The sequence below is a fragment of the Solimonas variicoloris DSM 15731 genome (genome assembly GCF_000382285.1).
Lineage (GTDB): Bacteria > Pseudomonadota > Gammaproteobacteria > Nevskiales > Nevskiaceae > Solimonas > Solimonas variicoloris.
Genome location: NZ_KB907933.1, coordinates 1 through 114405, shown reverse-complemented (window position 1 = coordinate 114405; position 114405 = coordinate 1). Strand labels below are relative to the sequence as shown.

The 114405-nt window shown below is 69.0% G+C and carries 100 protein-coding genes and 2 pseudogenes (1 of these 102 only partly in view); 73 read left to right on the top strand and 29 right to left on the bottom strand.

Features of this window, described 5'->3' with window-relative positions; all coding sequences use genetic code 11:
* Positions 1–730, top strand: partial view of an aspartyl/asparaginyl beta-hydroxylase domain-containing protein gene (locus tag H149_RS0111920; protein ID WP_020649989.1) — the 3' portion only. The gene continues 158 nt to the left of window position 1, outside the view; 730 of the gene's 888 nt are visible here — the last part of the coding sequence; its start codon lies beyond the left edge, outside the window; it ends in the stop codon at positions 728–730.
* Positions 731–827: 97 nt separating this feature from the next.
* On the opposite strand, the gene H149_RS0111915 is transcribed toward H149_RS0111920, so the two are convergent.
* The 3 genes from H149_RS0111915 to H149_RS20780 are packed head-to-tail and all read right to left on the bottom strand — an operon-like array spanning position 828 to position 3799.
* Positions 828–1463, bottom strand: coding sequence for a glutathione S-transferase family protein (locus H149_RS0111915; protein WP_020649988.1), 636 nt, complete (start codon positions 1461–1463; stop codon positions 828–830).
* Positions 1464–1470: 7 nt separating this feature from the next.
* A complete protein-coding gene (gene glyQ / locus H149_RS0111910) occupies positions 1471–2379 on the bottom strand; it encodes a glycine--tRNA ligase subunit alpha (RefSeq protein ID WP_020649987.1) in 909 nt (302 codons plus the stop codon).
* A 40-nt stretch (positions 2380–2419) separates the two neighbouring features.
* Positions 2420–3799 carry a cation:proton antiporter domain-containing protein gene (locus tag H149_RS20780; protein WP_154654766.1) on the bottom strand — a complete coding sequence of 460 codons (1380 nt, stop codon included), beginning with the start codon at positions 3797–3799 and terminating at the stop codon, positions 2420–2422.
* 131 nt (positions 3800–3930) lie between these two features.
* Here H149_RS20780 and can point away from each other — a divergent pair, with 131 nt between their 5' ends.
* The 5 genes from can (at position 3931) to ntrC (ending at position 9436) form a co-directional block, all read left to right on the top strand.
* Entirely contained in the window at positions 3931–4587 is a 657-nt protein-coding gene (gene can / locus H149_RS0111900) for a carbonate dehydratase (RefSeq protein WP_020649985.1), read from the top strand.
* Positions 4588–4757: 170 nt separating this feature from the next.
* On the top strand, positions 4758–6167 hold the full coding sequence (glnA, locus tag H149_RS0111895) for a glutamate--ammonia ligase (RefSeq protein ID WP_020649984.1): 1410 nt from the start codon (positions 4758–4760) through the stop codon (positions 6165–6167).
* A gap of 109 nt (positions 6168–6276) precedes the next feature.
* Positions 6277–6804 (top strand): DUF4124 domain-containing protein, encoded by a 528-nt coding sequence (locus tag H149_RS22220; RefSeq protein ID WP_020649983.1) that lies wholly within the window; start codon positions 6277–6279, stop codon positions 6802–6804.
* Between the two features lie 83 nt (positions 6805–6887).
* On the top strand, positions 6888–7955 hold the full coding sequence (glnL, locus tag H149_RS0111885) for a nitrogen regulation protein NR(II) (protein WP_020649982.1): 1068 nt from the start codon (positions 6888–6890) through the stop codon (positions 7953–7955).
* Positions 7952–9436 carry a nitrogen regulation protein NR(I) gene (gene ntrC / locus H149_RS0111880; protein ID WP_020649981.1) on the top strand — a complete coding sequence of 495 codons (1485 nt, stop codon included), beginning with the start codon at positions 7952–7954 and terminating at the stop codon, positions 9434–9436. The genes glnL and ntrC overlap by 4 nt, the downstream gene beginning before the upstream one ends.
* A 450-nt stretch (positions 9437–9886) precedes the next feature.
* On the opposite strand, the gene H149_RS0111875 is transcribed toward ntrC, so the two are convergent.
* A complete protein-coding gene (locus H149_RS0111875) occupies positions 9887–11101 on the bottom strand; it encodes a helix-turn-helix transcriptional regulator (protein WP_211213590.1) in 1215 nt (404 codons plus the stop codon).
* Positions 11102–11392: 291 nt separating this feature from the next.
* Between H149_RS0111875 and H149_RS0111870 the strand changes: the two genes are divergently transcribed.
* Together H149_RS0111870 and H149_RS0111865 are read left to right on the top strand one after the other, a co-directional pair.
* Positions 11393–11779: a steroid Delta-isomerase gene (locus H149_RS0111870; protein ID WP_020649979.1), complete on the top strand. Its 387-nt coding sequence runs from the start codon at positions 11393–11395 to the stop codon at positions 11777–11779.
* A gap of 1 nt (position 11780) precedes the next feature.
* On the top strand, positions 11781–12248 hold the full coding sequence (locus H149_RS0111865) for a nuclear transport factor 2 family protein (protein ID WP_020649978.1): 468 nt from the start codon (positions 11781–11783) through the stop codon (positions 12246–12248).
* A 111-nt stretch (positions 12249–12359) separates the two neighbouring features.
* On the opposite strand, the gene H149_RS0111860 is transcribed toward H149_RS0111865, so the two are convergent.
* Entirely contained in the window at positions 12360–13475 is a 1116-nt protein-coding gene (locus H149_RS0111860) for a 3-ketosteroid-9-alpha-monooxygenase, oxygenase component (protein ID WP_020649977.1), read from the bottom strand.
* Between the two features lie 226 nt (positions 13476–13701).
* Between H149_RS0111860 and H149_RS0111855 the strand changes: the two genes are divergently transcribed.
* The 5 genes from H149_RS0111855 to H149_RS0111835 all read left to right on the top strand — a co-directional run bounded on the left by H149_RS0111855 (position 13702) and on the right by H149_RS0111835 (position 20377).
* Positions 13702–15207, top strand: a complete 1506-nt coding sequence (locus tag H149_RS0111855) for a cellulase family glycosylhydrolase (RefSeq protein WP_154654765.1) — start codon at positions 13702–13704, stop codon at positions 15205–15207.
* Between the two features lie 185 nt (positions 15208–15392).
* Complete coding sequence (locus H149_RS0111850; RefSeq protein WP_051101855.1) at positions 15393–16520, top strand: flavin-dependent monooxygenase; 1128 nt, start codon at positions 15393–15395, stop codon at positions 16518–16520.
* A 77-nt stretch (positions 16521–16597) separates the two neighbouring features.
* Positions 16598–18349 carry an FAD-dependent oxidoreductase gene (locus tag H149_RS0111845; protein WP_020649974.1) on the top strand — a complete coding sequence of 584 codons (1752 nt, stop codon included), beginning with the start codon at positions 16598–16600 and terminating at the stop codon, positions 18347–18349.
* Positions 18350–18453: 104 nt separating this feature from the next.
* Positions 18454–19566 (top strand): MBL fold metallo-hydrolase, encoded by a 1113-nt coding sequence (locus tag H149_RS0111840; RefSeq protein ID WP_020649973.1) that lies wholly within the window; start codon positions 18454–18456, stop codon positions 19564–19566.
* A gap of 52 nt (positions 19567–19618) precedes the next feature.
* Positions 19619–20377, top strand: a complete 759-nt coding sequence (locus H149_RS0111835) for an SDR family NAD(P)-dependent oxidoreductase (protein ID WP_020649972.1) — start codon at positions 19619–19621, stop codon at positions 20375–20377.
* A gap of 182 nt (positions 20378–20559) precedes the next feature.
* Here H149_RS0111835 and H149_RS23820 read toward each other — a convergent pair whose 3' ends face one another.
* The 4 genes and pseudogenes from H149_RS23820 to H149_RS20765 all read right to left on the bottom strand — a co-directional run bounded on the left by H149_RS23820 (position 20560) and on the right by H149_RS20765 (position 23538).
* Complete coding sequence (locus H149_RS23820) at positions 20560–21399, bottom strand: class I SAM-dependent methyltransferase (protein WP_020649971.1); 840 nt, start codon at positions 21397–21399, stop codon at positions 20560–20562.
* A 140-nt stretch (positions 21400–21539) separates the two neighbouring features.
* Positions 21540–21869 (bottom strand): annotated as a pseudogene (locus tag H149_RS24390) (nuclear transport factor 2 family protein); the annotation flags it as partial.
* Positions 21870–21874: 5 nt separating this feature from the next.
* Positions 21875–22654, bottom strand: coding sequence for an SDR family NAD(P)-dependent oxidoreductase (locus H149_RS0111820; RefSeq protein WP_020649969.1), 780 nt, complete (start codon positions 22652–22654; stop codon positions 21875–21877).
* A 50-nt stretch (positions 22655–22704) separates the two neighbouring features.
* Positions 22705–23538 carry an SDR family NAD(P)-dependent oxidoreductase gene (locus H149_RS20765; protein ID WP_020649968.1) on the bottom strand — a complete coding sequence of 278 codons (834 nt, stop codon included), beginning with the start codon at positions 23536–23538 and terminating at the stop codon, positions 22705–22707.
* Between the two features lie 244 nt (positions 23539–23782).
* Here H149_RS20765 and H149_RS0111810 point away from each other — a divergent pair, with 244 nt between their 5' ends.
* The 4 genes from H149_RS0111810 (at position 23783) to H149_RS22215 (ending at position 27616) form a co-directional block, all read left to right on the top strand.
* Positions 23783–26104, top strand: a complete 2322-nt coding sequence (locus tag H149_RS0111810) for a TonB-dependent receptor (protein ID WP_020649967.1) — start codon at positions 23783–23785, stop codon at positions 26102–26104.
* Positions 26105–26194: 90 nt separating this feature from the next.
* The gene (locus tag H149_RS0111805) at positions 26195–26407 is read left to right on the top strand and encodes a hypothetical protein (RefSeq protein ID WP_154654763.1); all 213 of its coding nucleotides are present in this window, start codon (positions 26195–26197) and stop codon (positions 26405–26407) included.
* Positions 26404–27123: a YceI family protein gene (locus H149_RS0111800; RefSeq protein ID WP_020649965.1), complete on the top strand. Its 720-nt coding sequence runs from the start codon at positions 26404–26406 to the stop codon at positions 27121–27123. Before H149_RS0111805 ends, H149_RS0111800 begins: the two co-directional genes overlap by 4 nt.
* A gap of 175 nt (positions 27124–27298) precedes the next feature.
* Positions 27299–27616, top strand: coding sequence for a putative quinol monooxygenase (locus H149_RS22215; protein ID WP_020649964.1), 318 nt, complete (start codon positions 27299–27301; stop codon positions 27614–27616).
* A gap of 54 nt (positions 27617–27670) precedes the next feature.
* Here H149_RS22215 and H149_RS0111790 read toward each other — a convergent pair whose 3' ends face one another.
* On the bottom strand, positions 27671–28534 hold the full coding sequence (locus H149_RS0111790) for an SDR family NAD(P)-dependent oxidoreductase (RefSeq protein ID WP_020649963.1): 864 nt from the start codon (positions 28532–28534) through the stop codon (positions 27671–27673).
* A 209-nt stretch (positions 28535–28743) separates the two neighbouring features.
* Between H149_RS0111790 and H149_RS0111785 the strand changes: the two genes are divergently transcribed.
* Positions 28744–29724, top strand: a complete 981-nt coding sequence (locus tag H149_RS0111785; protein ID WP_020649962.1) for an OmpA family protein — start codon at positions 28744–28746, stop codon at positions 29722–29724.
* A gap of 9 nt (positions 29725–29733) precedes the next feature.
* Here H149_RS0111785 and H149_RS0111780 read toward each other — a convergent pair whose 3' ends face one another.
* Positions 29734–30258 carry a bacteriohemerythrin gene (locus tag H149_RS0111780; protein ID WP_020649961.1) on the bottom strand — a complete coding sequence of 175 codons (525 nt, stop codon included), beginning with the start codon at positions 30256–30258 and terminating at the stop codon, positions 29734–29736.
* 165 nt (positions 30259–30423) lie between these two features.
* On the opposite strand from H149_RS0111780, the gene H149_RS0111775 reads away from it, so the two are divergent.
* Positions 30424–31059, top strand: a complete 636-nt coding sequence (locus H149_RS0111775; protein ID WP_083930944.1) for an HD domain-containing protein — start codon at positions 30424–30426, stop codon at positions 31057–31059.
* A gap of 10 nt (positions 31060–31069) precedes the next feature.
* Here H149_RS0111775 and H149_RS0111770 read toward each other — a convergent pair whose 3' ends face one another.
* The 3 genes from H149_RS0111770 to H149_RS0111760 form a co-directional block, all read right to left on the bottom strand.
* On the bottom strand, positions 31070–32623 hold the full coding sequence (locus H149_RS0111770; protein ID WP_020649959.1) for a FadD3 family acyl-CoA ligase: 1554 nt from the start codon (positions 32621–32623) through the stop codon (positions 31070–31072).
* 111 nt (positions 32624–32734) lie between these two features.
* Positions 32735–33505: an SDR family oxidoreductase gene (locus H149_RS0111765; protein WP_020649958.1), complete on the bottom strand. Its 771-nt coding sequence runs from the start codon at positions 33503–33505 to the stop codon at positions 32735–32737.
* Between the two features lie 50 nt (positions 33506–33555).
* The gene (locus H149_RS0111760) at positions 33556–35265 is read right to left on the bottom strand and encodes an FAD-binding protein (RefSeq protein ID WP_020649957.1); all 1710 of its coding nucleotides are present in this window, start codon (positions 35263–35265) and stop codon (positions 33556–33558) included.
* 209 nt (positions 35266–35474) lie between these two features.
* On the opposite strand from H149_RS0111760, the gene H149_RS0111755 reads away from it, so the two are divergent.
* The 21 genes and pseudogenes from H149_RS0111755 (at position 35475) to H149_RS0111660 (ending at position 58242) form a co-directional block, all read left to right on the top strand.
* Positions 35475–36362 (top strand): VOC family protein, encoded by an 888-nt coding sequence (locus H149_RS0111755; protein ID WP_020649956.1) that lies wholly within the window; start codon positions 35475–35477, stop codon positions 36360–36362.
* 20 nt (positions 36363–36382) lie between these two features.
* The gene (locus H149_RS0111750) at positions 36383–37258 is read left to right on the top strand and encodes a CoA transferase subunit A (protein ID WP_026353109.1); all 876 of its coding nucleotides are present in this window, start codon (positions 36383–36385) and stop codon (positions 37256–37258) included.
* A gap of 4 nt (positions 37259–37262) precedes the next feature.
* Positions 37263–38099, top strand: coding sequence for a CoA-transferase subunit beta (locus tag H149_RS0111745; RefSeq protein ID WP_020649954.1), 837 nt, complete (start codon positions 37263–37265; stop codon positions 38097–38099).
* Complete coding sequence (locus tag H149_RS0111740; RefSeq protein ID WP_020649953.1) at positions 38096–38545, top strand: Zn-ribbon domain-containing OB-fold protein; 450 nt, start codon at positions 38096–38098, stop codon at positions 38543–38545. Before H149_RS0111745 ends, H149_RS0111740 begins: the two co-directional genes overlap by 4 nt.
* Positions 38542–39723, top strand: a complete 1182-nt coding sequence (locus H149_RS0111735) for a lipid-transfer protein (RefSeq protein WP_026353107.1) — start codon at positions 38542–38544, stop codon at positions 39721–39723. Before H149_RS0111740 ends, H149_RS0111735 begins: the two co-directional genes overlap by 4 nt.
* Positions 39724–39726: 3 nt before the next feature.
* On the top strand, positions 39727–40614 hold the full coding sequence (locus tag H149_RS0111730; protein ID WP_020649951.1) for an enoyl-CoA hydratase: 888 nt from the start codon (positions 39727–39729) through the stop codon (positions 40612–40614).
* Positions 40611–41693, top strand: coding sequence for an NAD(P)H-dependent flavin oxidoreductase (locus tag H149_RS0111725; RefSeq protein ID WP_020649950.1), 1083 nt, complete (start codon positions 40611–40613; stop codon positions 41691–41693). The genes H149_RS0111730 and H149_RS0111725 overlap by 4 nt, the downstream gene beginning before the upstream one ends.
* Positions 41694–41751: 58 nt before the next feature.
* Positions 41752–42516: an enoyl-CoA hydratase family protein gene (locus H149_RS0111720; RefSeq protein ID WP_020649949.1), complete on the top strand. Its 765-nt coding sequence runs from the start codon at positions 41752–41754 to the stop codon at positions 42514–42516.
* An 86-nt stretch (positions 42517–42602) separates the two neighbouring features.
* Positions 42603–43778, top strand: a complete 1176-nt coding sequence (locus tag H149_RS0111715) for an acyl-CoA dehydrogenase family protein (RefSeq protein WP_020649948.1) — start codon at positions 42603–42605, stop codon at positions 43776–43778.
* 127 nt (positions 43779–43905) lie between these two features.
* Positions 43906–44961, top strand: coding sequence for an acyl-CoA dehydrogenase family protein (locus H149_RS0111710; protein WP_020649947.1), 1056 nt, complete (start codon positions 43906–43908; stop codon positions 44959–44961).
* A 19-nt stretch (positions 44962–44980) separates the two neighbouring features.
* The gene (locus tag H149_RS0111705; protein ID WP_020649946.1) at positions 44981–46129 is read left to right on the top strand and encodes an acetyl-CoA C-acetyltransferase; all 1149 of its coding nucleotides are present in this window, start codon (positions 44981–44983) and stop codon (positions 46127–46129) included.
* A gap of 747 nt (positions 46130–46876) precedes the next feature.
* Positions 46877–47755: an SDR family oxidoreductase gene (locus tag H149_RS0111700; RefSeq protein ID WP_020649945.1), complete on the top strand. Its 879-nt coding sequence runs from the start codon at positions 46877–46879 to the stop codon at positions 47753–47755.
* Between the two features lie 4 nt (positions 47756–47759).
* Positions 47760–48191, top strand: a complete 432-nt coding sequence (locus H149_RS20755) for an acyl-CoA thioesterase (RefSeq protein WP_020649944.1) — start codon at positions 47760–47762, stop codon at positions 48189–48191.
* A 97-nt stretch (positions 48192–48288) separates the two neighbouring features.
* Complete coding sequence (locus tag H149_RS20750; protein WP_020649943.1) at positions 48289–49440, top strand: tetratricopeptide repeat protein; 1152 nt, start codon at positions 48289–48291, stop codon at positions 49438–49440.
* 99 nt (positions 49441–49539) lie between these two features.
* Positions 49540–50628: pseudogene (locus H149_RS24385) on the top strand (acyl-CoA dehydrogenase family protein); the annotation flags it as partial.
* Positions 50629–51849, top strand: coding sequence for an acyl-CoA dehydrogenase family protein (locus H149_RS24380; RefSeq protein WP_366507856.1), 1221 nt, complete (start codon positions 50629–50631; stop codon positions 51847–51849).
* A gap of 7 nt (positions 51850–51856) precedes the next feature.
* The gene (locus H149_RS0111680) at positions 51857–52648 is read left to right on the top strand and encodes an SDR family oxidoreductase (RefSeq protein WP_020649941.1); all 792 of its coding nucleotides are present in this window, start codon (positions 51857–51859) and stop codon (positions 52646–52648) included.
* An 18-nt stretch (positions 52649–52666) separates the two neighbouring features.
* Entirely contained in the window at positions 52667–53125 is a 459-nt protein-coding gene (locus H149_RS0111675) for a MaoC family dehydratase (protein WP_020649940.1), read from the top strand.
* 88 nt (positions 53126–53213) lie between these two features.
* Entirely contained in the window at positions 53214–54419 is a 1206-nt protein-coding gene (locus tag H149_RS0111670) for an acetyl-CoA C-acyltransferase (RefSeq protein WP_026353106.1), read from the top strand.
* A gap of 98 nt (positions 54420–54517) precedes the next feature.
* Positions 54518–55675 (top strand): WD40/YVTN/BNR-like repeat-containing protein, encoded by a 1158-nt coding sequence (locus H149_RS23205; RefSeq protein ID WP_020649938.1) that lies wholly within the window; start codon positions 54518–54520, stop codon positions 55673–55675.
* Entirely contained in the window at positions 55672–58242 is a 2571-nt protein-coding gene (locus H149_RS0111660) for an efflux RND transporter permease subunit (RefSeq protein WP_020649937.1), read from the top strand. The genes H149_RS23205 and H149_RS0111660 overlap by 4 nt, the downstream gene beginning before the upstream one ends.
* Before the next feature lie 75 nt (positions 58243–58317).
* Here H149_RS0111660 and H149_RS0111655 read toward each other — a convergent pair whose 3' ends face one another.
* Together H149_RS0111655 and H149_RS22200 are read right to left on the bottom strand one after the other, a co-directional pair.
* Complete coding sequence (locus tag H149_RS0111655) at positions 58318–59103, bottom strand: alpha/beta fold hydrolase (protein WP_026353104.1); 786 nt, start codon at positions 59101–59103, stop codon at positions 58318–58320.
* Positions 59104–59250: 147 nt separating this feature from the next.
* Positions 59251–62046 carry an SdiA-regulated domain-containing protein gene (locus H149_RS22200; RefSeq protein ID WP_020649935.1) on the bottom strand — a complete coding sequence of 932 codons (2796 nt, stop codon included), beginning with the start codon at positions 62044–62046 and terminating at the stop codon, positions 59251–59253.
* Between the two features lie 238 nt (positions 62047–62284).
* On the opposite strand from H149_RS22200, the gene H149_RS0111645 reads away from it, so the two are divergent.
* The 3 genes from H149_RS0111645 to H149_RS0111635 all read left to right on the top strand — a co-directional run bounded on the left by H149_RS0111645 (position 62285) and on the right by H149_RS0111635 (position 66722).
* Complete coding sequence (locus tag H149_RS0111645) at positions 62285–63655, top strand: Kelch repeat-containing protein (RefSeq protein WP_169518342.1); 1371 nt, start codon at positions 62285–62287, stop codon at positions 63653–63655.
* A gap of 203 nt (positions 63656–63858) precedes the next feature.
* Positions 63859–65139: a cytochrome P450 gene (locus H149_RS0111640; RefSeq protein WP_020649934.1), complete on the top strand. Its 1281-nt coding sequence runs from the start codon at positions 63859–63861 to the stop codon at positions 65137–65139.
* 164 nt (positions 65140–65303) lie between these two features.
* The gene (locus H149_RS0111635) at positions 65304–66722 is read left to right on the top strand and encodes a cytochrome P450 (RefSeq protein ID WP_020649933.1); all 1419 of its coding nucleotides are present in this window, start codon (positions 65304–65306) and stop codon (positions 66720–66722) included.
* A gap of 95 nt (positions 66723–66817) precedes the next feature.
* Here H149_RS0111635 and H149_RS0111630 read toward each other — a convergent pair whose 3' ends face one another.
* Positions 66818–68026 carry a helix-turn-helix transcriptional regulator gene (locus H149_RS0111630; RefSeq protein WP_020649932.1) on the bottom strand — a complete coding sequence of 403 codons (1209 nt, stop codon included), beginning with the start codon at positions 68024–68026 and terminating at the stop codon, positions 66818–66820.
* Positions 68027–68320: 294 nt separating this feature from the next.
* On the opposite strand from H149_RS0111630, the gene H149_RS0111625 reads away from it, so the two are divergent.
* Entirely contained in the window at positions 68321–69688 is a 1368-nt protein-coding gene (locus H149_RS0111625; protein ID WP_039748839.1) for a DUF1329 domain-containing protein, read from the top strand.
* Positions 69689–69728: 40 nt separating this feature from the next.
* On the top strand, positions 69729–71228 hold the full coding sequence (locus H149_RS0111620; RefSeq protein WP_020649930.1) for an aldehyde dehydrogenase family protein: 1500 nt from the start codon (positions 69729–69731) through the stop codon (positions 71226–71228).
* Between the two features lie 98 nt (positions 71229–71326).
* On the opposite strand, the gene H149_RS20735 is transcribed toward H149_RS0111620, so the two are convergent.
* Positions 71327–71629, bottom strand: coding sequence for a DUF1488 family protein (locus tag H149_RS20735; RefSeq protein ID WP_020649929.1), 303 nt, complete (start codon positions 71627–71629; stop codon positions 71327–71329).
* A complete protein-coding gene (locus H149_RS24375; RefSeq protein ID WP_366507854.1) occupies positions 71539–72030 on the bottom strand; it encodes a hypothetical protein in 492 nt (163 codons plus the stop codon). Before H149_RS24375 ends, H149_RS20735 begins: the two co-directional genes overlap by 91 nt.
* A gap of 536 nt (positions 72031–72566) precedes the next feature.
* Between H149_RS24375 and H149_RS23200 the strand changes: the two genes are divergently transcribed.
* Positions 72567–72788 (top strand): hypothetical protein, encoded by a 222-nt coding sequence (locus tag H149_RS23200; RefSeq protein ID WP_154654762.1) that lies wholly within the window; start codon positions 72567–72569, stop codon positions 72786–72788.
* A gap of 129 nt (positions 72789–72917) precedes the next feature.
* Here the strand turns inward: H149_RS23200 and H149_RS22195 are convergent, their stop codons facing one another.
* Complete coding sequence (locus H149_RS22195; RefSeq protein WP_083930941.1) at positions 72918–74822, bottom strand: DUF1302 domain-containing protein; 1905 nt, start codon at positions 74820–74822, stop codon at positions 72918–72920.
* Between the two features lie 171 nt (positions 74823–74993).
* On the opposite strand from H149_RS22195, the gene H149_RS23620 reads away from it, so the two are divergent.
* The 6 genes from H149_RS23620 (at position 74994) to H149_RS0111570 (ending at position 81717) form a co-directional block, all read left to right on the top strand.
* Positions 74994–75350, top strand: a complete 357-nt coding sequence (locus H149_RS23620) for a carboxymuconolactone decarboxylase family protein (protein ID WP_020649926.1) — start codon at positions 74994–74996, stop codon at positions 75348–75350.
* Between the two features lie 106 nt (positions 75351–75456).
* Positions 75457–76296, top strand: coding sequence for a hypothetical protein (locus H149_RS0111595; RefSeq protein WP_020649925.1), 840 nt, complete (start codon positions 75457–75459; stop codon positions 76294–76296).
* Positions 76297–76592: 296 nt separating this feature from the next.
* A complete protein-coding gene (locus H149_RS0111590) occupies positions 76593–79253 on the top strand; it encodes an AAA family ATPase (protein ID WP_020649924.1) in 2661 nt (886 codons plus the stop codon).
* Positions 79254–79799: 546 nt separating this feature from the next.
* Positions 79800–80291, top strand: coding sequence for a VOC family protein (locus H149_RS0111580; RefSeq protein WP_020649922.1), 492 nt, complete (start codon positions 79800–79802; stop codon positions 80289–80291).
* A gap of 14 nt (positions 80292–80305) precedes the next feature.
* Positions 80306–80959, top strand: a complete 654-nt coding sequence (locus tag H149_RS0111575) for a glutathione S-transferase family protein (RefSeq protein WP_026353100.1) — start codon at positions 80306–80308, stop codon at positions 80957–80959.
* Positions 80960–81075: 116 nt separating this feature from the next.
* Complete coding sequence (locus H149_RS0111570) at positions 81076–81717, top strand: hypothetical protein (protein WP_020649920.1); 642 nt, start codon at positions 81076–81078, stop codon at positions 81715–81717.
* A gap of 154 nt (positions 81718–81871) precedes the next feature.
* On the opposite strand, the gene H149_RS20720 is transcribed toward H149_RS0111570, so the two are convergent.
* The 4 genes from H149_RS20720 to H149_RS0111550 form a co-directional block, all read right to left on the bottom strand.
* Positions 81872–82285, bottom strand: a complete 414-nt coding sequence (locus H149_RS20720; protein WP_020649919.1) for a c-type cytochrome — start codon at positions 82283–82285, stop codon at positions 81872–81874.
* A 5-nt stretch (positions 82286–82290) separates the two neighbouring features.
* Positions 82291–83856: an FAD-dependent oxidoreductase gene (locus tag H149_RS0111560; RefSeq protein WP_020649918.1), complete on the bottom strand. Its 1566-nt coding sequence runs from the start codon at positions 83854–83856 to the stop codon at positions 82291–82293.
* Between the two features lie 386 nt (positions 83857–84242).
* Positions 84243–84404, bottom strand: a complete 162-nt coding sequence (locus H149_RS0111555) for a rubredoxin (protein WP_020649917.1) — start codon at positions 84402–84404, stop codon at positions 84243–84245.
* Between the two features lie 21 nt (positions 84405–84425).
* Positions 84426–85610, bottom strand: a complete 1185-nt coding sequence (locus tag H149_RS0111550; RefSeq protein WP_169518341.1) for a 3-ketosteroid-9-alpha-monooxygenase, oxygenase component — start codon at positions 85608–85610, stop codon at positions 84426–84428.
* 247 nt (positions 85611–85857) lie between these two features.
* Here H149_RS0111550 and H149_RS0111545 point away from each other — a divergent pair, with 247 nt between their 5' ends.
* The 9 genes from H149_RS0111545 to H149_RS0111505 are packed head-to-tail and all read left to right on the top strand — an operon-like array spanning position 85858 to position 95172.
* Positions 85858–86352: a hypothetical protein gene (locus H149_RS0111545; protein WP_020649915.1), complete on the top strand. Its 495-nt coding sequence runs from the start codon at positions 85858–85860 to the stop codon at positions 86350–86352.
* 28 nt (positions 86353–86380) lie between these two features.
* The gene (locus H149_RS0111540; protein WP_020649914.1) at positions 86381–87883 is read left to right on the top strand and encodes an aldehyde dehydrogenase family protein; all 1503 of its coding nucleotides are present in this window, start codon (positions 86381–86383) and stop codon (positions 87881–87883) included.
* Between the two features lie 43 nt (positions 87884–87926).
* Positions 87927–88253, top strand: coding sequence for a 2Fe-2S iron-sulfur cluster-binding protein (locus tag H149_RS0111535; RefSeq protein WP_020649913.1), 327 nt, complete (start codon positions 87927–87929; stop codon positions 88251–88253).
* Positions 88254–88313: 60 nt separating this feature from the next.
* Positions 88314–89057, top strand: a complete 744-nt coding sequence (locus H149_RS0111530) for an SDR family oxidoreductase (protein ID WP_020649912.1) — start codon at positions 88314–88316, stop codon at positions 89055–89057.
* A 23-nt stretch (positions 89058–89080) separates the two neighbouring features.
* A complete protein-coding gene (locus H149_RS20715; protein ID WP_020649911.1) occupies positions 89081–89887 on the top strand; it encodes an SDR family oxidoreductase in 807 nt (268 codons plus the stop codon).
* A 20-nt stretch (positions 89888–89907) separates the two neighbouring features.
* On the top strand, positions 89908–90750 hold the full coding sequence (locus tag H149_RS20710; RefSeq protein ID WP_020649910.1) for an NAD(P)-dependent oxidoreductase: 843 nt from the start codon (positions 89908–89910) through the stop codon (positions 90748–90750).
* Positions 90747–92672 carry a pyrroloquinoline quinone-dependent dehydrogenase gene (locus H149_RS20705; RefSeq protein ID WP_020649909.1) on the top strand — a complete coding sequence of 642 codons (1926 nt, stop codon included), beginning with the start codon at positions 90747–90749 and terminating at the stop codon, positions 92670–92672. Before H149_RS20710 ends, H149_RS20705 begins: the two co-directional genes overlap by 4 nt.
* Positions 92673–92689: 17 nt before the next feature.
* Positions 92690–94414: an FAD-dependent oxidoreductase gene (locus H149_RS0111510; protein WP_154654761.1), complete on the top strand. Its 1725-nt coding sequence runs from the start codon at positions 92690–92692 to the stop codon at positions 94412–94414.
* A 2-nt stretch (positions 94415–94416) separates the two neighbouring features.
* The gene (locus tag H149_RS0111505; protein WP_020649907.1) at positions 94417–95172 is read left to right on the top strand and encodes a TetR/AcrR family transcriptional regulator; all 756 of its coding nucleotides are present in this window, start codon (positions 94417–94419) and stop codon (positions 95170–95172) included.
* A 15-nt stretch (positions 95173–95187) separates the two neighbouring features.
* Here the strand turns inward: H149_RS0111505 and H149_RS0111500 are convergent, their stop codons facing one another.
* Positions 95188–96060 (bottom strand): helix-turn-helix domain-containing protein, encoded by an 873-nt coding sequence (locus H149_RS0111500; RefSeq protein ID WP_020649906.1) that lies wholly within the window; start codon positions 96058–96060, stop codon positions 95188–95190.
* Between the two features lie 288 nt (positions 96061–96348).
* Here H149_RS0111500 and H149_RS0111495 point away from each other — a divergent pair, with 288 nt between their 5' ends.
* The 4 genes from H149_RS0111495 to H149_RS0111480 all read left to right on the top strand — a co-directional run bounded on the left by H149_RS0111495 (position 96349) and on the right by H149_RS0111480 (position 101879).
* On the top strand, positions 96349–97995 hold the full coding sequence (locus H149_RS0111495) for a DUF1302 domain-containing protein (RefSeq protein WP_026353098.1): 1647 nt from the start codon (positions 96349–96351) through the stop codon (positions 97993–97995).
* 11 nt (positions 97996–98006) lie between these two features.
* Positions 98007–99377: a DUF1329 domain-containing protein gene (locus H149_RS0111490; protein WP_020649904.1), complete on the top strand. Its 1371-nt coding sequence runs from the start codon at positions 98007–98009 to the stop codon at positions 99375–99377.
* A 77-nt stretch (positions 99378–99454) separates the two neighbouring features.
* Positions 99455–100720, top strand: coding sequence for an MFS transporter (locus H149_RS0111485; protein ID WP_020649903.1), 1266 nt, complete (start codon positions 99455–99457; stop codon positions 100718–100720).
* 112 nt (positions 100721–100832) lie between these two features.
* Positions 100833–101879 carry a helix-turn-helix domain-containing protein gene (locus H149_RS0111480; RefSeq protein ID WP_020649902.1) on the top strand — a complete coding sequence of 349 codons (1047 nt, stop codon included), beginning with the start codon at positions 100833–100835 and terminating at the stop codon, positions 101877–101879.
* A 307-nt stretch (positions 101880–102186) separates the two neighbouring features.
* On the opposite strand, the gene H149_RS22760 is transcribed toward H149_RS0111480, so the two are convergent.
* Both H149_RS22760 and H149_RS0111470 read right to left on the bottom strand, forming a co-directional pair.
* On the bottom strand, positions 102187–102921 hold the full coding sequence (locus tag H149_RS22760; protein ID WP_083930938.1) for a type II toxin-antitoxin system death-on-curing family toxin: 735 nt from the start codon (positions 102919–102921) through the stop codon (positions 102187–102189).
* 272 nt (positions 102922–103193) lie between these two features.
* Positions 103194–103733 carry an REP-associated tyrosine transposase gene (locus tag H149_RS0111470; protein WP_026353097.1) on the bottom strand — a complete coding sequence of 180 codons (540 nt, stop codon included), beginning with the start codon at positions 103731–103733 and terminating at the stop codon, positions 103194–103196.
* A 197-nt stretch (positions 103734–103930) separates the two neighbouring features.
* Between H149_RS0111470 and H149_RS0111465 the strand changes: the two genes are divergently transcribed.
* From H149_RS0111465 to H149_RS0111450, 4 genes are all read left to right on the top strand, one after another.
* On the top strand, positions 103931–105031 hold the full coding sequence (locus tag H149_RS0111465; RefSeq protein WP_026353096.1) for an amidohydrolase family protein: 1101 nt from the start codon (positions 103931–103933) through the stop codon (positions 105029–105031).
* 271 nt (positions 105032–105302) lie between these two features.
* On the top strand, positions 105303–107849 hold the full coding sequence (locus tag H149_RS0111460; protein ID WP_154654760.1) for a CaiB/BaiF CoA transferase family protein: 2547 nt from the start codon (positions 105303–105305) through the stop codon (positions 107847–107849).
* 215 nt (positions 107850–108064) lie between these two features.
* The gene (locus tag H149_RS0111455) at positions 108065–109399 is read left to right on the top strand and encodes a hypothetical protein (RefSeq protein WP_154654759.1); all 1335 of its coding nucleotides are present in this window, start codon (positions 108065–108067) and stop codon (positions 109397–109399) included.
* 55 nt (positions 109400–109454) lie between these two features.
* Complete coding sequence (locus H149_RS0111450) at positions 109455–110291, top strand: NAD-dependent protein deacetylase (protein WP_020649896.1); 837 nt, start codon at positions 109455–109457, stop codon at positions 110289–110291.
* Positions 110292–110308: 17 nt separating this feature from the next.
* On the opposite strand, the gene H149_RS0111445 is transcribed toward H149_RS0111450, so the two are convergent.
* Positions 110309–110554 carry a hypothetical protein gene (locus H149_RS0111445; protein WP_020649895.1) on the bottom strand — a complete coding sequence of 82 codons (246 nt, stop codon included), beginning with the start codon at positions 110552–110554 and terminating at the stop codon, positions 110309–110311.
* Positions 110555–110628: 74 nt separating this feature from the next.
* The gene (locus H149_RS24230; protein WP_020649894.1) at positions 110629–110763 is read right to left on the bottom strand and encodes a hypothetical protein; all 135 of its coding nucleotides are present in this window, start codon (positions 110761–110763) and stop codon (positions 110629–110631) included.
* Positions 110764–111112: 349 nt separating this feature from the next.
* On the opposite strand from H149_RS24230, the gene H149_RS0111435 reads away from it, so the two are divergent.
* From H149_RS0111435 to H149_RS0111420, 4 genes are all read left to right on the top strand, one after another.
* Positions 111113–111556, top strand: a complete 444-nt coding sequence (locus H149_RS0111435; RefSeq protein ID WP_020649893.1) for a Zn-ribbon domain-containing OB-fold protein — start codon at positions 111113–111115, stop codon at positions 111554–111556.
* A 71-nt stretch (positions 111557–111627) separates the two neighbouring features.
* Complete coding sequence (locus H149_RS0111430; protein ID WP_020649892.1) at positions 111628–112803, top strand: thiolase C-terminal domain-containing protein; 1176 nt, start codon at positions 111628–111630, stop codon at positions 112801–112803.
* 4 nt (positions 112804–112807) lie between these two features.
* Entirely contained in the window at positions 112808–113944 is a 1137-nt protein-coding gene (locus tag H149_RS0111425; protein WP_020649891.1) for an alpha/beta hydrolase, read from the top strand.
* A 243-nt stretch (positions 113945–114187) separates the two neighbouring features.
* A partial coding sequence (locus H149_RS0111420) for a transposase (protein ID WP_020649890.1) occupies positions 114188–114405 on the top strand: 218 nt, incomplete at its 3' end.

The window sequence follows — 114405 nt, the reverse complement described above, 5'->3', positions numbered from 1 at the left end:
GCTGTCGAGTTTTCCGCAGCTCAAGCTGCTGCAGGACAACTGGCAGACGATTCGCGACGAGGCGCTGGCGCTGTACGGCATGGGCCATATCGCGGTGAAGAACGACCTGCCGGCGAGCAATTTCTACAAGGACAATCGCTGGAAGAGCTTCTACCTGAAGATCTACGACAACGACATTCCGTCGGCGCGCAAGCTGGCGCCGAAGACCTGCGCGCTGATCGATCAGGTGCCGGGCATGAATCTCGCGCTGTTCGCCGTGCTGATGCCGGGCAAGCGGCTGACGCAGCATCACGACCCGTTCGCGTTCAGCGTGCGCTACTCGCTCGGGCTGTCGACGCCGAACGACGACCGCTGCGGACTGCTGGTCAACGGCGAGCCCTACACCTGGCGCGACGGCGAAGGCATCATCTTCGACGAGACCTACCTGCACGCCGCGTACAACGACACCGAAGTGCCGCGTCTGATCCTGATGACGGACGTCGACCGGCCGCTGCGGCTGCGTTTCGTGCAGAAGTTCTATTTCTACTTCGCGCGCTTCTTCAACAGCCTGTTCTACATCGACAACCTCGATAGCAGCCTGTCGGGTTTCGGCAATCGCTTCAGCGGCCTGATCGTCGGCTACAAGGCGCGCATGAAGGCGCTCAAGAAACGCAGCCCGGTCGGCTACAAGATCGGCAAGTGGACCCTGCATCTGGGCCTGGTCGGCCTGTTCGCGGCCTGGATCCTGTAGGCGGCAGACCTCGCGGCGTCCGCGCCATGGAAAAAGGCCGCCGGATCTCCGGCGGCCTTTTTCGTGGCTCGCGCCTTGCGCAGCTCGGGACGACGACTCAGGCGCCGACCGGCGCGTCGAACGGCAGGTAGATCTCGCGCAGTGCCGGTAAGGCCAGCGTCTGTTCGGCGCAGCGGCGCAGCGCCGGGTATGGCGCGAAGTCGACGCCGGTCGCCTCGCGCAGGTAGGTGTAGACGCAGGCCAGGGTGATGTCCGGCTGCATCGGCGCGGTGCCGAGCAGCCAGTGGCCGGCGGGGACCTCCGCGCAGTGACGCTCGAGCGCAGCGAGTGCGCCGTCGATCTGCGCGCGACAGCGCGCGAGCCAGGGCTCATGGCGCTTGTCGACGGGGCGGAACACATGTTCCAGCACCACGTGCAGGCCTTTTTCGACGGCGCCGAGCGAGAGCGCGATCAGCTGCAGCGCGTGGCGCCGCTCGGGACCGCCGGTCGGCAGCAAGGCGCGCGCCGCGCCGGCCTGTTCGTCGAGGAAGTCGAGGATCGCGCTCGAATCGACCAGCGTCTCGCCGGAGTCGAGAACCAGTGCCGGCACGCGGCCGAGGGGATTGACCTCGCGCAGCGCGAGCTGGTCGCGGCCGACCGACCAGGGTCGGTGCTCGTAGGGCATGCCGTACAGCCGCATCGTCACCGCCACGCGGCGCACGAACGGCGAATCGTACATGCCGTACAGGATCATGCGGCGGCTATGCGGCCTGCGCCGGCTTGGCCAGCATCGGGAAGCCGAGCTTTTCGCGCGCGCCGTAATACGCCTCGGCGCAGGCGCGCGCCAGCGTGCGCACGCGCAGGATGTAGGCCTGACGCTCGGTGACCGAGATCGCGCCGCGCGCGTCGAGCATGTTGAAGGCGTGCGAGCAGTTGACCATGCGCTCGTAGGCCGGCAGCGGCAGCGGCGTGTCGAGCGCGAGCAGGCGCTGGCATTCGGCCTCGCACTTGTTGAAGCGCTCGAACAGCGTCCCGACGTCGGCGTACTCGAAGTTGTAGGCGCTCTGCTCGACTTCGTTCTGGTGGTAGACGTCGCCGTAGCTGACCTCGCGACCCGTCAGCGGATCGCGCGCCCAGACCAGGTCATAGACCGATTCGACCTTCTGCACGTACATCGCCAGGCGTTCGAGACCGTAGGTGATCTCGCCGGCGACCGGCCGGCATTCCAGCCCGCCGACCTGCTGGAAGTAGGTGAACTGCGTGACTTCCATGCCGTTCAGCCAGACCTCCCAGCCCAGCCCCCAGGCGCCGAGCGTCGGCGACTCCCAGTTGTCCTCGACGAAACGGATGTCGTGGGTCAGCGGATCGAAGCCGAGCAGCTTCAGCGACTGCAGATAGAGCTCCTGGATGTTGGCCGGGCTCGGCTTCATCAGCACCTGGAACTGGTAGTAGTGCTGCAGGCGGTTCGGGTTCTCGCCATAGCGGCCGTCGGTCGGCCGGCGGCTCGGCTGCACGTAGGCGGTGTTCCACGGCTCGGGGCCGACCGCACGCAGGAAGGTCGACCAGTGGAAGGTGCCGGCGCCCATTTCCATGTCCATCGGCTGCACGATCACGCAGCCCTGCTCGGCCCAGAATTTCTGCAGCGTGAGGATGATGTCCTGGAACGTCATGGGCAGCCCGTGCGGCCTTCGAAAATGGGGCGCGAGTATATCAAGCCGGTCTGGCGAGCCCGGCGAGACGGCGCTGACCGAAGCTCAGCAGCGGGCCCGTCATCAGCGTCGTCACCAGTGCCATCAGCACCATCATCGTGAACACGCGCGGCGACAGGATGCCGAGGTCGTAGCCGAGGTTGAGCACGATCAGCTCCATCAGGCCGCGGGTGTTCATCAGTGCGCCGATCGCGAAGGCGTCTTCGCGACTGGCGCCGGTCAGCCGCGCCGCGACGTAGCTGCCGCCGAGCTTGCCGGCGACGGCGATGGCGATGATCGCGCCGCACAGCGCCCAGTCGGCGGCACCGTCGATCAGGCCGAGCTGGGTGCGCAGGCCCGACAGCGCGAAGAACAGCGGCAACAGCACGATGGTGGCGAAGGCGTGCAGCCGCTCGCGCACGGCCGCCCGGAATGCACCGGCCGCCGGCATGGCGACGCCGGCGAGGAAGGCGCCGAACAGGGCATGAATGCCGATCAGTTCGGTCGCCGTGGCCGCCAGCAGCAGGATGACGAGCACGACGCTGATGTGGAGCGCGTCGTCGCCGCGCGCCTGGCGGCGATGCGCCCAGTGCGCGAGCCCGGGCCGGACGGCGCGCAGCATCACGAGCACGAAGGCCGCCGTCAGCAGCGCGGTCAGCGCGGCGCCAGCGAGGTCGCCGGCGTTGGCGAGCGCCACGACCAGCGCCAGCAGGCACCAGGCGCTGACGTCGTCGATCGCGGCGCAGGCGATCACGCTGCGGCCGATGGCCGTTTGCAGCAGGCCGCGCTCTTCGAGGATGCGGGCCAGCACCGGGAAGGCGGTGACGCTCATGGCGATGCCCATGAACAGCGCCAGCGCCTGGAACGGCACGCCCGGTGCGGCCAGTTGCGGATAGGCGAACAGCGTCAGGCCGACGCCGAGCGCGAACGGCACGAAGATGCTGGTGTGGCTGACGACGACGGCGGTGCGTGCCTTGTCGCGGATCGCGCCGAGATCGAGGTCGAGGCCGACGAGGAACATGAAGACGAGCACGCCGAGCTGGCTCAGCAGGCCCAGCGGCGCCAGCGACGCGGGCGCAAACAGCAGCGCCGATGCCGACGGCCACAGCCAGCCGAGCAGCGACGGGCCCAGGACGAGGCCGGCGACGATCTCGCCGATCACGGCCGGCTGGCCGAGACGACGGAACAGCGTCCCGAGGACGCGGGCCGCGACCAGCACGACGACGATCTGCAGCAGCAGGCGCGCCAGCGGTGTCGTGCCGGCCAGCACCGGATCTTCATGCGGCGCGGCCGCGGCCGTCGCCGGGTAGTGCTGCGCGCCAAGTGCCAGCAGCGCCGCGATGCCGAGCGCCGACGCCGCGACGACGAATAAATAGGACAGCGCGAACGGACGCATGGACATTCGGGATCTGAAGGCGCGCGTACGGTGTCATGTGCGCTTGCGGCCGGTCAACGCGGTGGAGGGCGCTGCCGTGAAACGCGGTGCAGTGCAAGCTCCCCATTTTCCACGCTTGCCGCTATAGTCGCCCCGCCATGCGTACGCTAAACCAGCTGTTCGTCAATAACGAAGCCTGGGCCCGCAGCAAGGTGGCCGAGGATCCGGACTACTTCAAGCGGCTGGTCAACCAGCAGCAACCGGACTATTTCTGGATCGGCTGCGCCGATTCCCGCGTTCCGGCCAACGAGATTCTCGGCCTGCCGCCGGGCGAAGTCTTCGTGCACCGCAACGTCGCCAATGTCGTCGTCCACACCGACTTCAACTGCCTGACGGTCACGCAGTTCGCCGTCGAGGTGCTGAAGGTCAAGCACATCATGGTGGTCGGCCATTACGGCTGCTCCGGCGTCAACAAGGCGCTGCGCCAGGAACGCGTCGGTCTGTCCGACAACTGGCTGCGCCACGTGCGCGACGTGGCGGACCGCCATGCGCCGCGGCTCTACGCGATTCCGGACGACAAGACCCAGCACGATCGTCTGGTCGAGCTGAACGTGCTGCATCAGGTCCTGCACATCGGCCAGACGACGATCGTCGAGAAAGCCTGGGAGCGCGGCCAGGCGCTGAGCCTGCACGCCTGGGTCTACGCGCTTGAGGACGGCCGGCTGCGCGATCTGGGCATGACGGTGAACAGCCGCGACGAGCTCGAACCGGCGCATTCCGCGGCGGTCGAGCGCATCCTCGGCGGCCAGCGCTGAGGATCTGGCGCGGCGGCCAAGCCGCCGTGCAGGAAAGTCGGTACGATACCGCGCCCCGTTTCGATTCCCGCGCGCGCCACTGGCATGCTTCATGCTGCATTCTGGCGCGCGCCGGGCGGCGAGAGTCCCGGTGGCTATTGAATTCTGGAAATCCCTAAGGAGATGGACCCATGTCGGGCGCCGACGTTCTGAAGACCATTAAAGAGAAGGAAATCAAGTTCGTTGATTTCCGCTTTTGCGATACCCGCGGCAAGGAACAGCACGTCACCGTGCCGTCGCACACCATCGAAGAAGAGCTGTTCACCGATGGCAAGATGTTCGACGGCTCGTCGATCGCCGGCTGGAAGGGCATCAACGAGTCCGACATGATCCTGATGCCGGACGCGGACTCGGCGTTCATCGATCCGTTCTTCGAGGACAGCACGCTGGTGCTTTCCTGCGACATCATCGAGCCGGCCACCGGCCAGGGCTACGCCCGCGACCCGCGCTCGCTCGCCAAGCGCGCCGAGGCCTACCTGAAGTCGACCGGCATCGCCGACACCGCGTTCTTCGGCCCGGAAAACGAATTCTTCATCTTCGACTCGGTCCGCTACGGCTCGGACATGTCGGGCTGCTTCGTCAACATCGACTCTTCGGAAGCCGCCTGGAACTCGGGCCGCGATTATCCGGAAGGCAACATGGGCCACCGTCCGGGCGTCAAGGGCGGCTACTTCCCGGTGCCGCCGGTCGACGCGCTGCAGGACATCCGCTCGGCGATGTGCTCGACGCTCGAAGCGGTCGGCATGCCGACCGAAGTGCATCACCATGAAGTCGCCACCGCCGGCCAGTGCGAGATCGGCGTCAAGTTCGGCACGCTGGTGAAGAAGGCCGACGACGTCCTCAAGCTGAAGTACGTCGTCCAGAACGTTGCCCACCAGTTCGGCAAGACGGCGACCTTCATGCCGAAGCCGATCGTCGGCGACAACGGCTCGGGCATGCACGTCCACCAGTCGCTGGCCAAGGACGGCAAGAACCTGTTCTCCGGCGACAAGTACGGCGGCCTCTCGGAGCTCGCGCTGTACTACATCGGCGGCATCCTCAAGCACGCCAAGACCATCAACGCCTTCACCAACCCGGGCACCAACAGCTACAAGCGTCTGGTGCCGGGCTTCGAAGCGCCGGTCATGCTCGCCTATTCGGCGCGCAACCGTTCCGCCTCGATCCGTATCCCGTACGTGTCGAACCCGAAGGGTCGCCGCATCGAAGTCCGCTTCCCGGACTCGACCGCCAACCCGTACCTGGCGTTCGCGGCGATGATGATGGCCGGCCTCGACGGCATCCAGAACAAGATCCACCCGGGCGAAGCCTCGGATAAGGATCTGTACCACCTGCCGCCGGAAGAGGACAAGAAGATCCCGCGCGTCTGCCACAGCCTCGACATGGCGCTGGAGCATCTCGACAAGAACCGCGAGTTCCTGACCCGCGGCGGCGTCTTCACCGACGACCTGATCGACGCCTACATCGAGCTGAAGATGCAGGAAGTCACGCGCTTCCGCATGACGACGCATCCGATCGAGTTCGAGATGTATTACTCGCTCTAAGGTGTGCGGCGCCGGTCGCGGGCCGTGCCCGCGCCGGATGTCCTTCGGAAAGCCCCTGCCATCGGCGGGGGCTTTTCTTTTGCGCGCGCGGCCCCGTAGGCTGCCGCGCATGGGAAAGACGCTCGTTGCTGCCGTACTGCTCGCGCTGGCCGCCACGGCCGCTGCCGATGAGGTCTATCGCTACGTCGACGCCAACGGGGTCGTCCACTACAGCGATCGCGCACCGGATCGGAACGCCAGACCGCTGCATTTCGGTCCGTCCTCCGCTGCCGGGAAGAAGCTCCCGAAGACCTACTCGCCGGAGGCCTTGCGCCAGGCGGCGCGTTTTTCGGTCCGCATCGAGTCGCCGACGCCGGGGCAGCGGCTCGCCCCGGGCGCCCAGCCGAGCATCCTTGCGGCCAGCGTGATGCCGGCGCTCGTTTCCGGATTTCGGCTTGTCTATCAGGTGGATGGGAAATCGATCAGCGCCGCTCCCGTCGACGCGCTGAGCGTCCCGGCGGCACTCGCGCCGGGCGTGCACGAGCTCGTGGTGGTTCTGCTCGATGCGCGCGGCCAGGAGGTCGCGCGCTCGGAGACCGGGCGCTTCGAGGTCGCCGAGATCAGATTGGCCGCTTCCGCACCAAAAAGATCCAACTGAACTAAAATGGTGCATTGCCCGCCGCGAGAAGCCAGTCCCATCGCGGTCTCGGCCATGGCCTGCATCTTGCGTTCGCTTGCCTGATGAAACTGGGTGTCCGTAGCCGCGTCACGGCGGAAGACGTCATCGATGGCTTGACCACGGCCGTGATCGCTCTCGATGAAGGTCTGCGCGTGTCGACGATCAATTCCGCGGCCGAGGGGCTTTTCGAAGTCTCGCGCCGGCTGGCGCTGGGCGCGCCGCTGGCCGAGGCGGTACCGCACTTCGCGCCGCACGAGGCGCGGCTGCGCCGGGCGCTCGACACCTCCACCGGCTTCATCGAGCGCGAAGCCAAGCTGACCCGCAACGGCAGCGCGGCGGTGACCGTCGATCTGACCACGACGCCGTTCGTGGTCGGGCGCAAGCCGGGCCTGCTGATGGAAATGCTGCCGGTCGAGCGCCAGCTGCGCATTTCACGCGACGGCCTGTTCCAGACGCAGTTCGATGCCAGCCGCGAGCTGATCCGCGGCCTCGCGCACGAAATCAAGAATCCGCTCGGCGGCATTCGCGGCGCGGCACAGTTGCTCGAGCACGAATTTCCGGATTCGCAGCATCGCGAGTACACGCGCGTCATCATCCGCGAGGTCGACCGGCTGCAGAATCTGGTCAACCGCATGCTGGGGCCCAATCGGGCGCCGCAGAAGACGCTGCTGAACATTCACGAACTGCTCGAGCACGTGCGCCGTCTGGTGCAGGCCGAGGCGCCGGCAGGTGTCGCCGTGCTGCGCGATTACGACCCCAGCATTCCGGAGCTGGCCGTCGACCGCGAGCAGATCATCCAGGCGGTGCTCAACATCCTGCGCAACGCCCTGCAGGCGGTCGGCACGCAGGGCACCATCACGCTGCGCACGCGGACGCGACGCCAGCTCACGATCGGCCCGACGCGGCACAAGCTCGCGGTGCAGATCGACATCGAGGACAGCGGCCCCGGCGTGCCGCCCGACATGATCGAGAAAATCTTCTATCCCATGGTGACGACGCGGGCCGAAGGCACCGGTCTGGGCCTGCCGCTGTCGCAGTACCTCGTGCACAGCCACGGCGGCCTGATCGAGTGCCGCTCGCGGCCCGGTTGCACGGTCTTTTCCATCTATCTGCCGATTGAAACCGCATGAACGCCCTCAACGTGTGGATCGTCGATGACGATGAGTCGATCCGCTGGGTCATCGAAAAATCGTTGAGCCGCGCCGGCATGCAGGTCACCAGCTTTCCGGGCGCCGCCGAACTGCTCGACGCGCTGGCAGACGCAGCGCCCGACGTGCTGATTTCCGACATCCGCATGCCCGGTGTCGACGGCCTGACCCTGATGGGCCGCGTGCGTGCCGCGCATCCCGAGCTGCCGGTCATCATCATGACCGCGCATTCCGACCTCGATGCGGCGGTCGCCTCGTACAAGGGCGGCGCGTTCGAGTATCTGCCGAAGCCGTTCGACGTCGACGGCGTCGCCGACCTCGTGCGCCGCGCCGCGCGCAAGCGCGAGGTGCCGGACGAGACGCCGGCCGAGCCGCCAGCGACGATGATCGGCGAAGCGCCGGCGATGCAGGACGTGTTCCGCGCGATCGGCCGCCTGTCGCAGTCGCACATCACCGTGCTGATCACCGGCGAATCCGGCACCGGCAAGGAACTCGTCGCGCGCGCGCTGCACACCAACAGCCCGCGCGCCGCCAAGCCGTTCATCGCCATCAACACCGCGGCGATCCCCAAGGATCTGCTCGAATCCGAATTCTTCGGCCACGAGCGTGGCTCGTTCACCGGCGCCGCCACGCAGCGCAAGGGTCGCTTCGAGCAGGCCGACGGCGGCACGCTGTTCCTCGACGAGATCGGCGACATGCCGGCCGATTTGCAGACGCGGCTGCTGCGCGTGCTGTCGACCGGCGAGTTCTATCGCGTCGGCGGCGTCGCGCCGGTCAAGGTCGATGTGCGCGTGATCGCGGCGACGCACCAGGATCTGGATGCTTTGGTGCGCGAGGGGCGTTTCCGCGAGGATCTCTATCACCGCCTCAACGTCATCCGCATTCGCATCCCGCCGCTGCGCGAGCGTCCCGAGGATATCCCGCAGCTGGCGCGCTCGTTCCTGCTGCGCGCCGCCGAGGAGCTGAAGACCGAGCCGAAGCGCCTGCGCGCGGATGTGCTGCAGAAGCTGAAGGTCTTTCCATGGCCGGGCAACGTGCGCCAGCTCGAAAATATCTGCCGCTGGCTGACGGTCATGGCGCCCGGACAGGATGTGCACGTCCAGGACCTTCCGCCGGAGTTGCTGCAGGCGTCGGCGACGCAGCCGGCCGTGCGGCCGGTGCCGGCGATGGCCGCGCCGCCGCCGCCGGCTGCTTCCGAGCTGGCGCCGGTCGCCGCCGCCGCGATCCCCTCAGCCGCCGATGCGAGCTGGAATCTGAGTCTGCAGGACTGGGCGCAGCGCGAGCTGGCGTCCGGGCACAGCGATCTGCTCGGTACCGCGGTGCCGCTGTTCGAGCGGACGATGATCGAAGTCGCGCTGGCGGCCACCAAGGGCCAGCGTCAGGAGGCCGCCAAGCGACTGGGCTGGGGGCGCAATACCCTGACGCGCAAGATCAAGGAACTCGGCATGGGCGAGGACGAGTAACGGCCGCGTCTCCTTCGTGGGGATGCGGGCAATTCGTATCGCCTGTGCGCGCAGCGCGATCAGCATCGGCGAACGCCGATCGCCTCATGGGCGCAAGCGGCACAAGCGAAGCGGGAACTGTGGAGATGCTTCGCGGAACGCGAAGCCTTGGGTGATACAGCGGCGGGCCTGATGCCGCCGCATTCGCCATCCTTGGCGCGACGGTAGATCGACCCGATCCACCGCCGCGCTTGGCCGGCAGGACGTGCACTACCGCGTCCTGCCGGCCAACGCCGATCCCTGGCGGGAGCGAAGTGGATGCCGCCGTGCGGCCTGAACCATCCTTGGTCTGCCACGCTCCCCGAACGCACTGTAATGGTTCTTTTTGTGCGACGAAGCTGACCGAATGCCGACGCGGCGTGTCAGCAAATGCTGACACGCGCGCGTCGGGGTTTCTCGGATCTGTCGGGATCAGCCGAGGCTCAGCACGCTGTTCAGCAGCAAACGGACCAGCATCGTCTGCCGGGTCACGCCCGTCTTGCAGAAGATCGAGCGCAGATGCGTGCGGGCGGTGTTGCGGCGCACGCTCATCTTCTCGGCGGCTTCGTCCAGCGTGTAGCCCTCGGTCAGCAGCAGCGCCAGCGAAGCCTCCATGCGAGTCAGTCCGAACAGCCGGCGCACCAGCTCCTGCGAGGGCTGCGCGGCGTTGGCTTCCGGATCGCGCAGGAACACGGCGACGGCCGGGCGCAGCTTGCTCTCGGACCAGCGGCCGAGCGGAATCGCGCGAACCAGGATGCCGAGCTTGGCGCGGCCCGACGGCCGGGTGACCGCCATCGCCTCGACGACGCCCGGGCCCTCGGCATCGCCGGTGCCGGCGAGCGCCGTGCGCAGCATGCGCTGCAGGTCGCGGCTCTCCTGGCTGCTCTCGATGCACAGATTGTTGCCGGACAGCCAGATGCCGTCGCGCTCGGCGAGGATGCGGCGCGCTTCCTGATTGGTCTCGACGATGTTGCCGTTCTGATCGAAGCTGACCATGCCGAGCAGCATGCGGTTGACGGTGCCGGCGAACAGCGCCCGCTCGCACTCGAGAAAATCGAGGCGCGCATGCAGCTGGATCGCGCGCTTGAGGTGCGGCAGCAGCAGACGCACCAGCGACTTGTCTTCCGCCGAGAACGGCGCGGCGTCCGGACCGCGCGTGATGCGCAAGCGGCACTCGATGCCGTCCTTGGTGTAGATGTCGGCGCCGATCAGATGGCGCACGCCGATCGGTTCGAGGAACTCGTGGAAGTACTGGCTCTGCATCCACTGCGGGCCGATCAACTCCTCGGCCGAGAACACATCGCCTTCGGCGAGGCGCACGAACGGGTCGGCGGCAAAGAAATGGGTCTCGTATGATTCGACCCCCTGCGCCGTCGTCGGTCCGGTATTGATCATGATGCCGGTGCTGTCGGACGACGGCGGACGCAGCATCAGCGTGACGTGCGCGGCGCGCAGCATGTCGCGCAGCTTCATCATCGCGGTCTGCCACGGCGGTGATTCGGTCGGACCGTCGTAGATCGCGCCGAGCAACTGGTCGATCTGGTCGAGCGGTACGGGTTCTGAACTGCGCGGGCGACTGCCGATGACGGCGCGCTTATTGGCGGCGACGCTTCGCAGGCCGGACATCTGTTCGGCGGATACAGCCATGGTTCCCTCCTCCATTCGGTATGTAGGCCCGTCTCTCGCTGTCCTCTGATGGGACTTTCGCGAATAGATTCTCGAAACGGACCGGCCGGCAATGAATAGACCCATCGCGGGGGCGCGTCAAGCGCCGTGGCGCCGCGCGCGATGGCGATGATGCGGTTTTACTAGCGGCTTCGTCCGGACGGATGATCCGCGGGCAGCAGCCGTGCCGCGAGCATGCGAATCCGGGCGGCCGCGCAACCGACAGCGCGCTGTCCGCCCGCCAACCGGAATCCGCGAACAGGAGAGCAGGCAGTGCCGAGCGAAAAGACGATGAAGGAAGCCATGCAGGCCTATATCGATGGCTTCAACCGCTCGGATGCGCAGGCGATCGCGGCCCTGTATGCCGACGACGCGAGCGTCGAGGACCCGGTCGGCAGCAAGCCGCGGCACGGCAAGGCGGAGATCACCAAGTTCTACGAGATGTCGATCGCGACCGGCGCCAAGCTCAAGCTCGCCGCGCCGATCCGCGGCTCGCACGGCAATGCCGCGGCGATGGCCTTCGACGTCGCGCTCAAGATGCCGGAAGGGCAGGCGATCATTCGCGTCATCGACGTGATGACGTTCAACGACGAAGGCAAGTTCAGCTCGATGCGCGCGTACTGGGCGCCGGGCGACATGGAAGTCATCGGAGGTCAGTGAGATGAACGCCGCCCTGCAGCAGCTGATCGACCGCAGCGAACTCGAGCAGCTCGTGCTGCGCTACGCCTACGCGATCGACGAGCGTGCCTTCGCGCGGCTCGACACGGTGTTCACGGCGGATGCGTACATCGACTACCGCGCGATGGGCGGCATCGACGGGCGCTATCCGCAGATCCGCGACTGGCTGCCGCAGGCGCTCGGCGTGTTCCCGGGCTACATGCACTTCAACGGCAACTTCCTGTTCGAGATAGACGGCGACACCGCGAGCGGCAGGATCGCCTGCTTCAACCCGATGGTGCTGCCGAAGGCCGACGGCACGGCGGGCGAAGGCGAGACCATGTTCCTCGGCCTCTGGTATCTCGATCGTTATGTGCGCACGCCGGATGGCTGGCGGATCAGCGAACGCCGCGAGAAACGCTCTTACGACTTCAACATGCCGGCGGCGTTCAAGCAGGCGATGCAGCACTAGCATGGCGGTCCGGCGCGTCCGGCCGCGACGCGCGGTTTTCCGAAAAACTGCTGCCCACGAAAAAGCCCGCGGCTCTGCCGCGGGCTTTTCGTTTGCCGCGCCAGCCTGCGCTCAGGCGTTGGCGACCATCGGCAGACTCGCTTCGCTCTGCGCGCGCATTTCGTCCGGGGCCGGCTCCATGCCGCGCGGCACGTGAATGCCCTCGACCTGCTTGAGGAACTCCTGCTTCTGCGCGCGCGGGTTGTAGAACTGCTTGTACCAGGTCCGCTGCTTGCGGAAGGCGCCGTCGCCCTGCACGAACATGCCCTGGATGCACGGCCGCTTGTGCTTCCACACCTCGAAGTCCTGCGCGAACGCGGCGAGCGCCATGTCCTGGTACTGGCGTGCGGCCGCGTGATCGGCCGCAGTCGCCGCGCCGCCGCTCGCCGATTTCACGAGCAGGGCATGCCAGACATAGCTGGAGCCGTCGTCGACCGGCGTATGGGCGATGAAGATGTACGAGTCGTAGAGGCCGCTCATGCGCGTGATCAGGATGCTCGGGCCGTGGTAGACGGCCTCGGTGACGAGCATCGGACCGCCCTGCGCGACGAGCGTGCGGTGGCCGCCGCCCATGCGCTGGATCGCCAGGTGACCGCGGAACTCGTTCTCGAAGAACTTGGTGCGCGAGCCATGCACCGGCCCGAAGTGCGCAGCGTCGGTGATGTTGTCGACGATTTCCTGCGGGTGCGTGTCGATCTTGCCGAGATCGTCGAAGGTCCAGTGCGTCCACGCCGCATCGTTCCATTCCTGCAGGAACGGTGCGTCCCACTCGGGCTCGCCGCCTTCGGGATCGTGCCAGACGAAGACCGCGCCCATGCTTTCGACGACCGGCCATGAGCGCACCTTCGCGGCCGGCGGAATCGGTCCGGTCGAGTACGGAATGTGGTTGCACTTGCCGTCCGGTCCGAAGCGCCAGGCGTGATACGGGCAGCGGATCGAATCGCCTTCGACCGCGCCGTCCTGCGCGACATAGGACGTGCTGTTGCGCGCCAGATGCGTGCCCATGTGCGGGCAGTAGGCATCGAGCAAGATCACCTTGCCGCTGTCCTTGCCGCGATACAGCGCGAATTCCTGGCCGAGGAAATGCACGCCCTGCGGCTGATCGGTGACCTTCGCTGATTCGGCGACCATGAACCAGCCGCGCGGAAAGGTGAATTCACCGAGGTTGTAGTCTTTCGAGCAGGCCATCTGCCGGCGCTCCTTGGCTCAAACAAAATCGAAATGGGGCATCGCCGCGACGGCGACCGTCGCGGCCAGTGTGGGCACAGGCCCCAGGGGTCACATCACCCGTTTGAACGAAGTGACGCGGCGCTGACAAACCTAGCGTTTCGTTCGACAAAAGCAGCCTGCGCGCCGGTGCGATGCATGCGGCCGCCAGGCGGCGGACAAGACGGGAAGAAAAGGGGGAGGACGCATGCGAATCATCGCTCGCGCGGCCGTGCTCGCACTGTGCGCCGGCTTGCTGTCCTGCGGCGCCAGCCGCGAAAGCGCGAGCAGCGCGGATACGACGCCGCAGCTGCGCCGCGACGGACGCTTCCTGGTCGACGCGCAGAATCGCGTGGTGTTGCTGCACGGCGTCAACCTGGTCTGGAAGGAAGCGCCGTACGTGCCGCCCGCGGATGCCGAGGGCTTCACGGCCGCCGACGCCGATTGGCTCGCGCAGTACGGCTTCAACGCGGCGCGCATCGGCGTGCTGTGGACCGGCGTCATGCCGGACGCCGCCGGCGTCGTCGATCATGCGTATCTCGACGCCTGGCATCGCGTCGTCGGACTGCTCGCCTCGCGCCACATCTGGATGCTGTTCGACTTCCATCAGGACATGCTCGGGCCGATCTACCAGGGCGAGGGCGTGCCGCCCTGGGCGGTCGACGCCGTCGTCGGCGACCTCACGGCGCTGCTCGGCGCGCCGAGCCTCGGCTTTCCGTTCAACTACTTCACGCCGCAGGTCTCGCAGTCCTTCGACAATCTGTGGAAGAACGACGGCGCGGTGCGCGACGGCTTCCGCGACGCCTGGGTCGCGGTCGCGCGACGCTGGAAGGACCAGCCGTACTCGATGGGCTACAACCTGTTCAACGAGCCTTGGGCCGGCCTCGAATACCCGAGCTGCCTGATCCCGCTGCTCGGCTGTCCCGCGCACGATCGCAAGGAGCTGCAACCGTTCTTCGAATACGCGCTCGCCGGCATCCGCAGCGTCGATCCGCACCAGCTCGTCTGGTTCGAGTCGGAGCCGCAGGGCAGCAGTCTCGGCACGCCGAAGGGCTTCGTGCCGGTCGACGGTGAAACGCAGCTCGGCTACTCCTTCCACTACTACTGCCCGCTGGCGGCGCTGACGCAGGCGGTGCAGCTCGGCCTGCTCGATGCGCTGCCGGTGTCCGGCACCTGCGCGGGCTTTGCGCGCGCCTCGCTGCGTGAAGCCCGCGACCAGGCCGAGCGCATGAACGGCGTCGAACTGCTGACCGAGTTCGGCGCCACCGACGATCTCGACATCCTCCGCCAGACCACCGCCACGGCCGACGCGCAGCTGATCGGCTGGCAGTACTGGCAGTACAAGAACTGGCGCGATCCGACCACGACCTCGCAGGGCAGCGGCGCGCAGGGCCTGTTCGCCGACGACACCGACCTGGCGAGCGTCAAGGCCGACAAGCTGCGCGTGCTGGCGCGCACCTATCCGCAGGCCACCGCCGGCATTCCGCAGGCGCTGTCGTTCGATCCGGACACGGCGGTCTTCGAGTACCGCTACACGCCGCGCGCGGCCGGCGGACCGACGCAGATCTACGTGCCGCTCGCCGTGCATTACCCGAACGGCTACCGCGTCGAGCTTAGCGGCGCGCGCGTGCGCTCGGCGCCCGATGCCGCGCTGCTGGAGCTCGACAACGACGACGGCGCCACGCAGGTCGAGGTCCGCATCGAGCCGCGCTGACGCGGCCTGCACTGGCGTGCGCGCTCGTCATTTCGGACGAGGCCCGGGGCGCCGAATTCTGTGAAAAAGGCAGCCGCAAACAAAGCCGCCGACGTTCGCGGCGGACGAGGAGATCCATCGTGCAGAACCAAGCCCCCAAGACCGTTCCCATCAGCCCCGACGTGCTCGTCCAGCGCGCGCGCGACATGGTGCCGGTGCTGGCCAGCCGTGCCGCGCAAACCGAAGCGCAGCGCATGGTGCCGGTCGAATCCGTGCGCGAGATGGAGGACGCCGGGTTTTTCCGCGTGCTGCAGCCGAAGCTGTACGGCGGCTACGAGATGGATCCGCAGGTCTTCTACGACATCGTCATGACGCTCGCCGAGGGCTGCATGTCGACGGCATGGATCTACGCCGTGATCGGCGTGCACAACTGGCAGATCGCGCTGTTCGATCCGCAGGCCGCGGCCGACGTCTGGAAGGACGATACGAGCGTGCGCATCGCCTCGACCTACATGCCGAAGGGCCAGGTCAAGCCGGTCGACGGCGGCTTCCGCTTCTCCGGCCGCTGGGGCTTTTCGAGCGGCTGCGACCATTGCGACTGGATCTTCCTCGGCGGCCTGATCTTCAACGAAGGCCAGCCGCCGGAGTACCGCACCTTCCTGCTGCCGAAGTCCGATTTCGAGATCGTCGACACCTGGCACACGATGGGCCTGAAGGGCACCGGCTCGAAAGACATCGTCGTCAAGGACGCGTTCGTGCCGGAGTACCGCACGCACAAGGGACTCGACGGTTTCATGGGCACCAACCCGGGCCGCCACACGTTCACCGCCGATCTGTACAAGCTGCCGTTCGGGCAGATCTTCGTGCGCGCGGTATCGTCGGCGGCGATCGGCGGCCTGCAGGGCGCGCTGAACGCCTTCATCGACTTCGCCAAGGTGCGCGTCGGCGACATGGGCAACAAGACTTCGGAGCAGCCGCCGGCGCAACTCGCGGCGGCCGAGACCGCGGTGGCGATCGACGAGATGAAGCTGGTCTTGCACCGCAACTTCGACGTGCTGATGGGCAAGGTGCGCGCCGGCGAGCCGCTCAGCGACATGACGCAGCGCGTGCACTTCCGCCATCAGGCGGCGCAGGTCGTCGACCGCTGCGCCAAGCACGTCTACCAGCTGTTCTCGGCCTGCGGCGGGCGCGGCATCTTCACCGACTTCCCGCTGCATCGCTACCTGCTCGACATCTACGCGGCGCGCGGGCACTACGCCAACAATCCGGACCAGTTCGGCCGCAACTACGGCGCCGTGCTGCTCGGCCGCGACAACACCGACGTGTTTCTGTGAGTGGAACGTCGATGGGAACGTCCTGTTCAAGACCGCGCCATCCCTGGCGCGGACTTTCAAATTAGGCGGGTGGCGACATGGGCGTGAACGAAGCGGGCGGCTGGGATCAGGAATACGACGTCATCGTCGTCGGCTCCGGCGGTGGCGGCATGACGGCGGCGCTGTGCGCGAGCGGCCAGGGCCTGTCGTCGGTGGTGATCGAGAAGTCCGACCAGTACGGCGGCACCAGCGCGGTGTCCGGCGGCGGCATCTGGATTCCCTGCAACGACGACATCGCCCGCAGCGGCGGCCATGACTCGTACGAGGAGGCGCTGACCTACCTGAAGACGGTGATCGGCGACGCGGTGCCGCAGGAGCGCATCGAGGCCTACCTGAAGCACGCGCCGGAGATGGTCCGCTATCTGGCGAAGACCTTCGACGTGCACTACCACAACGTGCCGAAGTATCCGGACTACTACCCGAACCAGCCCGGCGGCAAGGAAGGCTGGCGTTCGATGCAGCCGGATGCGTTCGACGCGACCAAGCTTGGCGCCGAGTTCGAGCGGCAGCGCGAGTCCTTCAAGGGCACGCTACTGATGGGCCGCATCGCGATGGACCAGATCGAGGCGCACACGCTGTTCTCGCGCGGGCGGGGCTGGGTCGGCCTGACGCTGAAGCTGGTGCTCAAGTACTGGCTCGACATCGGCTGGCGTCTGAAGACGCATCGCGACCGCCGCCAGGTGCTCGGCCAGGGCATGGTCGCGGCGCTGCGCTACGCGATGATGCAGCGCGGAGTGCCGCTGCAGCTGAATACCGGCATGGAGGCGCTGATCGAGGAACCGTCCGCCGGCGGCAACCGCGTCGTCGGCCTGAGCGTGCGCCAGAACGGCCGCACGCTGCGCTACCGCGCGCGCCGCGGCGTGATCCTGGCGTGCGGCGGCTTCGAATCGAATCAGCAGATGCGCGAGCAGTATCTGGCCAAGCCGACGACCACCGAGTGGACCGCGGCGCCGCCGATCAATCACGGCGACGGCATCCGCGCCGGTCAGGCGCTCGGCGCCGGACTGGCGCTGATGGACAAGGTCTGGGGCTCGCCGACCGTGCGCAAGCCCGGCGCGCCGCAGCAGATCACGCTGTTCGTCGAGCGCGGCATGCCCGGCTGCGTCGCCGTCAACCGCAAGGGCCGCCGCTTCGTCAACGAAGCGGCCGCTTATCCGGACTTCCGCGACGCGATGTACGCCGACGACGCCAAGGGCAACGGCTGCGTGCCGTGCTGGCTCGTGTTCGACGCGACCTTCCGCTACAAGTATCCGATGGGCATCTTCCTGCCCGGCCAGATCGAGCCGGATTCGAAGCTGCCGAAGGACTGGCTCGACAAGGTCTACTACCGCGCCGACACGGTCGAGGCGCTGGCGCAGAAGATCGACGTCGATGCCGCCGGCCTCAAGAGCACGATCGCGAAGATGAACGAGTACGCGCGAACGGGCGTCGATCCGGAATTCCACAAGGGCGAGACCGCGATCGACCGCTACTACAGCGATCCGTCGGTGCAGCCGAATACCTGCCTCGGTCCGATCGTCAAGCCGCCGTTCTACGCCGTGCCGCTGTGGCCGGGCGAGATCGGCACCAAGGGCGGGCTCGTCACCGACGCGCGCGCCCGCGTGCTGCGTGAGGACGGCAGCGTGATCGCCGGCCTCTATGCGATCGGCAACACCTCGGCGGCGGTGATGGGGCCGACCTACGCGGGCGCCGGCTCGACGCTCGGCCCGGCGATGACCTTCGGCTATCTGGCCGCGCGCGATCTCGCGCAGACGGCGGCGGCGGCCGACGACGTCAGGGCCGCGGCCTGAAGACGGCTGCGGCTCTGGCTGCCTGCCGTCGCGGGCTGCTGCTGCTGGCGGCGCTGCTGCTCGCCGCCTGTTCGGCGACCGAGTCTCCGTCCGGCGCCTCGGCGGTGAACCAGGGCGACGTCGCGCCCGAGGCCTGGCAGGCGTTGCCGCCACCGCCCGCGCCCGGTGTCGACGTGCAGGCGGCGCGCGAGCGCATCCTCGGCGCCGACGCCACCGATCCGGCGACCGTCAAGCTGTGGTGGTACGGCGTCTCGGGTTTCATCGTCGCCGCCGGCGGGCATCTGTTCCTGTTCGACGCCTGGGAGTCCGTCGGTCTGCAGAAGGACTATGTGCCGATCGGGCGCGAGGAGCTGGTCGCGATCCAGCCCGAAGCGATCTTCGTCGGCCACGGCCATTTCGATCATGCCGCCGATGCGGGCTACATCGCCGGGCAGACCGGCGCCGCGCTGATCGGCAGCCGCACGGTCTGTACGACGGCGCGCGCGCGGGCCGCGCAGCTCGAGGCGAGCGTCCCCTTCGCCTGCCTGGTCGTCGGCGACGGCGACACGCCGCCGCCCGGCGCGGTGCAGAGCCTGCGCGTCTGGCAGGACCTGCCGCCGCTGCAGGTCATCCGCCACGTCCATTCGGCGATGGATCCCGCGGACCTGCTCAGTGGCGGTCTGCCGCTGATCTACAGGCCGGAGCTGCTGAGCTACGTCGAGCACCTGAATACCGATCCGCGCGAGCTCGCGATGTTCGCCGCCGCCCTGCTCGACGACGGCGGCGTCGGCGAACCGACCGGCGGCACCTGGGCGTATCAGCTGCGCGTCGGCGATTTCAGCCTGCTGTGGCACGACTCGGCCGGGCCGATCGGCGACGACGCGCCGGACGGTCCGGCGCTACGGGCGGCGCTGGCGCAGCTGCCGGACTGCGTTGACGTGCAGCTCGGCGCCATCGTCGGCTTCGGCACCCTGACCAGCGGCCTGCGCGACTCGCTGCTGTACGTTGCCGCGGCGCATCCGCAGGTTTTTCTGCCAAATCATCACGACGCGTGGGCGCCGGTTCTCGGCGGCGGCGCGGCGGCCTACGAACGGCCGTGGCGCGCGGCGCTGGCGACGCTCGACGATCCGCCCGAGCTCGATTACCTGCGCGACCCCGAGGACTACCTGCGGCCGCGCACGTTCCGCGTCGACGATCCGCGCTGGCGCCGCGCCTGCGCGGCTCATCCGCGCGCATGAGGTCGCAGCGCGGCGGCGCACCGATCATGCGGCGCATCCGGGAGAAGACAACGTGAAAAGACTCAGCGGCAAGGCGGCGCTCGTCACCGGCGCCGGGCAGGGAGTCGGTCAGGGCATCGCCTACGCGCTCGCCGCCGAAGGCGCGCGCGTCGCCGTCACCGGCCGCACGCTCGCCAAGCTGGAGACCACGGTGGCCGAGATCGGCCGCCGCGGCGGCACGGCGCTGGCGGTCGAGTGCGACGTCAAGGACGCGGCCTCGCTGCAGCGCGCGGTCGCGCGCACGGTCGAGGCCTTCGGCGGCCTGCAGATCCTCGTCAACAACGCCCAGGAAGTGCCGCTCGGCACGCTCGAGCAGGTCGACGAAGCGGCGTTCGCGGCCGGCTGGGAATCCGGCCCGCTGGCGACCTTCCGCCTGATGAAGCTCGCCTACCCGCACCTGAAGAAGAACGGCGGCAGCATCGTCAACCTCGGCTCGCCGGCCGCCAAGCGCTGGGACATGAGCGGCTACGGTGCCTACGGCGCGGTCAAGGAAGCGATCCGCCAGCTGTCGCGCGCCGCCGCCTGCGAATGGGGCAAGGATGGCATTCGCACCAACGTGCTGATGCCGCTCGCCGATTCGCCGGCTATGGCGTGGTGGACGCGCGAGCGGCCGGCCGAAGCGGCGGCCTTCGTCGCCACCGTGCCGATGCAGCGCGTCGGCGCCTGCGAAGCGGACATCGGCCGCTTCGTCGCGACCCTGTGCTCGGACGACTGCGCCTACATCAACGGCCAGAGCATCGCCGCCGACGGCGGTCAGGCGTTCCTCGGCTAGAAGCCTCTGAAAAAGCGCATCCATCGTCACGGCGAGGTGCCGCAGGCGACGAAGTCATCCCGCGGTACATGACGCCGGTAGCGTCTTTGCATCGCCGCGGCCGCTGCACGACCTCGCGATGACAGCGTTTTGCAGACCTTCCTTGATCGACGCGGCGCCGTGAGCCGCGTCCGCTCGCCGGTTCAGACCCAGGCTTGCAGCACGCGCACGGCGTCGCCGCCGCGCGTCTGCGCGTACTCGCGCGTCGCCGCGATGGCGTCGGTCTTGATCGCCCGCACGCGGGCGAAGCCGGCCGCCTTCATCGTGCGGCTGACATCGGCCGGCGATTCGAAGTGGACGTGCATGCGGCCTTTGACGAACTTGCCGAGCAGCGCGCCGAACGCGGCGAGTGCCGGATGGACCTTGCGTTCCTGGAAGTAGAGATCGCTCAGGTAAACGCCCTGCGGGAAGCCGCGCAGCGTCGCGGCGATCCGCTCCCAGACGCCGCGCGCGGTGTCGGCGTCGAGATAGTTCATCAAGCCTTCGGTGATGATCGCGGTGCCGACCTTGGAATCGAGGCTGGCGGCGACGGCGGCGAGCGAATGCGGACCGCTGTCGGCGAGCGCGTCGAGCACGACCACGCGGTGGCGTTCCGAGCGCGCGCTGGCCTCTTCGAGCATCGCGTCCTTGGTCTGCGCCATCGCCGGCAGATCGGTTTCGAGATAGCGCAGGCGCTTGCCGTAGCGGCGCATGAACGACCAGCCGCGCGGCGACAGGCCGGCGGCGATTTCGATGACCTGGCCGACGCGGCCGGATTCGATGGCCTTGGCCAGCTGCGCGTCGATGCCCTTGTGCCGCGCCAGCATCAGCGCCTCGAGCGAGTAGCCGCTGAACAGCCGCGCGGTGCGCGACAGCAGCTCGAACGCGAAGTCGATGCGCCGTCCGCGCGCCGTCGCGAAAGCCTCGTGCGAGAGTCCGTGCCGGTACCAGAAATAGCCGGTCGCGTAGGCGGTCGGGCTGATCTGCTCGGATGCGTTTTCCATCGGCGGCTCCTGGCCAGAAGATTCAGGGGGGCGGTCGGCTCGTCCGCCGCGGCGGACGACATCCAGCTCTTCTGCTGCACGCGTTCGCGGATGCGCCAGCCGTCGGCGCCGCGCAGCAGCCTGTCGTGGTACCAGAGGCCGCTGAAGGTGGTCTGCAGGCGGCCGTCGGCGCTGCGCGCGGTCAGCGCGACCTGCGCGGCGGTCTGCACGCGCGCGCGGTCGCCGTCGAGCGTGATCCACAGCGTCGAGATCGCGTGCTGGGCGCCGTGCAGGCCGCGCAGGATCGGTTCGAGGAACGCGCGCAGCGTGGCCGGATCGCCGCGGGGACCGCCGAAGGCGGTGAAGTCGAGGCGCGCGTCGGCGGTGAACAGGCGCTCGAACGCCGGCCAGTCCTGGCGGTCGAGCGCGTAGCAGTAGCGCACCAGCAGATCCTCGATCGCCAGGCGATCGCCGATTTCGCGAAGGTCCATCGCCGTCACACGCCGGGGGCGCCGGGAAAGCCGACGTAGTACTGGCCGGTCAGCATGCCGCCGTCGACGGCGATCTCGGCGCCGCACAGATACGAGGATTCGTCGCTGGCCAGGAACAGTGAGGTGCGCGCCACTTCGTCGGGCTCGCCGACGCGCTGCAGCGGCACCATCGCGTAGCGCTTGTTGACCTCGGCGCGCGCCTCCGCGTACGGATTGCCCATCGCCGTGTCGATGCCGCCGGGATGCACCGAGTTCACGCGCACGCCCTTGTGCCCGTACTCCATCGCCGCGACGCGCGTCAGGCCGCGGATGCCCCACTTGCTCGACGCGTACGCGCCGAGGCCGTTCGCGCCCTTCATGCCGTCGACCGAGGAGATGTTGACGATGCTGCCGTGGCGGCGGCCGACCATGTGCTGGCCGACGATCTTCACGCCGAGAAAGCTGCCGACCAGGTTGATGTCGATCACGCGCTCGAAGTCGGCCTTCGAGGTTTCGGCGATGGTGCGGAACAGCAGCACGCCGGCGTTGTTGATGAGCACGTCGACGCCGCCGAAAGCCGCCACCGCGCGTTCGAGCACGCCGTACCAGGCGTTCTCGTCGCTGACGTCGTGATGGACGAACAGCGCGCGCTCGCCGAGCTCGGCGGCGAGCCGCGCGCCGTCGTCGTCGAGCACGTCGCTGATGACGAGCTTCGCGCCCTCGGCGGCGAACAGGCGCGCGGTCGCGGCGCCCATGCCGCGCGCGCCGCCGGTGATGATGGCGACCTTGTTTCTCAGGCGGGACATGCGTTTCTCCTCGTGTGATGTGGGTGTATTCGCGATCGGCGGCGGTGCGTTCAGGACGGCACGGCGGCGAGCGTGCCGGCGTCGCCGATCACGGTGCGGCCGTCGAGCGCGTGCAGCGGCGCCTGCAGCATCTGCAGCAGCGCGCGGCTGCAGATGCAGAGCCCGGTGAGCGGGCTGCTGATCAATTGATAGGCGGCTTCGGCCATCAGCTCCGGCGCTTCGAGCCAGTCCGGATGCTGCGCGCCGAGCTGGCGCGCGGTGTCCGTCGCGCCCGAGGTGAGGGCGATCTTGTACGGCGCCAGGGCGTTGACGTGCACGCCGCTGCCGTGCAGCTCGGCGGCCAGCCCGAGCGTGTAGCGCTCCAGCGCCGCCTTGCTGGCGCCGTACAGCGTCAGCGCATGCACGAGCCTCGCGGGCCCGGGATACGGGATCGGCGGCTGCCGTGCCATCTCGCTGCTGAGGTTGACGATGCGCCCCCAGCGGCGCTCGCGCATCGCCGGCAGCGCCTGCTGGATCAGGTCGACCGGCGCGTCGAAGTTGACGGCGAAACCGGCGAGGCGCGCGGCGAGATCGATGCGGCTCGGCGGCGCGTAGGCCGGAATCGCCGCGGCATTGTTGACGAGGATGTCGATCGGCCCGAACGCAGCCGACGCGCGCGCCACGAGTCCGTCGCGCTCGCCGGAGCTGGCGAGATCGCAGCACAACGCCTCGGCGCGGCCGCCGGCGGCGACGATCGCTGCGACGGTTTCGGCGAGGCCGTCGGTGGAACGTGCGCTGCTGCTGGCGACGATGGCCGCGCCATGCGCGGCGAGCCGAAAGGCGATCGCACGGCCGATGCCGCGCGAAGCGCCGGTGATCAGGACGACGCGTCCGGTAAGCGTCATGCGCAAGCCGACTCCAGCCGGCGCCGCGACGCGGCGCGATGCGGCATCGTGTCATCGCCGGGCGGCGCGCATCCTCGTCCGAACGTGCGAGCGCGGCGCGAGGTCTAACCCTTACGGACGAAGGCCGCGACCGCGCGTTGCGTCGACGATACGTCGGCCAGCGCTGCCGCAACGAACGGCGCGCGGTGGTGCCAGTGGACAGGAGTGTCCGCAGCTGGCGCCGACGACACACACGAGGAGAGTCATGGTCCGTATCGATCGACCGCGCCGTCTCGGCGCTGCGGCGGCCCTGCTGCCGCTGTTCGTCACCCTCTCAAGCCCGGCCCAGCAGACGGCCGCCCCACCTCCACCATCCCCCGCGAATCCGGCGCCGGCCGCCGACGACGGCAAGATCGCCGAGATCGTCGTCACCGCGCAGCGCCGCGAGGAGAAGCTGCAGGAAGTGCCGCTCGCGGTGACCGCGCTCGGCGCCGAGCAGATCCAGGATCGCGGCATCCAGAACGTCACCGACCTGTCGGCGCTCGCGCCGGGCCTGCAGATCAGCAAGACCGCGTCGAACTCGACGATCTCGCAGATCACGATCCGCGGCCTGTCGCAGATCAATCCGGCGATCTACTGGGATCCGGCGGTCGGCATCTACGTCGACGGCGTCTACATCGGCAAGGCCCAGGGTTCGGTGTTCGACGTCGTCGATCTCGAACGCGTCGAAGTGCTGCGCGGCCCGCAGGGCACCTTGTACGGGCGCAACACGCTGGCCGGTGCGATCAATCTGGTGACGCGGCGTCCGTCCGGCGAGTTCGGCGGCACGGCGAGCCTGGAGATCGGCAATTACGACGCGGTGACGACGAAGGCCTCGGTCGACCTGCCGAAGATGGGCATCTTCAGCGTCACGCTCGCCGCCCGCCAGGAGCAGCGTGCCGGCTGGGTCCACACCAGCAACGACAGCTCGACCGACGAGCTCAACGACCGCAACGGCAACGGCCTGCGCCTGGCGGTCGACATGGATCTCGCGCCCGGGCTGCTCGGCCAGTACCGTTTCGACCGCAGCATCGTCGACCAGACGCCGAACTGGGACCAGCTGTACGCCATCAACGCGAACCCGAGCCCGCCGGGGTATCCGGACAATCCGTTCGCGCCGGGCGGCTACTTCGAGAGCGTTCCGTCGTACGCCTCGCGCGAGCGCCTCGAGCACGCGGACCTCAACGCGCCGATGTTCGAGAAGGCGCGCATCATGGGTCATGCCTTCACGCTGAGCTGGGATCTCGACGAGCACAACCAGCTCAAGTCGATCAGCGGCTATCGCACCATGGACTGGGATGACTCGCTCGATCTCGACGGCTCGCCATACGACGTCGCCTTCACGCAGCGCTTCACCGACTACCACCAGTTCTCGCAGGATCTGCAGTGGCTCGGCAACAGCGACCGCATCAACTGGGTCGCCGGCCTCTACTACTTCGGCGACGACGGCAAGACCGACAATCCGCAGCACTTCTTCGGCCACGCCGCCAACTACGATTCGCGCTACAGCACCAAGACGCATGCGTATTCGGCTTACGGCCAGATCGACTACAAGCCGGTCGAGCCGCTGACGCTGACCGCCGGCGTGCGCTACACGAGCGAGAAGAAGGAACTGTCGCGCGCGTTCGGCATCCTCGGCACGCCCGACGTCTACCTGATTCCGGAAGGGACGAACGCGTCCAAGACCTTCGACGCGACCACGCCGATGGCGAGCGTCGCCTGGCAGTTCACGCAGGACCTGAACGCGTACTTCCGCTACGCCGAAGGCTTCAAGAGCGGCGGCTTCAACGGCGAGTACAGCAATCCGTACGCCACCGACCCGGACGAGAACGTGCGCGAAACCAAGACGCCGTTCAAGCCGGAGAAGCAGCGCTCGTTCGAGCTCGGCACCAAGACGATGTGGCTGGATCGCCGTGTCGTGCTCAACGCCGCCGTCTACTACAACAAGGCGCGCGATCTGCAGGAGTCGATCTTCCTCGGCTCCGGCGCAGCGGCGTCGAGCGTGCGCAACGCCGGCAAGGCGACGATCTACGGCGCCGAACTCGAAGGCCAGGTCGCGCTATGGTCGGGCTCGCGGCTCGGCTTCAACTACGCGTACCTGCATCCGGAGTACGACGAGTTCATCGACGCCGGCCAGGACGTCGCCGACAACCGCGCCTTCGTGCATGCCCCGAAGCACTCGGCGAACGTCTATCTCGACCTGCGTCTGGCGCGCCTGCAGCTCGGCGAGCTGCGCGCACTGCTCGACTACTCGTACACCGGCGCGTTCTACACCTACGCCTACCAGCTGCGGCCGACCGACCCGAGCAAGCAGGTCGCCGGCGATTCGGAAGTGCCGGCGACGAGCCTGCTCAACCTGCGCGTGTCGCTCGGCGGCGTGAAGCTCGGCGACAGCGCCAGCGGCGAGCTGGCGCTGTGGTGCCGCAACCTCACCGACGAGGATGCGCCGACCAACTTCATCGACTTCGGTCCCGGCTTCAGCAGCCTCACGGTCGCCAACTTCAACGATCCGCGCACCTTCGGCGTGACCGGCATCGTGCGCTGGTGAGATCCGCTTGCCCAACTCCGGCCCGCCACTGGCGGGCTTTTTTTTGCCTGTGCGATGATGGCCGCGACCCGCCGCCTTGCCCGCGCCACCATGCCCACGCCCGCCGCCCTGTTCGCGATGATCCTGTTCAGCCTGATCGGGCTGGCGGCGATCCGTTACGGGCGCCGGCTGATGGCCTGGGAGCCGATCACGATCGGCGTCGCGCTGCTCGTCTATCCGTACTTCGTCGACCGCACCTGGCTGCTCTACGGGCTCGGCGCGGCGCTGTGTCTGTCGCTCTACGTGTTCAGGCCCTCGCGATGAGCCGTCCCGCGTCGCCGTTCCGCCGCACGCCGGCACTGCTGGCCGGCGCCGCCCTGCTGCTGGCGGCCTGCGCCGCGCCGGCACCGCAGCCGGCAGAGGCGCCGGGCGCCGCCGAAACCTATGCGCCGCCGGCGGCCGACGGCGCGGCGCTGTACCGCATCGATGCCGACGCCTCCGAGGTCGCGATCTACGCGTTCCGCGGCGGCCGCGCCGCGCGCTTCGGCCACAACCATGTGCTGGCTGCGCCGCAGCTCGAAGGCGTGGTGCGCGTGCCGGACGCCGCGGCGGGCGCCGCGCAGTTCGCGCTGCGCTTCTCGCTCGACGCGCTGCGCATCGACGATGCCGCGCAACGCGCCGCGACCGGCGGCAGCTTTGCGTCGGCGCGCTCGGCGCAGGACATCGACGGCACGCGCGGCAATCTGCTCAAGAGCCTCGACGCGGCGCGCTATCCGCAGGTCGTGATCCGCTCGCTCGCCGTGCATGGCGACTGGCCGGTGCTGGTCGCCGACGTGGCGATCTCGCTGCACGGCGTGCGCCGCACGCAGACCGTGCCGCTGCGCGTCGAGCGCGACGAGCGCCAGTTGCGCGCGCGCGGCAGCCTGGCGATCCGCCAGAGCGACTTCGGCATCGCGCCGTTCTCGATCCTCGGCGGCGCGCTGACGGTGCAGGACGTTCTGGCGATCGAGTTCGATCTGCTCGCCCGGCGCACCGACTGAAAGTGCGCGTGCTCGGCGCCCGCGTGCTCATTCGCCGGGCGCTTTGCAGGAATGAGCAAGGATGCGGCAGGGCCGGGTATTCGCCGCGCGCGCCGCGCCGCCTAGCATGGCAACCGTCGTACTCGCTGTCGCGCGGTGCGGCACCTTCGGTTGTATGCCCTCGACGGAGTTTCCCATGACCGTGACCCACCTCGCTTTCGTGGTGGCCAAGCCGGCGCGCGGCGCGCTGCTCGGCCGCCTGCTGACCGAACTCGCCGCCGTAGCCGGCACCGAGCCGGGCTGTGTCGACTTCGCCGTCCACCAGTCCACCGACGATCCGGCGCTGTGGTTCCTTTACTCGAACTGGCAGTCGAGCGAGGCGCTGCGCCGCCATCTCGACCTCGGCGAGGGCGCGCGCTTCGCCGCGGCCGTGGCGCCGCTGGTCGAGCAGGGCATGGACGTGCACAGCTTCGTGCGGCGCGGCGGCTTCGTGCCGACGCTGGCGGCGGCCTGAACGCCGCGCGCGCCGCCGCGCTGCGCCACCGGCCGGCGTGCTGCGGCGCGCGTGCTATTCGACGATCGCCGGATGCGCCTGCTGCGGCCCGCCGAGCATCGGCCGGTGCGACGGTGGCTGGCGGCCTTCGTCGCTGATGCCGTACTCCAGCGCCAGCTCGGCGCCGATCAGCACCTGGCCGGATTTCTCGGCGCGCTTCGGATCGCGGTACAGCGCGCCGATGACGTGGCCGGTGAATTCCGGCGTCTCGGCGATGTCCCAGAAGCCCGCGTACTTCTGCGGATCGGCGTCCATCACACGCCGCGTGCGGTCGGTGCGCAGCATGCCCATCCAGATCGACGCGGCGGCGACGTTGTACGGCTTGAGGTCGACCGCCATGTCCTTGGCGAACTTGTCGACGCCGACCTTCTGCGCGCCGTAGGCCGGGCCGTGCATGTAGCAGCTGGCGCCGAACGAGGACGTGAAGGCGATCAGGCCATTCTTCTGCGCGACCATCAGCGGCGCGGCGTACCAGCTGGCGACGTAGGCCGAGCGCAGGCCGACGTCGAGGATGTCGACGAGGTCGAGCGGCTTGGTCCAGAACCCGCCTTTCTCGATCAGCTGGTCGTGCAGGAAGGTCGCGTTGTTGACGAGGATGTCGAGCTTGCCCTGCTCGCTGCGCACGCGCTCGAACAGCGCGCGGACGTCGGCGTCGCGGCTGTGGTCGCAGGCGACAGCCATGCCGTGGCCGCCGGCGCGGCTGACCTCGGCGGCGGTGCCGCCGATCGTGCCCGGCAGCGCCGCGTCGCCCTCGTGCTGCGAGCGACCGGTGACGTAGACGGTCGCGCCTTCGGCGCCGAGCGCCAGCGCGATGCCCTTGCCGGCGCCGCGCGAACTGCCGGTGACGACGGCGACGACGCCCTGCAGCGGTTTGCCCATGTTCGTTCTCCTCTGGTGCGGGTGCTGCGCTCGGCAGCGAAGCCGCAGCCTGCCGAAACGCCGGCGGCCGAGCCTCATCCGAACGTGCGAAGGGCGCGTTGCACGGCGTTACACGGGCGGTCACGCGCGGCCGCTATGCTGCGCCGGTCATTGCGGGCGGCCGGCGCGGCGTCCGCGGCACCGATCATTTCCTGCCCTGTGTGAACCCCATGCTTCGTCGCCTGTGCGCCTTCGTCTTCGCTGCCTGCTGGGCCGTCCTCGCCGTCGCTGCCGACGTGCCCGTGCGCGACGTGCCGGGCGGGCGCGACAGTCCGATCGTGTCGCGCTTCCAGGGCTCGGTGCTGATCGGCTACCAGCAGCAGGACTACGCGAGCCTGGTCGTGCCGCTCGGCGCCTACGACGAGGCGCGCGCCGAGCATTTCGCCGCCAGCGAAAGCGTCGAGGGGCGCCTGACGCGCATCGCCTACGCCGCGCCCGACGGCAAGTCGGCGCTGGAAGTGCTGCGCAACTTCGAGCAGGCGCTGCGCGGCGCCGGCTTCCAGATCCGCTTCGAATGCCTCGCCGAGCGCTGCGGCGGCTTCAAGTTCTCGCGGGCGCTGGCGGTGCCGGCCACCGCCGCGATGCGGGGCGACAATGCGGCGATGGACGATCTGCTCTACGCGGCCAACGGCAACGTGCTGGCGCTGAGCGCCCGCCTCGACCGCGCCGGCGGCCGCGTCGACGTCTCGCTGCTGGTCAGCCAGGACGAGCGGCGCCGCGCCGGCATCCTGCTGCAGACCGTCGAGGCGCGGGCGATGGACGCGCAGCAGGTCAGCGTCGACGCGCGGGCGATCGGCCAGGGCATCGCGCAGCAGGGCCACATCGCGCTCTACGGCCTGCGCTTCGCCAACGACAGCGCCCGCCTCGATGCATCCTCGCAGGCGACGCTCGCCGAGATCGAGAAATTCCTCAAGGCGTCGCCGCAGATGAAGGTCTACGTCGTCGGCCACACCGACAACAGCGGCACGCTGGCGCACAACCTGCAGCTCTCGCAGCAGCGCGCCGAGGCCGTGGTCGCCGCGCTGCTCGCGCGCGGCATCGCCGCTCCGCGCCTGGCGGCGAAGGGGCTGGCCGCGTACGCGCCGGTCGCCGGCAACGGCGACGCGGACGGACGCGCCCGCAACCGCCGCGTCGAGCTGGTCGCCCAGTAGGCGTCGCGCTCAGCGCGGGGCGTGGCCGCGCGACCAGAGCCGGCGCAGCAGCGAAGGCTTCTCGTAGCGCGTCTGCACGCCGTGCTGCACGAAGCACGGCGTGTAGCGGCGGTCGGTTTCCATGATGTGCACGGACAGCCAGCGCTTGAGGAAGTGCAGCAGCTCGAAGGTGATGCCCTGGCCTTCGTCGATCAGGCGGTGCTGCAGGTCGAGCACCTGTTCGAGCAACTGCTCGTGGCTGGCCTTGTGCGCTTCGTAGTCCGGATAGTTCAGCAGGCGCATCAGGCTTTCCTCGACGGCGAAGTGGATGCGCGTGTAGTCGATCAGATCGCGCAGCACGTTCATCGATTCGGCGCGGCCGTGCTGCTGGAGGATCGCGACGTGCAGCTTGTTCAGCAGGTCGATCAGCAGCTTGTGCTGGGCGTCGATCTCGTCGATGCCGACGCTCAGCTCCGGACCCCAGGCGATCAGCGGCGCGATCGCTTGGGCGGGGCGCCGCAGCGGCGTCGTGACGGTGTTGGGTGAAGCATTCATCGCTCGCTCCGGAAAAGACGGGGTGAGTATCGGCCGCGCCGCCGCGCGACGGTTTGCCGCGGATCAATGCGGCGGCGGGGTCTGCTCTGAGCGCGTCGGGAAATTCCCGATGCCGGCAGTCGGGCCGCGCCCTACACTGCTCCGCCCATGATGCAAAAACCCGCGATGACGCCATCCGATTGCAGCCCCCTGCCACCGCCGGGCGCCGAGCCATCCGCCGAGCGTTTGCGCGGCGGCCTCGCGTTCATCCAGCGCGCCGAGCGGCTCAAGGACACGCTGCGCAGCGCGCACACCTCGGGCGGTCGCCGCGAGAGCACGGCCGAGCACACCTGGCGGCTGTGCCTGATGGCGATGGTCTTCGAGCGCGAGTTCGGCGCGGTCGACGTCGCGCGCCTGCTCAAGCTTTGCGTCGTGCACGATCTCGGCGAGGCGATCGGCGGCGACATCCCGGCCGTCGCGCAGACGCCGGCACACGACAAGTCGGCGCGCGAACGCGCCGACCTGGAAACGCTGCTGGCGCCGCTGGACGCCGGGCTGCGCGCCGAGTTCCTCGCGCTGTGGGACGACTACGAGCACGCGCGCACGCCCGAGGCGCGGCTGGTGAAGGGGCTCGACAAGCTGGAGACGCTGATCCAGCACAACCAGGGCCGCAACCCGCCGGATTTCGATTACGCGTTCAACCTCGGCTACGGCCGCAAGTACATGGCGGCGCATCCGCTGTTCGAGGCGCTGCGCGCGCTCGTCGACCGCGACACGCAACGCCGCGCCGACGGCGGCCCGGCGGCCGGCGCCAGCGCCTGAGGCGACGGCCTCAGGCCTGCTGACGCAGCTGGAACTTCATGACCTTGCCGCCGGCGTTGGTCGGCAGCGCATCGACGACGGCAACGCTGCGCGGCACCTTGTAGTTGGCCATCTGCTCGCGGCACCAGGCGATCAGCGCCGGCGCGTCGAGCGTCTGGCCGGGGCGCAGCACCACGTAGGCCTTGCCGACTTCGCCGAGGCGCTCGTCCGGCACGCCGATCACCGCCGCCTGCGCGATCGCCGGATGGGCGACGAGCATGCGCTCGATCTCGGCCGGATAGCAGTTGAAACCGCCGCTGATATACATGTCCTTGAGGCGGTCGGTGATGCGCAGATAGCCGCGCGCGTCGAGATGGCCGACGTCGCCGGTATGCAGCCAGCCGTCGGCGTCGATCGCCTCGGCGGTCGCCGCCGGATCGTCGAGATAGCCCTGCATGACGTTGTAGCCGCGCACCACGATCTCGCCGGATTCGCCGGGGCCGAGCGCGCGGCCGTCGGCGTCGATGCAGCGCAGCTCGATGCCCTCGATCGCCTTGCCGGAGGTCAGCGCGATGGTCTCGGCGTCGTCGCCGGCCGCGCAGAGGCTGACCACGCCGCAGGTCTCGGTGAGGCCGTAGCCGGTCAGCACCACCTTGAAGCCGAGCTCGGCGCGGATGCGCTCGATCAGGCTCGGCGCGATCGCCGCGGCGCCGGTGATTGTCGCGCGCAGCGAGGACAGATCGGTCGTCGCGCGCTGCGGATCGCCGAGCAGGCTGATGAACAGCGTCGGCGGGCCCGGCAGCACCGAGACGCGCTCGCGCTCGATGCGCGTCAGGATCGCGCGCGCGTCGAACACCGCGTGCGGCAGCACGGTGAGACCGGCGAGCAGGCCGCCGAGCCAGCCGACCTTGTAGCCGAACGAATGGAAGAACGGATTGACGATCAGATAGCGGTCGTCCGGGTTCAGGCCGACGGCGCGCGACCAGGCCGCGATCACGCGCAGGTTCTGCGCATGCGTGGTGACGACGCCCTTCGGCAGACCGGTGGTGCCGGAGGTGAACAGCACGTCCATGCAGTCGCCGGGCCGCACCGCCGCGGCGCGCGTCGCGACCTCGGCGTCGGCGACGCCGGCGCCGCGCGCGAGGAAGCCGTCCCAGTCGAGATCGCCGGCCTCGGCGTTCTCGATGACGACGATCTGCGCCAGCGTCGCCGGCCGCTGTTCGCCGAGCATCGTCGGGTAGTGCTGGTTGAGGAAGCGGCCGACCGAGAACAGCAGGCGCGCGCCGCTCTTTTCGAGGATGTACGCCGCCTCGTGGCCGCGCATGCGCGTGTTCAGCGGCACCAGCGCCGCGCCGACGCTGTGGATCGCCAGGCCAGCGACGATCCACTCGACGTTGTTCGGACACCAGATCGCGACGCGGTCGCCGTGGCGCACGCCGAGCGCGATCAGCGCCGCGGCGGCGCGGCGGCGCAGCGCGTCGAGCTGCGCGTAGCTGAGGCGGGCGCCGTTCTCGGCGACGACGGCGGTGCGCGCGCCGTGGCGGGCGACGGCGGCGGCGAAGGCCTGGGGCGAGGTTTCGGTCATGGTGGTGCGGTCAGCGGCAGGAGGGAGCCCGGCCGCGTCCGGCGCACGACGGCCCCGTGCGCCGTCGCGTCGCCGGACGCGCCGGGCTGATCGGAGCGTTCGCGTGCGGGCCTAATCCGCCCACATCGCGTAGCCGTTGTCGATGCGCATCTCGGCGCCGTTGATGAAGCGCGACTCGTCGCTGGCCAGGAACAGCACCAGGTTGGCGATGTCCTGCGGCTGGCAGAAGCGCGCCTGCAGCTGCTTCGGGTCCTTCTCGCGGATGTACGCGGTCGGCGCGCTCTTGTCGGCGTGCAGGTTCATGACCATCGGCGTGGCGATGCCGTCCGGATGGATCGAGTTGCAGCGGATCTTGTAGAGCTGCGCGCGGCAGTGCGCGGCGACCGTGCGCGTCAGGCCGGCGACCGCGGCCTTCGACGCGCTGTAGGCGCAGAACGAGGACACGCCGCCGATCCCGGAGATCGACGACATGTTGATGATCGAGCCGTTCGGGCGCTTCTTCATCGCCTCGACCGCGTACTTGCAGCCGAGGAAGTAGCCGTCGGAATTGACGCGCTGGATCTTCTGCCACAGCTCCAGCGTGGTCGTCTCGATGGTGCCGTAGGCGAGGATCGCGGCGTTGTTGACGAGCACGTCGATGCCGCCGAAGGCTTCCTCGGTCTTGGCGATCACCTGCTTCCAGCCGTCCTCGGAGGCGATGTCGTGCTTGATGAAGAGCGCGGCGTCGCCGATCTGCCGGGCGACCGCCTGGCCGGCTTCCTCGTTGACGTCGGTCAGCACCACGCGCGCGCCTTCACGGGCGAGCAGCAGCGCGTCTTCCTTGCCGACGCCGCTGGCGGCACCCGTGATGACCGCGACCTTGCCCTGTACCCGACTGCCCATGCTGCTGCTCCTCGTTGCGTTTGCGGTTTTCGATCTGGTGCCGGCGCGGTCTAGGCCGCGGCCTGCAAAGGGGTGATGGCGGCCGCGGCCTGGCCGGCGCGGCGGCCGGACCACAGGCAGTCGGCGAGCGACAGGCCGCTGACGTAGTAGTTGGAGGCGATGCCGACCGCCGTGCGGCCGGCCGCGTAGAGGCCGGCGATGTCGCGGCCCTGGGCGTCAAGCACGGCGCCGCTGGCCTCGTTGACGCGCAGGCCGCCGAGCGTGATCGCCGGGCACGGGAAGGTCTTGCTGGCGGCCGAGATGTCGAGCGCGTAGTACGGCGGCCGCGCCAGCTCGGCGAGATAGCCGGCCTGCTTGCCGAGCGCGTCCTGCTTGCGGCGCGCGCCGTCGTTGTACTGCTCGACGCTCTGCCGCAGCGCGCCGGCCGGCAGGCCGATCTTCGCCGCCAGTGCCTCGACCGAGCGTGCGCGCGGCGCGAACAGCATCAGGAACAGCGCCGGAATGCTCTGGAAGGCCCACAGGCCGCCGAACAGCGCTTCGCGGATCGCCTGCCGGCGCAGGCGGGCGTCGAGCAGCAGCCAGGCGCGGCCGTCGTGGTGCTCGCACATGGTCACGCCGAGCTTGGCGCCGTAGACCTGCTCGTTGCAGAAGCGCTGGCCGTGCGCGTCGACGGCGATGCCTTGCGGCCAGACGCTCGGCGGATTGATGAAGCGCCAGGCCGAGACCTTGTCGAGCCGCGCCGCGGCGCCGCCGGCCGACTGGCCGAGGCGGATGCCGCTGCCGTCGCAGCCGGTCGCGCCGAGGCGCATCGTCATCGCGTACTTCGGCGCGTGCGCGGCGACCATCGGCCGGTTGAAGATGAAGCCGCCGGTCGACAGCACGACGCCGCGCTGCGCGCGCGCGTAGACCTTGACCGCGGCGGCGTTCTCCAGCGCCAGCGCCTGCGCGCGCAGGCGGTCGGCGTAGCCCGGCGCGACGTTGTGCAGCAGCTCGGCGCGGCGCATCAGGCGGCGGTGGCGGGCCGCCGCTTTCGAGTCCGGCGGCAGCTGCCACAGCTCGGCGCCGAGCACCACGCCCTGGCGGTCGACGACCAGGCGGCGCACGCCGCTCTGGCGCAGCACGCGCACGCCGAGCGCCTCGACGCGGGCGCGCAGCGCCTCGAACAGCGTGCGTCCGGACAGGAAGCTGCCGCGCACGCGATGGCCGCGCGGCGCCGGTTCGGCGACCGCCGCGTATTCCTTCACCGCCTCGTTGCCGGAGTAGTAGAGGTAGATGCCGTCCTTCGGATACGAGGTCTTCGGCTGCGTCTTCTCGAACGCCGGATCGGAGTCGAAGCGCACGCCGATCGATTCCAGCCACTCGATCAGGCCGCGGCTGTCGTCGCAGAAGCGCTGCAGCGTGGCGTCGCTGACGGCGCCGTTGCCGCCGTGCGAGCCGCATTCCATCTGCAGGTAGCGGAACATCGCCGCCGGCGTGTCGGCGTAGCCGGCGCGGCGTTGCTGCGCGGTGCCGCCGCCGGCATAAACGATGCCGCCGCTGCGTGCGGTCGCGCCGCCGCCGTCGAAGCGCTCGACGATCAGCGTGCTGGCGCCGGCCTCGCGCGCGGCGATCGCGCTCGCGGCGCCGGCCGCGCCGTAGCCGACGACCAGCACGTCGCAGCGCCATTCCCAGTGCAGCGCCGCGTCGGAGTCGACGCACAGCGGTGCTTCGATCGGCAGCGTGCCGTCGGATGCGGCAGACGAGGGGGTGGACGTGGACATGGACGAGGAACGATGCAGGCGCGCGCGGCGCGGGACGTTCGCATTATTTCGATCGCGCGGCGCCGAGCTTCGTCCGATGGGATGAGCGCGCGTCCCGGCAAAAGAGCCTTTGCCGACGCGGGTTTGACTCGTCTAATTGGGTGAAGCTCCTGCGCAGGCGGCTCTCGATAATTTCCGCCATCACGACAAGAACGATGGCGGACTCTCCCATGCTCAATATCGAGGCGCTGGCCTACATCGTCGCCGAGACGACGGATCCTTCGCAGTGGCAGGCCTTCGGCGAGCGCATGCTCGGCATGCAATCGGTGCCGGCCGACGGCGGCGTCGGCCTGAAGATGGACGGCCGCGACTTCCGCATCATCGCCGTGCGTGGCGCGTCCGACCGCTATCTGGCGTCGGGCTGGGAAGTCCCCGACCGCGCCGCGTTCGACGCCACCGTCGCCGCGCTGCAGCAGGCCGGCGTCGCCGTCGCGCTCGGCAGCGCGGCGGACGCGGCGGCGCGCAAGATGAGCGCGATCGCCACGTTCAATGATCCGGCCGGCAATCGCCACGAGCTGGTCTACGGCTACACCGGCGGCTGGACGCCGTTCGTCTCGCCGATCGGCGTGCAGGGCTTCAAGACCGGGCGTCAGGGCATGGGCCACACCGTGCTGCCGGCGATTCCGTTCGAGCCGACGCTGGCGCTGTTCCGCGACACGCTCGGCTTCGGGCTTTCCGACATCTTCAACTTCAAGCCGGCGGCGGACGCGCCGGACATCCGCATCTACTTCCTGCACGCCGCCGCCGGCCGCCACCACAGCGTCGCGCTCGCCGAGATGCCGAGCGCCTCCGGCTGCGTGCACGTGATGGTCGAGGTCAACGCGCTGACCGACGTCGGCCGCGCCTACGACCGCCTGCAGGCCGAGGGCGTCAAGCTGATGGCGACGCTCGGCGAGCACGAGAACGACCGCATGACCTCGTTCTACATGATGACGCCCGGCAATTTCGCGATCGAATACGGCTGGGGCGGCATCAGCGTCGAGCCCGGCGTCTGGCAGACCACGCAGACACAGCAGGTCTCGATCTGGGGCCACGACTTCTCGGTCGGCTTCCGCTAAGGACGATTCGCACCATGGCTTTGAACAAGGAAATGAGCGCGGCCGACGTCGTCGGCCAGCTGCGCTCCGGGATGACGATCGGCATCGGCGGCTGGGGCCCGCGCCGCAAGCCGATGGCACTGGTGCGCGAGATCCTGCGCTCCGGCCTCAAGGATCTGACGATCGTCGCCTACGGCGGCCCCGAAGTCGGCATGCTGTGCGCGGCCGGCAAGGTGAAGAAGCTGGTCTACGGCTTCGTGACGATGGACGCGATCCCGCTCGAGCCCTACTTCCGCAAGGCCCGCGAAGCCGGCGCGATCGAGGTCATGGAGCTCGACGAGGGCATGTTCGAGTGGGGCCTGCGCGCCGCCGGCATGCGCATGTCGTTCCTGCCGACGCGCTGCGGCCTGGCGAGCGACGTGCTGGCGCGCAATCCGCAGCTGAAGACCGTGCGCTCGCCGTATGACGACGGCGAGGTCTACGTGGCGATGCCGGCGCTGCGGCTCGACGCGGCGCTGCTGCACGTCAACGAGGCCGACCGCCTCGGCAACACCCTGAACCGCGCCAACGATCCGCTGTTCGACCATCTCTTTGCGCGCGCCGCCGAGCGCTGCTACGTCAGCACCGAGACGCTGGTCGACCGCTTCGCGCTCGACGCGGCGTCGGCGAAGCTGAATTTCTTCGAGCGCTATCTGGTCAGCGGCGTGGTGCATGCGCCGTTCGGCGCGCATCCGACCTACAGCGGTCCCGACTACGGCTGGGACCTCGAACACCTGAAGCGCTACAACGCCTCGGCTGCCGACGACAACGGCTGGCAGCAGTACGTCGCCGAATTCGTCGCCTGCAGCGAGGCCGAGTATCTCGCCAAGGCCGGCGGCGCCGAGCGCCTCGCCAAGCTCAAGACTCCGGTGTTCTGAAGCCATGAACCAGATGACGACGGTCGAAACCCCCGCCGAAGCCGCGACGCTTGCCGAGCTGATGATCGTGGCCGCCAGCGAAGCCTGGCGCGACAACGGCGAGCTGCTCGCCTCCGGCATCGGCATCGTGCCGCGCCTCGGCGCCTCGCTCGCCAAGCTCACGCACTCGCCGGAGCTGCTGATGACGGACTCCGAGACCTTCCTGGTCGAGGAGCCGATTCCGCTCGGCCCGCGCGGCGACTACGTGCCGAAGTATTCCGGCTACATGTCCTTCGACCGCGTCTTCGAATGCGTCTGGGGCGGCCGCCGCCACGCGATGATCGGCCCGACGCAGATCGATCGCTGGGGCCAGACCAATCTGTCGGTGGTCGGCGGCAGCTACGAGAAGCCGAAGTCGGCGATCCTCGGCGTGCGCGGCCTGCCGGGCAACAGCATCAACCACCTGAACTCGATGTTCGTGCCCAACCACGGCCCGCGCGTCTTCGTGGCCGGCGAGGTCGACATGGTGTCCGGCGTCGGCTACCGCGCCGAGCGCTGGGCGCCGGGCATGAAGCACGACTATGTCGATCTGCGCCTGATCGTCACCGATCTGTGCGTGATGGACTTCGGTGGCCCGGACAAATGGGCCGGCCAGGGCCTTCGCGTGCGCTCGCTGCATCCCGGCGTGAGCTTCGAGCAGGTGCAGGCGGCGACCGGCTTCGCGCTGGCGCGCGCCGACGATCTGCGCGAGACGCCGCTGCCGAGCGCCGAGCAGCTGGCGATCATCCGCCGCCTCGATCCGCACAACCTGCGCGCGACGGTGGTCAAGGGCAATCCGCCGGCGGTGAGGGCGGCAGCATGAACGCGCCCGCCGTCGCGGCGCCCATGCCCGTGCTCGACGGCTGGTTCACGCTCGATGCCGAGCGGCCGCAGCTGCTCGGCAACCGCTGCGCGCGCTGCGGCACGGTCTATTTTCCGAAGCTGAAGAGCGGCTACTGCCGCCATCCGGATTGCGACGGCGAGGCCTTCGACGAGGTGCCGCTGTCGCGCACCGGCACGCTGTGGTCGTACACCAATGCCGCGTACCAGCCGCCGGAGCCGTTCGCGCAGGTCGACAAGGAAGCGTACCGGCCGTTCGCGATCGCCGCCGTCGAACTGGCGGCCGAGCAGATGATCGTGCTCGGCCCGGTCGTCGACGGCGTCGGCGTCGAACAACTGAAGGTCGGCATGACGATGGCGCTGAAGCTCGAAGCGCTCGCCGACGGCAAGCTGACCTGGAAGTGGGCGCCGGCCGGAGCCATGGCATGAGCCGCGACATCGCCATCCTCGGCGTCGGCATGCACCCCTGGGGCAAGTGGGGCAAGAGCTTCGTCGAATACGGCGTCGTCGCCGCGCGCGCTGCGCTCGCCGATGCCGGCGTGAAATGGCGCGACGTGCAGTTCGTCTCCGGCGCGGCGACGATCCGCAACGGCTATCCCGGCCAGGTCGCCGGCGCGACCTTCGCGCAGGCGCTCGGCTGGCAGGGCGCGCAGGTCAACACCTCGTACGCGGCCTGCGCGTCGGGCTCGCAGGCGCTGGCCGCCGCGCGCTCGAAGATCCTGTCCGGCGAATGCGAAGTCGCGCTCGTGATCGGCGCCGACACCACGCCGAAGGGCTTTCTCAAGCCGGCGCCGGGCGATCGTCCGGACGACCCGGACTGGGTGCGCTTTCGCATCGGCATCACCAACCCGACCTACTTCGCGCTGTATGCGCGCCGCCGCATGGCGCTGTACGGCGACACGCTGGCCGACTTCGCCGCGGTCAAGGTCAAGAACGCCGCGCACGGCTACACCAATCCGAACGCGCGCTATCGCAAGAAATTCACGGCCGAGGACGTCGCCGCCTCGGCGATGCTCGCCGATCCGCTGCGCCTGATGGACGTCTGCGCGGTGTCCGACGGCGCCGCGGCGATCATCGTCTCCAGCGTCGATTACGCGCGCCGCATCGGCAAGGCCGACGCGCCGCGCGTCGCCGCGGTGTCGACGGTGACGCCGACCTTCGCTTCCGCGCTGGTCGAGATGCCGGACATCGCCACCGACTCGGCGATCGCTGCAAAGGCGCAGAGCTTCCGCGCCGCGCTGCCGGCGAAGGCCTATGAGGAGGCCGGCGTCGATCCGGCCGATGTCAGCGTCGCCGAGGTCTACGACCTGTCGACCGCGCTCGAACTCGACTGGATCGAGGACCTGCAGCTGTGCGCGCGCGGCGATGCGGCGCGGCTGGTGCGCGAGGGCGCGACGACGATCGGCGGCCGCGTGCCGGTCAATCCGTCCGGCGGGCTCGCCTGTTTCGGCGAGGCGGTGCCGGCGCAGGCGCTCGCCCAGGTCTGCGAGCTGACCTGGCAGCTGCGCGGCCAGGCCGGCGCGCGCCAGGTCGACAACGCGCGCGTCGGCATCACCGCGAACCAGGGCCTGTTCGGCCACGGCTCGTCGGTCATCGTCAAGCGCTGAACGATGACGGCCATGAATCCGCAAGCCGCCAGCGAGCCGGTCGTGCTGTACGAGGTGCAGGACGGCATCGCCACCATCACGATGAACCGGCCGCGCTATCACAACGCGCAGAACTCGAAGATGACCTACGCGCTCGACGCGTCGTTCCGCCGCGCCGTCGACGACGACGCGGTCAAGGTCATCGTGCTGGCCGGCGCCGGAAAGAATTTCTCGGCCGGCCACGACATCGGCACGCCGGAGCGCGACGCGCACGAAACCTTCGAGCGCGAGCACCTGTGGTACGACCACGTCGGCAAGCCCGGCGCCGAAGCGCAGCTGGTGCGCGAGCAGGAGGTCTACCTCGGCATGTGCCGCCGCTGGCGCGATGTTCCGAAGCCGACCATCGCGCAGGTGCAGGGCGCCTGCATCGCCGGCGGCCTGATGCTGGCCTGGGTCTGCGACCTGATCGTCGCCAGCGACGACGCGTACTTTCAGGACCCGGTGCTGCAGATGGGCATTCCGGGCGTCGAATACTTCGCGCACGCCTTCGAGCTGCATCCGCGCATCGCCAAGGAATTCCTGTTCCTCGGCGAGCGCATGGACGCGGCGCGCGCGCAGCAGATGGGCATGGTCAACCGCGTGACGACGCGCGCGGCGCTGGCCGCCGAGGTGCGCGCGATGGCCGCGAAGCTTGCCGCGCAGCCGCGTCTGGCGCTGGCGCTGGCCAAGCAGTCGATCAATCACATCGAGGATCTGCGCGGCAAGCGCACGGCGATGGACGCCGCCTTCGGCTGGCACCACTTCGCGCACGCGCACAACCAGCTCGTCACCGGCAACAACCTCGCCGGCCTCGACGCCAAGGCGATGGCCGCCGCCAACAAAGCCGCCGACGCCAAGGACGGTTCCCGATGAGCGCTCTGCAGACGCCGCTGACCGAACTGCTCGGCTGCCGCCATCCGATCGTGCAGACGGCGATGGGCTGGGTCGCGACCAGCCGGCTGGTCACGGCGACCACCAACGCCGGCGGCTTCGGCTTTCTCGCCGCGGCGACGATGTCGACCGCGACGCTGCGCGACGAAATCGCCGCGGTGCGCGCGGCGACCACCGGCCCGTTCGGCGTCAACTTCCACATGTTCCAGCCGAACGCGCGCGAGGTCATCGAGCTGGTGCTCGAGAACGCCGACCGCGTGCGCGCGGTGTCGTACGGCCGCGGTCCCGATGCGAAGACGATCCAACGCTTCAAGGACGCCGGCGTGCTGTGCATGCCGACCGTCGGCGCGCTCAAGCACGCGGTCAAGGCGATCGAGCTCGGCGCCGACATCATCACCGTGCAGGGCGGCGAGGGCGGCGGTCACACCGGTTCGGTGCCGACCACGCTGTTGCTGCCGCAGGTGCTCGACGCGGTGCAGGTGCCGGTCGTCGCCGCCGGCGGCTTCCACAGCGGCCGCGGTCTCGCCGGCGCGCTGGCCTTCGGCGCCGCCGGCATCGCCATGGGCACGCGCTTTCTGATGACGGCCGAATCGCCGGTGCCGCGCGAGACGCTGGCGAAGTACGTCGCCGTCCACGATCCGGCGCGGATCCGCGCCTCGACCGCCGTCGACGGCATGCCGCAGCGCATGATCGACAACCCCTTCCTGCTGCGCCTCGAAAGCGGCGGCCTGCTGCATCGCCTGTTCGTGGCGCTGGCCAGCGCCTGGCACTGGCGCGCGCACACCGGCATGTCGGTCGCGCACATGGCCAGGACCTTCGTCGGCGCGCTGCGCGAAGGCGACTCCGCCATTCAAACGATGATGGCCGCGAACGCGCCGGTGCTGATCCAGCGCGCGATGGTCGAGGGCCGTCCCGACGAGGGCGTGCTGCCGAGCGGCCAGGTCGCCGCCGTCATCGACAGCCTGCCGCCGGTCGCCGAGCTGATCGCATCGATCGTCGCCGAAGCCGAGCAACGCCTCGCGGCGCTCGGCACCCTCTCCCCCAGCCCCTCTCCCGCTTGAGAGAGAGGGCTAGGCAGAGCGCGGCGCGCAGCGCCGAGGCCGCCACCAGAGAAACCATATGAACCACGGATTCCAGACCACGATCGAAGACGGCATCGCCGAACTCGTCATCAACCGCCCGCCGGTCAACGCGCTCGACGACGCCGGCTGGCACGCGCTCGCCGACGAGATCGAGCGCCTCGGCCGCGATCCGGCGGCGCGCGTCATCGTGCTGCGCGCCGAAGGCCGCGGCTTCTGCGCCGGCGTCGACATCAAAGAGCTCGACAAGCATCCCGAGCGCATCGTCTCGGTCAACGCCGGCAACTACCGCTCGTTCCGCGCCGTGCACCGCAATCCGTTGCCGGTGATCGCCGCCGTGCACGGCTTCGTGCTCGGCGGCGGCATCGGCCTGACCGGCGCCGCCGACATCGTCGTCGCCGCCGAGGACGCCACCTTCGGCGTGCCGGAAGTCGACCGCGGCGCGATGGGCGGCGGCGCGCACCTGCAGCGCCTGTTCCCGGTGCAGAAGGTGCGCATGATGTATTTCACCGGCGAGCCGATCACGGCCGCCGAAGCGCACCGGCTCGGCGCCGTCGAGCGCGTCGTGCCGCGCAGCGAGCTGCGCGACGCGGCGCTGGCGATCGCGCGTTCGATCGCCGCCAAGTCGACGGCGATGATCCGCCTCGCCAAGGAATCGCTGAACGGCATCGAGGACGGCAACCTCGAAGACAAGTACCGCTGGGAGCAGGGCTTCACGCTGCAGGCCTACAGCGAGAAGGACTCGGCGGAAACGCGCCGCGCCTTCGTCGAGAAGCGCGAAGCCCAGTTCGCTGCCAAGCCATGAATCCAGAACCGGCCTTGCGCGGCGCCGGGCGAACGCCCCGTCGCGCACGGCCGGCGCCGCTGCGGCGGCGCACGCACGAGTAATCCATGAGACTGCAATACACCGAACGACAGAAGCAGTTCCGCCAGGAGATTCGCGACTGGCTGGCCGCGCACGTGCCGAAGCAGACGCTGCCGAGCTTCGATACCGCCGAGGGTTTCGAGGCGCACCGCCAGTGGGAGGCGCGGCTGTTCGAGGGCCGCTGGAGCGCGGTGACCTGGCCGGCGGCGTACGGCGGCCGCGGCTGCGACCTGATCGAGTGGCTGATCTTCGAAGAGGAATACTGGGCCGCCGGCGCGCCGCTGCGCGTCAACCAGAACGGCGTGTTCCTGCTCGCGCCGACGCTGATCGAATACGGCACGCCGGAGCAGAAGGCGCGCTTCCTGCCGCGCATGGCGTCCGGCCAGGACGTCTGGGCGCAGGGCTGGTCCGAGCCGGGCGCCGGTTCCGACATGGCGGCGATCCGCAGCAAGGCGATCCGCGACGGCGACGAGTACGTCATCAACGGCCAGAAGATCTGGTCGACGCGTGCGGTCTGGGCCGACTGGCTGTTCGGCATGTTCCGCACCGATCCGGAATCGAGCCGGCATCACGGGCTGACTTTCATCCTGCTGCCGCTGAACCTGCCGGGCATCACCATCCGGCCGATCAAGCAGCTCAACGGCCTGCCGGGCTTCGCCGAGATCTTCTTCGACGATGTGCGCGTGCCGGTCGCCAACCGCCTCGGCGACGAAGGCGCCGGCTGGAACGTGGCGATGGCCACCGCCGGCTTCGAGCGCGGCCTGATGCTGCGTTCGCCGGCGCGCTTCCAGCAGACCGCGCGCCATCTCGTCGAGCTGTATCTGCAGAACCAGGCCAGCGCCGACGCCGACCCGGGCATCCGCGACGCCGTCATCAAGAGCTGGATGGACGCCGAGGCCTACGCGCTGGCGACCTACCGCACCGCCAGCCGGCTCGGCAAGGGTGCCAAGATCGGCGCCGAGGCGAGCACCAACAAGATCTTCTGGTCCGAGCTGGACCTGCTGATGCACGAGACCGCGATGCGCATCCTCGGCCCGCTCGGCGAGCTGATGCCGGACGCGCCGGATGCCGGCGTGCAGGGGCCGGGCCACGGCTGGCTCGACGGCTTCCTGTTCGCGCAGGCCGGGCCGATCTACGCCGGCACCAACGAAATCCAACGCAACATCATCGCCGAGCGCATGCTCGGCCTGCCGCGCTCATGAGCGCGTCGCCGCCACTGGCGTCGCCATCCGCCGCGCGCACGCCGCCGCCGGCGCTCCTGCCCATTCCCGTCCCGTCCGCCGCCGTGCGGACGGACGTTCGCTGAGTCGCTGCGCGACCGACATATCCATGGACTTCACTTTCGACGAACAGCAACTCGCCTTCCGCGACGCCATCCACAAGTTCCTGATGGTCGAGGCGGCGCCGGAAATGCTGCGCGAGGTCTGGGAGACGACCAAGAGCGGCCGCTCCGCCGAGCTGCGCGCCAAGCTCGCCGACCAGGGCCTGACCGCGCTGTCGGTGCCGGAGGCGTTCGGCGGCATCGGCCTCGGCGATCTCGACTGGGTGCTGGTGCAGCAGGAGCTCGGCTACTTCGCGATTCCCGATTCGCTGACCGACAGCGCCTACCTGGCGGTGTACCTGCTGACGCATCTGCCGGCCGACGTGCAGCTCAAGCGCGAATGGTTGCCGCGCGTCGCCGCCGGCACGGCGCGCATCGCCGTCGGCCATCCGGTCAATCCGCTGGTCGCCGACGCCGCCAACGCCGATCTGCTGCTGCTCTGGCACGACGACGAGATTCACGCGCTGACGCCCGATCAGGTACAGCTGTCGTTCAACCCCAGCATCGACCTGTCGCGGCGCCTCTACAAGCCGGCGTGGACGCCGTCGCCGGCGACGCGCATCTGTCCGGCCGCGCAGGGCCGGCGTTTGTGGGCCGACGTGCTCGACCGCGCCGCGCTGGCGGCGAGCGCGCAGCTGCTCGGCCTGGCGCAGCGCATGCTCGATCTCGGCGTCGATCACGCCGCGCAGCGCAAGCAGTTCGGCAAGCCGGTCGGCTCGTTCCAGGCCGTCAAGCATCACCTCGCCGACGTCGCCGTGAAGATCGAATTCGCCGAGCCGGTGGTGCACCGCGCGGCGCAGGCGCTGGCCACCGACGATCCGCGCCGCGACGTGCAGGTCTCGCACGCTAAACTCGCGGCGGGGGAAGCGGCCCGGCTGGCGGCGCGCAAGAGCATCCAGGCGCACGGCGCGATGGGCTACACCTGGGAAGCCGATCTGCAGATGTACATGAAGCGCGCCTGGGCGCTCGATGCCGCCTGGGGCGACGCCAAGTTCCACAAGGCGCGCATCGCCGCCGCGATCCTCACCCCCGGAGCCCGTCTCGGGCCCGGCACCACTTTTTGAACCTAAGGAAGAGATTGAAATGGCCGAAGCCTATATCGTCGACGCTCTGCGCACGCCCACCGGCAAGCGCAAGGGCAGCCTCGCCCACATGCACGGTGCCGATCTCGGCGCGCACGCCATCAAGGCGCTCGTCGAGCGCAACGGCATTCCCGCCGAGGACTACGACGACGTGATCTTCGGCTGCCTCGATGCGATCGGCCCGCTCGCCGGCAACATCGCGCGCACCTGCTGGCTGGCCGCCGGGCTGCCGATGCACGTGCCGGGCGTCACCATCGACCGTCAGTGCGGCTCCTCGCAGCAGGCCGTGCACTTCGCCGCGCAGGCGGTGATGAGCGGCACGCAGGACGTGATCGTCGCCGGCGGCGTGCAGACCATGACGCAGATCCCGATCTCGTCGGCGATGATCGCCGCCAAGCCGCTCGGCTTCGCCGATCCGTTCTCGGGCTCGAAGGGCTGGGTCGAGCGCTTCGGCACCGAGCCGGTCTCGCAGTTCCACGGCGCGCAGCTGATCGCCGACAAGTGGAAGATCTCGCGCGAGGAGATGGAAGTGTTCTCGCTGGAGAGCCACCGCCGCGCGCGCGCCGCGCAGAAGGAAGGCCGCTTCGACCGCGAGATCGTCGAAACCGCGGGCCTGAAGATGGACGAGACGGTGCGCGACACCTCGCTCGAACAGATGGCGCAGCTCGAACCGCTGGCGCCGGGCGGCACGATCACCGCGGGCGTGTCGAGCCAGACCGGCGATGCCGCGTCGGCGATGCTGATCGTCTCCGAGAAGGCGCTGCAGCGCTACGGCCTGAAGCCGCGCGCGCGCATCCACCACATGAGCGTGTACGCCGACGATCCGATCTTCATGCTGACCGCGCCGATCCCGGCGACGCAGTACGCGCTGAAGAAGTCGGGCATGAAGATGCAGGACATCGACCTGGTCGAGATCAACGAAGCCTTCGCGCCGGTGGTGCTGTCCTGGTTCAAGGAAACCGGCTATCCGCACGCGCAGACCAACGTCAACGGCGGCGGCATCGCGCTCGCCCATCCGCTCGGCGCGACCGGCGTCAAGCTGATGACGACGCTGCTGCACGAGCTGGAGCGCACCAACAAGCGCTACGGCCTGCAGACGATGTGCGAGGGCGGCGGCGTCGCCAACGTGACGATCATCGAGCGGCTCTGAAGGAAGCTGCTCTGACGAGATGCATGCGCTCAGCCCTCATTCCCTCTCCCGCCTGCGGGGGAGGGACGGGGTGAGGACCGGCGCGAGAGCGCCGGTTTCACACTCGTGCCGGGCGCATGCATTTCGGGCTTTTGGTTTCGCGCTCACGCGCGACTCACTTTTCTTTGCTTGTGCAAAGAAAAGTAAGCAAAAGAAAGCACACCCCTGGGGCCGCACTTCGCTGCGCGAAGTGCCCTGCGCTGCTCACGTGCTCGGGACCGTCGCCGACGCGGCATCCCTGCCGCGGCGGCGACTTGGCCGGCCGTCCTGGCCGGCCATTCCCTGCGCGCGCTGCGCTGCTCGGTGCGGCCCAAGGGGACCCGAACGTCAACAGCAACAGCCAAAGCAGCTTTGCTGTTTTCTTCCGGGTCCCCTTTGCGTAGCGCCGAGAAGCGCAGCCGGTCCGGGGCTGTCCGGCGCTGACTGTTTGAGCGGTGCGCAGCACCGCGAGTTTCAGCGCCGGCCGGGCGGCGAGCATCGCAGGGTGAGCCGGGGGGTTGCGGATGTCCGGTGGACATCCGCCCCGGCGAACGCCCGAGCCACTGCGAGGGCCGGCGCGTAAGCCAGGGGTGTGTTTCTCTTGCTTACTTTTTTCTTTGCACAAGCAAAAAGAAGTAGGGCGCCGTCAAGGCGAAAAGAAGGCCGGATCGACGCGCAAGGCGAACCGGGCAAGCGACTAGCGACTATCGAAGACCGAAGGATCAGTTCATGGGCATCTGCGACCACCGCACCATCATCGTCACCGGCTCCGGCAGCGGTCTCGGCCGCGAGTACGCGCTCGCGCTCGCCGCCGAAGGCGCCAGCGTCGTCGTCAACGACATCCGCCGCGAAGCCGCGCAGGGCGTCGTCGACGAAATCACCAAGGCCGGCGGCAAGGCCGTCGTCGCCTGCGAGGACATCACCTCGATGAGCGGCGCGCAGGCGATCGTCGACGCCGGCGTCGCCGCCTTCGGCGACGTGCACGGCGTCGTCAACAACGCCGGCATCGTCCGCGACCGCATGTTCGCCTCGCTGTCCGAGGAGGACTGGGATCTCGTCATCAAGGTCCACCTCAAGGGCCACTTCTGCATCGCCAGCCGCCTCGTGCAGCGCTGGCGCGACCAGAGCAAGGCCGGGCAGAAGGTCGACGCGCGCATCGTCAACACCAGCTCCGGCGCCGGCCTGCAGGGCTCGGTCGGGCAGAGCAACTACGCGGCGGCCAAGGGCGGCATCGCCTCGCTGACGCTGGTGCAGGCCGCCGAGCTGCGCCGTTACGGCGTCACCGCCAACGCCCTGGCGCCGGCGGCGCGCACCGGCATGACCGAACCGGTGTTCGGTTCGGTGATGAAAAAGCCGGACGACGGCAGCTTCGACCACTACGATCCGGCCAACGTCGCGCCGCTGGTGGTCTGGCTGTGCAGCCCGCAGTCGGCGCACGTCAGCGGCAAGGTGTTCGAAGTCGAGGGCGGCAAGGTCTCGATCGCCACCGGCTGGAAGACCGGCATCGTCCGCGACAAGAAGGCGCGCTGGAATCCGGCCGAGCTGGGCGCGGTCGTCGACGAGCTGATCGCGCAATCGCCGGCGCCGCAGAAGGTCTACGGCACCTGAGGCGATGAGCGCCGGCGCCCCCGCCGCGGCCACCGATCCGGCCGCGTACCGCTTCTGGACCGACGAGCAGATCCGCTTCGCCGATCTGGACCTGCTCGGCCACGTCAACAACATCGCCTTCACGGTCTACGCGGAGAGCGGGCGCGCCGCGTTCCTGCGCGAGACGGGCCTGTGGGTGCCGTTCGCGCCGCGCCAGAACGTCATCGTCCGGCTCGAACTCGACTACCGCCGCGAGCTGCACTATCCGGGCCGGCTGCGCGTCGGCCTGCGCGTGCTCGAGCTCGGCCGCAGCTCGTTCCGGCTCGGCATCGGCCTGTTCGACGGCGAACACTGCGCGGCGACGGCGGAGACGGTGCTGGTGCGCATCGACGCCGAAAGCCGCAAGGCGGTGGCGCTCGACGCCGGCGAGCGGGCCCGGCTGTCGGCATACGCCTGACGGCCGGGCTGCGCTAAGCTGGCCGCGACCGCCCGTCCCGCGGCGCAAGCGCGACCGGACGGTCCGGAAAAATGCCGGCCGTCGGAGGGGCGCGCCCATGAAAAAAGCCGTGACAGGCCTGGCCGCGATCGGACTCGCGCTGCTCGCCGGCTGCGCGACGTTCGCACCGCCGGCGGCGTCCGATGCGCTGTTCGCCGACGAACGCTACGGCGAGCCGCCGGCGGCGCTGCAACAGCTCGACCTCTTTGCGCTGAGTCCGGCGATGGACGCCTACCTGCAGGATCACATCCGCAAGCGCGCCGTGATCCTCGGCCACAGCCGCGCGCTGTTCACCTCGCTGACCGAGGACCTGCGCATCGACTACGACGCGGCCGTCACGCGCACGGCCGGCGAAACCTTCGCCGCCGGCGCCGGCAACTGTCTTTCGCTGGTGATCCTGGCCTCGGCGTTCGCCAAGCGCCTCGATATTCCGCTGCGCTACCAGCTCGTGCATGGCGAAGGCGCGTGGACGCGCAGCGGCGATCTCGTGTTCCTGAACGGCCACGTCAACATCGTGCTCGATCCGCATCGGCGCTACGGGCTGACGACCGGCATATCGGAACCGGGCCTGGTCATCGACTTCGCGCCGGCGCGCGGCGTGCTTTCGCATGACACCGAGGAAGTGCCGGAACGCCTGATCGTGGCGATGTTCATGAACAACCGCGCGGCCGAGACCCTGGTGGCCGGCGATGCCCGGCAGGCGTACTGGTGGGCGCGCGCGTCGATCCGGACGGCGGCGTTCGCGAGCGCCTACAACACGCTCGGCGTGGTCTACCGCCGCAGCGGCGACTTCGATAGGGCCGAGGCCGCGCTGCAGCGCGGTCTCGCGCTCGCGCCGCGCGATGCGCAGCTGATGAACAACCTCGCCGGCCTCTACGAGCAGACCCGGCGTCTCGCCGATGCCGCGCGCCTGCGCGCGCGCCTGGCGCGGCTCGCTGCCTATCAGCCGTTCCAGTTTCTCGACGCCGGCTACCGCGCGATGGCCGCGGGCGACGTGAACGGGGCGATGGCGCTGTATCGGCGCGAACTCGAGCACATTCCGTACAGCGCCGAAGTGCACTACGCGATCGCCGTGGCGAGCGCGCGGCTCGGCGATGCCCGCGACGCCGAGCAGCATCTCGGCGAGGCGATGCGCCTGAGCACCAATCTGCGCGACCGCGACATCTACGCCGGCAAGCTGCAGCGCCTGCAGGCGCTGCAGCTGAACTGAGCAGCGGACAGGCCCGGGTCAGGGGCATTCGTCCCAATGGGTGAAGAGTAGGCGCCGGGTTCTTCGAATAATGCGGGCCGTATCTCCCGCCCGATCCCGATGAACCTGTCTCTCAGCGACGACCAGCTGCTGATCCGCGACGCCGCCGAGAATTTCCTCGCCGACGTCAGTGACTCCGCCGCCGTCCGCCGCCACATGGCGAGCGCGCACGGCTTCGACGCCGAACTCTGGCAGCGCCTCGCCGGCGAACTCGGCTGGTGCGCGATCGCGGTGCCCGAAGCGCAGGGCGGTCTCGGTCTCGGCGCGGTCGAGCTGGCGCTGCTCGCCGAGCAGATCGGCCGCCGCCTGTTCTGCACGCCGTACTTCGCGACGGTTCTGCTCGGCACCACGCTGATCGTCGAGGCCGGCAGCGCCGCGGCGCGCGAGCGCCTGCTGCCGATCGTCGCCGAAGGTGGCGTGCGATTCGGCGTGGCGCTGCCGGACGGCGACTGGTCGCTGGCCGCCGCGACGCTGACGGCGAGCCCGGACGGCGCTGCCTGGAGCTTGCGCGGCGAGGCGCCGGCCGTCGTCGACGGCGCCAGCGCCGACACGCTGCTGCTGTTCGCGCGCACCGCGTCCGGCTACGGCCTGTTCGCGGTGCCGCGCGACGCGGCCGGCGTGACGGCGACGCCGCTGGCGACCTGGGACCAGACGCGCCGCTTCGCGACGCTGACCCTCGCCGACGTCGCCGCCGAGCGCATCGACGATCCGCAGCGCGGCGACGGCCTGGCACGGGCGCTGGCGCTGGCGCGGCTGTTCGTCGCCGCCGAAAGCCTCGGCGCCGCGCAGCAGTGCCTCGACCTCACGGTCGCCTACGTCGCGCAGCGCAAGCAGTTCGGCCGCGTCGTCGGCGGCTTCCAGGCGGTCAAGCACCGCTGCGCGGAAATGATGGTGAAGATCGAGGCGCTGCGCTCGGCGGTCGCCGGCGCCGCCGCGGCCGCCGCCGCCGGCGCCGATGCCGGCACGCTCGCCGGCGAATGCGCCGCGGCGCGCCAGCTGTCGGCCGATACGCTGTTCTGGTGCGCGCAGGAAGCGGTGCAGCTGCACGGCGGCGTCGGCTTCACCTGGGAATACGATCCGCAGCTCTACTTCAAGCGCGCGCAGGCGGCCAGCCACTGGCTCGGCACCGCCGACGCGCTGCGCGAGGAAATCGCCGCGACGCAGCTCGGCAAGACCGAGCAGGCGGCCGCCGATGCCGACGCCGACGCCGCGCGCTTCCGCGCCGAGGTCGCCGGCTGGATGCGCGAGCACCTGACGGGCCGCTACGCGAGCCTGCGGCATCGCGGCGGGCCCGGCGACGAGGAAGCCGATCCGGCGCTGCGCAAGGCATGGGAGCGCGAGCTCGCCGCCGGCGGCTGGACCTGCGTCGGCTGGCCGCGCGAGGCCGGCGGCCGTGGCCTGACGATCGCGCAACAGGTGATCTTCCACGAGGAATACGCGCGCGCCGGCGGCCCCGGCCGCATGGGGCACATCGGCGAGGGCCTGATCGGGCCGACGCTGATCCAGTTCGGCAGCCAGGCGCAGCAGCGCCGTTTCCTGCCCAAGATCGTCGCCGGCGAGGAGTTCTGGGCGCAGGGCTATTCCGAGCCGAACGCCGGCTCCGATCTCGCCAACGTGCAGACGCGCGCCGAGCGCCAGGCCGACGGTTCGTGGCGCGTGTCCGGGCAGAAGATCTGGACGTCGCTGGCCCACGAGTCGGACTGGATCTTCGTGCTGGCGCGCTGCGAGCCGGGCAGCAAGGGCAGCAAGGGGCTGGTGTTCCTGCTGCTGCCGCTCGCCCAGCCCGGCATCGAGATCCGCCCGATCCGCCAGATGGGCGGCGGCGCCGAGTTCAACGAGGTGTTCTTCGACCAGGCGGTCGCCGCCGCCGAGCACGTCGTCGGCGCGCCCGGCGAGGGCTGGAAGGTGGCGATGGGCCTGCTCGAAGCCGAGCGCGGCGTGTCGACGCTCGGCCAGCAGATGCACTTCGCGCACGAGCTGGCGCTGGTCGTGCAGGCGGCGCAGCGCAACGGCCGCCTCGCCGACGCGCAGATCCGCCAGCGCCTCGCGCAGGCCTGGAGCGGGCTGCGCGTGATGCGCTACAACGCCATGCGCATGCTCGGCGACGGCGCCGCGCTCGGCCTCAAGCGCGAGGCGCTGATCTACAAGTACTACTGGTCGAACTGGCACCGCGAGCTCGGCAAGCTCGCCGCCGACGTGCTCGGCGCGCAGGCCGACGTGATCTCCGACGATCCGGCGATCCGCCCGCTGCAGCAGCTGTTCTTCTTCTCGCGCGCCGACACCCTCTACGCCGGCACCAACGAGATCCAACTCAACCTCATCGCCGAGCGCGGCCTCAACCTGCCGCGCGAGCCGCGGCCTGCGAGCTGAAACCCGAATGATCACCGTCCCGCCACCGCCCTACGTGCCCGCGCACGGCCTGCTGCGCGGCCGCAGCGTCCTCGTCACCGCCGCCGCCGGCGGCGGCATCGGCTTCGCCGCCGCCAGCCGCTGCGCCGAGGAGGGTGCGCGGGCGCTGCTCATCTCCGACATCCACCCCCGCCGTCTGGACGAGGCGGTGGCGGCGCTGAAGGCACAGCATGCCGGTTGCGAGGTGCATGGCCGGCTCGCCAACGTTGCCGTCGAGGCCGACGTGCAGGCCCTGGTCGACGAGGCCGAGGAGCGCCTCGGCGGCGTCGACGTGCTGATCAACAACGCCGGTCTCGGCGGCAGCAAGCGCGTCGTCGACATGACGGACGAGGAGTGGCACAAGGTGCTCGACGTGACGTTGACCGGGACGTTCCGCATGACGCGGGCGATGCTGCGCAAGATGCAGCCGCGCCGCCGCGGCGCCATCGTCAACAACGCCTCGGTGCTCGGCTGGCGCGCGCAGCAGGAACAGGCGCATTACGCGGCGGCCAAGGCCGGCGTGATGGCGCTGACGCGCTGCAGCGGGCTCGAAGCCGCCGAGTACGGCATTCGCATCAACGCCGTGTCGCCGTCGATCGTCTTCCACGAGCACCTGCGCAAGAGCGCGCCGGAAGCGCTGCTCAACGAGCTGGCCAGCCGCGAGGCCTTCGGCCGCGGCGCCGAGGCCTGGGAGATCGCCAACGTCATGGTCTTCCTCGCCTCGGACTACGCCTCGTATCTGGTCGGCGAGACGATCTCGGCGTCGAGCCAGCGCGCCTGAGCGCAACGAGAACGAAACATGAGCAAACCCGTTTTCCACAACGCCGAAGAAATCCTCGCCGCCGTCGGCCAGCCGCTCGGCACCGGCGAATGGCTGACGATCACGCAGCAGCGCGTCAACACCTTCGCCGACGCCACCGACGACCAGCAGTGGATCCACGTCGACGTCGAGCGCGCCAAGGCCGGCCCGTTCGGCGCGCCGATCGCGCACGGCTACCTGACGCTGTCGCTGGCGGCGCGCTTCCTGCCGGAGATCCTCGACGTGAAGATCCGCATGGGCGTCAACTACGGCCTCGACAAGGTGCGCTTCCCGATGCCGGTCCGCGTCGGCAGCCGCGTCCGCGGCCGCGGCGAGCTGATCGCCGCCGAGAAGACCAAGGACGGCGCCGTGCAGGCGACGATCCGCGTCACCGTCGAGATCGAAGGCCAGGACAAGCCGGCCTGCATCGCCGACACCATTTCGCGCTACTACTTCTGAAGAGATCGACGATGCTCGCCATTCGCAATGCGCTGCTTGTTTTGAAAAGCGCGGCAGGGACGCCGCGTGCTTGTGCAGGATGCACACCATGACCGAAGCCGTCATCGTCAGCGTCGCCCGCACCGGCATCGGCAAGGCCTATCGCGGCGCCTTCAACGACACCGAGGCGCCGGTGCTCGGCGGCCACGTCATCAAGGCCGCCGTCGAGCGCGCCGGCGTGGCGCCGGGCGAGGTCGACGACGTGCTGCTCGGCTGCGCCGCGCAGCAGGGCACGCAGGCCTACAACCTCGGCCGGCTGTGCGCGTACACGGCCGGGCTGCCGGACAGCGTGCCGGGCATGACGCTCGACCGCCAGTGCTCGTCGGGCCTGCAGACGATCGCGATCGCCGCCAAGAACATCATCGCCGGCGAGCAGGACATCGTCGTCGCCGGCGGCCTCGAGTCGATCTCGCTGGTGCAGAACAAGCACAAGAACACCTACCGCTTCGCGTCGAAGGCGGTGATCGCCGCCGAGCCGACGGCGTACATCCCGATGATCGAGACCGCCGAGCTGGTCGCCTCGCGCTACGGCATCTCGCGCGCGCAGCAGGACGCCTATGCGCTGCAGAGCCAGCAGCGCACCGCCGAGGCGCAGCAGGCCGGCCGCTTCGCCGCCGAGATCGTGCCGATCAGCGTCGAGCAGCAGCTGTTCGACAAGGAAGGCAACCCGACCGAGAAGCAGCGCGTCACGCTCGACCGCGACGAGGGCAACCGGCCGCAGACCACGCTCGAAAGCCTGAGTGCGCTCAAGCCGGTCTGGAAGGACGGCCAGTGGGTGAAGCAGGGCGAGCACGTCACCGCCGGCAACGCCTCGCAGCTGTCGGACGGCGCCGCCGCGGTGCTGCTGATGAGCGGCGAGCAGGCCCGGCGCCGCGGCCTCGCGCCGCTCGGCATCTATCGCGGCTTCGCGGTCGCCGGCTGCAAGCCGGACGAAATGGGCATCGGCCCGGTGTTCGCGGTGCCCAAGCTGCTCGCCCGGCACGGCCTCAAGGTCTCGGACATCGGGCTCTGGGAGCTGAACGAAGCGTTCGCCTGCCAGGTGATCTACTGCCGCGACCAGCTCGGCATTGCCGACGACCGGCTCAATGTCGACGGCGGCGCGATCGCCGTCGGCCATCCGTTCGGCATGAGCGGCGCGCGCATGGTGATGCACGCGCTGCTCGAAGGGCGCCGTCGCGGCGTGCGCTACGTGGTGACGACGATGTGCATCGGCGGCGGCATGGGCGCTGCCGGTCTGTTCGAGCTGCCCGCCTGAGGCGGCCGCTGGCGGCGCCCGGCGCCGCGTGGACGATAACGATAACGAGCGGACGCGCCGCATCGGCGGCGCGCCACTCGAAGCGAGGAGGAGATGAAATGAGCGCAACGGCAGCCACGGCGGTCCAGGGCCGCACCGCAAGCGCAGCGTCGGCCGGCCGCTGGCCGGCGCTGGCCTTCACCGTGATCGTCGCGGTGGCCGCCGCCTACGCGTTCTCGCCGCGGCCGACGCCGCCGTTCGCGCCGACCGCCGTGCATCCGGATGGTCTGCTGGTGACCGGTCTGGCGCGCAGCGGCACGCGCCTGCTCGCGGTCGGCGAGCAGGGCCGCATCCTCGTCGCCGATGACGCGCGCGGTCCGTGGCACGAGGCCACGGTCGAGCCGCAGCGCGGCTCGACGCTGACGCAGGTGAAGTTCATCGACGACAAGACCGCGATCGCGGTCGGCCACGACGGCTGGATCCTGCGCAGCAGCGACGGCGGCGAGAGCTGGAACGAAACCTTCTTCATCGAGTCGCCGAAGCCGGACGCCGCGGCCGACGCCGGTCTGGCGCCGCCGGCCGACGCCGGCTTCAGCGTCGAGCCGCCCGCCGACGACGCCGGCGCCGCGCCGGCCGCAAGCGCCTGGACGCCGCCGCCGCTGCAACCCGATCCGCTGCTCGGCATCGCCGGACCCTTCGACGGGCGCCTGTTCGCGTACGGCGGCTTCGGTCTGATGCTGAGCTCGACCGACGCCGGCCAGAGCTGGCAGCGCGTCAGCGCCGAGGCGATCAGCGACCATCACCTGTACGGCATCGTGCGCGCCACCGACCGCTCGCTGATCGTGGTCGGCGAGCGCGGCCTGATGGCGCGCTCCGGCGACGACGGCCAGAGCTGGAGCAAGCTGCCGTCGGTCTACGACGGCTCGTTCTTCGGCGCGCTGGTGCTGCCGTCCAAGGCCCTGCTCGCCTACGGCATGCGCGGCAACGTCTACCGCAGCGACGACGACGGCAAGACCTGGCAGAAGAGCACGACGCCGGTCAGCAGCTCGCTGTTCGGCGGCAATGTCAGCCCGCGCGGCGAGATCGTGCTGGTCGGCGCCGGCAGCGTGATCCTGGTCTCGAACGACGACGGCCGCAGCTTCACGCAGCCGCTGCCCGGCAATCCGCACGATCTCGCCGCGGTGCTGCCGCTGACTTCCAGCAACCTGCTGACCGCCGGCGACGGCGGCCTCGAACTCACCCAGATCGGCGGCGTGGCCGAAGGAGCGCAGCCGTGAAGAGCTTCATGCGCCATTGCGTCGACGGCATCTCCAACTTCCTGCTCGCCTGGCGCCACCTGCTGTCGGTGCTGTTCCTGGCGATCACCGTGTTCTTCGGCTGGAGCGCGACCAAGGTCCAGCTCGACCCGGGCTTCCTCAAGATGATCCCCATCAAGCATGAGTACATGCGCACGATGATGGATTACATGAAGAACTTCTCGGGCGCCAACACCCTGCTGGTGAACCTGCGCTGGAAGGGCGAGGGCGACATCTACAACGCCACGTTCCTCGACGCCATGCGCAAGGCGACCGACGACGTGTTCCTGATCCCGGGCATCGACCGCACGCACGTGTCGTCGATCTTCACGCCGAACACCTATTACATCGAGATCACCGAGGACGGCTTCAAGGGCGAGCCGGTGGTGCCGGCGCGCTTCTCGGCGACGCCCGAGCAGCTCGACCGCGTGCGCCACAACGTCTCGCTGTCCGGACAGATCGGCCTGCTGGTGGCCAACGACTTCAAGGCGGCGCTGATCCGTGCCGACCTGCAGGAAGTCGACACCGGCGATCCGGCCAAGGCGGAAGTCTTCTACCGCCAGGTGATGAACCGCCTCGGCGACATCCGCGGCCGCTTCGAGAGCAAGACCCAGTACCGCTACGTCCTCGAAAAGGATCTGCCGCCGTTCAAGGCCGGCGACGTGATCGACGAGGGCTACGTCGATTACGGCTGGATGCTGCCGTACCAGACCTTCTTCGCGGTGCCGCCGGGCGGCGGCGAGTCGGTGCCGGTCCAGGGCGGGCTGGTCAAGGTCGAGACCGTCGCCAACCCGGACTACAACCCGAACGTCGAGGTCAACATCATCGGCTTCGCGCAGCTGCTCGCCGACGTCATCGGCGGCCTGGTCGGCGTGTTCGTGTTCTTCGCGCTGGCCTTCGGCATCACGCTGCTGCTGCTGTTCCTGTACTCGCGCTCGGTGCGTCTGACGCTGGTCGCGCTGGTCGTCGCGCTGCTGCCGGTGCTGTGGCTGATCGGCACGCTGCCGCTGATCGGCTTCGGCATCGACCCGATGTCGATCCTGGTGCCGTTCCTGATCTTCTCGATCGGCGTCAGCCATGCGGTGCAGATGACCAACGCCTGGCGCAACGAAGTGGTCGCCGGCGCCAGCTCGGTCGACGCCTCGCGCGCGGCGTTCCGCAAGCTGTTCATTCCCGGCGCGGTGGCGCTGCTGACCAACGCGCTCGGCTTCGCCGTCATCATGCTGATCGACATCCCGATCGTGCACGAGCTCGGCATCACCGCCTGCCTCGGCGTGCTGCTGATGATCGTCACCAACAAGATGATCCTGCCGATCATCCTCTCGCACGTGCGCCTCGAGGCGAGCAGCCGCCGCAACTCGCTGAAGCCGCCGGGCACGCTGCAGATGGCGATCTGGCGGCAGATGGCCAAGTGCGCGGAACCCCGGTACGCGCTCGGCGTGTTCGCGGTCTGCCTCGCGCTGCTGGCGGTGACGACGCAGATGTCGCGCAGCATGGTGGTCGGCGATTCCGGCACCGGCGCGCCGGAACTGCGCCAGGACTCGCGCTACAACCACGACAACCGCGCCATCGCCGGCTCGTACAACATCGGCACCGACGTGCTCAGCGTGATCGTCGAGGCCAAGAACTTCGAGGGCGACTCCTGCCTGCACTATCCGGTCGTCAACCTGATCGACCGCTTCGAGCTGTACATGCGCGGCGTCGACGGCGTGCGTTCGGTGACCGGCGTCGCCGGCATCGGCAAGCTGGTGATCTCGGCGTTCAACGAGGGCAGCCCGCGCTGGCGCGCGCTGCCGCGCTCGGAAGTGGGTCTTTCGACCGGCTCGCGCGCCTTCGATCCGAACCTCGGCCTCAACACCGAGGGCTGCAAGGCGATCCAGGTGCTGGTCTTCACCAAGGACCACGAAGGCGCGACCGTCCACCACGTGGTCAGCGAAGCCAAGCGCTTCATCGACGCCAATCCGGTCGACGGCGTGACCATGCGCCTGGCCAGCGGCAACATCGGCGTGATGGCGGCGACCAACGAGGCGGTCGAGTCGGCCGAGGCGAAGATGCTGCTGGCGATCTTCGGCGCGCTGGCGCTGCTGTGCCTGCTGACCTTCCGCTCGTGGCGCGCGACGCTGTGCGTGCTGGTGCCGCTGACCATGGTGTCGATCTTCTGCAACGCGCTGATGGCCTCGCTCGACATCGGCCTGAAGGTCGCGACCCTGCCGGTGGTCGCGCTCGGCGTCGGCGTCGGCGTCGACTACGGCATCTATCTGTTCGAGCGCATCCAGCACGACCTCGACAAGGGTCTGCCGTTCCACGAAGCGTTCCGCGAGGCGATGCTGCAGCGTGGCACCGCGGCCGTGTTCACGGCGATCACGATGGCGATCGGCGTCGGCACCTGGACGCTGTCGGCGCTCAAGTTCCAGGCCGACATGGGCCTGCTGCTGAGCTTCATGTTCCTCGTCAACATGCTCGGCGCGATCTGCCTGCTGCCGGCGCTCGGCGCCTGGCTGTTCCGCGAACGCGCGGGCGCGCCGGAAGTGGCGCCGCGCGCGATCTAGAACAGCCTCACGGCGGACGAAAAGAAGGGGCGCAGCCGGGCTGCGCCCCTTCTTCGTGGCGCCGCTGCGAAGGGCTCAGGGCAGGCGCGCGAGGAAGTCCTCGATCGCCGCGTTGACCGGCTGCGGGTGGGTCAGGTTGGCGGCGTGACCGGCGCCGGGCACGGTGCACAGCTCGGCGTGCAGGCGCGTCGCCATGTCGCGCGCGCGCTCGAGGCTGATCGCGGCGTCGGCCTCGCCGTGCACGACCAGCGCCGGCACGCGGATCGCGGCCAGCTTGTCGCTGATGTCGTCTCGCTCGACCAGCGTCTGGAACACGCCGAGCAGATTGTGCGGCTGCCATTGCCGCCACTTGTCCTGCCAGGCGGCGGTACCGGGCCAGCCGGCGCCGAGGATGATCTGCGCGATCATGTCGGCGATCGGCTGCGCCAGGCCGTGCTGCATCCAGGCCTCGATCAGCTGCTTGTACATCGGCGTCTTCGCCGGATCCTCGGTCTGCGCCTGCGTGTCGATCAGCACCAGCGCGCGCACCAGCGACGGATGGGTCAGCGCGCAGCGCAGCGACAGATAGCCGCCCTGGCTCATGCCGGCGAGCACGGCGCGTTCGATGCCGAGCGAGCCGAGCAGCGCGGCGAGATCGTCGGCCGAGTCGTAGTAGCTGAACGGCGCCAGCGTGTCGCCGGCGCTGCGGCCGTGGCCGCGCTCGTCCCAGCTGATGCAGCGCCAGCGGCCGCGCAGCGCCTCGATCTGCGGCGCGAACATCTCGTGGTCCATCAGCAGGCCGTGCGAGAACACGATCGCCGGGCCGTCGCCGCCGGTGTCGGTATAGAACAGGTTCTGGCCATTGACGCGGGCGTACGGCATCGACATCTCCTCGGTTGATGAATGCGTGGCCGGTCGGCGCCGGCGTTTCTGCCGGCATTATCGCGGCGGCGCTCACAAAAAAACCGCCGCTTCTCGCGAAGCGGCGGTCCGGCGGCGACGGTCGGCGTCGCCGCGTCGGCGTCAGGCTCAGGGAAACAGCGAGCCGCCGCTCAGCGGGAACGCGCTGGCATCGTTGCGCGTCCAGTTGGCGCCGTCGCGGATGCGGGCGGCGAGTGCGGCGAGATCGCTGGCGTCGGTCGCGCCCGTGTACTTGACGTTGTTCTCGGGGAACGAGAGATAGGCGTTCGCGGCGCTGACGGCGGGCGGGATTTCGCCGGCCGCGGCGCCGGCGACGTTGAGCGCGGCAAGGAAGCGGTCGACGCTGATCTGGCCGGCGTCGGCATTGGTGATCGTGCCCTGGAACGCGTAATAGGTCTCGCCGCCGCCGCCGATACCGCCGCCACTGCCACTGACCGAACCCTTGTCGACGCCGATCGGCGTGGCGCCGGGCTGGATGGTGACGAAGGTGCCGGCCGGATAGTCGACGTCGGCGGTCCAGGTATAGGCGGCCTCGTTGCTCGGCCAGGTCGCGCTCGCGGCGCTGTAGTCCTTGTCGGTGAAACCGATCTGCGTGCCGGCGCTGACCGCCTTGAGCAGCACGAAGGCGATCGCGTCGGTGGCGTCGGCGTTGGCGGCGACGAACAGCAGATCGCCGGCGGCGAGCACGGTCGGCGTCGCCGGGACGGCGTCCGGGAACAGCGAACCGTTGCTCAGCGCGAACGGCGTGCTGTCGTGCCGGGCCCAGTTGTCCGGATTCCTGATGCGCGCGGCGAGCGCAGCGAGGTCGGTGCTGTCGGTCGAGCCGGCGTAGCGCACGTTGTTCTCGGCGAACGAGAGATAGGCGCCGGCGTCGCTGACGGCGGCCGGGATCTCGCCGGCGGCGCTGCCGGCGATGTTGAGCGCGGCGAGGAAGCGGTCGACGCTGATCTGGCCGGCGTTGGCGTCGCCGATCGTGCCCTGGAACGCGTAATAGGTCTCGCCGCCGCCCCCGACACCGCCGCCCGCGCCGGCGACGATGCCCTTGTCGGCGCTCGGCGTGTCGGTCTGGATGGTGACGAAGGTGCCGGCCGGATAGTCGACGTCGGCGGTCCAGGTGTAGGCGGCCTCGTTGCTCGGCCAGGTGGCGTTGGCGGCGACGTAGTTCTTGTCGGTGAAGCCGATCTGCGTGCCGGCGACGACGGTCTTGAGCAGCACGAAGGCGATCGCGTCCGGGCTGTCGGCGTTGGCGGCGACGAACAGCAGATCGCCGGCGGCGAGCACGGTCGGCGCGCCGGACGCCGCCATCGTGAAGTTCAGCGCCGTTGCCGACGTCAGGCCGGGATAGGCGTTGCCGGCCGCGTCGGCGATGACGCCGGCGGCGATCTGCACCGTGTAGGTGACGCCGGCGTGCAGCGCTTCGGACGGCGTGACGGTGACGGTGGCGGCGGCGAACGACACCTGCGTGGCGTCGCCGATCGCGATCGTGCGCGTGTCGCCGTCGTCGCCCTGCAGGACGATGCTGCCGGCCCCGGCGACCACGTCTTCGGTGAACGTCAGCGTCAGCCGGCTGGCGCTGACGGCGATCGCGTCGTCGGCCGGGGTGCTGCCGGCCAGCGCCGGCGGCTCGATGTCGCTGACCGTGTCGAAGCTCAGATCGGCGAGGGCGGCGACGTCGCCGATCGCGCGGCCGTCGGCATCCTTGAAGGCGCCGTCCGGCACCGTCAGCGTGTAGTGGCGGTTCGCGAGCAGCGCGTGCTCCGGGTCGATCGTGACGGTGCCGTTCTCGATCACGACCTGGTCGCTGTCGCCGACCGCGATCGCGCGCACGTCGCCGGCGCCGTCGTCGAGCACCAGATAGCCGCTGCCGGCGCTGACCGCGGCGCTGAACGTCAGGTACAGGCGGCTGCCGGTGCCGACCGCGTCGCGCGTGGCGGTGGGCTTGTAGACCCACAGCTGCGGGTGGCCGTCGCCGCCGCCGAGTTCGTTGACGAGATACAGCGTGTGCTCGCCGTCCATGGTCAGGCCTTCGTTCTGCGCGCTCAGGCCGATGTCGAGGCGGCCCTTGATCGCGCCGCTGCGATCGGTCTGCAGCACCACGCCGGATTCCTGGCTCAGCAGCAGCAGATCGGCGCGCGCGCCGTCGCCGTCGGCGACCACGTTCGACAGCGCGAACACGTCGGCGAGATCGGCGACGCCGAGCGTCGTCGGGTCGAACAGATCGGTCGAGTTGGCGGCGTCCGCGGCGCCGTTCGAGGCGGTGCCGGCATCGAAGTCGATCGTGGTCTGGAACACGCCGATCGGGGTCTTCTCCTTGACGAAGATGTAGCCGCCGCTGAGCGGATCGTAGGAGACGCCTTCGAGGCCGATGTTGCCGATCGTGGTGCCGAGCTTGACGCTCCTGGCGCCGCTGCCGTCGAGCGTCGCGCCGCCGGCATAGGTGAACAGATTCGCCTGGCGATAGCGCTCCTCGATCAGCACGAACTGGCCGTTGCCCGCATAGGCGAGGCCTTCGGTGTCGTAGAAATAAGTGCCTTGCGGCTTGCTCGCGTCGGCGGCCAGCGTCATCGCGTCGATCAGTTCGCCGGTCTTGCTGACCTGCACGACCGCGGTGCCGCTGTCGCCGACGATGTAGAGGCTGTCGGTGTCGCGGTCGTAGGCGACGGCCGAGGCTTCCGCGGCCAGCTTGTTGGCGCTGTCGGCGCGCGTCGGCAGCGGATAGCGGGCGACGCGCGTGTAGTTCGACAGATCGATCGCCTGCTCCGGCGCGCTGAAGGCGAGGCTCAGGCTCAGCGTTTCGGCGGGCGGCGCGTCGGGCTTGTGGTTGTCGTCCTGGCAGGCGGACAGCAGCAGCGTGGCGCTGGCGAGCAGCAGGGCGGGCCATTGCGGCCGGAGCGGGGCGTTCATCGGGGTCGAGGTCGGAAGTGGAAGCGCCGCACCGTAGTCGGCGCGCGTGTCAGAACGGTTGCAGCGCGCGCCTGCCCGGCGCGCAGCGATCGAATCCGTTGCCGGCATGTCGTGCGGCTGTCGGCGCGGACAGCCGCTGCGCGAAAAACTGTCGTGATTCCGTCCAGCGTCGCCGTGCGCCGGCGGCCACACTGCGCCGTTTCGGACCCTGCGGGATACGGCGATGCGACAGCTGGCGATGACGGATTTCGGGTGCGGATGCGCCGCCTGGGCGCGGCGCGCGGCCGCCGGACTGCTGTTCGCGCTCGCCGCCTGCGGTGGTGGCGGCGCGGCGCCCGGCGATGAAGACGGACCGACGATCCGGCGCTTCGGCGCCGACCGCGCCGCCTACTACGTCGGCGAGCACGCCGTGCTGACGGCCGAGTACGCCAACGGCCAGGGTCGCATCGAGCCCGGCGATCTGCCGATCGCCAGCGGCGCGACGCTGCGCACCGAGGCGCTGCGGCCGGGCGCGCATTACCGGCTGGTCGTCAGCGACGGCACGCGCAGCGTCGCGCGCGAACTGCCGCTCGAGGTCCGCTATCGCGATCGCCTGCGCGCCGTGCCGATGCCGTTCGCGCGCGCCGAGCACGTCGCCGTGCCGCTCGCCGACGGCAGCGTGCTGATCGTCGGCGGCGACGCCGGCCAGCGCACGCTGCCGGACCGCTGCTATCGCTTCGATCCGCAGACCGAGCGCTTCACCGACGTCGGGGCGCTGAGCAGCGGCCGTGTCGGATTCACGGCGGCGGCGCTGCCGGACGGCCGCGTGCTGGTCAGCGGCGGGCTGCGCGCCCTGACCGCGGCGCCGGAAGCCGAGCTGTTCGATCCGCACACCGGCAGCACGGTGGCGACCGCCAATCCGCCGGCCGGCTCGCGCTACGGCGCGAGCGCCAGCGTGCTCGGCGACGGCCGCGTGCTGATCGCCGGCGGCCTCGGCGGCAACGGCGCCGAACCGAGCGCCGAGCTGTTCGATCCGGCGACGGCGCGCTTCGCGCGCCTGCCGGCGACGATGACGCGCGGCCGCTACGCGCACAGTGCCAGCGTGCTGGGCGACGGCCGCGTGCTGTTCTACGGCGGCTTAACCAGCGACGGCCGTCCGGCGCCGCCGGAGCTGTTCGATCCGCAGACCGCGAGCTTCACCACGCTGCCGGCCGCCGAGGACGTGGTGCGTGGCAACCATGTCGCGGTGCGCAGCGCCGACGGCGCCGTGTGGATCGCCGGCGGCGAGGACACCGACATCACCCAGAACGCCGCGATCCTGCGCTTCGATCCGCAGACGCTGGGCTTCGCGACGCGCGGCGCCTTGCGCCTGACGCGCATCCTGTTCGCGGCCGCGCCGCTTGCCGACGGCGGCTGGTGGCTGGCCGGCGGCGATTCCAGCGCGGCCGGCACCGGCGTCACCGACCGCAGCGAACGTATCGGCGCCGACGGCGTGCGCCGCGACGGCCCGGCGCTGGGCGCGCGCCGCTTCCTGCACACCGTCACGCCGCTGCCGAGCGGCAAGCTGCTGATCGTCGGCGGCGCCGATCCGCGCCGGCTGCCGCTGGCGTCCGCGGAGATCTACGAGTAGCAGCGGGCGTGCCCGGCGCCGGATCGGATGCCGTCGCGCCGGGCAGGGCCGTGCGAGGCCGCCGCCGCGCGCGGCCGCGGGCGGCGATTTCTACTGCACGCGGATGAGGAATTTCGAGAATGCGCTTGCAAAACTCGTTTGCAAGCTGCACGCCACTCATACACGGGGCTGCGACGACGGCCCCCCCGCGAGGAGATTCCGCCATGTCCGTCAGCGCTGAAGCCGGCCGCATCGAGATCGACGGCAAGCTGTTCAATCCGTATTCGAAGGACTTCATCCGCTCGCCGTGGGCGACCTGGGAGAAGCTGGCGCTGGAGTATCCGGTAGCCTGGCACAAGGACCTGCAGATGTGGGTCGTCAGCAGCCACGACGCGCTGCTCGACATGCTCAAGGACAACCGCTTCTCGACCAGCTACAAGCACTGGGAGCACGCGCCGCCGGCCAAGCCCTTCGAGCAGCAGAACCACTTCGAGCGCGCGATCGACGCCGGCCTGTTCGTGGTCGACCCGAAGGAGCATCTGCGCCTGCGCAAGCTGACCATGCCGGCGTTCTCCAAGCCGGTGATGGGCAAGATCGACGCCAAGATCCGCGATCTCGTCGTCACCTGCTTCGACGAGATCGGCACGCCCGAGCAGTTCGACGCGTACGCCATGATCGCCACCAAGCTGCCGGTGCGGTCGATCGCGCGCATGGTCGGCGTGCCGACCAACATGGAGGACTTCTTCCACGACTTCGCCGTCAGCGTCGTCAAGTCGACGCGCATCAACCTGCCGCAGAAGGAACGCGAGCAGTCGATGCAGGAATCGCTGGCCGGCTTCCAGTACTTCCTCGACCTGATCCGCGAGCGCCGCGCGCTGCCGCACCCGGGCGACGACTTCATCGGCAGCCTGATCTCGGCCTCCGACAACGGCGATCGCCTCACCGATTACCAGATCGTTGCCGTGATCCAGGCGGTGATCGTCGCCGGCTCGGATACCGCGACCGACCTGCACACCTATGCGATCAAGGGCCTGCTCGGCAATCCGCAGCAGTACGCGCTGCTGCGCGAGCGCCCGGAGCTGATGGAGAACGCCATCATCGAGCTGCTGCGCGTCGGCGCCTTCGGCAAGACGCCGCAGTTCCGCTTCGTCAGCGAGGATCTGGACTGGCGCGGCCAGCATTTCCGCAAGGGCCAGTCGGTGCTGCTGAACCTGACCGCCGGCTGGGTCGATCCGCAGAAGTGGGAGAACCCGCGCCAGCTCGACATCACGCGCCGCCTCGACGGCAACATCGTGTTCGGCGCCGGCGCGCATTTCTGCATCGGCACCTATCTCGTGCGCGTGCAGGGCGGACTGATGATCCAGGAGCTGATGAAGCGCTTCCCGGACGCCGAACTGCTCGACGGCGACGGTCACCTCGAATACGACTACAACCACCACAACGCGCGCCGCATCAACCGCCTGATCGTCAAGACCAACGCGCTCGCGCAGCGCAAGGCGGCCTGAGCGCCGGCGCCGGGCTCAAGGCCGGCGCCGGGCGCGCCGCCGCCGCCGCGTCCAGCCTCCCGCCGCAAGGTCATCCATGCGGGGGAGGAATTTCGAGAGGCCGCTTGCAAAACTCCGGGCTCGGCCCGCCGCGGCCGCATCCGCATTCCCAGTGAGGCAGCACCATGAATACCGCTAGCGTCGCCGTCAACGAACATCCGAACGCGCCGCGCCCGCCGATGGTCCGCGGCCTGCCGCTGATCGGCAGCACGCTGGAAATGGCGGCCAACCCGGCGCGCTTCTTCGCGCGCTGCTACCGCGACTACGGTCCGGCGTTCCGCGTCCGCGTGTTCGGCAACGAGCTGACCGTGATCGCCGGCGCCGAGGCCGCCAACTTCATGGGCACGCGCGAGGGCAAGGATTCGCTGCGCTCGAGGGAGGCCTGGGAGCCGCTGGTCCAGGAATTCGGCGCCTCGAAGATGCTGACCGCCGTCGACGGCGAGCTGCACAAGCAGCTGCGCGCGGTGATGAAGCGCGGCTTCTCGAAGGAATCGATCAAGGGCCGCTACCAGGAAGTGCTCGACATCACGCGCACCGCGCTGCTGCGCGACTGGAAGGTCGGCAGCAAGGTGCCGGTCGTGCAGGCGATGCAGTATCTGGTCGTCGAGCAGCTCGGCATGGTGCTGACCGGCCAGACGCCGCGCGAGTACGTGCAGGACATCCGCACCACGATCCTCTACATCCTCAACGTGCTGGTCACGCGCCAGCGCCCGAAGTTCCTGATGAAGATGCCGGCCTACAAGCGCGCCAAGGCGCGCATGTTCGAGCTCGGCCGCAAGATGATCAAGCAGTATCAGGACCGCATCGCCGCCGGCGGTGCGACGCCGGACGAGTTCAAGACGCTGATCGACGACGTCATGGAAGCCCACCAGCGCGATCCGGATCTGATCCCGGCCGGCGACCTGGTGATGCTGATGACCGGTCCCTACGTCGCCGGTCTCGACACCGTCGCCAACACCACCTCGGCGATCGTCTACACCGTGCTCAAGCATCCGGACGTGCTGGCGCGCATCCATGCCGAGGTCGACGCGCTGTACGCCAAGGGCCGTCCGGTCAACGAAGAAGAATTCATGAAGGATCTGCCGGCGCTCAACGGCGCGATCATGGAGACCATGCGCCTCTATCCGATCGCCGTCGCGCAGATCCGCACCGCGAACAAGGACTTCGTGTTCGGCGGCTGCCAGATCCGCGAGGGCGAGATGATCTATCTCGGCACCTCGGTGCCGCACTTCCAGAACGAGTTCTATCCGGACGCCGACAAGTTCGACATCGACCGCTACGCCAAGCCGCGCGCCGAGCACATGCAGATCGGCGCCTACTCGCCGTACGGCCGCGGCCACCACACCTGTCTCGGCAAGAGCCTGGCCGAGGTGCTGCTGGCGATGACGATGGCCGAGGTGTTCTACAACTTCGACCTCGAACTCGAATCGCCGGACTACGTGCTGAAGACCAAGACCGCGCCGACGCCGGGCCCGGCGATGAGCTTCAAGGTCAAGGTCAAGGGTCGCCGCAAGCCGACGATCGCGCCGCCGGCCGCGGCCTGATTCCTTCCTTCGCGGCGGCGATGAGCGGCGGTCCGTGCAGCGTCGCCCGTGGCCGGCCGCCGGCGGCGCGGCCGCGCCGCCGTGGCGACGAGGCCTCAGGCCAGCGTGAACACGCTCTTCAGCATCAGCCGCACCAGCATCGTCTGTCGCGTCACGCCGGTCTTGCTGAAGATCGAACGCAGATGCGTGCGCGCGGTGTTGCGGCGGATGTTCATGAGATCGGCCGTCTCGTCGAGCGAATGGCCGTCGGTGAGGAACATCGCCAGCCGGGTCTCGACGCGGGTCAGGCCGAGCAGGCGTCGCGCCAGTTCCTGCGAGGCCTGCGGCACGCTGGCTTCCGGATCGCGCAGGTAGAGCACGGCGGCCGGGCGCCGCCCGCTGTCCGGCCACGGACCCGGCGGCAACGGCTTGACCAGCACGCCGAGCCGCGCGCGCCCCGACGGCCGCGTGATCGGCATCGCCTCGGCGAGCCCGGGCGAGGGCTTGGTGCTGCGCGCCAGCGCGTTGTCGATCAGGCGCTGCAGCTCGCGCTTCTCCTGGGTGCTGTCGGTGCTCAGGCCGCCGCCGAGACCCAGCGCGATGCCGTCGCGCTCGGCGAGGATGCGGCGCGCCTCGTCGTTCATGTCGAGAATGCTGCCGCTGGCGGCGAGGCGGATCACGCCGAGCGACAGGCGGTTCACGGTGCTGGCGAACAGCTGGCGCTCGGATTCCAGGGCATCGAGCTGCACCTGCTGGCGGATCGAGCGCTTGAGGTGCGGCAGCAGGAAGCGCAGCAGGCTGCGCTCGCTCTCGCCGAACGGCTCGGCGCCGTGCGGGCGCGTCGCGCGCAGCTGGCACTCGATGCCGTCGGCGGTGCGCAGGTCGGCGCCGAGCAGGTGGCGCACGTCGAGCGGCTTCAGATAGTCGCGGTAGATCGCGCTGTCGAGCCAGGCCTCGCCGATCAGTTCCTCGGGCGTGACGACCTCGCCTTCCTGCAGATCGACGAACGGATCGATCGCGAACAGGTGCTTGGTGTACGACTCCATCGCCACCGCGTCCTCGGCGCCGACGTGCGCCATCGTGCCGAACTGCTCGTCCGCCGGGCGGCGCACGATCAGCGCCACGTGCGAGGCGTCGAGCCGCTGCTGCAGCTGGCGCAGGGCTTCGTCCCAGGCCGGCCGCGTCGCCGGCCCCTCGTAGATCGCGTCGAGCAGGGCATTGAGGCGCTGGCCCTCGAGGCCGGCGACGACGTGCCCCGGATCGACCGGCGGCGGGCGCCGCGCGGGCCGCGCGGCGTTGTGCAGGTAGCGGACGTTGGCCGACATCGTTTTCCTCCTCCTCGAACGGGGCCGTGGACCGGCCTCTCCGCGGTCACGCGCAAAACCTCACTGATTTGGAGGATGCGCCCGCCGCTGCTGACTGCCGACTATCGGTCACCGACCGAAGCAGGCGATCGCAAAAAAACATTGCGATCGCATTGTAATCTGCATCCGGCGGGGGCGACAGCGCAAGTCTCGGCCGAGCGGCGCGAGTCTGACGCTTCGCCTTGTCAGAGAATCCTGGACAGCGTGCCGGCGGACGGTCAGGCCGGCGTGCGTCCATCCAGCGAGGAGGACGTGATGGATTCGAAGCGCGCGATCGCATACGGGTGGCTGGCCGTCGGCCTGTTCACGCTCTCCGGCGCTGCCGGGGCCAAGGTGAGCGCCGAGGAAGCCGCCCAGCTCGACGGCCCGCAGCTCAGCTGCATCGGCGCCGAGCGGGCCGGCACGCCGTCCGGCGTCGCCGAATACACCGGCAAGTTCAAGGGCACCTGGCCCGGCGTGAAGAATCCTTCCGGCTACGAGCCCGGTCCGTACGCCGGCGAAAAGCCGCTGTTCACGATCACCGCCGCCAACATGGCGCAGTATGCGGAGCGCCTGACCGACGGCCAGAAGGCGCTGTTCAAGAAATACCCGGACGCGTATCGCATGAACGTCTATCCGAGCCATCGCGATTTCGCGGACTCGGACGAGACCTGCCGCCGCACCCGGAAGAACGCGATCAGCGCCGAGGTGATCGACGACGGCAAAGGCCTCAAGGGCACCGCCGGCGCGATCCCGTTCCCGATCGCCAAGAGCGGCCTCGAAGCGATCTGGAACATCAGCAACGCCGGCCGCGTCTACACCGAGCAGGCGATCTGCGACATCGCCGACGTCTACGCCGGCGGCAGCGTCGCCTGGGGGCGCCAGAAGTTCATGGTGCTGGTGATGAACAACGATCCGAAGCAGGAGCGCACCTACGCGGAACGCGTCACCGCGCATTTCTACACCGGCTACCTGCTGCCGGAACGCGACCGCGGCTTCGTCGCCGTCGGCTTCCAGCCGAACAACTACACCAGCGCCGCGACCCAGTCCTGGCAATACCTGCCGGGTACGCGGCGCGTGCGTCAGGCGCCCGAAGTCGGCTTCGACTATCCGGTGCCGCCGGCGGGCTTTCGCACCGTCGACGACGACTACGGCTTCAACGGCTCGCCCGAGCGCTACAACTGGAAGCTCGTCGGCAAGAAGGAAATCTACATCCCGTACGCCAACTTCCGGATCAACGATCCGGCGCTCAAGTACGCGGAGCTGATCAAGCCCGACACCGTCAATCCGGACTATCTGCGCTACGAGCTGCATCGCGTCTGGGTCGTCGAAGGCACGCTCAAGGACGGCGTGCGCCACATCTACAGCAAGCGCGTGCTGTACGCCGACGAGGACAGCTGGCTCGTGGCGACGGCCGACAACTACGACGCGCGCGGCCAGCTCTGGCGCGTGCCGGTCATCACCTACCACTACTCGCAGGAAGGCGGTGCCTGGCACCGCGGCGTCTCGATCTATCACGACCTGTCGGCCGGCACCTACGAGGCCGGCTATCTGGTCAACGAGAGCAAGCAGTGGTGGCGCATCAACCAGCCGATGTCCCCGACCCAGTTCACGCCGGAAGCGGCGGCCCGGGCCGGGCACTGAATCCGTTCATTCATACCGCCACACGATCCGGAACCGCACCATGAGCACCGTCATCAATCTGCCCGTCGCCAACGACATCCGCGCGACTTTCGATCGGGTCGCTGCGCACGTGCCGCAGCTCGCCCAGAGCACGGCCGAGCAGCGCATCGCGCGCATCCGGCGGCTGATGAAGGTGACGCTGGCGGCGCGGCCGCGGATCTACGAAGCGGTCAAGAAGGAGCGCGGCCTGACGCCGCCGGACGTCGACGGCGAGCTGGTGATGCTCAAGTTCGAGGCCGACCACATCGAGAAGCACCTCGCCGACTGGATGACGGACAAGGAGGCGCCTCCGTCGCTGATGACGCTCGGCAAGAAGTGCTATCTGCACTATGAAGCCAAGGGCATGGTGCTGGTGCTGCCGAGCTGGAACGCGCCGTACGTGATCGGCTTCCTGCCGCTGCTCGGCGCGCTCGCCGCCGGCAACGCCGTCATCATCAAGCCGTCCGAGCTGGCGCCGTACTCGTCGAAGGTGATGGCCGATATCGTGCGCGAGGCGTTCCCGGACGGCGAAGTGGTGATCGTCGAAGGCGGCGTCGAGGCGGCGCAGGGCCTGCTCGCGTGCCCGTTCAACCACATCTTCTACATCGGCAACAACACCGTCGGCCGCATCATCATGCGCGCCGCCGCCGAGCACTTCGCGTCGGTGACGCTGGAGATGGGCGGCAAGAATCCGTCGATCGTCGACGCCAGCGCCGACGTCGAGGACGCCGCGCTGAAGACCGCCTGGGGCCGCATGTGCAATGCCGGCCAGGCCTGCATCGCGCCGGACTACGTGTTCGCGCACGAGTCGGTGTTCCAGCGCTACGTCGACGCGCTGGTCAAGGAAATCACCGCGATGTACAACCCGCGCGGCGAGGGCTTCGACAAGAATCCGGAGTACCCGCGCGTCATCAACGCCCGCCATTTCGAGCGCATCAAGGCTCTGGTCGAGGATGCGCGCGCCAAGGGCGCGAAGATCGTCATGGGCGGCGAATTCCGCGCCGAGGACCGCTACATCGCGCCGACCGTCATCACCGGCGCGACGCCGGACATGAAGATCATGCAGGAGGAAATCTTCGGGCCGGTGATCGTCGTCATGCCTTGGCAGCAGCGCGAGGACGTGGTCGCCTACATCCGCGCGCACGACAAGCCGCTGGCGTCCTACGTGTTCGCCAAGGATCGCGGCGCCTGGGAATACTTCCTGAAGAACACGACGTCCGGCAGCATGGTGCTGAACCACAACGTCGTGCAGTCCGGCACCAATCCGTACCTGCCGTTCGGTGGCGTCAACCACAGCGGCATCGGCCGCCTGGTCGGCTTCAACACCTTCGCCGAATGCTCGAACGCGCGCACCGTGTTCGAGGAAGGCGCGCCGGTCGTCGATCCGCGCACGATGTTTCCGCCGCTGACCGACAAGTACAAGAAACAGCTGACGCAGCTGCTCGAAGGCAAGCCGGTGCCGGCGGGCATGGTCAAGCTGATCGACAAGGTCGTGCGCGTGCTCGGCGTCTTCAAACGCTAGACCCGCAACACGGGGGAGGGGGAGCGGGAGCGGTGCCGGGGGGGCGCCGCTCCTTTTTTGCGCCCGGGCCGCGCCATGCGCGGCGCGGCGCTCCGTGTTCAGGCTGCGGCGTGCCGCGCCACCGGCGTCGGCGCGGCGACGTCGCGCGCGTAGACGACGATGGAGCCGTCAGCGGATTCGCGGTGCTCCTCGATCAGCGCTTCGGCAATCTTCTCGATGGCGCCGCGATGACGCTCGAAGGCGTCGAGCAGATGCGGCTCGTCGGCGCCGAAGCGCTCCATCAGCGCGCGGGCGCTGATCGCGCAGGGAATCATGCGGCCGTGCGAGAACGCGGAAAAGACCACGAAGTGCTGTTCGGCGTCGAGCGCCGGGGCATGGGAGAAACGGACGGAAGCGGACATGGCTTGGGACTCCTGAGTAACGCTCCCCGGCCGCCGCCGCCGTGGCGCCGCGGGCGCCGGCAGGACGGTTCGGTCGGAGGGAACGGTGAAGGACGGGGGCGAGAGGCGCGGCGCTGCTCTTCGGCGGCTGCCGCCTGCGGCTGGCGCAGGACGTCGTCGAGCGCGCGAAAGGCCGCGACGACAGGGGTACCGTTGTTAAGCATGACGCATTCGGCGCGGTCGGCCATTGCGGCGTCGGCGTTTGCGGTCCGGGGCGGAACCCCTTCCCGGTCCAGCGCTGCGAGAGCCTGGGAGGCCCTGATCACCGCAACGCGCGCCGATTCGCAAATCCACAGGAGAGGCTCCTGCACTTCGGCCAGACGTTCAGACCCGCATTCGACGGCAAGATCGCCGCGCGACATCATAACGCCGCCGCGCCGCGCCTTCATCGCCGGCGCGGTACCTTTGCGCTGCGAGGCGATGCGTTCGTGCCGGCGGTAGCGCGGACGCGGCCCGCCCGGCGAGCGCGCCTTCGGGACGTGCAGGCGCAACTCGGCAAGGGCCCGGAAGAACGTGATCGGCAGCCGTGGGCTGGCCCGACGACCGGGACGAATCCGTGCAGGCGGCGTCGGGTTCTGAGGCGGCATGGTGCTGCGACAGGAAGGCTTGCCGCGAGTCTGCCGGTTGCGCCGGATGCGCGCCTTGATCCGGCTCAATGAAGACGGAAGGCAGGCGGCCCCGGCGCGCGCCGTCTCGGCCGGCAGCCGCATCGCTTGCCGTTCCGGCCGACTCGGCAGCACCGGCGGAACCGGCCGCGCGGGATGCCGACGGGCGTGTTCCGGCAGCTGAAACGGTGTCGGGCCTCGGTGGAATTTGCCGAGCGATGCCGGGGTCAGACTTGATGTTCCAAACAACGGGTGCGGATATGCAAGTTCACATTTTCAGAGGTCCCGGTCGTGTGTTCGGCTTCACCGCGCAAGCGTCGGGGGTGAATCTTCCCGCCCGGTATGCGCCATGGACCGCATTCAAGAGCGTCGAGATGCGGCAGGGCGAGGCGATGCCCGGCGTCGACGTGAACGATTGCCTGCGCGATCTGGCGGCGCACGGCGTCCACGTGACCGACGCGCATGCGCGCATCACCGATGAGGCGATCCAACCCTCCGACGCGAGCCCGCAATAGCGACCACGCGCATGTCGCCGCGCGCGCCGCGTAGCGGCGCATTCGCGGTGCCGACGCTGCGCGTGCGCTTCCCGCGCCGCCCTTGATCGCGCGCCGCAGATCGCGGCGGCACGCGCGCTGCACCCGTTCTCAGAAGTTGTACTTCAGCGTGATGCCGATGTTGTCGCGATCCGCGTACGGGTTGGCGCGCAGGTCGGGCTTGCCGAAGAAGCCGCTGTACTGCACGCCGACGGTGAACTGCTGCAGATAGGTCATGTAGGCGCCGATACCGAAGCGCTTGTCGTGCGGCCCCATCAGCGCGCCGAAGCCGGACAGCAGCGAGCTCTGGCCGGCGATCATCATCGCGTAGCTGACCGGCACCGAGAGATCCCAGCCGGAGATGACGTTCTTGCGGTCGATGATCGCCAGCGTCGACAGGCCCGCGGCGTCGCGCGAGTAGGTGAGATCCCTGGTGCAGCTGGTCGGCCCGCAACCCGCATCGTTGTCGGCGACGTGAATGAAGCCGGTCTCGCCGACCAGCGACAGCGAATCCCAGAACAGACCGGGACCGAACGAGTACAGGCCGGACAGCAGGCCCTGCCAGATCTTCGAGCGCACCGGCGTCGGCACCGGGCCGAGCAGGCCGCCGTCGACATCGACGAGCACGTCGGCGCCGTCGCGATAGAGCGCTTCGCCGGCGACGTTGACGCCGCCGAGCGTGGTCGAGAAGCTGAGGCCGGCGAGATGGATGCCGTCGAAGTAGTGAACGCTGTAGGTGACCGGCACCTCGAGGTTGAGGATCTGCGTGGTCAGCACCGGCGGCACGCTGCCGACGCCGCCGATCAGCGGCGCATAGCCGTAGTTCTGCACCGGCGCCGGCGTGGTGCTGTGGTAGCGCAGCCAGTACAGGCCGATGTTGGTGACCGGCGTGAGCTGGTACTTGAGGCCGATGCCGTACTGGCCGCCCCAGCTCGGCCGCGTGTCCTTGAGGCGCTGCACGTTGATGTAGCGCGGCGTGCCCGGCTGGCTGATCTGGCCGACCGGCAGCGGCACGTCGGGGAGGATCGGATCGAGCGCGTTGAGGATGCGGCCGAGCGCCTGCGTGACGGTGCCGGTCGGCGCGTTCGGCGCCAGCGCGGACAGCGCGAGATTGACGAGTTCGACGGCGTCGTCGGAGAGCAGGTTGAAGTCGGAATAGTTCGGCAGGTACAGCGGATTCTCCAGCCCGTAGATGAATGCCGCGCCGGGGCCGACCACATCCGTCACCGAAAAATACTCGCCGACCGGGTTGAGCTCGGTCGGCTTGAAGTCCAGCTTGTACTGGCCGAGCACGGTCCAGTCCTCGTTGAGCGCGAGCTGCATCGAGACCTGGTTGACCGGCAGCAGCAGGCTCTTGACGTCGACACCGGGCAGGTTGGCCTTGGTGGCGTCGGCCGGCCCCTGCGAGAGGGCGATGCCGTCGAAGAACAGGCTCTCGCCCCAGGCGGCGACGTGCTGGCCGACGCGCAGATTGAGCACCGTGGTGTCGCTCAGATACCAGGAGCCGAAGGCGTAGGCGTCGAGCAGGCGCGCGCGGGCGCCGTCGTAGTAGCGCGCGTCGCGGCTGAACTCGTTGTAGGCGCCGTCGGTCTTGCTGATCGTCTCCGGCGAATCGTTGTCGTTGCGGCGGCGGTAGACGTCGTCATAGAACGCATCGCCGCGCAGCTGGAAGCCGTAATCGTCCTTGCGCAGCATCAGCTCGCCGAGCAGCGTCAGACGGTTGTTGATCGTCGCGCCCTTGGCGAAGTTGCGATTGCCGTCGTCGTAGTTCGCCGATTCCGGCACCTTGAAGTAGTCCGGCACCGGGATCGTCGCCGCGCCGGGCGCGTCGATGAGCCGGCGGTCCGGATCGTGCAGGCGCCATGCCGCCGAGTAGGTGGCGGAGAGCTGGGTTTCGATCTCGACGCCGTACGCCTCGTACGAATCCGCATGCGCCGCCGGTGCGCCGGCGGCCAGCAAAGCCGCCGCGATCGCCATGCGGCCGCGGCCGCAGCGATGCCCGTCGCGAGTTCCCATCGGCTCTCCCCCGTGTTCTCTTCTTGGCGACCGGCCGAACTTAGGTCCGCCGCGGCCGCCGCATCCTCCCTCAAACTGGGTAGAGCGTCCGGCACAAACATAATGATCGAATTGTTTTTTGACGCGCCGCCGGGCGCCCGCCTACGATCCGCCGCGCAACCGGAGAGCGACGTGAACAAATACGATCGGGCGCGCGGCGTCGAGCTGTTCGAGGAGGTCTACGCCGGCGACGTGCAGGTGCCGGCAGGTGCGGCCGGACCGTTCGTCGACTTCATGCTGGAGACGCTGTTCGGCACGTTGTGGGCCGACGAGACGCTGAGCATCCGCGACCGCCGCCTGCTGCTGATCGGCGCGATCACCGCGCTCGGCGATCCGGTCACGCTGCAGATCCAGCTGCGCGCGGCGCTCAAGCGCGGCGAGCTGCGCGCCGACCAGCTCGACGCGCTGGCGATGTTCCTGACGCAGTACGTCGGCTACCCGCGCGGCTCGCAGCTGTTCCGCATCGTCACCGAGCTGAAGGCCGCATAGCGGAGCCCGCGCCGCGCGAAGTCTCCCCCAAATGAGGGCCGCTGCGCCGGCCGCCGCGCCGCGAGCATGGCGGCGCCGGTGCGTGACCGGACGGGGAGGCGCAGCGATGGCGTTGGCGGGCTACTGGTTCTCGAAGAATCCGGACAAGGCCTGGGGCGAGAAGTTCTTTCTCGCCTTCGTGCCGGTGTTCTGCGTCTACAACTACGCGATCCTCGCCTCCGGCCTGCTCGACGTCGGCAACTTCTGGCACCTGATGCAGAACCTGGCGATGTGGCTGCCGTTCTGCGTGCTGCTGCCGGCCTGGCTGCGCCGCCACAGCGGCGTACCGTGGCAGCGCAGTTACTGGTTCAAGTACAACGTCTACATGTTCGTGTACGTCTTCTTCGCGACGTACTTCCATACCGAGTATTTCTTCGACGTGCTCGGCATCCGCTACCAATTCCCGAAGGTGAGCTGGTACTTCGATTCGGCGCTGCTCGGCCCGGACGAGGCGACCGCGCTGGCGAGCTACCGCAAGGTGCCGGTCGGCATGTACTTCAACGCCATCGCGTTCTTCATCGTCTACCACAGCATCGCCGTCGTGCTGATGCGCCGCGTGCGCACGATGACGCTCGCCGCCTCGGCCTGGCTGCGCGCGCTGCTGTGGGCGCTGACGGTCGCGGTGGCCGCGTACTTCTTCGCCTGGGCGGAGACGTATTTCTACGTCGGCGTCTCGGACCTCTCACGCGCCAACGTCTGGTACGTCGACATCCCGCGCATGCTCTCGCTCGGCTCCGTCTGCTACGCGCTGTACTTCATCGTCAGCTTCCCCAACGTCTACCGCCTAGACGAGGACGCCGCCCAGCCATGGACGATCGGCCGCACGGTGATCGAGGCCTCGGCGGTCAGCATGATCGTGCTGCTGCTGCTCGATCTGTTTACCTGGGTCGTCGGGCCGATTGCCTGAGGATGGGAGGAAGCTCGGCGGGACGCGTTGGTGAGACGCTGCCCATCGACAGCTCTCAGCCCGAAGCGGTCCTTCGGGATTTGGGGGCGAACTGCGTAGATAGACCAGAAGCGGACGATCACTAATGTCGGGGGTGCGACGATTGGACGCTAAGCGGTCGTGCTAGTCAGAATCAGGGGACGCCGGCCGGCAGCCATAGCCCTCCCGTAGCCGGGGACGAGGGTAAAAGTCTCAATCATGCGCCGGAGAGCCGATGAACAGCACTACTGAAAAAACTCGCCTTCACGTTCAACGCCATGGCCCTTCTAGACGACATCCTTGCTTGGTCGAATGACCTTCCTGACTGGCAGCGCGACGCCCTTCGGCGCATCTTTGCGGCCAATGGCCAGCTCACCGAAGAGGACCTGGTCGAGATCAGGGCCATGGTCGCAGGGGTTGCTGACGCCCTCAAGCCGGAGCTGCTGACCAAGGCCCATATCCCCACGATGGGATCAGGCACGTCCACGATTCTTCAGGGCCTCTCGGGCCTAAACAACGTGAACGGCTTCCCTAACGGCCGCCGGCTTGATATAGCCGATAATGGGATCACCGTGATCTTTGGCGAGAACGGCGCAGGCAAGTCCGGCTACGCCCGGGTAATGAAGCGGGCCTGCCGGGCCCGGCACTCAACCCCGGTTCTGGCAAATGCCTTTACCAAGGGGATGCCCGCCCAGCCCGAAGCGACTTTCGCCTACGCATCCGGAGGCAAGAACCACAAGACAATCTGGGTCGAAGGTAACGCCAGCAACGCTGACTTGGCCATGGTGTCGGTTTATGACAGCCACTGCGCTCAGGACTACATCAGCAAAGACGGCCCGTCGATTTTTGTTCCATACGGACTCCATGCCTTGTCTGCGCTGGCAACTGCCCAGCAAGTGATCCAGGAGCAGCTCAATCGCGAGATCGGCGCTATCCATCTCCGAAGCGACCAATTCGCCGCTCTGCAAGGCGCCCACTCTGTCGGAAAAATCATGGCCAAACTGGGCCCGAATACCGACATTGCGGCCTTCGAAGCTTTGGCGAAGCTAACCCCGCAAGAAACCGAGGAGATCAAGGAACTGTCGGCGGCCATTAAGGGCTTGGACGTCGAACCTGAAGCGATCAAGCACGAGCTTCTAGCCCGACGGATTGACCTCCTTAAGAACTTTGCAACCATTGCCGAGCGTTTCGTCTCCGACGCCGCCATGGACAAGTTCGCCGGCTTCGCCCTTGCCGAAGACGCTGCCATCGACGCCGATCGTCTCGCCCAAGGCCTTCTTCGTGGTGATGGCGCCCTCGACGGTCACGCGGGTGGTCTGCTCCCTGAAACCGGCGGAGAAGAATGGAAGGCCTTGTTCAAGGCCGCCCAAGCATTTTCGCTCAAAGCCTACTCCGAGCATGAGGACCACCCGGCCAGCGGCCCGAATGATCAGTGCGTCCTTTGCCAGCAATCTCTTGGAGAGGACGCACAAGCGCGCATGATCCGCTTTAGAAAGTTCGTGGCTGCCGATGCCGCACAGAACTTGGAGAGCGCCCGTAGGGCTGTCACAGAGGCGCGCAAAAAGATCGACGACGCCAACCTTGCCCCAGTAGACGCGCCCACTTTGGCTGAAATCAAGCAAAGTGACGAAGGCCTCGCTGAAGCAGTCAGTGCTCATCAAGCGGCGTGGGTGGCACGCCGTGAATGGATGGCCCAATCTTACATGCTGTCCCACTGGACCGATCCGCGCCCGCCCTTACCCGACGGCGACTCGTTGTCAGTGCGGTTCTCTGCGAAGGCCGCATCCCTCCGCCAACGCGCGGACCAGCTCCGCAAGGCCAAAGATCAAAAGGAGCACGACAATCTCGCGAGCCAGCTGGCCGAGCTCACATCGCGACGCGACCTAAGCGCGCATTTGCCAGCTCTGCGGACCTACATCAGCGCGGCCAAACGCCGAAGCGCACTGGAAGCAGCACGCGACGCACTAAACACTAGGTCCATCTCCACAAAAATAACGAACCTGTCGAGAATTCACGCCACGGACGCGCTGGCGAAGGCATTCAATGATGAGCTAGAAGCCTTGGGCTACCGCCACCGGGTGAAGCCCGTGCTCACTAGCCAGACCAAGGGTGGTCGGAATGTGTATGGCCTAGCCTTGGAGGGCTGTGGTCGCGGCACACATGAAGTGCTCTCGGAAGGTGAGCAGCGGGCCGTCGCCCTCGCCTTCTTCCTGGCAGAAGCCAAGCTTCGTGGGGATAAATCCACCATTGTTTTCGATGATCCGTCCACCTCACTGGATCACTTACACCGACGAAAAATGGCCCAGCATCTGGTCCATCTGTCCAGTACGCGCCCTGTGGTGATCTTCACGCACGACGCCGTCTTCCTGACTACCCTCTTGGGAGAAATCGCCGAGCAGCAGGCCGCAGCAAAGATCCAGACAGTGGAATGGCAAGGGGGAAGCCCGGGCGCTCTCCTCGATGGACTGGCTTGGGAGAGCAAGCCATACGGCGATCAGATGAGGGAGTTGAAGGCCACCTCTGCGCTCATGAAGGCGACCCAAAATCCCTATCCCAACAATGATGACAAGAAGGCTATGCGCGATGCTTACGCGCACATGCGCGGCATGATCGAGCGGGCCATTCGTGAAGTCGTATTGAACGACACCGTTCATCCATTCAGTGACGAGGTTCGGGTCATCCAGGTTGGCGCCATTGCTGGCTTTGAAATCGACGAGTGGCGCAAAATCGTGTCGGTCTACGGCAAGGCCAGCGAGGTAATCGCGGGCCATGACAGCCCGATCGCCGGACAGTATGAAATGCCTAGCCCCCTACACTTCGAGAATGATCTCAATGAACTTGAGACGGTCATGAAGGGGTGTGAGGTTAGGCGCAACGCCTTCAACAAAAAGGAAAGGCAGTTCATGATCGATCTTCGAAACAAAATCCGAAAGTCGTAACCTCAGATCCAGTTAAGTGCGTTTGGCATTCAAACTGCTGAGAGCCTGCTCCCGATCTGTTTAAGACAACACGCCACACATTCCGTATTAATGTCGACAGGCCAGCAACCCAGACGTGGACCTTTTCGATCCATGACATGGTGTGATGGCGTGCAGGCTCCAAGCACAAGCCCATTCACGCCCTACTTCTCAATGTGCCGTACGAGAATCTCTGCTATCGAGACCTCCGGTGACGTGGGCTACACGGATTTGTGAGCACTGAGTCTGCCAACCTTTCGTAATCCTCCGAAGACTACTTTGGTGCGGCTGCAGCCGTTAGCTGCCGAAACGCTGCCGGCCGATTCTGGCGCCGAGCAGCCCTTGAGCCAACGGCCCGACGGGCACTTTGCCCAGGCCGCACTTTTCATTGCCGACGCTGCCTTTGACCTGATCGACGCCCATGCCGCAGCCCTGATGTCGATTTCGGCCCGGCTCGTTCGACGTATCAGGGCGTGGCGCATGGTCATGCCCGTACCGGCCGGTCAGCCGGGGTCAGGAGAGACCAGGATGAGCGTGAAATGCCGCATTGCCCCTTGCCTGTGGTTCGACGGGCAGGCCGAGGCTGCCGCGAGCTTCTATACCGGCATCTTCCCGAACTCGCGTGTTACTGCGACGTCGTATTACACCGAGGCCGGCCGCGAGATTCACGGCCACGCGCCCGGCTCGGTGCTGACGGTCGAATTCGAACTCGACGGCCAGCATTTCACCGCGCTCGACGGCGGCCCGCAGTTCCATTTCAATGAAGCGATCTCGTTCCAGATCGAATGTGTCTCGCAGGACGAGATCGACCGCTATTGGCAGGCGCTGGCGGCGCATGGCGGCAGCGCGGGGCAGTGCGGCTGGCTGAAGGATCGCTACGGCGTGTCCTGGCAGGTGGTGCCGGCCGAGTTGCTGAAATGGATTACCGGCACGCCGGCCGCGGCCGAGCGCGTGATGGCGGCGCTGATGCCGATGCAGAAGCTCGATCTCGCGGCGCTGCGCCGCGCCTACGCTGGCTGAGGAAAGGAATGCCGATGTCCCTCCAACTTTACGCACACCCGTTCTCGTCGTACTGCCACAAGGCGCTGATCGCCCTTTACGAGAACGGCACGCCGTTCGAATACCGCCAGGTCGGCACGCCGGCCATCGACGCCGAACTGGCGGCGCTGTGGCCGATCAAGCGCTTTCCGCTGCTGGTCGACGACGGCCGGGCGGTGCTCGAATCGACGATCATCATCGAGCACCTGCAGCGCTTTCATCCGGGACCGGTGCCGCTGATCCCGGACGACCCGCAGGCGGCGCTCGACGTGCGGATGATGGATCGCTTCTTCGACAACTACGTCATGACGCCGCAGGGGCGCGTCGTCTACAACGCGCTGCGCCCCGAGGCCCATCGCGATCCGTACGGCGTCGACGAGGCGCGGCGGATGCTCGAAACCTCGTACGCCTGGCTCGACGGCGTGATGGCGAAGCGCACCTGGGCGGCGGGCGAGACCTTCAGCCTCGCCGACTGCGCGGCGGCGCCGTCGCTGTTTTACGCCGACTGGACGCACGCGATCGATTCGAAGTTCGCCAACGTGATCGCCTATCGCCGGCGCCTGCTGGCACGGCCGTCGTTCGCGCGCTGCGTCGATGAGGCGCGGCCTTACCGCTCGTACTTTCCGCTCGGCGCGCCGGACCGCGACTGAGACAGGTCGGCGCGTTGCGCCGCGTTGCCCGCGCGGCCGCTGCCCGGCGCCCGTCCGGTGGCCGCGCGCCGGCGCGGCTTGCTATGGTCGGCCGGCCTCGCTCCTTTCGAACGCCCATGGACCTCGCCGCGCACGCGCCGATCCCGTTGCTGCTCAAGCTCGGCTACACCGCCTTCATGGCGGTGCTGCTGCCGGTCTACCTGCGCCGCTACGGGCCGACCAACTTCCTCTATTTCTGCGACGTCGCGCTGCTGTTCACGCTGGCCGGCGTGTGGACGGAGAACGCGCTGCTGCTGTCGATCCCGACGGTCGGCATCCTGCTGCCGCAGATGTTCTGGCTGCTCGATTTCGCGGTGCGCCTGGCCGGCGGACGCCTGAGCGGGATGACCGACTACATGTTCGACCGCCAGCGCTCGCGTTTCCTGCGTGGCCTGTCGCTGTTCCACGGCTGGCTGCCGCTGCTGCTGCTGTGGCTGCTGACGCGCACCGGCTACGATCCGCGCGCGCTGCCGGTCTGGACCGCGATCGCCACCGTGCTGGTGCTGGTCTGCTATTTCTTCATGCCAACGCCGTCGCCACCGTCGACGCGGCGCGGCCTGGCGCCGATCAACATCAACTACGTCTACGGCCTTTCCGACGACGCGCCGCAGCGCTGGATGCCGGCCTGGGCCTGGCTGCTGATCGCGCTCATCGGCTTTCCGCTGCTGCTGTACCTGCCGGCGCATCTGCTGCTGCGGCACTTCTACGCGCTGCCGTGAGCGCGGCGGCCAGGGCAGGTCTGAGCAAGTCCCTATGCCGTCATCGCGAGGCGCCGCGGGCGACGAAGCCATCCAGCAGCGCCCTGCGCCGGCGCAGTATCCGGATCGCCGCGGCCTGCGCTACCTCGCGATGACGGATGGATTCAGAGCTTCCTTAATCGTGGAACTGCTGCAGATAGGCGATGAGGTCGGCGCGCTCCTGCGGCGTGGTCGCGAAGACGACCATCGTGCTGTCGGGCAGGAAGGTCTTCGGGTTGGCGAGCCAGAAGTCGAGCAGCTGCGGCGTCCACACGAAGCCGGCGTTCTTCATCGTCTCCGAGTAGTACGCATAGCCTTCGCGCGTGCCGGCTTTGCGGCCGAAGATGGCGTAGAGGTTCGGGCCGTTGTGGTTGCCGTAGGCCTTCTCCGGATAGTGGCAGGTGCGGCACTGGAAGAAGACCTTGCGGCCGCGCGCCGCGTCGCCGGCGACGGCGCCGTCATCCGGCGCGCCGGCGGAGGCGGCCGTGGCCGGCAGCGCGGCGCCGAGCGTGGCGGCGAGCAGGAGCGTTTTCACGAGCGGATGGTTCATGGGCTTCAGGCCTTGCGCTGTGCGGCGTGGCGGCCGGCGCGGCGGCCGAAGAAGCTGGCGTCGCCGACCGAGATGCCGCTGCCGATGTACGGGGCGACCGGGATGCTCGCCGCCGTGCGGCCGGCGGCGTAGAGGCCGGGAATCGGATCGCCGAAGGCGCCGATGACGCGCGCGTCGACGTCGGTCTGCAGGCCGCCGAAGGTATGCACCGGCGCGAACACGTTCTGCACCGAGAGGTCGTAGGCGGTGTACGGCGCGCGGCCCAGCGGCGCGACGAACTTCGCCGCCTTGTGCAGCAGCGGGTCCGCGCCGTCGCGCGCGTGTGCGTTGTAGTAGTCGACGCTCTGCACCAGCGCGCCCGGAGGCATGTCGAGGCGCGTTTCGAGCTCGGCGATGCTCGGCGCGGTGGCCGCGACCGGCAGGCGGAAGTCGTCCCACTTGTAGGCGATCGCATCGTCGGCGATCAGCCAGGCGCGGCCGTCCTGGTGGAAGGCGATCTCGTGGCCGAGCAGGCCGTAGTAGCCGTCCTCCGGCACGAAGCGCTGGCCGCGCGCGTTGACGATGATGCCCTTGACGATGTCCTCGGGCGGGTAGATCGGAATGACGACGAAGCCGTGATGCATGCGCTGTACGGCGCCGCCGACCGCCATGCCCATCAGGATGCCGATGCCGAGGTCGCCGCCGCGCCCCCACGGCGCGGAACACGCGTACAGCTCGGGCGCGAAGCGCTGCACCATCTCGCGGTTGTGGATGAAGCCGCCGGCGGCGAGCACCACGCCGCGGCGCGCGCGGATCGCCAGCGTCTTCGGGCTGCCCGGCACGCGCTCGTCGACGACCATCGCGCCGGCGATGCTGCCGTCGGCTTCGACGATCAGGCGCTCGGCAGAATGGCGCGTGCGCAGCTGCGCGCCGGCGCGCTGCGCGGCGTCGAGCAGCGCGTGCATCAGATCGCGGCCGCCGATCAGGTGCGGCGACGGCGGCACGTGGCCGCGCGGCGCCGGGCGGATGCGCTCGCGGAACGGCCAGACGCGCTCGCTGCCCGAGTAGTACAGCGAGCCGTCCGGAATCGAGATCTCCTTTTCGTCGGAGAACTTCTGCGCGTAGACCACGCCGTTGCCGACCAGCCAGTCGAAATGCTCGACGCTGCCCTCGCAGTAGCGCTGCACTTTTTCCGGCGAGGCGTGCAGGCCGCTGGCGGCGATGATGTAGTCGTGCATCGCCTCGACGCTGTCCTCGAAGCCGAGCGCCTTCTGCAGCGCGGTGCCGCCGCCGAGGTAACAGACGCCGCCGGAAATGCTCGACGAGCCGCCGGGTACCTGGAACTTTTCGAGCACCAGCACCTCGGCGCCGGCGCGGCGCGCGTCGATCGCCGCGGCGATGCCGCCGGCGCCGGAGCCGACCACGAGCACGTCGGTGCTCGCGTCCCAGTGCCGCGTTTCGCGGCGCGGCACCGGCGCGGCGGCGGCGAGATCGAAGCTCGCGGCGCCGGCCGCCGCGCCGGCCGAAGCCAGCGCCAGGCGGCGCAGGAAGGCACGGCGCGGCGCGTCAGGGGCAGGGGAGGGGTCGTTCATGCGCGCTCCGGCGATGAGGGTTCTGAAGGATCGGCTCGGGCCTGCCGGCGCGGCCGCGTACCACGGGATCGGCGCAGGCGCGCCACTGCGCGCACGGCACTCGGGAAGCACTGAAAAGATCCATCGTCATGGCGAGGCGCCGCAGGCGACGAAGCCATCCAGCCGCGCACGACGCCGGTGGCGTCCCTGGATCGCCACGGCCGCTGCGCGGCCTCGCGATGACGGCGTTCTGCAGACCTTCCCCGGGGAAGGTCTGAATAAGCCCTGCTCCGTCTTGGCGAGGCGCCGCAGGCGACGAAGCCATCCAGCAATGCCCTGCGCAAGCGATGCGTCTGGATCGCCGCGGCCGGCGCAGCCTCGCGATGACGGCGTTCTGCAGACCTTCCCTAGGCGATCCGTTCGAAGCTGTCCTTGGCCGCGCCGCAATCCGGGCAGACCCAGTCCTCCGGCACGTCTTCCCAGCGCGTGCCGGGCGCGATCCCGCGCTCCGGGTCTCCTGCGGCTTCGTCGTAGACATCGCCGCAGATCGTGCACTCCCACTTCGCCATCGGCTTCGTCCTTTCGCAGGGTCAGGCCAGCGCCTCGTCCTGGGCGGCGACGACCTCGGCGCGGCGGTCGCGCAGGTCGTGCACGGTCCAGTGGTGGTTGTTGTTGCGAAACGGTGCCGGCAGATCCTTGCGGTCGGTGTAGAACTGCGCGTACCAGCGCCGCAGCTTGGCGATCGGCCCGTCGTTCGCGCACAGCGTCGGCTCCGGACGGTAGAGCTTGCGCTCCCAGATGTAGACGTCTTCCATGAAGGCGTCGTACGAGGCCTCGCAGTAGCCCTGCGCCGCGGTTTCGAGCGCTTCCGGCGGAAACTCGGCGGCGTTGGCTTTGACGATGACGCCGAACCAGTATTCCAGCGTGTTCTCGTCGACCGGGCACCAGGCGGTGAGGATCGCCGAGTCGAACAGCCGCGAGTCCTGCGTCTGCCAGGTGTACTGGTACGCGGGGCCGTAGGTCACAGAGCGCACGTAGAGCTTGTCGTCCCGGACGTCGGCGGCCAGACGCGTGTGCGTGCCCCACATCAGCTCGCCGGTCATGTGGCCGTTCCAGATCGGCAGCCAGCGGTCGACATCGTAGCCGTGGATCGGCAGCAGATGGCCTTTGTCGACGGTGTTCTCGATCACCTCGCGCGGATGCGTCTTGATGGTGATGCGGAAGCGCCGCCAGCCGCGCGTCCAGCCTTTCGAATCGACTGCATCGGCCGGCGAGTAATCGGCGAGCGGCGGGATCTCGTAGTCCGGCGGGCCGAGTTCGGGATCGAACCAGATCAGCACCGTGTCGTTCATCTCGCGCGTTTCGAACGCGCGCGTCTTCGCCCGGCCCGGGATCTTGTCGCAGTACGGAATCTTCACGCACTGGCCGCCGCCGTCGTACTGCCAGTTGTGGAACGGGCACTGCAGCGCGTTGCCGATGACCTTGCCGGCCGACAGATCGGCGCCGAGATGCGGACAGAACGCATCGAGGCAGCGAACCCGGCCGTCGTCGCCGCGATAGAACGCCAGGCGCATGCCGAAGTAGTCGCGCGGCACCACCTGGCCCTGCGGGAACTCGTCGCTCCAGCCGACCATGTGCCAGCCGCGCGCATAGCGCGGCGCGCCGTCGGCGAGGCGCGGGATGGTCTGCAGGTTGCGCTGCACGGTCGAGGCCGACGACTGCTTCAGGGTATCCGCGGCGTAGTTCAGATCGCCGCCATGCCGATTGCCTTCCATCTTCGTCTCCGTCTGCACGGTGGCCGCGTGGCCGCCGGATGTCGCACAAAACATTGCAAGCGCATGGTTTGCAACTCGTCCTCCAAACGGGGGATGAATGCGTATCGGCGTCGGCGTGAATCTTCGGCCGACGTCATCGCGAGGCGCCGCAGGCGACGTGCCGGATCTGGCTGCGGACTGGATGGCTTCGCTGCGCTCGCAATGACGGGCCTTCATTGGGGTTTACAGGAACAGGGAGAAGCGCCGCATGTCACGCTGGCTGGACCGACTGCTGATCATGCTGTTCCTGTTCACCAGCTTCATGTCGCTGGTCTACGCGCCGCTGTTCGTGTTCGGCTGCGGCTGGGACGGCCTGAAGCTCGGCATCGATGGGCCTTGCGGCGCGAGCTGGATCGGCCGCGCCTGGCTCGGCTACGTGCAGGTCGAGCCGATCTACGTCGACGCGCCGCTGTGGCTGCGCCTCGTCAACGAGCTCGACATGTTCTTCTTCTCGTGGTTCTACGTGCTGTCGCTGATCGTCTTCGCCGCCGGACGTCAGGATCGCCGCTGGTATCGCGGCCTCGCGACCTTCATGGCCGGGATGATGACGTACGCGATCGGCTTCTATCTGATCTGGGAGCTGCTGACGTATCGCCAGACCGGCGCGCAGATCGTGCCGGTGGTGATCTTCAACGGCCTGTGGCTGGTCATCTTCGGCCTGCTGATGCTGCGCCTGCACCTGCTGCGGCCGCGCGCCGCCTGATCCGTCCACCGCCTCCGGAGTTCCCGCCATGAACCTGGACCCCACCGCCGCGCCGGCCGCGGCGTCCGCCACCGCCGGCGAAGCGCGCCTGCTGATCGACGGCCGCCTCGTCGCGGCGCGCTCCGGCAGGCGTTACGCCAACGTCGATCCGGCCACCGAGGCCGTGATCGGCGAGGTCGCCGACGCCGGGCTCGACGATGCCGAGCTGGCGATCGCCGCCGCGCGCCGCGCCTTCGACGCCGGCGTCTGGGCCGCCGACCGCGCGCTGCGCCGGCGCTGTCTGATGCAGCTGCGCGACGCGCTGCGCGCCAGCGCGCCCGCGCTGCGCGCGCAGGTCGTCGCCGAAACCGGCGCGCCGATGGCGATCACCGAGAACGGCCCGCAGGGCGACGGCCCGATCGGCATCCTCGATTACGTGATCGAGCTGATGGCGCGCTACGCCTGGGACAGCGAGCTGCCGGTCACCGCCAACATGGGCGTGCCGAGCCGGCGCCTCGTCTGGCGCGAGCCGGCCGGCGTGGTCGCCGCGATCTCGCCGTGGAACTTCCCGTTCCAGATCAACATGGCGAAGGTCGTGCCGGCGCTGGCCGCCGGCTGCACGGTGGTGCTCAAGTCGGCGCCCGAGACGCCGTGGACGGCGACGCTGCTCGGCAAGCTCGTCGCCGAGCAGACCGACATCCCGGCCGGCGTGTTCAACGTGCTGACCTCGTCCGATCCGGCCGCGATCGGCGAGAAGCTGTGCCGCGATCCGCGCATCGACATGATCTCGTTCACCGGCTCGACGCCGACCGGCCGCCGCATCATGGCCGCCGCCGCCGAAACCGTGAAGAAAGTCTTCCTCGAACTCGGCGGCAAGTCGGCGAACATCATTCTCGACGACGCCGATTTTTCGACGGCGCTGCTGTCCGGGCTCGGCGTCTGCTACCACGCTGGCCAGGGTTGCGCGCTGCCGACGCGCATTCTGCTGCCGAAGTCGCGCTACGAAGAAGGCATCGAAACGCTCAAGGCGATGTTCGCGTACGTGCGGCCGGGCGACCAGTACGCGCCGCAGCAGATCATGGGGCCGCTGGTCAGCGAGCGGCAGCGGCGCCGCGTGCTCGACTACATCGAGACCGGCCGGCGCGAGGGCGCGCGCCTGGTCTGCGGCGGCGGCGTGCCGGCCGGCCTGACGCGCGGCTACTGGGTCGAGCCGACGCTGTTCGCCGACGTGCGCAACGACATGCGCATCGCGCAGGAGGAAATCTTCGGCCCGGTGCTGGTGGCGATCCCCTATGACGACGACGACGACGCGGTGCGCATCGCCAACGACTCGATCTACGGCCTGTCGGGCGCGATCGTCTCCGCCGATGCCGGGCGCGCGCTGCGGCTGGCGCGGCGCATCCGCACCGGCACGCTGAACGTCAACGGCGCGAACTTCTTCGCGCCCGACGCGCCGTTCGGCGGCTACAAGCAGAGCGGCATCGGCCGCGAGATGGGCGTGCAGGGCTTCGAGGAATACCTGCAGATCAAGACCGTGGCGGTGCCGGCCTGAGTTTCGGCCGCAGCGCACACAGGCATCGGAGAGAGACGAAGCGATGGTTGCGATCACCTATATCGAGCACGACGGCACGCGCCACACGGTCGACGTCGATCCACAGATGAACCTGATGGAAGGCGCGACGCTGAACATGGTGCCGGGCGTCGTCGGCATGTGCGGCGGCATCTGCTCCTGCGCGACCTGCCACTGCTACCTGCCGGCGGAGTGGATCGAGCGTCTGCCGCCGCCGGCCGACGGCGAGCGGCAGATCCTCGACGGTCTGGCGCTGCGCCGGTCGAACAGCCGGCTTGGCTGCCAGATCGCGATCAGCGCCGCGATGGACGGCCTCGAAGTCGGCTTGCCTGCCGACGGCAACGCCGGCTGAGCCAGCCGCAGCCTTCTGACAAGACGACACGACGGATACCGCAACGAGGAAACGCGACGCATGGACTTCAAGGACAAGGTGGTCATCGTCACCGGCGCCGGCCAGGGCATCGGCGAGGGCTATGCGCGCGGCCTGGCCGGGCTCGGCTGCGCGGTCGTCGTCGCCGACATCAACGCGGCGCAGGGCCGGCGCGTCGCTGAGGCGATCGGCCAGGCCGGCGGCAAGGCGCTGTTCGCCGCCGTCGACGTGTCCAGCGAGGCCTCGGCGCAGGCCCTCGCGCGGCAGGCGGTCGACGCGTTCGGTGGCATCGACTATCTGGTCAACAACGCCGCGCTGTTCGGCTCGCTGGAGTTCAACCCGCTGATGAGCGTCGATCTCGGCTACCTGAACAAGGTGATCGCCGTGAACATGCTCGGCGCGGTGGTGATGACGCGCGCCGTCGCGCCGTATCTGAAACGCGGCGCGGCGATCGTCAACCAGTCCTCGACCGCGGCCTGGATGAACATCGACTACTACTCGATCACCAAGCTCGCGGTGAACGGCATCACCTGCGTGCTGGCGCGCGAGCTCGGGCACAAGGGCATACGCGTCAACGCCATCGCGCCCGGGCCGACCGACACGCAGGCGCTGCGCGACAAGGTGCCGCAGCCGTATCTCGACGCGATGGTGGCGCAGATGCCGCTCGGCCGGCTCGGCACGCCGGACGATCTGCTCAAGGCGCTGCTGTTCCTGCTGTCCGACGACGCCGACTGGGTCACCGGTCTGGTCATGAACGTCGACGGCGGCCAGCTGATGCGCGCCTGACGCGCGCCACGGAGAACGAAGACATGAACGCATCGCGCGTGCAGGACCAGGTCATCGTCGTCACCGGCGCGTCCAAGGGCATCGGCCTGGCGACCGCCCGCGCGCTCGCCGCGCGCGGCGCCCGCGTCGCGCTGCTCGCGCGCGGTGAGGCGGCGTTGCAGGAAGCGCTGGCCGGCTTCGATCCGGACCGCGCGCTGGCGCTCGCCGTCGACGTCAGCGACCGCGCCGCGCTGGCCGGCGCCTTCGCCGCCGTCGTCGCGCGCTGGGGCCGGCTCGACGGTCTGGTCAACAACGTCGGCTTCCAGTTCGCGCGCCGCATCGAGCAGATGCCGGAGGACGAGGTGCGCAAGCTCGTCGACCTCAATTTCCTCAGCGCCGTGTTCGCCTGCCAGCTGGCGATCGCGCCGCTGCGCGCGGCCGGCGGCGGCCGCATTGTCAATCTGTCGTCGGCCAGCGTGCGCCACGACAACGAGTTCGCGCACATGGCGCTGTACTCGGCGGCCAAGGCGGCGCTCGACCAGTTCACGCGCGAGCTGCGCGGCGAGGTCAAGCGCGACGGCATCATGGTCACGCTGTTCAGCCCCGGCGCGGTGGCGACCGGCAGCGTCGCCAACTTCGATCCGGCGGCGCTGCCGGAAGCGATGGCGGCCTGGCTCGAGAAGGGTCCGCAGTTCGACGGCGCGGTACAGCCGGACGTGGTCGGCGAGGCGATCGCCAACTGCTTCGAGCTGCCGCCGGGCGTCGCCATCGAGTTCATCGAGCTGCGGCCGAACGTGCCGACGCCGAAGCTGCTCGAAAGCGACTGGAAGCCGGAACAGGTCGCCGGCTGAAGCCGGATCGGAGCATCGCGATGGGTATCGGCTTCATCGGTCTCGGCAACATCGGCAAGCCGATGGCGCGGCACCTGCTCAAGCTCGGCGAGCCGCTGTACGTGCACGATCTGGCGCCGGCGCCGCTCGCCGAGCTGGTCGCGCTCGGCGCGCAGGCGGCGCCGCCGCGCGAGCTGGCTGCGCAGTGCCGCATCGTCGGCCTGTGCGTGCGCGACGATGACGACGTCGAGGCGCTGCTGTACGGCGCCGACGGCCTGCTCGAGCATTTGCGTCCCGACGCGATCGTCGCCGTGCACAGCACGGTGACGCAGGCGGCGCTGCTGCGCTGGGCGGGCGAGGCCGAGGCGCGGCGCGTTCACGTCGTCGACGCGCCGATCACCGGCGGTGCCGCCGGCGCCGAGGCGGCGACGCTGTGCGCGATGGTCGGCGGCAGCGACCGGCTGCTCGAACGGCTGCGGCCGGTGCTGTCGGCCTGGGCGGGCAAGATCGTGCACGCCGGGCCGCTCGGCTGCGGCATCGCCCTCAAGCTCTGCAACAACCTGATGAGCTACGCCGCGTTCGCGGCGCTCGACGAGGGCACGCGTCTGGCGCGCGCCGCCGGTCTCGATCCGCGGCTGCTGATCGAGGTCGGCCGCGCCAACGGCGTGGTCACGCCGCAGATGGAAGCCTTCCACGGCAATCGCGAGGCGCTCGCGGCACGCGGCGGCGACGCGCGGCGCCAAGCCTTCGGGCCGTTCGCGGCACTCGCCGCCAAGGACCTCGACGCGGCGCTGCAGAGCGCGGTGGCGCTCGGCGTCGAGCTGCCGGCGACGGCGCGGCTGCGCACGCTGATCGAGCGCGTGTTCGCCGGCGACGCGACATGAGGCGCCTGCTCGCCGCACTCGCGCTGCTCTGCGTCGCCGCCGGCGCCCGTGGCGAGGAAACGGCGCAGTGGCCGCAGATCGGCAACACGCCGGGCGGCCAGCGCTATTCGCCGCTCGCCGACATCCGCGCCGACAACGTGCGCCGGCTCAAGCCGAAGTGGACCTACCGGCACGGCGATTTCTCGAAGGGCAATGCCGTGCACGGCGCGACCGCGTTCGAGGCGACGCCGCTGATGATCGACGGCACGCTGTATTTCTGCACGCCGTACAACCGCATCGTCGCGCTCGACGCCGAGACCGGCCGCGAGCGCTGGACGCACGATCCGAAAGTCGATCTCCGCGGCGTCTACGCGCCGGTCTGCCGCGGCGTCGCCTACTGGCGCGACGCCTCCGCGGCGGCCGGCGCGGCCTGCGCCGAGCGCATTTACGAGGCGACGCTTGACGCGCGTCTGCTCGCCGTTGACGCGCGCAGCGGCAAACCCTGCGCCGGCTTCGGCCGCGACGGCGGCGTCGATCTCAGGCTGGGACTCGGCGCGCTGCGCGAGGCCGAGTACTACGCGACCTCGGCGCCGCTGCTGATCGACGATCTGGTCGTCACCGGCGCCTTCGTCAAGGACGGCCAGCGCACGAACGCGCCGGGCGGCGGCATCCGCGCCTGGGACGCGCGCAGCGGCGCGCTGCGCTGGGTCTGGGACTCGGTGCCGCCGACGATGAAGGCGGTGACGGCCGCCGACATCGCGCGCGGCGCGACGCTGACGCCGGGCACGCCGAACGCCTGGGCGCTGCTGTCGTCCGATCCGGAGCATCACCTGATCTTCGTGCCGACCGGCAGCGCCGCGCCGGACCACTACGGCGGCGCCGAGCGCCGCGATCTCGACTACTACGGCGAGTCGGTCGTCGCGCTCGATGCGCGCAGCGGCCAGTCGGCCTGGCACTTCCAGACCGTGCACCACGATCTGTGGGACTACGATCTCGCCGCGCAGCCGGTCACCTATCTGCACCGCGGCCGCACGCCGGCGCTGATCGCCGCGACCAAGCTCGGCTTCGTGTTCCTGCTCGACCGTCTCAGCGGCCGGCCGCTGTTCCCGGTCGAGGAGCGGCCGGTGCCGGCGTCGACGGTGCCGGGCGAGTACGTCTCGCCGACGCAGCCGTTTCCGACCCGGCCGGCGCCGCTGCATCCGCTGCACCTGCAGCGCGACGCGCTCTGGGGTCTGACCTTCTGGGACAAGGGCAAGTGTCAGGCCGCGTTCGACGCGCTCGACTATCGCGGCGTGTTCACGCCGCCGTCGCTGCAGGGCACGCTCGAATATCCGGGCCTCGGCGGCGGCATCAACTGGGGTTCGGTGTCGGTCGATCCGGTGCGGCGGCGCATGATCGTCAACCTGCAGGTCGCGCCGTTCGTGATCCGACTGGTGCCGCGCGCGCAGTACCGCGGCGCCGGCGACGGCAGCGATCTGGTCGGCGTCAATCCGCAGGAAGGCACGCCGTACGTGGTCGAGCGCGCGCCGTTCCTGTCGCCGCTGAAGACGCCGTGCGTGCCGCCACCGTGGGGCAGGCTGGTGGCGATCGACCTCGACAGCGGCGAACGGCTCTGGGAGCGGCCGCTCGGCAATCTGCACGGCATGGCGCCGTTCGGCGACCGCTTCGAGACCGGCACGCCGAACTCGGGCGGCTCGATGCAGACCGCCGGCGGCCTGGTCTTCGTCGCCGCGACGATGGACCGCTACCTGCGCGCCTTCGACGCCGCCGACGGCCGCGAGCTGTGGCGCGACGTGCTGCCCTACGCCGGCACCGCAGTGCCGATCAGCTATCGCGTGCGTGCCGGCGGCCCGCAGTATCTGGTGATCGCGGCCGGCGGCCATGGCGCACTCGGCACCGAAGTCGGCGACGCGGTCGTCGCCTACACGCTGGACGGACGATGACGCGCGCGGAGCCGCCGATGGATGCACAGCATGAAACCGATCTCGTCGTCGTCGGCTCCGGCGCCGGCGCGCTGACCGCGGCACTGCGCGCCGCGCACGCCGGCGCCCGGGTGCTGATCGTCGAGAAGGCCGCGCAGTACGGCGGCACCTCGGCGACTTCCGGCGGCGGCCTGTGGATTCCGGCCAATCACCTGATGGCCGACTGCGGCATCGACGACAGCGAGGACGAGGCGCTGCAGTACCTGCGGCAGCTGCTCGGTGACACCGTGCCGGACGCCAACGTGCGCGCCTTCGTGCGTCACGGCCGGCGCATGCTGCGCTGGCTGTGCGCGCACAGCCGCGTCGCCTATCAGGCGATGGCCTACTACGCCGATTACTACCAGCATCTGCCCGGCGCCAAGAGCGGCGGCCGCTCGGTCGATCCGCTGCCGTACGACGCGCGCGCGCTCGGCGCGGACTTTCTCGATCTGCAGGAGCCGCACCGGCAGACGCGCGTGCTCGGCCTGATCGGCTACAGCAACACCGAGGGCGCGATCCTGCTCAGCAAGTCGCCCGGCTGGTGGCGGCTGCTGCTGAAGCTGGTCGCCGTCTACGCCCTCGACCTGCCGTGGCGGCTGCGCTCGCGACGCTCGCGGCGCCTGACGATGGGCAACGCGCTGATCGGCCGTCTGCGCCGCTCGCTGCTCGATCTCGGCGTGCCGATCTGGCTGCGCGCGCCAGTCACGCGCCTGCTGACCGACGCGCACGGCGCCGTCACCGGCGTCGAGATCGAGCGCGGCGGCCGCTGCGAGACGATTCGCGCGCGGCGCGGCGTGATCCTCGGCAGCGGCGGGTTCGAGCACAACCAGGCGCTGCGCGAGCGCTACCTGCCGCAGCCGACCGATGCGCGCTGGTCGGCGGCGAGCCCGCACAACACCGGCGATCTGCTGCTCGCGGCGCAGGCGATCGGCGCCGGCACGCGCCTGCTCGACGAAGCCTGGTGGGGGCCGACGATGCACATCGCCGGCGAGGATCGCGCGCGCATGCTGTTCACCGAGCGCTCGATGCCGGGCGCGATCGTCGTCAACGCGCAGGGGCGGCGCTTCTTCAACGAATCGGTCGCCTACACGACCGCGGTGCAGGCGATGTACGGCGCCGGCAACCTGCCGGCCTGGCTGATCTTCGACGCGCGCTATGCCCGCGAGTATCCGTTCGGCCCGCTGCTGCCCGGCGGCATGCATCTGAACTGGCTGCAGCCGCGGCGCATCCGCCGCGGGTTGCTGACGCGCGCCGCGACGCTGCGCGAACTGGCCGGCCGGCTCGGCATCGACGGCGACGGTCTTGCCGCCACGGTCGCGCGCTTCAACGGCTTCGCGGCGGCCGGCCGCGACGAGGATTTCCAGCGCGGCGAGAATCCCTACGACCGGCTCTACGGCGACGTGCGCGTGCAGCCGAATCCCTGTCTGGCGCCGCTGACGGAGGCGCCGTACCACGCGCTGCAGATCCATCCCGGCGACATCGGCACCAAGGGCGGGCTGGCGACCGACGCGCAGGCGCGCGTGCTCGACACGCAGGGCCGGCCGATCGCCGGCCTGTACGCGGTCGGCAACGTCGCCGCCTCGGTCACCGGCCGCTGGTATCCGGGCGCCGGCGCGACGCTGGGGCCGGCGATGACCTTCGGCTTTCTCGCCGCCGAGCACGCCTGCGCCGATCTGGTGGACAATCGCGCCCCCGATTCCGAGCGCATCACGTCCCCCGCCTGAAGATGGCCAAGCCTGCCCCCGGCGCGCGTCCGCGCGCGAAGACCGCCTCGCCCCAGCAGCAGACCGCGGTTCGCAAGACCGCGCCCAAACCGCCCGCGAAGAAAGCCGCGGTTCGCAAGACTGCGACCCGGGCGGCGGCGCCCCGCGCCACCGCGGCCGGCGATGCCCCGCTCGGCCGCCAGGCGCAGAAAGCGCAACTGGCGCGCGACAGGATCATCGGCGCCGTCATCGCGCTGATCAAGGAAGGCGGCTTCGCCAACGCCACCGCCAGCCGCATCGCCGCGCGCGCCGGCATGACCTGGGGCGCCGCCCAGCATCACTTCGGCGCCAAGGAAGACATCCTCGACGCGATCCTGGAAATGTCGCACCGGCAGTTCTCGGCGCGGATGAGCGATCCGGCGCTGCGCGGCGGCGCGCTGGCCGGCCGCGTCGACCGCTTCGTCGAGCTGATGTGGGTGCACTACCAGGACGACCTTTATCTGGTCGCGCTGGAAATCCTGCTGGCGATGCGCGGCTTCCAGCGCGCCCGGCCGAGCCGCGCCGAGGAGCGCCACATCCGCGCCCACCAGAAGCTGATGCGCGAGATCTTCAGCGACTCGACGCTCGACGACGTGCAGTTGCGCGAGGCGATGACCTTCGTGCACTGCTTCCTCACCGGACTGTCGGTCGAGCACGTCTTCGAGCGCAAGCTGCGCCACGTCGATCGCCACCTGCAGCGCATCAAGCAGGCGCTGCTCGGCATGGTCGGCGGGCGCTGAGGGCGCGCCGCCTCTTCAGGACTGCAGCCGCCGGCGATATTCGCGCGGGCTGATGCCGACGATGCGCCGGAACGCGTTGCTGAACTGGCTCTGATCGTAGAAGCCGAGCGCCTGCGCGATCTCCGACAGCGAGCGCTCGTGGCGCGCCAGCTGGGCCTTGGCGCGCTCGATGCGCGTGCGCAGCACGTACTGGTACGGCGGCAGGCCGACGCTGTGCTTGAAGCGGCGGCAGAAGGTGGCGACGCTGAGATCGAGCAGTTCGGCCAGCTCGTCGAGCGCGAGCTTGTCGGCGAGCCGCGCGTCGATCAGTTCCAGCGCGCGCTTGAGCTGCGCCGGCGTCAGTTTGCGGCGGTCGTCGTCGGCGACGCGCGTGCTGCAGTAGCGGCGCAGATAGTGCCAGGCGACGGCGCGTGCGATGTGGCCGGCGAACAGGCCGTCGTCCGGCGTCGACAGCGCCAGGCTGTGCTGCAGCGCGAGGATGCTGTGGCGCAGCGTCGCGTCCTCGGCGATCAGCAGCTCGCCGCGGTTCGGATAGACGACGCGGCCCGGCGCCAGCTCGTCGAGCACCGCCGGATGGATCTCCAGCATCATCGTGCTCATGCGGCCGCGCCACGCGCCGCGCCAGACCGAGCCGGGCGGGCTGATGGTCAGGCGTTCGCCGGCGACGCCGTAGGCCTGACCCTTGCGCGGCGAAACGGTGATGCCGCCGGACAGCGGCACCCAGAAGCACAGATGCGCGGGCGCGGTGGAGTAGTCGACCTCGGAATCGCGCAGCTCGATCACCGAGCCGCGCGCGCCGCAGCGGCGCGGATCGCCGGCCGCGACGACGGTGGCGACGGTATGGAAGGACGGTGAAACCGCGCTGCTCGGGATGGCCGGCATCGTCATCGGCGAACCTCCACACGGGAATGCGCACGAGCCTAGCGCGGCCCGGGTCGGCCGATGTCATCCGGATAGCGTAGATCGGCGGGCCGGACGAGCGGTGATGACGCTCCGCCGTGCGGTAGCTGACAGCACGAAAAAAACGACAAGTCGCGACGGATTCACCAAGAAATCGGCGGCCCCGAACGCGCACGCTCGGCAGGTCGTCCACGCCGCGCCGATGGTGCGCTGCATCGAAGACGACCCGCGGCGCAGACCGCGGCACAAGCAACGCGAACGTGCGGAGGAGAGAACATGGCAGTGAGAAGGCACAAGCGCGCCGGCCGGGGCGCGGGCGTCGGCGTGGGCATCGTCGCCGCGCTGGCGGCGGCGCCGGCCTGGGCCGGCAGCGTCGACCTCGGCTCGGGCTTCACGCTCGACTACCTGGCGAACCTGACCTACAGCCTGGCGGTGCGCGTCGACGATCCGGACGCCAAGCTGATCTCGAACGTCAACGGCGACGACGGCGACCGCAACTACGACAAGGGCGCGCTGATCAACAACCGCCTGGCGCTGCTTGCCGAAACCAATTTCCGCTATCGCCGCTACGGCGTGTTCGTGCGCGGCAGCGCGTTCTACGACGACGTCTACTTCCACAAGAACGACAACGACTCGCCGGCCACCATCAACCGCACCGGTGACTACGACCAGTTCACCGGCTCGGCGCGCGACTACCTCGGCAAGCGCGCGCGCCTGCTCGACGCCTACGCCTACGGCAACTTCTCGATCGGCTCGACCGCGCTCGACGTGCGCGTCGGCAATCAGGTGGTGTCGTGGGGCGAGAGCCTGTTCTTCCCGAACATGAGCGGCGCGCAGGCGCCGGCCGACGCGACCAAGTCCAACGTGCCGGGCACCGAGGTCAAGGAGATCCTGCTGCCGACCGGCCAGATCTACGCGCAGTGGGGCCTCACCGACCGCTTCAGCGCGATGGGCTACTGGCAGTGGGAATGGAAGGGCACCGAGCTCAATCCGGTCGGCGGCTACTTCAGCACCAGCGACGTCACCGGCCCCGGCGCCACGTTCCTGCGCGTGCCGCAGCTCGAACCGCTCGATCCGGTGCTGGCCCTGTTCGGCCTGTCGAGCAAGGTGCCGCGCGGCCGCGACCTCGAACCGGACGACAGCGGCCAGTGGGGCGCCGGCCTGCGCTATCTGTTCGGCGAGGCGACCGAAGTCTCGGCCTACCACATCCGCTATCACGACAAGAATCCGGTCGGTGCGACGACCACGACCACGGCGGTGACGATTCCCGGCGTCGGCACGCTGGCGATCCCGAGCCAGTACCAGATCGTCTACACCGACGACATCAAGATGTCGGCGCTGGCGCTGTCGAGCGAAGTGTTCGGCGCGGCGATCGGCGCCGAGGTGAGCCTGCGTCAGGACGCCGGCCTCAACGTCAACGTCGGCACGTCGCCGGTGCCGACGCGCGGCGACGTCTGGCAGGGCAACCTCAACGTCACCAAGCTGCTGCTGCCGACGGCGCTGTGGGACAGCCTGACGCTGCTCGGCGAAGTCGGCTACGTGCACGTGCAGGACGTTGACGCCATCGTCGTGCCGGACGGCATGGGCGGCAGCATGCGCTTCGAGCAGATCAGCAACACGCGCGACGCCACCGCCATCCAGTTCCTCGCCCAGGCTGGCTACAAGCAGGTCTTCGCCGGCTGGGACTTCACGCTGAGCCTGGTCAACGGCTACGACATTGCCGGCAAGTCGGCGATCGGCGGCGCGCTCGGCAGCTACACCGGCAAGGGCGACATTCGCTACGCGGTCGGCGGCACGCTCAAGTATCTCAACAACCTCGAACTCGGCCTGACCTACAACGGCTATGCCGGCGGCGCGAGCCTCGAAAACCGCACGCTCGCCGACCGCAGCTACGCCGCGTTCAACGCCAAGTACAGCTTCTGAGGAGACGCACCATGACGATTCGCATCCCCTGCGCGCGCGCCCTCGCTGCGGCGATCCCGCTCGCGTTCAGCCTCGCCGCGCACGCGGCGGTCTCCGCCGACGAGGCCAAGGCCCTCGGCACCACGCTCACGCCACTCGGTGCCGAGAAGGCCGGCAATGCCGACGGCAGCATCCCGGCCTGGTCCGGCAAGTGGCTCGGCGTGCCGCCGCAGGTGCAGTACGACGGCAAGCGCAACGCCGATCCGTATCCGGGCGAGAAAGCGCTGTTCACGATCACCGCGCAGAACCTCGCGCAGTACGCCGACAAGCTCAGCGAGGGCCAGAAAGCGCTGTTCGCGAAGTATCCGCAGACGTACAAGATGAACGTCTATCCGACCCATCGCGACTTCCGCTACGAGGACCGCGTCTACGAGAACGTCAAGCTCAACGCGACCAGCGCCCAGCTGAGCAACGACGGGCTGACGCTCAAGGGCGCCTACGGCGGGCCGGCGTTCCCGATCCCGAAGGACGGCAGCGAGGTGCTCTACAACGTCATGTCGGTGGTCTCCGGCTGGATGTACGAGGCGCCGAACGTCGGTGCCTACGTGCAGCCGAACGGCAGCGTCGCCTGGTCGCGCACCGAGCTGGTCGCCTACAACCGCTACATCAAGGGCGACGATCGCGCCAACTGGGACGACGGCGTCTACTCGACGAGCATCAGCACGCAGAAGGCGCCGCCGCGCGACGCCGGCAAGATCACCTTCACCGTCAACTCGTTCGACTTCATCGGCTTTCCGCGCCAGGCCTGGCAGTACGATCCGGGCTCGCGGCGCCTGCGCAAGTCGCCGGACGTCGGCTACGACTACCCGATGGATTCGGGCCCGCGCGTGGTCGACGAGCAGAACGGCTTCAACGGCTCGCCGGAGCGCTTCAGCTGGAAGCTGATCGGCAAGCGCGAGGTCTACGTGCCGTACCACACCAACCGGCTCGAAGATCCGGCGATGAAGTACGCCGACCTGATCTCGACGCGCGGACATCCGAACCCGGAGCAGATCCGCTACGAGCTGCACCGCGTCTGGGTCATCGAAGGCACGCTCAAGCCGGGCACGCGCCACGTCTACGGCAAGCGCCGCATGTACATCGACGAGGACAGCTGGCACATGCTGCTGGCCGACAACTACGACACGCGCGGCCAGCTCTGGCGCGCGGCGATGAACTGCCCGACCTACGCCTACGACGGCAAGTTCTACTACCTCAACGCCAGCATCTATCAGGACCTGTTCGCCGGCTCGTACAGCGCCGAGAACATCACCAGCGAGGAACCGAGCTCGTCGCGCTTCAACCGCCGCGAGCCGCGGCCGGGCGAGTTCACCACCGACGGCGTGCGCCGCGGCGGCACCTGAGCGGTCTTCCGCGCGGACGGCGCCGGCACGAGATGCGCGCCGGCGCCGTCCGTCCCGGACACACGGGAGCGACAGCGATGCATGCGAACGCAGGGCCGCGCGGCACGCGGATCTTCGCCGGCTGGTGGGTGCTGGCCGCCGCCTTCGTCGGCGAGATGCTGGCGATCGGCAGCACGATCTACGCCTTCGGCCTGTTCGTGAAGCCGATCTGCGAGGTCTTCGGCATCAGCCGCGCGAGTGCCAACAACGGCATGCTGCTGTTCTACGTCGGCATGGGTCTGTCGGCGCCGCTGCTCGGGCGCTGGATGGACCGCCATTCGCTCCGCCGCCTGATGATCGCCGGCGCGCTGGCGATGGCGGCCGGCATGCTGATCGTCGCCAGCAGCAACTCGATCGTCGTGATCGCGCTGGCGATCGCGCTGCTGATCGCGCCGGGCTCGGTGGCGATCGGCCCGCTGGTCGCCAACACCCTGGCGACGCGCTGGTTCGTGCGCCATCGCGGCAAGGCGCTCGGCGTCGCCGCGGTGGCGACCTCGATCGGCGGCAGCGTGATCGTGCCGCTGATGGCCTTCGTGCTCGCCGCGCACGGCTGGCGCGCGGCGCTGCTGGTGCAGGCGGCGCTGATCGCGGCGCTGATGCCGCTGCTCGCCTGGCTGGTGATCCGCGACCGCCCGCAGGAGCGCGGCCTGCATCCGGACGGCGACGCCGCGGCCGTTGCCGGCGCCGCGCTCGACGGGCCGCTGTGGACCACGCGCGCGCTGCTCGCCGAGCGCAGCTTCTGGTGCATCGGCCTGTCGGTTGCGCTGGTGTTCGCGACCAATCAGGCGCTGCTGGTGTCGCTGGTGCCGTACGCGACCGACGCCGGCATTGGCCTGGCGCAGGCGACGCTGCTGATGTCGGCGATGGCGTTCTGCTCGGTGCTCGGCAAGCTGCTGTTCGGCGCGCTTGCCGACCGCGTCGACAAGCGCTGGCTGCTGCTGGTGGTCGCCGCCTGCATGATCGTGCTGCTGCTGGCGCTGATCGCGCAGCCGCCGTTCCCGCTGCTGCTGGTGCTGTGCTGCCTCGCCGGCATCGCCACCGGCGGCGAGCTGCCGCTGTGGGCGGCGCTGGTCGCCGAACGCTTCGGCGCGCGCTCCTTCGGCGGCGTGCTCGGCCTGATGAATCCGCTCAACATGCTGGTCACGCTGCTCGCCGTGCGCTTCGTCGGCCAGGCCTTCGACGCGCGCGGCGATTACACGCTGGCGTTCCAGGTCTTCATCGGCGCGATGCTGCTGGCGGCGCTGCTGGTGCTGCTGATCCCGCGCCGCGCGCCGCCGCGCGCGGCGCTAGGCGATCCGGCCTGAGCCGGCGCTTGCCGGAACGCCGGCCATCATCCGTTTGCAGCAGGCGGCGCCACGCAGGCGCCGCCTAGGCTGCTCCGGCGTTCGCTCCCGACGTCCGCCGTCCCGTTCCGCCATGCCAGCACCGGGCCTGATCAACCGTTATGCGCGCACGCTGATCCGCAGCGCGGCGCGCCGCGGCTACGGCGAGCGCACGATCTGCGAGGCGATCCCGATCGCGCCGGCGCTGCTGCGCGACGAGCGTGAGCCGATCGACGTGCAGACCTTCTTCCGCGTGTCGCGCAACCTCAAGTTGCTGATGGCCGACGAGTTCTGCGGCTTCACGCGCTCGCCGTGCCCGCTCGGCACCTTCGAGATGATGTGCGAGGGTACGGTCACCGGCGGTGCGCTCGGCGCGACGCTGCAGCGCGCCTTCGCCTTCTACGCGAGCCAGACGCCGGACATCCGTTTCGAGCTGCAGCCGCATGGCGAGCTGGCGGCGATCGAGATGCACATCGCGCAGCCGCGGCTCGATCCGCAGGGCTTCCTCAACGAGTGGTGGTTCATGCTGTGGACGCATCTCGCCGGCTGGCTGATCGGCGAGGAGATTCCGGTGGTCGCCGCCGACTTCGCGCACGCGCGCGTCGGCAGCCCGGAGGAATACTCGGAGATGCTCAGCGGCCTGTGCCGCTTCTCGCAGGTGCAGCCGCGCCTGCTGCTGCCGCTGCGCTACCTCGATCGGCCGGTCGTGCGCAGCCGCGCCGATCTCAACGGCTTCATGGCGCCGAAGGATCTCGACCGCGCGGCGCTGTACGGCGGCCACCTGTCGTTCAAGTCGCAGCTCAAGGCGCGGCTCAAGGCCCAGCTCGAAGCGCTGCAGACGCTGCCGTCGATCGAGGACGCCGCCGGCGCGCTGCACCTGAGCAGCCAGACCCTGCGCCGGCGCCTGCAGGCCGAGTGTTCGAGCTATCGCCTGGTCAAGGAGGAAGTGCGCTGCGAGCTGGCGATGAAATGGCTGCACGCCGGCGAGCTGCCGATCGGCGAGGTCTCGCTGCGTGCCGGCTTCGCCGAGCCCAACGGCCTGACGCGCGCGCTGAAGACCTGGACCGGCCTGTCGCCGCTCGACGTCCGTCGCGGCGCCGAACCTGCGCTGCGTGCGCCGGAACTGGTGCGCCTGCGCTGAGGGCGGGGGTTCAGCGCTGACGGATGCGGGTCGCGTCGGATTCCTTGAACACCGGAATCGCCTCGGTCGGCGTGAACATCACCAGTGGCAGGATGCGGCTCGTCGAAGCCTGATAGGTATCGCGATGAAGAAGGCCGGCGCTTCATGCGCCGACCATCAGCTCCATCTGAGCGGCGCTGCGCGAGCGTCGCAACATTTCCGGCTGACCGCTATGTGCCAGAAGCGATCGTTCAACGCTCCGCTTCAGCCGCGGATTTGCCGTAGCGAAGCGAAGGCAAATACGTCGGGTGCATGCGATGGTTGGGCATCACGTCTTTGCCAGCCGGCGAAGCGACGCCATAAAGCGCTGAATCTGGACCCTGGAAACGACCGCTCCTTTTTGGAAGTCATCCAGCCCGATGCCAGACTGCTCGCTCAGATCAAGGTTCTTTAGGTATCGCTTTACTACAGCCCCATCCAGCTGGCGCGTGTCGTTTCCGATCGTGATGCGGCGCTGGCCATGCGAAATTACGTGAGAGCCCCCCGACTCCTTAACCTTTGCCCCAGCCTTCTCACACAACTCCAAGAACTCATTCGTCTTCATGCCGCTGGGCTTTACCGATATTGGTTCGGAGTTACGACGAATCCACGACGCAAGCTCACTAACGACAGCGTCAACCGACATGCCGTTGTTGGCCGTTGGGAACTCGTCAGCCGTTACGGCAACAATCATGTTGTAGAGAACGTCATCTGTGACCTCTCCGACAAAGCGACGATCGTTTCGCTCCAGAACGGTAAGTAGCGTCACGAGGGCTGTGCGCTTGTTGCCATTGTGGAAGGCATGGTTTTTTGTCAGAGAATGAACCAGCGCGGCCGTCTTCTGCTCAAGCGTCTTGTACTTATCGACTGTGCCTGCGCCCGTATGAGGCCGATTGCACGCGCTGTCCAGCAACGCGGGAGATTTGATCCCCGGCGGAGAGATTGGGTCTTCTTCCTCCAAGAAGATGCGGGTCAGCTCTTCGTGAATTTTTGTTACGGTCCCAGCGTCTGGAAGCCAACTCATGAACGCACCTCAATGTCTCTTTGTGATGCCCAACAGTTAATAAGCGGATGCCGGGGTCGGCCTATTCATCCCGCGGCGCGTGGTGGAAAATCCAACTCAGCATTTGATTCCCATACCCCGTTTCTCCGCGAAGCGGCCTAAGCACGCCGAGCAATCCCCGCTTCATGATGCCGTATCGCGCAGCGGAATGTTCCCTCGGGCTGAGAACTGACCGACACCGAATTCGGCAGTAGTCGTAGGGTGGGCAAAGCGCAGCGTGCCCACGCGAAGGATTATGGTCGTTCGCCGGCTTTCAGCGACAGCGCATCGCCGACGTCGGTGGCCCACTGGACTGGCAATGCACCGCGTTCGACGTAGCGATGGAAGCTCGAATACGGCCAGTCCGCGACGCGACATACGAGGCCATGTTTGACGGGGTTGTAGTGGATGTAATCGACGTGTCGCGCCAGGTCGCCTTCGTCACGTATCTGGTGCTCCCAGAAGCGGCGCTGCCACAGGCCTTTCTCGCGCTTCTGTCGTTTGCTCATGCTCCGCGCTGGCGCCGCGGCGAAGTGGCGCGAAAAGCCGCCCTTGATGCGGCTCCATCGCATCGAGAAGTCGGCGTCGTCCGGCGGTAATTCCCAGATGGCATGCAGGTGCTCGGGCATCACGCAGATCGCGACCGTGCGGAAGGGTTGTGCCATTCGTGCGGCGCTGTAGGCCGAGCGGAGCCATCCGATGTGCTCGGTGAGTAATGCGCTGGATCGGTCAGCGAGCGCCACGGTGAAGAAGTACGTAGCGCCTCGTGAAGAGCTGCGGCGGTAACGGGACATGGGACCGATTGTGCGATTGCCCGCGTGGGCACGCTACGCTTTGCCCACCCTACGACACGACGATTCGCGCACCTTGTCACTTTTTGCTATGGGTTGCCCGTGCGCGCCTGCCTAGACTCGTCTCCGATCCCGGCCTCGCGCCGGGCGCCTTCATTTCAGCGAGCCGGCAACAGGCTGCGAGCACGAGGAGACGCATCATGAGTGAACTGGCAACCGAGAAACTGGTTTCGGTGGATTCGCACGTGCACTTCACCGACGACTGGGTGAAGGCGCGCCTGCGCAAGGAACTGCACGCGGTCTGGGACGAAGCCAACAAGAAGGCCGAGGAATACGCCGCCAAGGTGCTGCGCGGCGGCCAGAGGCAGCTCGAGCTGGAGGACTTCGTCGACCCGGAAGCGGCCAAGGACCCGGGCCACTTCAATCCGGAAGGCAAGCTCAAGGCGATGGATCGCGACGGCGTCTACGCCGAGGTGATCTTCCCGGAACTCGCCGGCGCCAAGATCGCCAATCCGTTCCTGATGGGCGACAACTGGAAGGAAGTCTTCCAAGGCTACAACAACGCGATGGCCGATTTCGCGGCGCACGATCCGGTGCGCCTGATGACGGCTTACCAGCTGCCGCTGTACGACATCGACTTCGCGTGCAAGGAAGTCGAGCGTCTGGTGCGCGACCGCAAGGCGCGCTGCGTGCAGCTGACACCGTTCCCGTCCGATCTCGGCCTGCCGGATTTCTACGACAAGCGCTACGAGCCGCTGTGGTCGCTGATCGAGGAATCGGGGCTGACGATCCTCAATCACCTCGATCTGCGCGCCTCGCTGTGGGACGTGTTCCGCCGCGACCCGACGCCGCAGAAGGGCATCTTCACCGGCCTGGCCTGGGCGCCGCTCGCCGAGACGATCTGCATGTGGATCCTCACCGGCACGCTGGAGAAGTATCCGAAGATGAAGGTGCTGTTCGTCGAGCCGGGTCTGGGCTGGCTGCCGTGGTTCTTCGAGTCGCTGCTCGATCCGCGCATGCACCAGCACTACACCTTCCCGGGCGTGAAGCGGCCGCCGTCGGAGACCTTCCGCCAGCAGTGCGGCGCGACCTTCATGTACGAGCCGCGCGGCCTGACCGAGTGCTACAAGTATTTCGGCCCGGACTGCCTGTACTGGTCGACCGACTTCCCGCATCCGGCGACCTGCTGGCCGAACTCGCGCGCGCAGGTCGTCAGCCAGTTCAAGGAAGCCGGCATTCCGGAAGCCGACCGCATCAAGATCACGTCCGGCAACGCGCTGAAGACCTTCGGGCTGGGCTGAGCAGGGCTTTCGAGCAGCGTAGCCGCGAGCCTGCGAACGCCCGCCGGCCTGCGGGCCGGGGTGCGGTCGCGGATCGCGGTACTCTCAAGCGGCCCCTGACCCCGACCCTCTCCCCTCTCAGAGGGGAGAGGGAGCGGTCCGCGTTCAGGCCAGTTCATTCCTCCTTACGCGAAAATGACGGTGATTCCCAGGCCTCGTCCAAGTGAACGACGCTTTCGCAAAGGCGCTGGGTAAGCTCGTCGATGATCTGGAATTGTTGAAGGAAATCACGATGGCTGCCCCGGCAACAGGTGTTCTCGCGAATCTGAAAGTGCTCGATCTGACGTCCGGCGTGGCCGGACCGATGACGGCGATGCTGCTCGGCGACAACGGCGCCGAGGTCATCAAGATCGAGCCGCCCGGCGGCGATCCGGCGCGCTTCGAGGACGGTCCGCAGCGCCTCGGCTACACCGTCTGGCAGCGCGGCAAGAAGAGCGCCTTCCTCGATCTGACGAAGGCTGAAGACAAGGACGTGCTGCTGGCGCTGGCGAAAACCGCCGACATCCTGGTCGAATCGTTCGCGCCCGGTGAAACCGCCAAGCTCGGCATTGACTACGCGACGCTGTCGCAGCTCAACCCGCGCCTGGTCTACTGCTCGATCACCGGCTACGGCCGCGACAACGAGCTGAGCCAGCGCCCGGCGATCGACGCGCTGGTGCAGGCCCGCACCGGCCTGATGTTCGAGCAGCGCGGCTGGCCGGAAGGCGCGCTCAACCACATGAACGGCGAACCCGATCCGTTCCCGGATCTGGAAATCCCGCAGGACTGGGTGCAGGGCGCGCCGCGTCCGGGCCCGCTGTTCGTCGCCTCGCAGTGGCCGAGCCTCGGCGCGTTCTTCAATGCCTCGCTCGGCATCGCCGCGGCGCTGCGCGCGCGCGAGATCACCGGCCGTGGCCAGTGGGTCGAGACCTCGCTGCTGCAGGGCGCGATGGCCGGCGCCGCCGGCGTCTGGCAGCGTGCCGAGAAGATCGACGCGCCGGGATTCGACACCTGGATCCTCAACAGCAAGTCGCCGAAGGGCCACTTCAAGGCCCGCGACGGCAAATGGCTGCACAACTGGGTGCCGAATCCGCGCTTCATCCTGCAGGCCGCGCAGGGCGACACGCTCAACGCCTCGCCCGACCTCACCGTGCAGAACGATCCGGACCGCTTCGGCACCGGCCCGGAAGAAATCCTGGTGATGTCGCACTACCAGCCGATCCTCGCCGAGGCGGTCGCCAAGTTCCCGGTCAAGGACTGGGTCGACGCGGCGGCGACCGCCGAGATGACGATGCAGCCGGTGCGCAGCGTCGAGGAATCGCTCGCCGATCCGGCCTTCCTCGAAGACGGCTGCGTCACCGAGACGCGTGACCCGGTGCTCGGCACGATCCGCACCGTCGGCAACGCCTTCAACATGAGCGTCACGCAGGGCAAGCCGGGCGCGCCGGCCGTGCCGCCGGGCGCCAACACCGACGAAGTGAAGGCCGAAGCGGCAAAGATCATCAAGGAAGCCAAGGCCGCGACCGCGGCGGCGAAGAAGGGTGAGCTGAAGGCGCCGCTCGACGGCATCGTCGTGCTCGACCTGGGCCTGGCCATCGCCGGTCCGTTCGGCACGCAGCTGCTGTCCGATCTCGGCGCGACGGTCATCAAGATCAATGGTCTGTTTGATCTCTTCTGGCATCGCGTGCACATCGCCTACATGGCGAACCGCGGCAAGAAGTCGATCACGCTGAACCTGAAAGATCCGCGCGCGATGAAGATCCTGCTCGATCTCGTCGCCAAGGCCGACGTCGTGCAGCACAACATGCGCTACGACGCCGCCGAGCGCCTGAAGATCGATTACGAATCGCTGAAGAAGATCAATCCGACGCTGATCTACTGCCACACGCGCGGCTTCGAGCGCGGCGTGCGCGCGGGTCTGCCCGGCAACGACCAGACCGGCGCCTGCCTGTCCGGCATCCAGTTCGAGGATGGCGGCATGGCGCGCACGGAGAACGGCGTCGAGGGCCGGCCGCTGTGGAGCTTCACCAGCTTCGGCGACACCGGCAACGGCTTCCTCTCGGCGATCGCCATCTGCAATGCGATCTACCATCGCGACCGCACCGGCGAGGGCCAGTTTGTCGACACGTCGATCATCAACGCGGCGCTGCTCAACACCAGCTACGCGGTCGCCAAGCCGAACGGCGAGGGCTTCGCGCGGCCGCGCATCGGCGCGCTGCAGCTCGGCTACTCGGCGACGCATCGCCTCTATGAGGCGGCCGACGGCTGGATCTGCGTCGCCGCCACGCGCGGTTCGCAGCGCGCGGCGCTGCTCGAAACCTACGGCATCGCCGACGCCGCTGCCGACGATGCGGCGCTGGCCACGACGCTCGCGGCCAGGATCAAGGCGCAGACCGCGCAGGACGCGTTCGCCGCGCTCGACCAGGCCGGCGTGCCGGTCGAGATCGTCGATGCCGAGTTCTCGCGCAAGCTGCACGACGTGCCGGCATTCCAGAAGGCGAAGATGGTGGTCAGCTACCCGCACCCGGTGGTCGGCAAGCTCGACCAGATCGGCCTGCTGTTCTCGCTGTCCGACACGCCCGGCGTGATCCAGGGGCGTCCGCTGCTGGTCGGCGAGCACACCAAGGAAATCCTCGCCGGCATGGGCTACGGCGAAGACGAGATCAAGACCATGGAAGAGCAGTTCGCGATCGGCTTCGCCGGCATGCCGCGCATGCCACCGCGGCCCGCACCGAGCGCGACGCCGCAGGCGCCGAAGCCCGGCATGGCGAGCCTGCTGGAGAAGGAAGCCAAGCAGTAGACGCGTAGCGCTGCGCGGCACCCGGGCCCCCGCCGGCTTTTTCGCCGGCGGGGGCTTTTTCGTGGGCGCCATCGCACCGTCGGCGCTCCGTCGCGCCGACAAGCCGCGTCGGCGATTCGCCCTCACGCCGCGCCGCCGGCCCCGTCGATGATCGCTCGCGCCGCCGCTGCGGCCGCACGGCGGCGAGCGCCGGAACAACGAGGGGGAGACAGGCCATGCGGATTTGCGAACGGCGGCAGGGAAGCTGGCGCGCGGTCGGAGTGGCGCTGCTGGCGCTGACGTTGAGCGAGGGCGTGCGCGCGGCGCCGGGCGAGCCGCTCGGGCCGCCGCTCACGGTGGCGTCGAGCACCGACGATACCTACTACCAGAGCGCCGTCGCGCGCAGCGGCAGCGGCGATCTGGTCGTCGTCTGGCGCAGTCATGGCGGCGTGCGCGGCCGCCTGCTGTCCGCCGGCGGCACGCCGAAGGGGCCGGACTTCCTGGTTGCGAACGGCGACGTCGGCCTGCCGGATGTCGCCATCGACGGCGTCGGGCGTTTCGTCGTCGCCTGGTCGGATCTCGGCGCGGCCGCGCGCGGCATCTACCTGCGTCGCTACGCCGCCGACGCCACGCCGCTCGGCGATGCGGAGCGGGTCAGCGACCCCTTCGACGCGCGCGTCGGCGAGACAGCGATCCAGAGCCCGGCGATCGCGATGAACGCCGCCGGTGCTTTCGTCGTCGCCTGGGCGCAGGGGCGCTACGTCGAGCGCGGCAACTGGTACGGCTGCGGTTACGGCATCGGTCTGTGCGCGCGCATCGGCGGCTACTCGGTGCGCCTGCGCCGTTACCCCGGCGGCGATTCCGGCGCCGCGCCGGCGCTGCAGACGGTCGATGCCACCGGCAGCGCCGAGATCAGCCTGCTGGTGCTGCCGCTGGCGGCCGGCAGCGGCGAGGATCGCGTCGGCGCGTCGATGGCGCCGGACGGCCGTTTCGTCGTCGCCTGGAACCGCATCGGCGAATCGCTGGCGGTGCTGTCCGGCGTCTACGCGCGCCGCTACGACGCCGCCGGCCGTCCCGAAGGCAAGCGTCTGGTTTCGCTGCAGCGCGATCAGGCGACGCCGGCCGTGGCGATGGACGCGGCCGGCGCGTATGTCGTCGCCTACCGGCGCAGCGCGCGCGGCTGGGGCGACTACGACGTCGGCCTCCATACCCGCCGCTACCCGGCCGACCTCGGCCTCGGCAGCTTCGAGGCGCGCGTCAATGCCGACGACGGCGGCTACCCGCGCTGGCCCGCGGTGGCCAGCGACGCCGTCGGCAACTACGTGGTGGTCTGGGAGGACGGCGCGGCGATTCGCGCGCGGCGCTACGCGACCGGCGGCGCGGCGCTCGATGGCGGCTTCACGGTCGCGGCGCGCGATCCGCTCGGACTGATCGAGTATCCGGACGTGGCGACGGATGCCGGCGGCGGCATCGCCTTCGTCTGGGACGCCAGCGACAGCGACGACTCGGGCGGCGGCGCGGCGGGCGTCACGACCTCGCGCATCGCGCTGCGGCTCTACGAAGGGCCCTGATCGCAAGGGCCCGGCGTGCGCGCCGCGCCGGCGCGCGCTGCTCTATGCTCGCGGCATGAAGCTGCCGGCCGATCTGCAGGAATTCGTCATCGCGCATCCGCGCCTGTTCGTGCTGACCGGCGCCGGCGTCAGCACCGGCTCCGGCATTCCCGACTACCGCGACGCCGACGGCGCGTGGAAGCGCACGCCGCCGGTCACCTATCAGGCTTTCGTGCACGAGCCGCTGACGCGGCGGCGCTACTGGGCGCGCAGCCTGGTCGGCTGGCGCTGGCTGAGCCGGGCGCGGCCGAACGGCGCGCATCGCGCGCTCGCCGCGCACGGCCGGCGTGGCGGCATCGGTCTGCTGCTGACGCAGAACGTCGATGGTCTGCATCAGGCGGCTGGCAGCGAGGCGGTCGTCGACCTGCACGGCCGCATCGACCGCGTCCGCTGCATGGCCTGCGGACACGGCCTGGCGCGTGCGGATTTCCAGCACGAGCTGTTGCAGCGCAATCCGCAGTGGGCGGCGCTCGATGCCGGTCAGGCGCCGGACGGCGACGCCGATCTCGACGGCCGTGACTTCTCCGCCTTCGACGTGCCGGATTGCGCGCAGTGCGGCGGCCTGCTCAAGCCGGACGTGGTGTTCTTCGGCGAGAACGTGCCGCGCGAGCGCGTCGACGCGGCGATGGTGGCGCTGCACGAGGCCGACGCGATGCTGGTCGTCGGCTCGTCGCTGATGGTGTGGTCGGGCTATCGCTTCGCGCAGGCCGCGGCGCGTGCCGGCAAGCCGATTGCCGCCGTCAACCTCGGCCGCACGCGCGCCGACGATCTGCTGGCGCTGAAGGTGGCCGCGCCCTGCGCCGAAGCGCTGGCCTTCCTGCTCGGCAGCGACGCGCTCGCCGCGGCGGGCTGAGCGCGTCGCGCGGTCTTTCAGTCGACTTCGGCTTCTTCGACGCGCGTGCTCTGCGTGTCGATCTGCAGGCCGGCGTGCTTGCGGCGTACGGCGGCGAGCGCGTCTTCGAGCGAGTGGCCGCTCTGCGTGACTTCGAAGCCGACCAGCTCCGCGGTCAGCTCCTCGCCGGCGGCGTTGGCGTGCAGCTGGCGGCGCCAGAAATCGAAATAGTCCTTCTCGCGGCCCTTGTTGATGACGCGGATGTGATACAGGGACTTGGCCATGGAGGTTCTCCGTTGGGGAAAAGCGCGGGGCGATGCATCGCCGGATCGCAGGCTGGGCGCACGTGGCGCCGCGCTCAGGATTCGGTGGCGTCCGGTGCCGGCGGCGTGCCGGCGCGCGTCGCGGCCTTGCGCTGTTCCTTCTCGTCCTTCTTCTTTTTCTTGGCCAGCTCGCGCTGACGCTTCTCGAAACCGTAGTTGGGCTTGGCCATCGCTATCGCTCCGCAGTGCGGTTGACGGGCGTCGGCAGCGGATGCGCCGACGGGATGCCGGCGAGCTGCCGGCCTGCGCGGGTCCGGGGAACGAGGCGCGAGGGCGCGTGCGATCGGAGGGCCGGCGGACGATCTCCGCTGGGGGCGTGGAACACGCCGACGGCTGGGGAAGGGCGGCGAGAATACGCTCCCGTGGCCGCCAAGTCGAGCCGCAGCGCGGCGGAAATCACCCGTTTGTATCAAGCCACTGGCGCGCGGTGCGGGCTATCGTCGAACGCAGCATCGCAGTCGCTGCCCCGGCTTTCCGGCGCGGCGCGGCAAAAAAACATCCACGCTTTCAGGACGAACGATGAGCACTCCGACCGATCAGGCGCCGGCCGCCTCTGCCGCGCCCAAGCCGACCCGCATTCCGCCGATCGTCACGCTCGACGCGAAGTTCTTCTGGGACGCCGCCGACCAGGAGCAGTTCGTCGGCCAGAAGTGCTGCGACTGCGGGCTGTTCACGTTTCCGCCGCGGCCGATGTGCCCGCAGTGCTTCAGCCTCAACCGCCAGATCGTGCCGCTGTCCGGCCGCGGCACCGTGCTCGGCTGGACCATCCCGCGCCACCCGCAGCCGTTCGGCTTCAAGGAATCGCCGATCGTCGCGGTGATCCAGCTCGAGGAAGGCATCCGCATGGTGTCGAACGTGGTCGGCGTCGGCTACGACGAGATCAAGGCCGACATGCCGGTCGAGGTCGCGTTCGAGCCGACGATGAACAACCACAAGGTGCCGGTGTTCCGCCCGCGCGCGTAGGCGCGCCGCCCGCCGCACGGCTTCGTTCACGACGACTGCTTCACGCGCGCCAGCGCGAAACGGAAAAAAGCATGACCAGAAAGTTCACGGATGCCGCGATTGCCGGCATCGGCCAGACCGAATTCTCCAAGGCCTCCGGGCGCAGCGAGCTGCAGCTCGCCGCCGAGTGCGCCAAGGCCGCCTGCGACGACGCCGGCATCAGCCCGCACGACATCGACGGCATGATCACGTTCACGATCGACAACAGCGACGAGGTCAATCTCGCGCGCTGCCTCGGCGTGAAGGATCTGGCGTACACCACGCGCATTCCGGGCGGCGGCGCGGCGGCGGCGGCGACGATCTATCAGGCCATGGCCATGGTCAACGCCGGCCTGTGCAACAACGTGCTGATCTGGCGCGCGATGAACGAGCGCAGCCAGTACCGCTTTGGCCAGAACCCGCAACAGCAGCAGATGCAGTACCAGTCGGGCAACGGCACCGGCTCGTTGCTCTGGTGCGTGCCGTACGGCGCGATGACGCCGGCGAGCTGGGGCGCGCTGCAGGCGGCGCGCTACATGCACACCTACGGCGTCACCAACCGCGACCTCGCCTATGTCAGCGTGCAGCAGCGCGCCTACGCGGCGAAGAATCCGGCGGCGTGGTTCTACGGCAAGCCGATCACGATCGAAGATCATCAGAACTCGAAGTGGATCCAGGAGCCGTGGCTGCGTCTGCTCGACTGCTGCCAGGAAAGCGACGGCGGCGTGGCGATCCTCGTCACCAGCCTCGAACGCGCGCGCGACCTCAAGCAGCCGCCGGTGAAGATCGTCGGCGCCACGCAATCGATTCCGTACAACGTGGAAGTGATCTCCAATTACTACCACGAAGATCTCACCGAAATGCCGGAGGCCAAGGGCGTCGCCAAGCGCCTGTGGGCGATGACCGGCCTCAAGCCCTCCGACATGCAGATGGCGGCGCTGTACGACGCCTTCACGCCGCACGTCCTGCTGCAGCTCGAAGCATTCGGCTTCTGCAAGCCGGGCGAGGCCAAGGATTTCGTCAAGGGCGGCGGCATGGCGATCGACGGCGCGCTGCCGGTCAACACCAACGGCGGCCTGACCGGCGAGGCCTACATCCACGGCATGAACAGCATGATCGAGGGTGTGCGCCAGATCCGCGGCAGCTCGTACAACCAGGTCACGCGCCGGACCGTCGAGCACGTGCTGATCTCGTCCGGCATGGCCGGCGCGGTGCTCGAAAAGGCCTGAGCGCGTGAACGCGGCGCGGCCGTCGGCACCGCTCACGCTGCAGCTCGACGCCGGCCTCGAACGGGCGGGCGACGGCGCGCTGCGCATCGCCGTCGACCTGTTCGCGCCGCCGGCCGGCGTCACGCCGCGCGCGCTGCTGTGGTGCCTGCCCGGCGGCAACATGAACCGCCGCTACTACGACTTGATCCCGCCCGTCGAAGCGGGCGCGGGCGATCTGATTCCGCGGGCCGAAGCGCCAGCGCGCGATCCAGCCTCATCCGGGCGAGCAAGCCCTTCGAGTTCCCTCTCCCGCATGGCGGGAGAGGGGGAAGCGCTAGCGATGCGAGCGGTGGGAGAGGGCGAGCGTCCGCTCGACACCAGCTTCAGCTTCGCGCGGACGATGGCCGCGCAGGGCTATGTCGTCGCCAGCGTCGACTACCTCGGCCTCGGCGACAGCAGCAAGCCGGACGATGGCTGGCGCTGCACGCCGGACACGCTCACCGCGATCAACCGCCAGGTCCACGAGACGTTGATGGCGCAGCTGCGCGCCGGCCGCGCCCATCCGCAGCTCGCGGCGCTGCCGGACCTCGTCAGCGTCGGCGTCGGTCACTCGATGGGCGCGATGATGACGATCCTGCAGCAGGCCGCGCACGCGCCGCACGTCGGCGTGGTGCTGCTCGGCTTCTCCACGCGCGGCCTGCCGGAATACGCGCCGCCCGCGTTCAAGGCGCTGGACGATCCGCTCGCCGCGCGTCCGCTGCTCGTCGACGTGGCGCGCAAGATGTTCGGCGACAACCCGTTTCCGGTGATTCACGCCGCGCGCGCCGGCAACGCGGAACTGTTCGGCAGCAAGAAGGCCGAGCCGCGCGGCGTCGCCGCGCTCAAGGCCGCGACCGACTGCATGCTGCCGGTGCCGGCGATGCTGTCGATGGTGCCCGGCAACGTCGCGCCGGAAGCGGCCGGCATCGTCGTGCCGGTGTTCCTCGGCGTCGGCGAGCGCGACATGGTCGGCCCCGTCCATCAGGTGCCGGCCGCGTTCACCGGCTCCTTCGACGTCACGCTGCAAGTGCTGCCCGAGACCGGCCACAGCCACTTCCTCTTCCCGGCCCGCGTGCAGCTGTTCCGGCGCCTCGCGAACTGGCTGGAAGCGCTGACGCTATAGGCAGGGGGTGCCCCCGCGCGATGGAATTGTTGCGCGGCCCTGTGCAGAGCGTTGATCGTCAACGCTGCTGTGTGTTGATGAATTTTCCTCAGGACGCGCGGCCATGAGGCCATTTCGCGCGCGGGAGTTCGTGCCCCACCCTGATTAAGCAGGCCGTCCGGGAATAAAACCGACAAGAGCTTGCGTGCGGGAATGAACCGCCCCGACTATCTCGGAGGCTCCACTCTTTGAGAGGATGGAGCTATGAGCAAGAAGCAGACGCGGTATTCACCGGAGGTCAGGGAGCGCGCGGTGCGGATGGTATTCGAGCACCGTGGCGAGCACGGATCGCAGTGGGCGGCGATCCAGTCGATTGCGGCGAAGATCGGCTGCGAGGCCGAGACGCTGCGGCTGTGGGTTCGCCGGCATGAGCGGGACCACGGGCTGCGGCCCGGCGTGACGACGGCCGAGCAGGACCGGCT

Excerpts from the sequence above, each read along its gene's own strand:
- H149_RS0111640 (WP_020649934.1), top strand. The coding sequence starts at position 63,859 with ATGTCCGTCAGCGCTGAAGCCGGCCGCATCGAGATCGACGGCAAGCTG.
- H149_RS0111775 (WP_083930944.1), top strand. The coding sequence starts at position 30,424 with ATGACGCCATCCGATTGCAGCCCCCTGCCACCGCCGGGCGCCGAGCCA.
- H149_RS0111805 (WP_154654763.1), top strand. The coding sequence starts at position 26,195 with ATGCCCACGCCCGCCGCCCTGTTCGCGATGATCCTGTTCAGCCTGATC.
- H149_RS0111680 (WP_020649941.1), top strand. The coding sequence starts at position 51,857 with ATGATCACCGTCCCGCCACCGCCCTACGTGCCCGCGCACGGCCTGCTG.
- H149_RS0111490 (WP_020649904.1), top strand. The coding sequence starts at position 98,007 with ATGACGATTCGCATCCCCTGCGCGCGCGCCCTCGCTGCGGCGATCCCG.
- H149_RS0111530 (WP_020649912.1), top strand. The coding sequence starts at position 88,314 with ATGGACTTCAAGGACAAGGTGGTCATCGTCACCGGCGCCGGCCAGGGC.
- H149_RS0111550 (WP_169518341.1), bottom strand. The coding sequence starts at position 85,610 with ATGGAAGGCAATCGGCATGGCGGCGATCTGAACTACGCCGCGGATACC.
- H149_RS0111625 (WP_039748839.1), top strand. The coding sequence starts at position 68,321 with ATGGATTCGAAGCGCGCGATCGCATACGGGTGGCTGGCCGTCGGCCTG.
- H149_RS22760 (WP_083930938.1), bottom strand. The coding sequence starts at position 102,921 with ATGAGTTGGCTTCCAGACGCTGGGACCGTAACAAAAATTCACGAAGAG.
- H149_RS0111575 (WP_026353100.1), top strand. The coding sequence starts at position 80,306 with ATGTCCCTCCAACTTTACGCACACCCGTTCTCGTCGTACTGCCACAAG.
- H149_RS22195 (WP_083930941.1), bottom strand. The coding sequence starts at position 74,822 with ATGGGAACTCGCGACGGGCATCGCTGCGGCCGCGGCCGCATGGCGATC.
- H149_RS0111535 (WP_020649913.1), top strand. The coding sequence starts at position 87,927 with ATGGTTGCGATCACCTATATCGAGCACGACGGCACGCGCCACACGGTC.
- glnL (WP_020649982.1), top strand. The coding sequence starts at position 6,888 with ATGAAACTGGGTGTCCGTAGCCGCGTCACGGCGGAAGACGTCATCGAT.
- H149_RS20780 (WP_154654766.1), bottom strand. The coding sequence starts at position 3,799 with ATGTCCATGCGTCCGTTCGCGCTGTCCTATTTATTCGTCGTCGCGGCG.
- H149_RS24230 (WP_020649894.1), bottom strand. The coding sequence starts at position 110,763 with ATGGCCAAGCCCAACTACGGTTTCGAGAAGCGTCAGCGCGAGCTGGCC.
- H149_RS24375 (WP_366507854.1), bottom strand. The coding sequence starts at position 72,030 with ATGTCGCGCGGCGATCTTGCCGTCGAATGCGGGTCTGAACGTCTGGCC.
- H149_RS0111720 (WP_020649949.1), top strand. The coding sequence starts at position 41,752 with ATGAACCACGGATTCCAGACCACGATCGAAGACGGCATCGCCGAACTC.
- H149_RS0111800 (WP_020649965.1), top strand. The coding sequence starts at position 26,404 with ATGAGCCGTCCCGCGTCGCCGTTCCGCCGCACGCCGGCACTGCTGGCC.
- H149_RS0111860 (WP_020649977.1), bottom strand. The coding sequence starts at position 13,475 with ATGGCCTGCTCGAAAGACTACAACCTCGGTGAATTCACCTTTCCGCGC.
- H149_RS0111460 (WP_154654760.1), top strand. The coding sequence starts at position 105,303 with ATGGCTGCCCCGGCAACAGGTGTTCTCGCGAATCTGAAAGTGCTCGAT.
- H149_RS0111630 (WP_020649932.1), bottom strand. The coding sequence starts at position 68,026 with ATGTCGGCCAACGTCCGCTACCTGCACAACGCCGCGCGGCCCGCGCGG.
- H149_RS0111785 (WP_020649962.1), top strand. The coding sequence starts at position 28,744 with ATGCTTCGTCGCCTGTGCGCCTTCGTCTTCGCTGCCTGCTGGGCCGTC.
- H149_RS0111450 (WP_020649896.1), top strand. The coding sequence starts at position 109,455 with ATGAAGCTGCCGGCCGATCTGCAGGAATTCGTCATCGCGCATCCGCGC.
- H149_RS20750 (WP_020649943.1), top strand. The coding sequence starts at position 48,289 with ATGAAAAAAGCCGTGACAGGCCTGGCCGCGATCGGACTCGCGCTGCTC.
- H149_RS20705 (WP_020649909.1), top strand. The coding sequence starts at position 90,747 with ATGAGGCGCCTGCTCGCCGCACTCGCGCTGCTCTGCGTCGCCGCCGGC.
- glyQ (WP_020649987.1), bottom strand. The coding sequence starts at position 2,379 with ATGACGTTCCAGGACATCATCCTCACGCTGCAGAAATTCTGGGCCGAG.
- H149_RS0111430 (WP_020649892.1), top strand. The coding sequence starts at position 111,628 with ATGACCAGAAAGTTCACGGATGCCGCGATTGCCGGCATCGGCCAGACC.
- H149_RS0111635 (WP_020649933.1), top strand. The coding sequence starts at position 65,304 with ATGAATACCGCTAGCGTCGCCGTCAACGAACATCCGAACGCGCCGCGC.
- H149_RS0111845 (WP_020649974.1), top strand. The coding sequence starts at position 16,598 with ATGGGCGTGAACGAAGCGGGCGGCTGGGATCAGGAATACGACGTCATC.
- H149_RS0111465 (WP_026353096.1), top strand. The coding sequence starts at position 103,931 with ATGAGTGAACTGGCAACCGAGAAACTGGTTTCGGTGGATTCGCACGTG.
- H149_RS0111820 (WP_020649969.1), bottom strand. The coding sequence starts at position 22,654 with ATGTCCCGCCTGAGAAACAAGGTCGCCATCATCACCGGCGGCGCGCGC.
- H149_RS0111620 (WP_020649930.1), top strand. The coding sequence starts at position 69,729 with ATGAGCACCGTCATCAATCTGCCCGTCGCCAACGACATCCGCGCGACT.
- H149_RS0111495 (WP_026353098.1), top strand. The coding sequence starts at position 96,349 with ATGGCAGTGAGAAGGCACAAGCGCGCCGGCCGGGGCGCGGGCGTCGGC.
- H149_RS0111580 (WP_020649922.1), top strand. The coding sequence starts at position 79,800 with ATGAGCGTGAAATGCCGCATTGCCCCTTGCCTGTGGTTCGACGGGCAG.
- H149_RS0111595 (WP_020649925.1), top strand. The coding sequence starts at position 75,457 with ATGGCGTTGGCGGGCTACTGGTTCTCGAAGAATCCGGACAAGGCCTGG.
- H149_RS23820 (WP_020649971.1), bottom strand. The coding sequence starts at position 21,399 with ATGGAAAACGCATCCGAGCAGATCAGCCCGACCGCCTACGCGACCGGC.
- can (WP_020649985.1), top strand. The coding sequence starts at position 3,931 with ATGCGTACGCTAAACCAGCTGTTCGTCAATAACGAAGCCTGGGCCCGC.
- H149_RS0111455 (WP_154654759.1), top strand. The coding sequence starts at position 108,065 with ATGCGGATTTGCGAACGGCGGCAGGGAAGCTGGCGCGCGGTCGGAGTG.
- H149_RS0111540 (WP_020649914.1), top strand. The coding sequence starts at position 86,381 with ATGAACCTGGACCCCACCGCCGCGCCGGCCGCGGCGTCCGCCACCGCC.
- H149_RS0111735 (WP_026353107.1), top strand. The coding sequence starts at position 38,542 with ATGAGCCGCGACATCGCCATCCTCGGCGTCGGCATGCACCCCTGGGGC.
- H149_RS0111770 (WP_020649959.1), bottom strand. The coding sequence starts at position 32,623 with ATGACCGAAACCTCGCCCCAGGCCTTCGCCGCCGCCGTCGCCCGCCAC.
- H149_RS0111435 (WP_020649893.1), top strand. The coding sequence starts at position 111,113 with ATGAGCACTCCGACCGATCAGGCGCCGGCCGCCTCTGCCGCGCCCAAG.
- H149_RS0111915 (WP_020649988.1), bottom strand. The coding sequence starts at position 1,463 with ATGATCCTGTACGGCATGTACGATTCGCCGTTCGTGCGCCGCGTGGCG.
- H149_RS0111745 (WP_020649954.1), top strand. The coding sequence starts at position 37,263 with ATGAACCAGATGACGACGGTCGAAACCCCCGCCGAAGCCGCGACGCTT.
- H149_RS0111705 (WP_020649946.1), top strand. The coding sequence starts at position 44,981 with ATGGCCGAAGCCTATATCGTCGACGCTCTGCGCACGCCCACCGGCAAG.
- H149_RS0111470 (WP_026353097.1), bottom strand. The coding sequence starts at position 103,733 with ATGTCCCGTTACCGCCGCAGCTCTTCACGAGGCGCTACGTACTTCTTC.
- H149_RS0111855 (WP_154654765.1), top strand. The coding sequence starts at position 13,702 with ATGCGAATCATCGCTCGCGCGGCCGTGCTCGCACTGTGCGCCGGCTTG.
- H149_RS0111500 (WP_020649906.1), bottom strand. The coding sequence starts at position 96,060 with ATGACGATGCCGGCCATCCCGAGCAGCGCGGTTTCACCGTCCTTCCAT.
- H149_RS0111730 (WP_020649951.1), top strand. The coding sequence starts at position 39,727 with ATGACGGCCATGAATCCGCAAGCCGCCAGCGAGCCGGTCGTGCTGTAC.
- H149_RS0111865 (WP_020649978.1), top strand. The coding sequence starts at position 11,781 with ATGAACGCCGCCCTGCAGCAGCTGATCGACCGCAGCGAACTCGAGCAG.
- H149_RS20735 (WP_020649929.1), bottom strand. The coding sequence starts at position 71,629 with ATGTCCGCTTCCGTCCGTTTCTCCCATGCCCCGGCGCTCGACGCCGAA.
- H149_RS0111810 (WP_020649967.1), top strand. The coding sequence starts at position 23,783 with ATGGTCCGTATCGATCGACCGCGCCGTCTCGGCGCTGCGGCGGCCCTG.
- ntrC (WP_020649981.1), top strand. The coding sequence starts at position 7,952 with ATGAACGCCCTCAACGTGTGGATCGTCGATGACGATGAGTCGATCCGC.
- H149_RS0111545 (WP_020649915.1), top strand. The coding sequence starts at position 85,858 with ATGTCACGCTGGCTGGACCGACTGCTGATCATGCTGTTCCTGTTCACC.
- H149_RS0111645 (WP_169518342.1), top strand. The coding sequence starts at position 62,285 with ATGACGGATTTCGGGTGCGGATGCGCCGCCTGGGCGCGGCGCGCGGCC.
- H149_RS0111715 (WP_020649948.1), top strand. The coding sequence starts at position 42,603 with ATGAGACTGCAATACACCGAACGACAGAAGCAGTTCCGCCAGGAGATT.
- H149_RS0111850 (WP_051101855.1), top strand. The coding sequence starts at position 15,393 with ATGGTGCCGGTGCTGGCCAGCCGTGCCGCGCAAACCGAAGCGCAGCGC.
- H149_RS0111675 (WP_020649940.1), top strand. The coding sequence starts at position 52,667 with ATGAGCAAACCCGTTTTCCACAACGCCGAAGAAATCCTCGCCGCCGTC.
- H149_RS20765 (WP_020649968.1), bottom strand. The coding sequence starts at position 23,538 with ATGACGCTTACCGGACGCGTCGTCCTGATCACCGGCGCTTCGCGCGGC.
- H149_RS22215 (WP_020649964.1), top strand. The coding sequence starts at position 27,299 with ATGACCGTGACCCACCTCGCTTTCGTGGTGGCCAAGCCGGCGCGCGGC.
- H149_RS0111670 (WP_026353106.1), top strand. The coding sequence starts at position 53,214 with ATGACCGAAGCCGTCATCGTCAGCGTCGCCCGCACCGGCATCGGCAAG.
- H149_RS20715 (WP_020649911.1), top strand. The coding sequence starts at position 89,081 with ATGAACGCATCGCGCGTGCAGGACCAGGTCATCGTCGTCACCGGCGCG.
- H149_RS0111485 (WP_020649903.1), top strand. The coding sequence starts at position 99,455 with ATGCATGCGAACGCAGGGCCGCGCGGCACGCGGATCTTCGCCGGCTGG.
- H149_RS0111480 (WP_020649902.1), top strand. The coding sequence starts at position 100,833 with ATGCCAGCACCGGGCCTGATCAACCGTTATGCGCGCACGCTGATCCGC.
- H149_RS0111725 (WP_020649950.1), top strand. The coding sequence starts at position 40,611 with ATGAGCGCTCTGCAGACGCCGCTGACCGAACTGCTCGGCTGCCGCCAT.
- H149_RS20755 (WP_020649944.1), top strand. The coding sequence starts at position 47,760 with ATGAGCGCCGGCGCCCCCGCCGCGGCCACCGATCCGGCCGCGTACCGC.
- H149_RS0111780 (WP_020649961.1), bottom strand. The coding sequence starts at position 30,258 with ATGAATGCTTCACCCAACACCGTCACGACGCCGCTGCGGCGCCCCGCC.
- H149_RS0111555 (WP_020649917.1), bottom strand. The coding sequence starts at position 84,404 with ATGGCGAAGTGGGAGTGCACGATCTGCGGCGATGTCTACGACGAAGCC.
- H149_RS0111760 (WP_020649957.1), bottom strand. The coding sequence starts at position 35,265 with ATGTCCACGTCCACCCCCTCGTCTGCCGCATCCGACGGCACGCTGCCG.
- H149_RS0111570 (WP_020649920.1), top strand. The coding sequence starts at position 81,076 with ATGGACCTCGCCGCGCACGCGCCGATCCCGTTGCTGCTCAAGCTCGGC.
- H149_RS23205 (WP_020649938.1), top strand. The coding sequence starts at position 54,518 with ATGAGCGCAACGGCAGCCACGGCGGTCCAGGGCCGCACCGCAAGCGCA.
- H149_RS0111560 (WP_020649918.1), bottom strand. The coding sequence starts at position 83,856 with ATGAACGACCCCTCCCCTGCCCCTGACGCGCCGCGCCGTGCCTTCCTG.
- H149_RS0111700 (WP_020649945.1), top strand. The coding sequence starts at position 46,877 with ATGGGCATCTGCGACCACCGCACCATCATCGTCACCGGCTCCGGCAGC.
- H149_RS0111755 (WP_020649956.1), top strand. The coding sequence starts at position 35,475 with ATGCTCAATATCGAGGCGCTGGCCTACATCGTCGCCGAGACGACGGAT.
- H149_RS0111445 (WP_020649895.1), bottom strand. The coding sequence starts at position 110,554 with ATGGCCAAGTCCCTGTATCACATCCGCGTCATCAACAAGGGCCGCGAG.
- H149_RS0111790 (WP_020649963.1), bottom strand. The coding sequence starts at position 28,534 with ATGGGCAAACCGCTGCAGGGCGTCGTCGCCGTCGTCACCGGCAGTTCG.
- H149_RS0111875 (WP_211213590.1), bottom strand. The coding sequence starts at position 11,101 with ATGGCTGTATCCGCCGAACAGATGTCCGGCCTGCGAAGCGTCGCCGCC.
- H149_RS0111710 (WP_020649947.1), top strand. The coding sequence starts at position 43,906 with ATGGACTTCACTTTCGACGAACAGCAACTCGCCTTCCGCGACGCCATC.
- H149_RS0111655 (WP_026353104.1), bottom strand. The coding sequence starts at position 59,103 with ATGCCGTACGCCCGCGTCAATGGCCAGAACCTGTTCTATACCGACACC.
- H149_RS0111505 (WP_020649907.1), top strand. The coding sequence starts at position 94,417 with ATGGCCAAGCCTGCCCCCGGCGCGCGTCCGCGCGCGAAGACCGCCTCG.
- H149_RS0111510 (WP_154654761.1), top strand. The coding sequence starts at position 92,690 with ATGGATGCACAGCATGAAACCGATCTCGTCGTCGTCGGCTCCGGCGCC.
- H149_RS22200 (WP_020649935.1), bottom strand. The coding sequence starts at position 62,046 with ATGAACGCCCCGCTCCGGCCGCAATGGCCCGCCCTGCTGCTCGCCAGC.
- H149_RS22220 (WP_020649983.1), top strand. The coding sequence starts at position 6,277 with ATGGGAAAGACGCTCGTTGCTGCCGTACTGCTCGCGCTGGCCGCCACG.
- glnA (WP_020649984.1), top strand. The coding sequence starts at position 4,758 with ATGTCGGGCGCCGACGTTCTGAAGACCATTAAAGAGAAGGAAATCAAG.
- H149_RS0111740 (WP_020649953.1), top strand. The coding sequence starts at position 38,096 with ATGAACGCGCCCGCCGTCGCGGCGCCCATGCCCGTGCTCGACGGCTGG.
- H149_RS20720 (WP_020649919.1), bottom strand. The coding sequence starts at position 82,285 with ATGAACCATCCGCTCGTGAAAACGCTCCTGCTCGCCGCCACGCTCGGC.
- H149_RS0111590 (WP_020649924.1), top strand. The coding sequence starts at position 76,593 with ATGGCCCTTCTAGACGACATCCTTGCTTGGTCGAATGACCTTCCTGAC.
- H149_RS0111765 (WP_020649958.1), bottom strand. The coding sequence starts at position 33,505 with ATGGGCAGTCGGGTACAGGGCAAGGTCGCGGTCATCACGGGTGCCGCC.
- H149_RS20710 (WP_020649910.1), top strand. The coding sequence starts at position 89,908 with ATGGGTATCGGCTTCATCGGTCTCGGCAACATCGGCAAGCCGATGGCG.